This is a genomic window from Shewanella sp. LZH-2, assembly GCF_016859145.1.
In the GTDB taxonomy this organism is placed as follows: domain Bacteria; phylum Pseudomonadota; class Gammaproteobacteria; order Enterobacterales; family Shewanellaceae; genus Shewanella; species Shewanella xiamenensis.
The window spans coordinates 4,532,618-4,634,534 of record NZ_CP069350.1; the positions used below are offsets into that span (position 1 = coordinate 4,532,618).

At 47.0% G+C, this 101,917-nt stretch carries 85 protein-coding genes and 3 rRNA genes (1 of these 88 only partly in view); 37 read left to right on the forward strand and 51 right to left on the reverse strand.

All coding sequences use genetic code 11. The features are described from left to right. The 4 genes in view from JM642_RS19875 to JM642_RS19890 are tightly spaced (at most 1 nt apart) and all read right to left on the reverse strand, a layout consistent with a single transcriptional unit that may run on beyond the window. Positions 1-448, reverse strand: partial view of a hypothetical protein gene (locus tag JM642_RS19875; protein WP_037428350.1) — the 5' portion only. The gene continues 95 nt to the left of window position 1, outside the view; only the first 448 of its 543 coding nucleotides appear in the window; its start codon is at positions 446-448; its stop codon lies off the left edge, out of view. Continuing rightward, positions 445-1,128, reverse strand: a complete 684-nt coding sequence (locus JM642_RS19880) for an energy-coupling factor transporter transmembrane component T (protein ID WP_037423969.1) — start codon at positions 1,126-1,128, stop codon at positions 445-447. The genes JM642_RS19875 and JM642_RS19880 overlap by 4 nt, the downstream gene beginning before the upstream one ends. Then, positions 1,118-2,482: an ATP-binding cassette domain-containing protein gene (locus JM642_RS19885; protein ID WP_203432429.1), complete on the reverse strand. Its 1,365-nt coding sequence runs from the start codon at positions 2,480-2,482 to the stop codon at positions 1,118-1,120. Before JM642_RS19885 ends, JM642_RS19880 begins: the two co-directional genes overlap by 11 nt. A 1-nt stretch (position 2,483) precedes the next feature. After that, the gene (locus tag JM642_RS19890; RefSeq protein ID WP_047533775.1) at positions 2,484-4,667 is read right to left on the reverse strand and encodes a TonB-dependent receptor plug domain-containing protein; all 2,184 of its coding nucleotides are present in this window, start codon (positions 4,665-4,667) and stop codon (positions 2,484-2,486) included. A gap of 419 nt (positions 4,668-5,086) precedes the next feature. On the opposite strand from JM642_RS19890, the gene JM642_RS19895 reads away from it, so the two are divergent. Continuing rightward, complete coding sequence (locus JM642_RS19895; protein WP_037428343.1) at positions 5,087-6,445, forward strand: isochorismate synthase; 1,359 nt, start codon at positions 5,087-5,089, stop codon at positions 6,443-6,445. A 24-nt stretch (positions 6,446-6,469) separates the two neighbouring features. On the opposite strand, the gene JM642_RS19900 is transcribed toward JM642_RS19895, so the two are convergent. Next, positions 6,470-7,195 (reverse strand): transporter substrate-binding domain-containing protein, encoded by a 726-nt coding sequence (locus JM642_RS19900; RefSeq protein ID WP_203432430.1) that lies wholly within the window; start codon positions 7,193-7,195, stop codon positions 6,470-6,472. A 229-nt stretch (positions 7,196-7,424) separates the two neighbouring features. Here JM642_RS19900 and JM642_RS19905 point away from each other — a divergent pair, with 229 nt between their 5' ends. Beyond that, on the forward strand, positions 7,425-8,084 hold the full coding sequence (locus JM642_RS19905; protein ID WP_037423985.1) for a 7-cyano-7-deazaguanine/7-aminomethyl-7-deazaguanine transporter: 660 nt from the start codon (positions 7,425-7,427) through the stop codon (positions 8,082-8,084). 98 nt (positions 8,085-8,182) lie between these two features. Continuing rightward, entirely contained in the window at positions 8,183-8,650 is a 468-nt protein-coding gene (locus JM642_RS19910) for a GNAT family N-acetyltransferase (protein WP_203432431.1), read from the forward strand. A 255-nt stretch (positions 8,651-8,905) separates the two neighbouring features. On the opposite strand, the gene JM642_RS19915 is transcribed toward JM642_RS19910, so the two are convergent. Both JM642_RS19915 and JM642_RS19920 read right to left on the reverse strand, forming a co-directional pair. Beyond that, entirely contained in the window at positions 8,906-11,035 is a 2,130-nt protein-coding gene (locus tag JM642_RS19915) for a cache domain-containing protein (protein ID WP_203432432.1), read from the reverse strand. Then, positions 11,036-12,418, reverse strand: a complete 1,383-nt coding sequence (locus JM642_RS19920) for a sigma-54 dependent transcriptional regulator (RefSeq protein WP_037423995.1) — start codon at positions 12,416-12,418, stop codon at positions 11,036-11,038. 284 nt (positions 12,419-12,702) lie between these two features. Between JM642_RS19920 and JM642_RS19925 the strand changes: the two genes are divergently transcribed. The 8 genes from JM642_RS19925 (at position 12,703) to mutM (ending at position 19,726) form a co-directional block, all read left to right on the forward strand. Further along, positions 12,703-13,527 carry a substrate-binding domain-containing protein gene (locus tag JM642_RS19925; RefSeq protein WP_069453927.1) on the forward strand — a complete coding sequence of 275 codons (825 nt, stop codon included), beginning with the start codon at positions 12,703-12,705 and terminating at the stop codon, positions 13,525-13,527. Next, a complete protein-coding gene (locus tag JM642_RS19930) occupies positions 13,524-14,231 on the forward strand; it encodes an ABC transporter permease (RefSeq protein WP_203432433.1) in 708 nt (235 codons plus the stop codon). Before JM642_RS19925 ends, JM642_RS19930 begins: the two co-directional genes overlap by 4 nt. 3 nt (positions 14,232-14,234) lie before the next feature. Next, positions 14,235-14,942 (forward strand): energy-coupling factor ABC transporter ATP-binding protein, encoded by a 708-nt coding sequence (locus JM642_RS19935; RefSeq protein WP_203432434.1) that lies wholly within the window; start codon positions 14,235-14,237, stop codon positions 14,940-14,942. Then, entirely contained in the window at positions 14,926-15,519 is a 594-nt protein-coding gene (gene mobA / locus JM642_RS19940; RefSeq protein WP_203432435.1) for a molybdenum cofactor guanylyltransferase MobA, read from the forward strand. The genes JM642_RS19935 and mobA overlap by 17 nt, the downstream gene beginning before the upstream one ends. Before the next feature lie 30 nt (positions 15,520-15,549). Continuing rightward, positions 15,550-17,349, forward strand: a complete 1,800-nt coding sequence (locus JM642_RS19945) for a bifunctional molybdopterin-guanine dinucleotide biosynthesis adaptor protein MobB/molybdopterin molybdotransferase MoeA (protein WP_203432436.1) — start codon at positions 15,550-15,552, stop codon at positions 17,347-17,349. A gap of 16 nt (positions 17,350-17,365) precedes the next feature. Beyond that, entirely contained in the window at positions 17,366-18,349 is a 984-nt protein-coding gene (gene moaA / locus JM642_RS19950) for a GTP 3',8-cyclase MoaA (RefSeq protein WP_203432437.1), read from the forward strand. A gap of 81 nt (positions 18,350-18,430) precedes the next feature. Further along, positions 18,431-18,886 carry a hypothetical protein gene (locus tag JM642_RS19955; protein WP_203432438.1) on the forward strand — a complete coding sequence of 152 codons (456 nt, stop codon included), beginning with the start codon at positions 18,431-18,433 and terminating at the stop codon, positions 18,884-18,886. A gap of 24 nt (positions 18,887-18,910) precedes the next feature. Continuing rightward, complete coding sequence (gene mutM, locus JM642_RS19960) at positions 18,911-19,726, forward strand: bifunctional DNA-formamidopyrimidine glycosylase/DNA-(apurinic or apyrimidinic site) lyase (protein ID WP_099457199.1); 816 nt, start codon at positions 18,911-18,913, stop codon at positions 19,724-19,726. A gap of 61 nt (positions 19,727-19,787) precedes the next feature. On the opposite strand, the gene JM642_RS19965 is transcribed toward mutM, so the two are convergent. Genes JM642_RS19965 through JM642_RS19975 form a run of 3 tightly spaced genes read right to left on the reverse strand, consistent with a single transcriptional unit; the run spans position 19,788 to position 22,918 of the window. Further along, on the reverse strand, positions 19,788-21,512 hold the full coding sequence (locus JM642_RS19965; RefSeq protein ID WP_172589766.1) for a glycosyltransferase family 39 protein: 1,725 nt from the start codon (positions 21,510-21,512) through the stop codon (positions 19,788-19,790). Between the two features lie 13 nt (positions 21,513-21,525). Next, positions 21,526-22,185 carry a VTT domain-containing protein gene (locus JM642_RS19970; RefSeq protein WP_203432439.1) on the reverse strand — a complete coding sequence of 220 codons (660 nt, stop codon included), beginning with the start codon at positions 22,183-22,185 and terminating at the stop codon, positions 21,526-21,528. A 1-nt stretch (position 22,186) separates the two neighbouring features. Beyond that, positions 22,187-22,918, reverse strand: coding sequence for a glycosyltransferase family 2 protein (locus JM642_RS19975; RefSeq protein WP_203432440.1), 732 nt, complete (start codon positions 22,916-22,918; stop codon positions 22,187-22,189). 234 nt (positions 22,919-23,152) lie between these two features. Between JM642_RS19975 and JM642_RS19980 the strand changes: the two genes are divergently transcribed. Next, a complete protein-coding gene (locus tag JM642_RS19980) occupies positions 23,153-24,316 on the forward strand; it encodes a nucleotide sugar dehydrogenase (protein ID WP_047540075.1) in 1,164 nt (387 codons plus the stop codon). A 24-nt stretch (positions 24,317-24,340) separates the two neighbouring features. Then, positions 24,341-25,348, forward strand: coding sequence for an NAD-dependent epimerase (locus JM642_RS19985; RefSeq protein WP_172589767.1), 1,008 nt, complete (start codon positions 24,341-24,343; stop codon positions 25,346-25,348). Between the two features lie 58 nt (positions 25,349-25,406). On the opposite strand, the gene JM642_RS19990 is transcribed toward JM642_RS19985, so the two are convergent. From JM642_RS19990 to JM642_RS20000, 3 genes are all read right to left on the reverse strand, one after another. Next, a complete protein-coding gene (locus JM642_RS19990) occupies positions 25,407-26,879 on the reverse strand; it encodes a capsule assembly Wzi family protein (protein ID WP_172589768.1) in 1,473 nt (490 codons plus the stop codon). Positions 26,880-26,945: 66 nt separating this feature from the next. Then, entirely contained in the window at positions 26,946-27,437 is a 492-nt protein-coding gene (coaD, locus tag JM642_RS19995) for a pantetheine-phosphate adenylyltransferase (protein ID WP_011718800.1), read from the reverse strand. Positions 27,438-27,470: 33 nt separating this feature from the next. Further along, complete coding sequence (locus JM642_RS20000; RefSeq protein WP_144375925.1) at positions 27,471-27,674, reverse strand: hypothetical protein; 204 nt, start codon at positions 27,672-27,674, stop codon at positions 27,471-27,473. 38 nt (positions 27,675-27,712) lie between these two features. Here JM642_RS20000 and JM642_RS20005 point away from each other — a divergent pair, with 38 nt between their 5' ends. Together JM642_RS20005 and JM642_RS20010 are read left to right on the forward strand one after the other, a co-directional pair. After that, positions 27,713-28,783, forward strand: a complete 1,071-nt coding sequence (locus JM642_RS20005) for a glycosyltransferase (protein WP_203432441.1) — start codon at positions 27,713-27,715, stop codon at positions 28,781-28,783. Between the two features lie 316 nt (positions 28,784-29,099). Then, positions 29,100-30,272 carry a glycosyltransferase family 4 protein gene (locus JM642_RS20010; protein ID WP_203432442.1) on the forward strand — a complete coding sequence of 391 codons (1,173 nt, stop codon included), beginning with the start codon at positions 29,100-29,102 and terminating at the stop codon, positions 30,270-30,272. A 35-nt stretch (positions 30,273-30,307) separates the two neighbouring features. Here JM642_RS20010 and JM642_RS20015 read toward each other — a convergent pair whose 3' ends face one another. Genes JM642_RS20015 through JM642_RS20025 form a run of 3 tightly spaced genes read right to left on the reverse strand, consistent with a single transcriptional unit; the run spans position 30,308 to position 33,585 of the window. Beyond that, positions 30,308-31,384, reverse strand: coding sequence for a CDP-glycerol glycerophosphotransferase family protein (locus tag JM642_RS20015; protein WP_203432443.1), 1,077 nt, complete (start codon positions 31,382-31,384; stop codon positions 30,308-30,310). Between the two features lie 19 nt (positions 31,385-31,403). Further along, complete coding sequence (locus tag JM642_RS20020) at positions 31,404-32,489, reverse strand: glycosyltransferase (RefSeq protein WP_203432444.1); 1,086 nt, start codon at positions 32,487-32,489, stop codon at positions 31,404-31,406. A 52-nt stretch (positions 32,490-32,541) separates the two neighbouring features. Next, complete coding sequence (locus JM642_RS20025) at positions 32,542-33,585, reverse strand: glycosyltransferase family 9 protein (protein ID WP_203432445.1); 1,044 nt, start codon at positions 33,583-33,585, stop codon at positions 32,542-32,544. An 88-nt stretch (positions 33,586-33,673) separates the two neighbouring features. Between JM642_RS20025 and JM642_RS20030 the strand changes: the two genes are divergently transcribed. Further along, positions 33,674-34,426 carry a 3-deoxy-D-manno-octulosonic acid kinase gene (locus tag JM642_RS20030; RefSeq protein ID WP_203432446.1) on the forward strand — a complete coding sequence of 251 codons (753 nt, stop codon included), beginning with the start codon at positions 33,674-33,676 and terminating at the stop codon, positions 34,424-34,426. A gap of 13 nt (positions 34,427-34,439) precedes the next feature. Here the strand turns inward: JM642_RS20030 and waaA are convergent, their stop codons facing one another. Continuing rightward, positions 34,440-35,714 carry a lipid IV(A) 3-deoxy-D-manno-octulosonic acid transferase gene (waaA, locus tag JM642_RS20035; RefSeq protein WP_203432447.1) on the reverse strand — a complete coding sequence of 425 codons (1,275 nt, stop codon included), beginning with the start codon at positions 35,712-35,714 and terminating at the stop codon, positions 34,440-34,442. 245 nt (positions 35,715-35,959) lie between these two features. Between waaA and JM642_RS20040 the strand changes: the two genes are divergently transcribed. The 5 genes from JM642_RS20040 to glpG all read left to right on the forward strand — a co-directional run bounded on the left by JM642_RS20040 (position 35,960) and on the right by glpG (position 40,340). Continuing rightward, positions 35,960-36,607, forward strand: a complete 648-nt coding sequence (locus tag JM642_RS20040; RefSeq protein WP_037424052.1) for a TetR/AcrR family transcriptional regulator — start codon at positions 35,960-35,962, stop codon at positions 36,605-36,607. Positions 36,608-36,866: 259 nt separating this feature from the next. Next, positions 36,867-38,060 (forward strand): glycine C-acetyltransferase, encoded by a 1,194-nt coding sequence (locus JM642_RS20045; RefSeq protein WP_037424055.1) that lies wholly within the window; start codon positions 36,867-36,869, stop codon positions 38,058-38,060. Positions 38,061-38,071: 11 nt separating this feature from the next. Beyond that, positions 38,072-39,097: an L-threonine 3-dehydrogenase gene (gene tdh / locus JM642_RS20050; RefSeq protein WP_037429853.1), complete on the forward strand. Its 1,026-nt coding sequence runs from the start codon at positions 38,072-38,074 to the stop codon at positions 39,095-39,097. A 98-nt stretch (positions 39,098-39,195) separates the two neighbouring features. Then, positions 39,196-39,501 (forward strand): thiosulfate sulfurtransferase GlpE, encoded by a 306-nt coding sequence (glpE, locus tag JM642_RS20055; RefSeq protein ID WP_188870879.1) that lies wholly within the window; start codon positions 39,196-39,198, stop codon positions 39,499-39,501. Continuing rightward, complete coding sequence (gene glpG, locus JM642_RS20060) at positions 39,498-40,340, forward strand: rhomboid family intramembrane serine protease GlpG (protein ID WP_037424059.1); 843 nt, start codon at positions 39,498-39,500, stop codon at positions 40,338-40,340. Before glpE ends, glpG begins: the two co-directional genes overlap by 4 nt. Positions 40,341-40,417: 77 nt before the next feature. On the opposite strand, the gene elbB is transcribed toward glpG, so the two are convergent. Then, a complete protein-coding gene (gene elbB, locus JM642_RS20065; protein ID WP_037424062.1) occupies positions 40,418-41,074 on the reverse strand; it encodes an isoprenoid biosynthesis glyoxalase ElbB in 657 nt (218 codons plus the stop codon). Positions 41,075-41,459: 385 nt separating this feature from the next. On the opposite strand from elbB, the gene polA reads away from it, so the two are divergent. Further along, positions 41,460-44,228, forward strand: coding sequence for a DNA polymerase I (polA, locus tag JM642_RS20070; RefSeq protein WP_203432448.1), 2,769 nt, complete (start codon positions 41,460-41,462; stop codon positions 44,226-44,228). A gap of 995 nt (positions 44,229-45,223) precedes the next feature. Here the strand turns inward: polA and yihA are convergent. After that, positions 45,224-45,883, reverse strand: a complete 660-nt coding sequence (yihA, locus tag JM642_RS20075) for a ribosome biogenesis GTP-binding protein YihA/YsxC (RefSeq protein WP_203432449.1) — start codon at positions 45,881-45,883, stop codon at positions 45,224-45,226. Positions 45,884-46,052: 169 nt separating this feature from the next. Between yihA and JM642_RS20080 the strand changes: the two genes are divergently transcribed. From JM642_RS20080 to hemN, 5 genes are all read left to right on the forward strand, one after another. Further along, positions 46,053-46,676 (forward strand): c-type cytochrome, encoded by a 624-nt coding sequence (locus JM642_RS20080; protein ID WP_037424071.1) that lies wholly within the window; start codon positions 46,053-46,055, stop codon positions 46,674-46,676. Positions 46,677-47,502: 826 nt separating this feature from the next. Continuing rightward, positions 47,503-48,141 carry a class I SAM-dependent methyltransferase gene (locus JM642_RS20085; protein ID WP_037429866.1) on the forward strand — a complete coding sequence of 213 codons (639 nt, stop codon included), beginning with the start codon at positions 47,503-47,505 and terminating at the stop codon, positions 48,139-48,141. 82 nt (positions 48,142-48,223) lie between these two features. After that, positions 48,224-48,775, forward strand: coding sequence for a Der GTPase-activating protein YihI (yihI, locus tag JM642_RS20090; RefSeq protein ID WP_069453907.1), 552 nt, complete (start codon positions 48,224-48,226; stop codon positions 48,773-48,775). Positions 48,776-48,843: 68 nt separating this feature from the next. Beyond that, positions 48,844-49,311 carry a DUF2489 domain-containing protein gene (locus tag JM642_RS20095; RefSeq protein WP_037429860.1) on the forward strand — a complete coding sequence of 156 codons (468 nt, stop codon included), beginning with the start codon at positions 48,844-48,846 and terminating at the stop codon, positions 49,309-49,311. A 257-nt stretch (positions 49,312-49,568) separates the two neighbouring features. Beyond that, on the forward strand, positions 49,569-50,945 hold the full coding sequence (gene hemN, locus JM642_RS20100) for an oxygen-independent coproporphyrinogen III oxidase (protein ID WP_080612454.1): 1,377 nt from the start codon (positions 49,569-49,571) through the stop codon (positions 50,943-50,945). Between the two features lie 71 nt (positions 50,946-51,016). Here the strand turns inward: hemN and add are convergent, their stop codons facing one another. Beyond that, positions 51,017-52,012, reverse strand: a complete 996-nt coding sequence (add, locus tag JM642_RS20105) for an adenosine deaminase (protein WP_011718822.1) — start codon at positions 52,010-52,012, stop codon at positions 51,017-51,019. Positions 52,013-52,223: 211 nt separating this feature from the next. Here add and JM642_RS20110 point away from each other — a divergent pair, with 211 nt between their 5' ends. Continuing rightward, entirely contained in the window at positions 52,224-54,026 is a 1,803-nt protein-coding gene (locus JM642_RS20110; protein ID WP_203432450.1) for a DUF885 domain-containing protein, read from the forward strand. Between the two features lie 102 nt (positions 54,027-54,128). Then, the gene (locus tag JM642_RS20115; protein WP_140907465.1) at positions 54,129-55,142 is read left to right on the forward strand and encodes an alpha/beta fold hydrolase; all 1,014 of its coding nucleotides are present in this window, start codon (positions 54,129-54,131) and stop codon (positions 55,140-55,142) included. On the opposite strand, the gene JM642_RS20120 is transcribed toward JM642_RS20115, so the two are convergent. The 5 genes from JM642_RS20120 to ccoG all read right to left on the reverse strand — a co-directional run bounded on the left by JM642_RS20120 (position 55,099) and on the right by ccoG (position 64,816). After that, complete coding sequence (locus tag JM642_RS20120; RefSeq protein ID WP_069453901.1) at positions 55,099-57,549, reverse strand: EAL domain-containing protein; 2,451 nt, start codon at positions 57,547-57,549, stop codon at positions 55,099-55,101. The genes JM642_RS20115 and JM642_RS20120 overlap by 44 nt on opposite strands. Before the next feature lie 275 nt (positions 57,550-57,824). After that, a 5S ribosomal RNA gene (gene rrf, locus JM642_RS20125) occupies positions 57,825-57,940 on the reverse strand. Positions 57,941-58,113: 173 nt separating this feature from the next. Further along, positions 58,114-61,006 (reverse strand): 23S ribosomal RNA (locus JM642_RS20130). A 319-nt stretch (positions 61,007-61,325) separates the two neighbouring features. Continuing rightward, positions 61,326-62,868, reverse strand: a 16S ribosomal RNA gene (locus JM642_RS20135). Together the 16S, 23S and 5S rRNA genes form the textbook arrangement of a ribosomal RNA operon. Positions 62,869-63,388: 520 nt before the next feature. Continuing rightward, positions 63,389-64,816, reverse strand: coding sequence for a cytochrome c oxidase accessory protein CcoG (ccoG, locus tag JM642_RS20140; RefSeq protein WP_037431664.1), 1,428 nt, complete (start codon positions 64,814-64,816; stop codon positions 63,389-63,391). Positions 64,817-64,907: 91 nt separating this feature from the next. On the opposite strand from ccoG, the gene JM642_RS20145 reads away from it, so the two are divergent. From JM642_RS20145 to JM642_RS20155, 3 genes are all read left to right on the forward strand, one after another. Next, positions 64,908-65,258: a hypothetical protein gene (locus tag JM642_RS20145; protein ID WP_037424115.1), complete on the forward strand. Its 351-nt coding sequence runs from the start codon at positions 64,908-64,910 to the stop codon at positions 65,256-65,258. Positions 65,259-65,374: 116 nt separating this feature from the next. Beyond that, positions 65,375-66,277, forward strand: coding sequence for a 1,4-dihydroxy-2-naphthoyl-CoA synthase (locus JM642_RS20150; RefSeq protein WP_169548703.1), 903 nt, complete (start codon positions 65,375-65,377; stop codon positions 66,275-66,277). 168 nt (positions 66,278-66,445) lie between these two features. After that, on the forward strand, positions 66,446-66,649 hold the full coding sequence (locus JM642_RS20155; protein WP_140907419.1) for a DUF2061 domain-containing protein: 204 nt from the start codon (positions 66,446-66,448) through the stop codon (positions 66,647-66,649). A gap of 79 nt (positions 66,650-66,728) precedes the next feature. Here the strand turns inward: JM642_RS20155 and glmS are convergent, their stop codons facing one another. From glmS to mioC, 18 genes are all read right to left on the reverse strand, one after another. Then, on the reverse strand, positions 66,729-68,558 hold the full coding sequence (gene glmS / locus JM642_RS20160) for a glutamine--fructose-6-phosphate transaminase (isomerizing) (RefSeq protein WP_144346126.1): 1,830 nt from the start codon (positions 68,556-68,558) through the stop codon (positions 66,729-66,731). A gap of 75 nt (positions 68,559-68,633) precedes the next feature. Further along, positions 68,634-69,404 (reverse strand): DeoR family transcriptional regulator, encoded by a 771-nt coding sequence (locus tag JM642_RS20165; RefSeq protein WP_203432451.1) that lies wholly within the window; start codon positions 69,402-69,404, stop codon positions 68,634-68,636. Positions 69,405-69,604: 200 nt separating this feature from the next. Further along, on the reverse strand, positions 69,605-71,698 hold the full coding sequence (locus JM642_RS20170) for a TonB-dependent receptor (RefSeq protein WP_144346127.1): 2,094 nt from the start codon (positions 71,696-71,698) through the stop codon (positions 69,605-69,607). A gap of 259 nt (positions 71,699-71,957) precedes the next feature. Beyond that, positions 71,958-73,322, reverse strand: coding sequence for a bifunctional UDP-N-acetylglucosamine diphosphorylase/glucosamine-1-phosphate N-acetyltransferase GlmU (gene glmU / locus JM642_RS20175; protein ID WP_055647042.1), 1,365 nt, complete (start codon positions 73,320-73,322; stop codon positions 71,958-71,960). 170 nt (positions 73,323-73,492) lie between these two features. Then, on the reverse strand, positions 73,493-73,921 hold the full coding sequence (locus JM642_RS20180) for a F0F1 ATP synthase subunit epsilon (RefSeq protein ID WP_011624645.1): 429 nt from the start codon (positions 73,919-73,921) through the stop codon (positions 73,493-73,495). A 36-nt stretch (positions 73,922-73,957) separates the two neighbouring features. Then, complete coding sequence (gene atpD / locus JM642_RS20185; protein ID WP_037413426.1) at positions 73,958-75,349, reverse strand: F0F1 ATP synthase subunit beta; 1,392 nt, start codon at positions 75,347-75,349, stop codon at positions 73,958-73,960. Positions 75,350-75,384: 35 nt separating this feature from the next. Next, a complete protein-coding gene (atpG, locus tag JM642_RS20190; protein ID WP_037413431.1) occupies positions 75,385-76,245 on the reverse strand; it encodes a F0F1 ATP synthase subunit gamma in 861 nt (286 codons plus the stop codon). A gap of 50 nt (positions 76,246-76,295) precedes the next feature. Beyond that, the gene (atpA, locus tag JM642_RS20195; protein ID WP_037413433.1) at positions 76,296-77,837 is read right to left on the reverse strand and encodes a F0F1 ATP synthase subunit alpha; all 1,542 of its coding nucleotides are present in this window, start codon (positions 77,835-77,837) and stop codon (positions 76,296-76,298) included. 14 nt (positions 77,838-77,851) lie between these two features. Then, a complete protein-coding gene (gene atpH, locus JM642_RS20200; protein WP_203432452.1) occupies positions 77,852-78,385 on the reverse strand; it encodes a F0F1 ATP synthase subunit delta in 534 nt (177 codons plus the stop codon). A 16-nt stretch (positions 78,386-78,401) separates the two neighbouring features. Further along, positions 78,402-78,872 (reverse strand): F0F1 ATP synthase subunit B, encoded by a 471-nt coding sequence (gene atpF, locus JM642_RS20205; RefSeq protein ID WP_011624650.1) that lies wholly within the window; start codon positions 78,870-78,872, stop codon positions 78,402-78,404. Positions 78,873-78,910: 38 nt separating this feature from the next. Further along, a complete protein-coding gene (gene atpE, locus JM642_RS20210; protein ID WP_006083840.1) occupies positions 78,911-79,162 on the reverse strand; it encodes a F0F1 ATP synthase subunit C in 252 nt (83 codons plus the stop codon). Between the two features lie 70 nt (positions 79,163-79,232). Further along, positions 79,233-80,027, reverse strand: a complete 795-nt coding sequence (gene atpB / locus JM642_RS20215; RefSeq protein ID WP_037413438.1) for a F0F1 ATP synthase subunit A — start codon at positions 80,025-80,027, stop codon at positions 79,233-79,235. Between the two features lie 12 nt (positions 80,028-80,039). Continuing rightward, positions 80,040-80,423, reverse strand: a complete 384-nt coding sequence (locus tag JM642_RS20220) for an ATP synthase subunit I (RefSeq protein WP_011074336.1) — start codon at positions 80,421-80,423, stop codon at positions 80,040-80,042. 225 nt (positions 80,424-80,648) lie between these two features. Further along, a complete protein-coding gene (locus tag JM642_RS20225) occupies positions 80,649-81,527 on the reverse strand; it encodes a ParB/RepB/Spo0J family partition protein (RefSeq protein ID WP_037413441.1) in 879 nt (292 codons plus the stop codon). A gap of 9 nt (positions 81,528-81,536) precedes the next feature. After that, positions 81,537-82,325 (reverse strand): ParA family protein, encoded by a 789-nt coding sequence (locus JM642_RS20230; RefSeq protein ID WP_011718840.1) that lies wholly within the window; start codon positions 82,323-82,325, stop codon positions 81,537-81,539. A 74-nt stretch (positions 82,326-82,399) separates the two neighbouring features. Further along, the gene (rsmG, locus tag JM642_RS20235) at positions 82,400-83,020 is read right to left on the reverse strand and encodes a 16S rRNA (guanine(527)-N(7))-methyltransferase RsmG (RefSeq protein ID WP_037413444.1); all 621 of its coding nucleotides are present in this window, start codon (positions 83,018-83,020) and stop codon (positions 82,400-82,402) included. Positions 83,021-83,137: 117 nt separating this feature from the next. Continuing rightward, positions 83,138-85,027 carry a tRNA uridine-5-carboxymethylaminomethyl(34) synthesis enzyme MnmG gene (gene mnmG / locus JM642_RS20240; protein ID WP_037413447.1) on the reverse strand — a complete coding sequence of 630 codons (1,890 nt, stop codon included), beginning with the start codon at positions 85,025-85,027 and terminating at the stop codon, positions 83,138-83,140. Between the two features lie 440 nt (positions 85,028-85,467). Beyond that, positions 85,468-85,908 (reverse strand): FMN-binding protein MioC, encoded by a 441-nt coding sequence (gene mioC, locus JM642_RS20245; RefSeq protein WP_037413450.1) that lies wholly within the window; start codon positions 85,906-85,908, stop codon positions 85,468-85,470. 179 nt (positions 85,909-86,087) lie between these two features. Here mioC and JM642_RS20250 point away from each other — a divergent pair, with 179 nt between their 5' ends. Continuing rightward, a complete protein-coding gene (locus tag JM642_RS20250; RefSeq protein WP_203432453.1) occupies positions 86,088-87,635 on the forward strand; it encodes a POT family MFS transporter in 1,548 nt (515 codons plus the stop codon). Positions 87,636-87,843: 208 nt separating this feature from the next. Here JM642_RS20250 and JM642_RS20255 read toward each other — a convergent pair whose 3' ends face one another. Further along, the gene (locus tag JM642_RS20255; RefSeq protein WP_088586440.1) at positions 87,844-88,725 is read right to left on the reverse strand and encodes a LysR family transcriptional regulator; all 882 of its coding nucleotides are present in this window, start codon (positions 88,723-88,725) and stop codon (positions 87,844-87,846) included. A gap of 169 nt (positions 88,726-88,894) precedes the next feature. Here JM642_RS20255 and JM642_RS20260 point away from each other — a divergent pair, with 169 nt between their 5' ends. Together JM642_RS20260 and JM642_RS20265 are read left to right on the forward strand one after the other, a co-directional pair. Beyond that, positions 88,895-89,740 carry a DUF6671 family protein gene (locus JM642_RS20260; RefSeq protein ID WP_203432454.1) on the forward strand — a complete coding sequence of 282 codons (846 nt, stop codon included), beginning with the start codon at positions 88,895-88,897 and terminating at the stop codon, positions 89,738-89,740. Next, a complete protein-coding gene (locus JM642_RS20265) occupies positions 89,737-90,708 on the forward strand; it encodes an L-threonylcarbamoyladenylate synthase (RefSeq protein WP_203432455.1) in 972 nt (323 codons plus the stop codon). Before JM642_RS20260 ends, JM642_RS20265 begins: the two co-directional genes overlap by 4 nt. A 488-nt stretch (positions 90,709-91,196) precedes the next feature. Here JM642_RS20265 and JM642_RS20270 read toward each other — a convergent pair whose 3' ends face one another. Continuing rightward, positions 91,197-94,328 carry a multidrug efflux RND transporter permease subunit gene (locus JM642_RS20270; RefSeq protein ID WP_203432456.1) on the reverse strand — a complete coding sequence of 1,044 codons (3,132 nt, stop codon included), beginning with the start codon at positions 94,326-94,328 and terminating at the stop codon, positions 91,197-91,199. A 14-nt stretch (positions 94,329-94,342) separates the two neighbouring features. Then, positions 94,343-95,497: an efflux RND transporter periplasmic adaptor subunit gene (locus JM642_RS20275; RefSeq protein ID WP_203432457.1), complete on the reverse strand. Its 1,155-nt coding sequence runs from the start codon at positions 95,495-95,497 to the stop codon at positions 94,343-94,345. A 161-nt stretch (positions 95,498-95,658) separates the two neighbouring features. Here JM642_RS20275 and JM642_RS20280 point away from each other — a divergent pair, with 161 nt between their 5' ends. Beyond that, a complete protein-coding gene (locus JM642_RS20280) occupies positions 95,659-96,387 on the forward strand; it encodes a response regulator (protein WP_037429336.1) in 729 nt (242 codons plus the stop codon). Beyond that, positions 96,384-97,451 carry an ATP-binding protein gene (locus JM642_RS20285; RefSeq protein ID WP_203432458.1) on the forward strand — a complete coding sequence of 356 codons (1,068 nt, stop codon included), beginning with the start codon at positions 96,384-96,386 and terminating at the stop codon, positions 97,449-97,451. The genes JM642_RS20280 and JM642_RS20285 overlap by 4 nt, the downstream gene beginning before the upstream one ends. Positions 97,452-97,645: 194 nt before the next feature. Here the strand turns inward: JM642_RS20285 and mnmE are convergent, their stop codons facing one another. The 5 genes from mnmE to rpmH all read right to left on the reverse strand — a co-directional run bounded on the left by mnmE (position 97,646) and on the right by rpmH (position 101,472). Then, on the reverse strand, positions 97,646-99,007 hold the full coding sequence (gene mnmE, locus JM642_RS20290; RefSeq protein ID WP_140907427.1) for a tRNA uridine-5-carboxymethylaminomethyl(34) synthesis GTPase MnmE: 1,362 nt from the start codon (positions 99,005-99,007) through the stop codon (positions 97,646-97,648). A gap of 104 nt (positions 99,008-99,111) precedes the next feature. Next, a complete protein-coding gene (gene yidC, locus JM642_RS20295) occupies positions 99,112-100,737 on the reverse strand; it encodes a membrane protein insertase YidC (protein ID WP_172591553.1) in 1,626 nt (541 codons plus the stop codon). 3 nt (positions 100,738-100,740) lie between these two features. Beyond that, a complete protein-coding gene (yidD, locus tag JM642_RS20300) occupies positions 100,741-100,995 on the reverse strand; it encodes a membrane protein insertion efficiency factor YidD (RefSeq protein WP_037413461.1) in 255 nt (84 codons plus the stop codon). Next, positions 100,962-101,318: a ribonuclease P protein component gene (rnpA, locus tag JM642_RS20305; RefSeq protein ID WP_011070422.1), complete on the reverse strand. Its 357-nt coding sequence runs from the start codon at positions 101,316-101,318 to the stop codon at positions 100,962-100,964. Before rnpA ends, yidD begins: the two co-directional genes overlap by 34 nt. Before the next feature lie 16 nt (positions 101,319-101,334). Beyond that, positions 101,335-101,472 carry a 50S ribosomal protein L34 gene (gene rpmH, locus JM642_RS20310; RefSeq protein WP_011070423.1) on the reverse strand — a complete coding sequence of 46 codons (138 nt, stop codon included), beginning with the start codon at positions 101,470-101,472 and terminating at the stop codon, positions 101,335-101,337. Positions 101,473-101,917: the final 445 nt, after the last annotated feature.

Genomic DNA, 101,917 nt, shown 5'->3' on the forward strand with positions numbered 1-101,917 from the left:
TAAGCACGCTAGCACCCCATTGGATCAGTACAACATCGAGCGCCATGCCCGCCAGCGCATTGGTCAGAGCCACCTTGACCGCCCAGGCCATACAGCCAACAATGCCTAAAATCACGCAGCGCCAGTGCAGGCTTAAGGTGAGAGGTAGCAACAAGGCCACCAGATCCATCGCAATAGCAGGTAAGATAAACTTCAATAAAATCATTGGGCCGCCCTTACCAACACCGAGCGCCATCGCGACTAGCCCTGCAACACCACCACAGGCAATCATGCTGCCAAAACGCCCAAGTACGCCGTAGCAAATCAAATAGAAGAAACTCATCAAAAACATGCTATGGCCAGAAATCCCGAGCTTAAGCCTTAACATACTCGTCAATGCCACCAGCAAAGTGGCGCAAAAACCAATAAACAGCGAGTCCTGCAAACTCAGAGGAAGTTTTTTCTTCATTTTTTGTCTCTCGGTGAGTGCCAATGGGTGACACGCGTACGCTTGCCAAAGTGACGACTCTGGGCCGCAACCGCCATCTGGCGAGATAATTTAAGTAATTGGATTAATACAGGAAACAGCACGCAATACACTAGCTCAGGCCAATTTTTAGGATTTCGCAGCGCCTTAGGGGTAATACGCGCGCCTCGCAGACATTGGATCTGATAAATCTCGCGCACTTCATCCGCCATATAGGGCAGCAAACTCAAAGATGCGGCCACCACAAAGGCCCATTTGCTCGGCAAAAATGCACTTAATACTTCACCAATGCGCTCGGGCGCAGCCGTGATACACAACCACCAGCCGGGGATAGTCGCTAAAATAATGCGTCCCACCACCACGGCGCCTTGGGCGAGGTGATCAACGCCATAGAGCAATAAATAAAGACTTAAAGTAATCGTCAGTTGAATCACACCGAGTTTAACCACGCCCATAATACTGCCCCGGCGCGCTAAGCCATGGAGCACTAGCAAGCCATTCACGGCCGCCAGCGGCAGCAATAAATCGGCGGGCAATACAAAAGCGCAGGCGGAAAGTACGCAGACGAAAAACAGCGACAGCGCGCATAGCGTAGTTTCTTGCTTCTCGCGACTCCAACGCCGGCGGGCACGTAGTCGCCATCGACGACAACTAACCCACATAGCGCTCCTCCATCAGAGTGTCTTCCGTCAACAACCCATTGTGTAAACTGAGTTGCCGAGACACGGCACTATGCACGACTACTCTGTGACTACTCATTAAAATGGCGCAACCTTGTGCACTGAGGCGCTTGAGCAGATACCATACTTTGCGATAGTACTCTTTATCCATGCCCGCGAGTGGGTCATCGAGTAGCAACACCTTAGGCTGCAAGCAGGCTAATGATGCCAAGGCAATAAGATGCTGTTGACCGTAGGACAACTTATGAGGCGACTGTTCGGCCAGCGCACTCAATTCGAGATCGAGCAGCATTTGCTCGGCACGCTCTTTAGGCAGTTCGAAACGATTCAAACTAAACTGCATCTCGGCCAGCACGCTGGTTTCAAACAGTTGTCGACTCGGCCTTTGCAGCAATAACCCTAACTCGGCGCCGTACACACCGAGTTTAGGTTTACGGCCTAGCACCTTGAGTGGCAAACGCTGCTTTAAGTGCAGCATGCCCGCGATGGATTTTAAGAGGCTAGTTTTACCCGCACCATTATCCCCCACTAAGGTCACTATCTCGCCGGCGTGCAATTCAAACCCTTGTGGACAGCTAAACAAGGGCTGACAACCATCGAAGCAGAAATCAAACGCCTCGGCGCTCACCTGTACTTTGCCTAAGTGATGTGTACTTCCCCAAGCTCTCACTGGCGCTTCCTGCACGGTGGCATCGCTGACGGTATATATCCCCTCGGATAAACGGCCTGCCTCTAATTGACAATAATGCTGGATAATCTCGGCAAAGGCCGCCGCATTATGCTCCACCAACACCAATGCCATGCCTTCGGCAATTAGATTACGTAATACCGCTAACAGCTCACTCACGCCATGGTCATCGAGCTGCGCCCATGGCTCATCGAGCAAGAGTAAATGCGGCTCACACACCAACTGTGCGGCAATCATCAAACGGTATTTTTGACCGAGGGAAAGGGTGCTGACTGGGGTGTCGAGCCGTAAAAACAGCCCGACGCGTCGCAGCGCTAACTGCACTTTAGGTAACATATTCTCGGCGGGGATGCCGAGATTCTCTAAGGCGAAGGCGACTTCGGCCCCAACAGTCTGCCGCAGTAACTGAGTTTGCGGATCCTGCATCACTAAGCCAGTAACCAACTCTGGGTGACGCCAAATATCGCCCTCATGCGGGCGATTCTGTACGCCCGCCAGTAGATTTAATAGACTCGATTTACCCGAGCCCGTGGGCCCACTCACACAATGGCATTGGCCTGCGCCAATCGAGAGATTAAGCTCCTGTAAAACCGGGGCTAGCTGGCTGCCATAGTTAAAGCTGACACCGTCGAGCTCGAGTAATTTCATCTTAAATCTGCCAGTTCACACCTACGAAGAACTGACGGCCAGCCTGAGGCAGGGCTTCACTCTGGTAGTAGTTCTCATCCAATAGGTTAGTGGCACGCAGATACACGTCTAACTTATCGGTGATCAGCGGCTGCACTAAGTTGATATCCACTAAGGTGTAATTATCCAACGATTGCTGTTGATACTGGTTTTGTCCGTTTACCTTCACCTGAGTCGCATAAACCTGATCGAGGATACGTTCCACATTGAGGTGGACTTGTGTCTCGAATGGGAATTCATAGCTCATTTGCCAGCGCAGTTGGTGACGAGGACGGTATTGCAGCGCATCTAAGGTATCATCGCCTTCCATTTCTTTTGAATCTAAGTAGCTGTAGGAGAAGCTCAGATCCAAATGTTCAATCACATGGTTATTAATTTGAAAATCAATCCCTTTGAACTCATAGCGCCCCATATTTTGGTAGAAACCCGCAGTATCTTTGGCAATGTAGTTCTTCGCGTCCGTGTAATAACCGTAGAGCGAGAAGTCGGTGCTGGCGGGTAAGTTTTGCTCTAAACCCAACTCAACATGCTTAGACTCTTCTGCTTCTAAATCACGGTTACCCGATGATTGCGAGTACAAGTTCACCATGGAAGGGAAACGGACTTTACGTGCCACACTTAGGCTTAAACGTGAATCGGGTACCACTTGCCAGTAGCTAGATGCCATTGCCGAGTAATTATCATCCGTGCCATCAGAGGCATCGAGTGAATGGAAAGCTCCACCTAAGGTAACGCCATAGTTGTGCTCAGATTGATACTGATATTCGGCTGCCGCAGTATATAACCATGCAGAATCATTTAGGTTTTCAGCGCCACCAGAACCGCCACCGCTACCATTGCCGCCGCCAGAACCTGTTCCACCGCCGCTTCCAGTACCACCGCCAGAACCAGTTCCGCCGCCGCTTCCAGTACCACCGCCAGAACCTGTTCCGCCGCCGCTACCAGTGCCACCGCCGGAACCTGTTCCGCCACCACTACCAGTGCCACCGCCAGAACCTGAACCAGTGCCCGAGTTATTCCCCGTACCACTACCAGTATTGCTGGAGTATGTGTCCACTACAGACTTCCAGCTCTGCTCTTCAGCAATCACAGAGGTGGTTAACAGCCCGGCCTTATGAAAATCAGTGATCAGCTGTAAATTGACCCCTTGAACCACGGAGCGACCGTCTTGAGTTTGCGTTAATGCCAAATAAGTTTCATCGGCATAAGCGGCTTCTAAGGTATCGCTTTGATTGTGATAGCCAAAACCTCGCAGGGTAAAAGTATCGTCGAACTGATGGGCTAAGCCGAGCTGGAAGGTATGTGAATCGTAATCGTCGGTGCGCTCATACTTAAGTTTGCCACTGCCAGTTCCATCACGGGCAGGTTTGCCCCATTCGCCATTACGCAGTGCCGCGTTGGCAATCAGTTGGGTCTTATCCGATAACCAGTAACTACCTTGGGCATAAACGTTGGTGACTTCTTTATCTGAGTTGGCACGCAGTTCACCGTCTTGATATTTGGTCGGCTCGAAATCGTTCGACATCGGGAAACCATCGGTCTGTTGACGGCTAACACTCACTAATCCCTGCCAATCATCACCCGAACCTGCGGCGCTGATGTCGCCATTAAAGGTATTGTCTTTACCCGCTTCTACACGTCCAGACAAGGCGGGCGCAGTGCTGCCTTGCTTAGTAATAATATTGATCACCCCGCCGGCACCGCTTGGGCCGTACAGCACTGAAGTCGGGCCGACCGACACTTCAACCGAGGCAATTTGGCTGGTTGGGATCACGCTTGGGTCGAACTGCCCATCGTCGGCACTGCTCATGGGCACGCCGTTTACCAACAGAGTGACATGGCGGGTCTTAAAACCACGGATATCGACCCTAGGGGTGCCATCACCACCCACACGGATATAAACCCCGGGCACATTCTTCAGCACTTGGTCTAATGTCTGCGCACCCAAAGCACGGATTTCGGCCTCATTGATGCTCCAATGAGTGGTCGCCAATTGCTCCGCATCGGCGCCTTCGCCATGGACTACAATCACTTCATTCACATTTAGCAGGGGATCGCGGGCGATTTCATCGGCGTGAGCCGTTAAACTGAGCCCAATCGCTAACGCTAAGGACGACACTCTAAAAATCGTTTGTCTGGTAATCATATTATTGTTGTCATAGAGGAAATTTAAGATGTGCTCCCTATTGTGGTCTTAGATAATTCCGTCTCAACCAAAAAAAAATTAAAAACCAACCCAGATCGACTAATTACGGCAAATGGAACACGCCTTTAGTCACAAAGAGACAAAATGTCCAACACTGCCAACGGTATCGACAAAAAGACCCATCTTGGTCACATTTTTTTGCGTCTTAAAATGAGACTATGGTAAAAGTCACACACTCATGGCTTGCTTCTTGACACTGACGGCCTCGGCCTTTAATTTGAGCGAAAGATTCTTATTTACACGCTCTAATCAACTTGGTGTAAATGACTTTAAAAAGAATGCATTAACCTAGTTCATATTCACCGCTGAGAACCGGAACTTCAGCCACTACCTTCATTCCGTTATCTTTGGAGTTTTACTTGCCTGCTCATGCCCTGTCTGAAGACCTTAAGTCTCTCATCGACAAACTCATTCAAATGAAACAGGTTCCAGCGTCGGAGCCGATAGTGCAGCTATCTTTAACGACTGTCTCTATTCCTTTGATTTCATGGTTGGCATCACAAACTCAGTATCCACGCATCTACTGGCATGGGCGTGACAAAATTGAAGAAGTTGCAGCCATAGGTGCTTGTAAAGACATAAAATTTGAAACTGGCGTCCAGGATAACGAGCTGGCCAGTGTTTACGAACGGCAACGTGTTTTATCTAGCAATCCAGACATTCGATACTATGGCGGTGTAGCCTTTGACCGCAGCATTGAATCTTGGCCTGAGTTTGGTAATAGCCGATTTGTACTACCCAGAATCGAGTTTAGACGCAGTGCGGATCAGTTTAGTTTGCGGGTAAATCTTAATTTTGCCGATAACAATCCTATCGATGAGATCGACCTTGCGATTGCCGCTATTGAAGCGGTTATGCCAGCACGCCCCTTGGCGCCACCCAATAAACTCACCCTAGTGAGCCGCCAAGATATTCCGGACTTTCCTCGTTGGAAAACCTTAGTCGAACAAGTCGTTGAGCCTGAATTTAATCAAGATACGCCCAAGGTCGTTCTCTCACGTTTGACAGAGCTTAAGGTTAACGAGCAAGTTGATCCTTGGATGGTATTAGCCTGCTGGCAAGGCCGTAACCCCAATAGCTTTCAATTTGGATTCCAATTTAGCCCTGAGCGTACTTATATCTCCTGCTCCCCAGAGCGCTTATTTCGTCGTCGTCGGCAACAATTGTTTACCGAGGCATTAGCGGGCACGACAGTTCGCGGATTAAATAAAGAAGAAGATGTGGCACTAGCCAATGCGCTGCTGGAAGACAATAAAAATAGTGTTGAAAATCAGCTTGTTCGCCGTCACATAGTCAATATGCTCACGCCTTTGAGTCAGTATGTCGGTGCAGAAGAAGCGGCCACAATCTTTAAGTTAAATCATATTCAGCATCTGCACCGCGCTATTCGTGCCGAGTTAAAGCCTGGCGTGAACGATTTTCAGCTGTTACAAGCACTGCATCCTACACCCGCGGTGGGAGGCCTCCCTAGAGAATCTGCAATGAAGTTCATTCGCCAGCGGGAAGGCTATATGCGAGGCTGGTACGCTGGTGCTTGCGGATATTTTAATCAAGATGAGAGTGAGTTTTCAGTCGCCATCCGCAGTGCATTGATTGAGCCAGGTAAAATTAATCTGTTTGCGGGTGCGGGCATTATTGCAGGTTCAGATCCCGAGGCTGAGTGGCAAGAGCTAGAGAATAAACTTGCAACGATAATGTCGATTCTGATTGAACTATAAACATTTAACACTGATACCAAAACATTAAAAACCCTTTGCTTTGGTCTCGGTGTAAAGCCTATCCTGCTCACCGGAGTCAATGATTTTTTTATGTTCAATATCAAAATGTTGCTTTAGCATTTGTCCTTTTTCGGTATTGGCAAAGGCAAAAAAAGTTTCTGCATTTAACACGCCTTGGATAATCACAAACGTTTGTGACGCCCTCAGTTCAGGAATGAGCGCCTCCATATTCTTTTTGTAATCCAGTACTGCATCGATTCGTCCCGCATTTACACTATTGAGCATACTCAGCATGTCGCTACTTTCTTCGTAAAACATCGGTATGGAGGTCAGCATATTGTAACGATAGGCCAGCATGGCTTGGACTCGCTTATGGGATAAACTCTCCATCCCTGCCCAAGTTGCTGCAATTTGAGGCGTTACTGCGGCATCAATTGAATCAAGCTCAACGGCATTTTCACTCAGTAGGCTATTTTTCACATCGCCTTTGTACACGCTGAGAACCATATCAACCCGTCCGCTTTCAATCAGATATAAGGTACGAGCAAAAGGCATAAACTGCACATCGACCTGCCATTCCGGTGATGGAAAGACACGCCTGAGGAGATCAAAGTAGTAACCCGTCTCATCAGGATTAGCAAAACCTTCCCAAGAGGCTGTGACAAGATGCACCACGACCGGCTTATTGGGAGTCGCGAAAGCACAGAAACTCAATAAGCTAACACACAAGGCGGCAAGAAATAATCTCATCGGTTTCTCCTAACATTTCTTAGAAAGTGTAGGACAATTTCGATCCCTATGCCTTAGGTTTGCGCAGTATTCGCGGCTAAATTGCTTGAAATATAAACCGTAAGCTTGCATCTTCAAACATGGTCACTATAATGGCGGCCCGATTTCAGCACGCTGGAACGGGATAAAATAACAGCAGACGATTTAGCGGGTTCCCTCACCCCGCCCTACACAACTAAAAAGGCCACATATGTTAATGTTAACCCCTGCGCAGCTTCGCCGCGCACTCCTGCTATTAGTGGGATTTCACATACTGATTATTTGCCTAAGCAACTACTTGGTACAACTGCCGTTTCAATTGTTTGGTTATCACACCACTTGGGGCGCGTTTAGTTTTCCTTTTGTTTACCTTGCAACCGATCTAACGGTGCGCATTTTTGGACAAACACCCGCTCGAAGCATCATCCTCAAGGCCATGGTGCCCGCACTGATGATTTCCTATGTTATGGGAGTCGTATTCCATCAGGGTAGCTTCCAAGGGATGGACTCCTTAAGCCAATGGAACACCTTTGTGTTTCGTATTGCGTTTGCCAGCTTTGCGGCTTATTTGATTGGTCAGCTGATGGATATCACTGTATTCGCCCGTCTGCGCCAAAGCCGTTCATGGTGGGTCGCGCCTGCGGCATCGACGATTGTTGGTAATTTAGTCGATACCTTAGTGTTCTTCAGCATCGCTTTTTATGCTTCAACAGACAGCTTTATGGCCGCCAACTGGCCTGAAATTGCCACTGTCGATTACAGCTTTAAATTGCTTGTTAGCCTAGGGCTATTCTTACCCGCCTACGGTGTGCTGCTGAAAGTGTTACAAGACAAGATATTGCAAACCAGCCCACAAAAATCATTTTCCTGATTAACTCAACTGGCCAGACCTGTTATAATTTGAACAGTTTTTATTCGGCCCCAATGCGTTTGATACGCTATTGGGGCTGATTTTTGTGAGAGAAAATTATGTATTCAATTGAAATCAAAGCAATCACAACTCTGACTCCCGAGTTAGCCATACAACTCATCGAACTAAGTAAGCAAATTCCTGAGCTCGACCGTCCCTTGACGCCAGACACCTTAACGGCACGGCTTTCAGGCAAGACTTGCTTGGTTCTCCTAGCCTATGTGGAAGGCGAACTGGCGGGGTTCAAGCTGGGATATGAACAGGAAAAAGGGATTTTTTACAGTTGGTTAGGTGGCGTTGCGACAGACTTTAGACGTTTAGGATTAGCACAAAGCCTACTGGAATACCAAGAGAAATGGGCCAGCCTCCAAGGCTATAACCATATTCAGGTTAAAACCATGAATCGCTTCCCTGCAATGCTCAATCTATTGATTAGAAACCAATATTTAATTACCGAGCTAAATGCCGATCCCCAGAGTTTGATCAACCATAAATTGCATTTAAGCAAGTCTATTGCAGCGGCATAAATATACCATAGATAAAAATATGCATTTTTTGCAATAAATAGCTTGCAAACACAATTGAGAATGATTATCGTTAACTTGCGTTCCAAAACTCATCTTTAACACCGATGACTGGTAATCTGACGTTGTTAAAGTGCTCCTGAGTTTGCAAGCACGACATTGCTCACACACTCTTTTGTGGCCGGATTCATCATCCGGCTTTTTTTTGCTTGTTATTCAATAAAGCTCTTTGAACCTTATACTTAACTCGCGCAAAATTTAGATTTCAGCATTATGTCCCGAAAAATGTAAGCCATCGTAAAGGTTGTTTTGTTGATCTTCCTTAGCCTCGTGATACAAGCCAATGGTGAAGATTGAGCCTTTACCTAATACAGAGCTCACCTCTATGGTGCCACCGATGCGCTTAATAATACCGTAGCTGAGCGACAGCCCAAGGCCTGTGCCATCTTTACGCGTGGTATAGAAAGGATCAAAAATCCGCCCCAATTGCTCAGGCTCAATCCCAGACCCTTCGTCTTCAACCTCGATTTTGACGCCAATCGGCATATCTTGCTGCACCCAATCATAAGTGCGAACCCAAATGCGTCCCTTACCATCCATCGCATGGGCTGCGTTCACCACAAGGTTAATCAGTACTTGCAGTAACTGCGGGCGATTGACCTGAACAGGGCAACTGGCGTTCAGTTCCGTTATCAGCACAACTTCTTGCTTTTGAATTGAATGCCGCACTAACACCAGCATTTCCTCAATGATCGGCGTGATAGGGTGCATCTCTAAGGGAGCGTTAAACTCTCCCGGGCGACTATATTGCAGTAGGCTACGGATAATAGTGCTTATACGACCAACCTGCTGAATAACTAGATCAATTTCTTCTTTTACGACGTCGGCATTATCACCCAGCTCATAGCGCAGTAACTCCATATTGCCGAGGATAACAGCGGTCGGATTATTGATTTCGTGTGCAATACCAGCGGTTAACTCTCCTAGAGCGGTCAACTTTTCATTGGTCACTAACTGCTGGCGAGTCTCATTGAGTAGAGCGACGTTACGCTGTAGCTCTAAGGTCTTATCTTGCAGGCTACGAGTACGCTCTTCGACCTTCATTTCGAGCTGTTCGGCAGCGGCCTGAATTTGCGCGTTGCGCCGCTGCAATAGGTCGAGCATACGGTCGAACTGCTCGGCAAGATTCGACAACTCGTTATCCCTATCTAACCCCAAGGCACCAATACGCACATTGCGCCCAGACTGCACGGCTTGCACCACATGGTGAATCCGCTCAATCGGCTGCAATAAACTGTAGGCACCGCGGTAAACCAGCAATCCAGAAATAAGCAGCACTAACATCAGAATGGTACCTAACTCAATGATATTAAGCAGGTAGTTATGAATAAAAGGTGACTCCGAAAAACCGGTGTAAATCATCCCAATTCGTTGTCCACGGACATCTTCTAACGGCGCATAGGCAGAAATAAACCAATCATTGTACACAAACGCCCTATCGACCCATAACTCTCCGTGATTTAACACTTTTTCTCGCACTTCCTCCGAGACCAAACTCCCCAGCGCACGCCCTTGGGATTCATTCGGCTGTGGAAAAAAATGCAAAGGAACGTTAGTCGATACCCGAATATTATCGAGAAAAATCGTCACAGTACCAATTGAACGTTCGGGCAAAGTACCCTTGTCGTAGACAAGATCGCGGATATGATCAACGATGCGGGTGTCGCGGTTAAATAACACCCCGCCGTCGAGATACCATGCCACTTTGCCTTCAGTATCGGGGATCGGCAACAAGCTACGGCTGAGCAAACCACGGTCCTCAACTTGCTTATTGGGACTTTGTGCCCGCAAGGTCGCTAACAGTGGAATACTCGCTCTTTTCGCTAAATCAGGGTCAATCCGCGCCAAACGTTCACGAGATAACACCATCAGTCCCGAATAAGGCAACATTCCACCCATTTTCGGTAAAATCTGTCGTAAGTCAGGATCAGCCGCCGCTTCAGCGACACTGACCAGCCGCAAAAAGTCTAAATCGAGTTGCTGCTTTTGCTCATCAAGAAAACTATCTATGCTCGTCCTATGATCTAATGCACCACTGAGGATCGGCCTAAAATCATTCTGGAATGTCCATGAGGTCATCACTCTTTCTAGCTGTTTTTCTTGGCGAACTTGCACCTGTTGCAGGGTATTTTCAGCCACAGCCAAATCGGCTTTGACCTTCATAAACAGTTGCTTGCCTGTGTAGCTGATATTCCAGTAAATCGTGATAAACACTAAACTCACCAAAGTGAGCAAAATCGGCAGCAATGTGAGGATCAAAATGCGATAACGCACTTTAGCCTGCATTTGCTGCCAACTAACTCCAAAAAAGTGAGTAAAAAAAGACACTTAAAACTCCTGCTCGTCGCTAACGTCAAACCACTCTTTATATTTGCGATCTAAGGTCTTGCGGGAAACCCCTAAGTCCCGAGCAGCCGCAGATTTATTGCCAGAATGCAGATCGACCACACTCGTCACATGGTGTTTTTCCACATCTTTTAATGGCCAATCTAAAGGATAACCCTGCAAAGCCGAAGACTCGGTTTTAACCTGCTGCTTCCAGTACTCCGCTGGCGGCTTGCCGAGCAGAATACAGCGCTCAATCATATTACGCAGTTCGCGGATATTACCCGGCCATTCATGTTGTTGCAGCTTTACCATGTCTTCATGGCTCCACACCACTTCACGCACGCCTAATTCAGCAGCCAATTGGCGGGTAAAATGGTGGGTCAATTCGACCACATCTTCCGGACGCTCACGCAGCGGAGGAATAAAAATATCCAGCACATTCAGTCGATAATAAAGATCGCGACGGAAGTTCCCCGCTTCGACTTCATCCATCAGAGTGCGGTTAGTTGCCGCAATCACCCGGACATCAATATTGACTTCCTTCTCACTGCCCACCGGGCGAATCGCCTTCTGCTCCAGCACCCTTAACAACGCTGTTTGCATTTTGAGCGGCATCTCGCCAATTTCATCGAGGAAAATCGTACCGCCGGAGGCAAAACTAAATAGGCCTTCACGGTTACCTTTAGCACCAGTAAACGCGCCAGCCGTATGACCAAAGAGTTCACTCTCAAGCAGTTCGGGGGCTATCGAGCCACAGTTAACTGGCACGAAGGGCCCTTGGCGACCGCTGAGTAAATGTAATTGGCGCGCAACTAACTCTTTACCCGTGCCCGATTCGCCTTGAATTAACACCACGGCATTGGTCGGTGCCACGCGCTCAATCACTTGCTTCACCGACTTCATGGCGTCACTACTCCCTATGATGGTAGAGGAATAGCCGATAGAGACTTCGCGACGCAACATCAAGTTTTCACGGCGCAGCAAACGGCGTTCAATACAACGGTCAACCGCCGACATCATCTGCTCGAGGTGGAACGGCTTCATAATGAAATCTGAGGCACCTGCTCGCAGCGCTTTAATCGCCACCTCTAAATCCGCATAGCCGGTCATAAAGATTACATCGGAACGTCGACCTTGCTCGTCTAAGGCTTCGTGCCACTCGATACCCGAGCGACCGGGTAAGCGGATATCGACAATCAGCAAGTCGAAATGGCAGCGACTACGTAACTGCTCAGCATCTTCAATACTGCCCGCGGTTTCAACTAAGGCGAATTTCTTCGAAAGTGCCTTATTCAAAAAGCTACGCATCCCCGGCTCGTCATCGACGATCAGGACTGAAACAGCGGAAGGAAGGGGCTTGAGGTTATTATCTATCTGGCTCATAGTGCTCACTTCTGGACATTTTGACTCAATTGCGACCAATTCTAGCATTGAAACTAGACAAATAGGTCACTATGAACCATAAGAAGCATGCGCTGAGACAATTTGTCTGCAAACTATTTGCTGAGCCTGAGATCGAAGTCACAATTTAGATCAAGCTGTGAAGGTAAAAGCGTGAATATCGGTTTGGCACCCTATTTGCTTTCAACCGAACGCATTACAATTTACGGAACCTCCCACTCAGTAGGCAATTGAGTCGGAACCCTATTTTTCGCCAAGGAGTATCCATGCTAAACGTGAAATCCCATATGAAGTCATTACTGGGCCTGGTTGTTGCAGCCAGCATGCTCACAGTGTTACCCGCTCAATCGGCTGAAGTAATTAAGTTAGCCACCACGACCAGTACTGAAAACTCTGGTCTGTTACAAGAATTACTGCCTAAGTTTGAAAGTGCAACAGGCTATAAAGTACAAGTTATCGCAACGGGTACGGGTAAAGCATTGAAACTAGGCGAGCAAGGCGATGTGGATTTAGTGATGACCCACGCACCAAGTGCTGAAGCAAAATTTGTTGCCGATGGTTTTGGTGTTGAGCCACGTGGCATTATGGAAAACGATTTCGTGGTGTTAGGTCCTAAAAACGACCCAGCAAAACTACGTGAAAGCAAAACTGCCGAAGAAGCCTTCGCGAAAATCGCCAAGTCAGGCTTACCTTTCGTCTCTCGTGGTGACAACTCTGGCACCCACATCAAAGAGTTAGAAGTATGGAAAGCCGCAGGCGTGACTCCTGACTTCAAAGGTTACACTTCAGTCGGTCAAGGCATGGGTAAAACCCTGCTGATGGCAAACGAATTACAAGGTTACACTCTGTCTGACCGTGGTACTTTCGTGGCGTACAAAACTAAGCTGGACTTAGGCGTGGATTTCGATGGCGGTAAAACCCTGGCGAACCCATACCAAGTGATTCTGATCAACCCAGCTAAATACCCAGATCTGAACCACAAAGGCGCCAAAGCCTTCAGTGACTGGCTGATCAGCAAAGAAGGTCAAGCCATGATCAACAACTTCAAAGTTGAAGGCGAGCAACTGTTCAAGGCAACCTATAGCGAATGAGCGAAGGCTGGCTAGCACTGTTACAGCAGGCGTTAAGCCTGCTGTTTTCATTGGACCCCGACGTTTGGTCCATCATCTCAGTCTCGTTTTCGGTTTCTTTCGCGGCGCTGCTCATCACCTTAGTCCCCTCTATGGTGCTCGGTTTTGTGTTGGCGTTTGCCCATTTCCCCGGAAAGTGGTTTGTCACTAACTTAGTACAAACATTGCAATCGATCCCCACGGTCGTTATCGGCCTGCTGGTGTATCTCATCTTGACCCGCAACGGCCCGCTTGGGGATTTAAAGTGGTTGTTCACTCAAGAGGGGATGATCCTCGGCCAAATGCTGATTTGCGCCCCAGTGATGATCGCCATGAGCCAAGCCGCATTCACCAGTGTCGATCGCCGTGCATGGGAAACCTCACGCACCTTAGGCGCCTCTTGGTTTAGCGCGGTCTGGACCGTGTGTCGCGAACTGCGTATGCCGTTATTGCTGGCAATTGTCGCAGCCTTTAGCCGTATACTTACTGAAGTTGGTTGCTCGATGATGGTTGGCGGCAACATTTTAAATGTGACCCGCAATATCCCGACGGCTATCGCACTGGAAACCAGTAAAGGCGATTTCGCCCAAGCTATCGCCCTCGGATTAGTGCTGCTAATCTTGGCCTTGATCCTCAACTTTGCCTTAGGTGGTTTACGCGGCAAAGAAACGCCAAGGAGCCATTAACTTATGACCCAAGCCAAACTGATTGCCCGTGATTTGGAAATGTCCTTTGGCCCGCGCTTATTATTCAAAGCTCAGCGCCTTGAGTTATGCCAAGGGAATGTCATTTATTTGCAGGGTGACAACGGCTCAGGCAAATCAACCCTGATGAAGATCCTCGCGGGTCTACAGCCGCCATCTCAGGGCAAGATTGAAGTTAGCGGCTTTAAAAAGGATGCATGGTGGACACGTAACCCTTTGCTCGGCAAAGCCGTTTACCTCCACCAGCATCCCTATCTCTTTGATGGCACAGTCAATTACAACCTGACCTACGGGCTCCCCTTTGCGGCCTCAAAAACCGAAGCCAAACGTAGAATTGGCCAAGCAATTGAGATGGCGCAACTGGGCTCGTTATTAAATTCCAGAGCTAGCAATTTATCGGGCGGCGAAAGACAACGCCTCGCCATCGCCCGCGCTTGGATATTGCAGCCAAAGTTACTGATGCTCGATGAGCCGACCTCCAATATGGATAAGGACTCCCAAGCCTTAGTGCTGCAAATGATCCAACAGCTCAAACAGCAAGGGACGGGAATGCTATTAAGCAGCCACCAAAACTGTGCGCTCACCGCCATTTGCGAGCAGCAGTGGCACATTGCAGACCAACAGGTGATAACCTCCCATCAGCAAACGCCCACAAACTCCACACAGGGATCTTTATATGTCGTTGCAAATTGATGCGGTTATTCTTGCCGGTGGTATGGCACGCCGTATGGGCGGGGACGATAAAGGCCTCGTCGAGCTAAACGGCAAGGCCATGATAGAACACACTATCGAACGGATAAAACCTCAGGTTAAGGAGATCCTGATCAACGCAAATCGTAACCAAACACGCTATGCTGAGTTCGGTTTTACGGTGTTGAGTGATGAGCATACTGGGTTTCTCGGCCCCTTGGCGGGCATGATCACCGCTATGGGTCACACTCAAGCAGACTATCTGCTCGTGGTGCCCTGCGATTGTCCACTGCTGCCGCGGGATTTAGTCGCCCGCTTATTAGCCGCCATTGAGGCAAACGATGCTGAACTTGCCGTTGCCAGTGATGGTGAGCGTGAACAGCCCGTGGTGATGTTACTAAAGCCGAGCCTGCGCGAGTCAATGACCGCCTTTCTCGAAGCGGGTGAGCGTAAAATTGATTTTTGGTATGCCAAACATCGCTATGCCGTGGCGGCCTTTGCCGATCAACCCAATGCCTTCGTCAATGTGAACACGCCAGAACAAAAACAACGACTGGCAGCAGAGATAAACCAAAGCTAAGGCTTCAAATTTCCTAGATTAGAGGTGCAAATGAGTACTCCCTTCGTCAATCCGCTATCTATTCCCGTTCTCGGATTTTGTGCCTATAGCGGCACGGGGAAAACCACCCTACTCAAGCAATTGATCCCCGAATTAAATCAGCGCGGTCTGCGTCTGGCGGTGATCAAACATGCTCACCATGATTTTGATGTCGATATTCCCGGTAAAGACAGCTACGAGATGCGCAAAGCTGGTGCGCGGCAAATGCTAGTCGCCTCCCATGTGCGTTGGGCGCTAATGACCGAAGATGCCCGCGATGGCGACCCAGAGTTAGTCCACCTGCTCAAGCAAATTGAAGCCGATAAAGTCGATATCGTCTTAGTCGAAGGCTTTAAAAAACTCACGCTACCGAAAATTGAGCTGCACCGCGCTGCCCACGGTAAGCCGTTTATCTATACCCAAGACGACAATATTCTCGCCATCGCTTGCTGTGATGACACCGAGCTACCGAGCGAGCTCAGAAGACTCGACCTTAACAATGTCGCGCAAATTGCTGACTTTGTGATGGAATATGCCAATAGTTGGCAAGCCCCTAACCCCGCATTACCGCTCGCAACTGTCGATGCCTGCACCATGGGTAGTGATAAAAACCTGAGCGTGAGCCAAGGGTTAGCGCAGATTTTATCCCATGTCACGCCTGTCACTGAGGTGGAAGACATAGGCTTAGACGATTTAGATAATCGCGTGCTCGCCCGCGACAGCATTTCGCCCGTGGATGTACCGCAGCAAACCAACTCGGCGATGGATGGTTATGCCTTCGCCTATCAAGATCCGCTGCCTGCAAGCTTCACCTTAGTCGGCGAAGTCCTCGCCGGACATCAATATTCGGGCACACTCAAAGCGGGTGAAACCGTGCGCATTATGACTGGGGCCCCCATACCAGCAGGTGCCGACACAGTACAACCTAGAGAACTGGCTAACGAGGCCAATGCCAAGGTCAGTTTTGAAGGCCGCATTCAGCAAGGCCAACACGTTCGCCTTGCGGGCGAAGACATTGGCCAAGGCCAAGTCGCCCTCAACCAAGCCACACGCCTAAGCGCCGCCGAACAGGGCTTATTAGCCTCCCTCGGCCTTGACCGTGTGACGGTTTATCGCCGCCCGACCGTGGCCGTGTTCTCAACCGGGGATGAAGTCAGCCAACCCGGCGAGGCTTTGAATCCAAACTGTATCTATGACTCAAACCGTTACACCATCAAAGCGATGGCAAAACGTTTAGGTTGTGACGTCATTGACTTAGGCATTATCGAAGATTCCGAAAGCGCACTCGAAGCCACCTTAACCAAAGCCGCGGCGCAGGCCGATGTGGTGATTAGCTCTGGCGGGGTTTCCGTTGGCGATGCCGACTACATCAAGGCCGTGCTGGCACGCCTTGGCAATATCGACTTCTGGCGGATCAATATGCGCCCCGGTCGCCCACTCGCCTTTGGTAAGGTCGGCGATAGCTTGTTCTTCGGCTTGCCCGGCAATCCGGTGGCGGTGATGGTGTCGTTCCTACAATTTGTGCAACCTGCGCTGCGTAAACTCGCTGGTGAAACTCACTGGCAGGCGCCATTATTCCCAGCGATTACCGATGAAACCCTGCGAAGCCGCACGGGCCGCACTGAGTTTATCCGCGGCATTTATCGCCTCGGTCATGATGGCCGGCTGCACGTGACCAGCACAGGTAACCAAGGTTCGGGCATGCTCAGCTCTATGGTCAAAGGCAATTGCCTTATCATCATTGGAGATGATGCTGAGGTGGTGAATGCGGGTGAAACCGTGTTTATTCAACCTTTTGCCGATCTTCTATAAGAGCCACTGAGTCCCTATGAGCCAACTTGTGGATGCCTTTGGCCGTCAGGTCGAATATTTACGACTCTCAGTGACAGATCGCTGCGATTTCCGTTGTGTCTACTGCATGACGGAAGATCCCTGCTTCTTGCCCAAGGACCATGTACTGCACCTCGAAGAGTTGGCTTGGATTGCCCAAGCCTTTACTGAACTGGGGGTGACCAAAATTCGCCTCACCGGCGGCGAGCCGCTAGTGCGTAGCGATTGCGATCAACTGGTGCACTTACTTGGCAAGCTCCCAGGGCTCAAAGATTTATCGATGACCACCAACGGTTCTAGGCTCAGTAAGTTTGCCAAACCTATGTTTGATGCGGGTCTTAAGCGTTTAAATATCAGCTTAGATACCCTTAACCCCGAACTATTTACCCAACTGACACGCAACGGCAAATTAGCACGCGTTATCGAAGGCATTGATACGGCCATTGCCGCAGGCTTTACGCGCATAAAAATCAATGCCGTGATCCTCAAACAGCAAAACGATCATGAAGTCATCGATCTGGTTAACTTTTGCCGCGACCGCAAGCTCGATATCGCCTTTATTGAAGAAATGCCGCTGGGTGAAATGGATGAACGCAAACGCATGCGCCATTGCAGCAGTGATGAAGTTAAGGCCATGATTAGCGAGCATTATCCACTACAACTCTCCAATAAACGCACAGGCGGACCCGCGCGTTACTATAAGATGGTCGATAGTCCAATTCACATCGGCTTTATCTCACCCCATAGCCATAATTTTTGCCACGAATGTAATCGGGTGCGCGTTACCGTAGAGGGACAGCTATTGCTCTGTCTGGGTAATGAGCACTCCGTTGATTTAAAAAGCATTATAAGAGAGTTCCCCGGCGATATTGAACGGCTAAAAACCGCCATTCTCCAAGGCATTAAGCGCAAACCTCAGCAGCATGTATTCGATAATAACGAAGTACAAATTCTGCGGTTTATGAACGCCACCGGCGGTTAACCTCCTCACCTCAGGGCTAGCATCTCAATTTTGCCGTGATACACTCATGGCATTAGTCCTATTTTTTGTGTCACTCTTCCTATGGCGCTTACTCGTAAACAGTGGAATAACATCATTATTCTTGCCTGCGTGTTTATCATTGGCGTGCTCACGTTTATGGATAAGAAAACCCATAATGTGCCCAGTGATGCGCAACGACTATTTGATGATAATGCCCCACTGGCTCAGTTGCAGTTGGATGGTATTTGGCTGCACAAACAAACTTCAAGCTGGGAATGCGATCCACAAGTACTCAACTGTGAGCAATGGGCAAAGGCTTGGCAAGGTTTGAGGGTCTCGCCCTTGAATGACGCGCCACAACCCACTGGCAAACCTCAGGAACTGGTGATCCAAATTACCGATATTCGCCAATCACAGCGCTGGATTTATTTCCCCGATGAAGGCGTCCTTAAATCTCCCGCGAGCAACTGGTACTTAGTACCACCGAGCTTAAGGACGGGTTTACAGCCAATCCTCGATGCGAAACCTGCACGTTAATCTATTGAATAAAAGAAGCCAATCATGCCGGAATTACCAGAAGTCGAAGTCACCCGTCAAGGGATAACCCCTTACTTAGTCGATCAAACCGTGGTTGACCTCGTAGTACGTAACGCCTCACTGCGTTGGCCCGTTCCCGAACTTGCCAAACAGATCATTGGCCAGACCATACGCCAAGTGCGCCGCCGCGCTAAATATCTGTTAATCGATACCGATGCTGGCACCAGCATAGTGCATTTGGGGATGTCGGGCAGCCTAAGGATCCTGCCCCACGACACGCCAGTGGAGAAGCATGACCATATCGATCTCGTTCTCGCCAATGGCCGCATTCTGCGCTTTAACGACCCAAGACGCTTCGGCGCTTGGTTATGGTGCCAATTGCCAGAGGAAGCCCATCCGCTGCTGGAAAAACTCGGGCCAGAACCTCTGACCGATGCCTTTAACGTTAATCAGTTAGCTGCCGCACTGGCGGGCAAGAAGAAGGCCATCAAACTCTGCCTGATGGATAATCATATTGTGGTGGGTGTGGGAAATATTTACGCCAACGAAGCACTGTTTGCCGCAGGGATACACCCCGAGGCGGAGGCAGGCAAGATAGATATTGAACGCTTAACGGTACTGGTTGCCGAGGTCAAACAAATACTCGCACACGCCATCAAGCAGGGCGGCACCACGCTTAAGGACTTCACCAATGCCGAGGGTAAACCCGGCTATTTCGCCCAAAAGCTGCATGTTTACGGCCGCGGCGGCGAAACCTGCACTCAATGCGGCAATCTACTCAGCGAAATTCGCCTTGGTCAACGCACCACAGTGTTTTGCGGCATCTGCCAGACACGTTAATCTCGCCTATAAAAATACCTGCAATCGCAGGTATTTTTAGCTTCTTCAATATAAAGTTTGATTACTCTTTTAACCAACGGCCAGGATGATCGGTAAAGTAACGATACTCACGCTCTGGCGCTTGGCACTGAGGCTTAAGTTCCGCAGCGGATAACAAAATCCACTCGTCACGGTGGGCAATCCCCATACTCTTACCGCCTTTAATATCGAAACAACTCAGCTCAGCACCGCTAGGCACTAACACATAACGCTGTTTGTTCTCCTGCATCCATTGCCACGCGTTACGCTCCTGCTCTTCTACTGGCGCGAGATAACTAAAATGCGTCACACTCATGGGCGAGAACAGAATAAATTGCTCTTTAAAGTTTACTAACCCAAGCTCGGCATCCTCACCTATCACTTCGGCGGTATGTAGCATCAGGCTTCTGGGGGTGCGCATTTCATCAAGCATAGCGTAACCCCAAGTGCTCACCAGCACCCAGCCCAAGGCGGAAACCAGCCCCACCTTCACCAACGCAAACTGATGACGCGCCAGCCACAGCAAGGCACACCAAAGCACCCCGAGCAAAATAAATAAGTAACCAATGCCAGTGAGATCATCGGTATAGTCTGCTAGCGCTTTGACAAGCGCAGGGTGATGGATAAGCGCCAGCACGCCGGCCACTAACACGAGCGAGCCCAAGAACCACAGCACACCAGTGACTAGTTTTTCAAACCAAGCTTTGGGCGAAACGCCCGTTAATGCCGCCGACGCCGCAAGGACCAGCATAGGTAATGCGGGCAAAATATATACATTGCGCTTGCCCGGGCTAATGCTAAAAAACAGTACCACTAGCCCGACCCAAATCAGCAGAATCGCAATGGTGGGGTCGGCCTTCACCTTTTGCACCCAGTGTTTCCAATAGGCGACCACCAGCAACGAAATCGGGAACCACATCCAAGGGATCACGCTCAGCACGAAGAAATACCAAGGCTTGATATGGTGCCAAGCATTGACGTAACGCTCGCCCGTTTGCTTAAACAAAATGTTATTTTGATAGGCCACCATCTCGGGAGTGCCATGGGCTTGAACCGTCATCACCATTGGCACTAACCAACAGGCAATCACGACCAGCATGGCCAACGGCCCCGCCAGGCAAAGCCAAGTTAAGCGCCCCTCAAAACGGGTCTTATCTTTGAAGGCGTAAATCCCAATCGGAATGAGCAACAATAGGGGCAAAAAACCAACCCCCTTAGTGATCACCCCAAGCCCCATAAATGCCCAACCGATAAAATACCAATGCCACTTAGGCCCAAGCATAAAATGTCTGATTAATCCGTAACATCCCACGGTTATCCAACACATCACCATGGCATCTATCTGGGCATTTTTCGCCTGCATCAAAAACTGCGGCACGATAAGGAGCAATAGTGCAGCGTTGCGCCCAACCCGCACATTCCACAATCTGGCACCCAAATCATAGACAAGGAATACCGTCAGCAAGCCACAGAGGGCATTGGGGAGTAAAAAGGAGAATTTTAACGACCCCGTTAGTTGATAAAACAGGGCAATCGCCCACATAAATACTGGTGGTTTATCGGGATAATATTCCCCGCCCCGGGTAGGGAATAACCATTGGCCCGAGGCAACCATCTCCCGCGCAACCTCAACAAACCGCGGCTCGTCGGCAGGCCAAGGTGAACGAAAACCTATGCCAACCAGCAAGATCAGCAAACCCATCAACAGCAGCGGCCAGAGTACTTGGTAATAATCTTCGCTATTGAAACGACGATTCAATGCATCCATTCCTAATCCCTATTTAGTTTTCCAATTCATCCACCTGCTTACGCAGGCTAGAACGGTAAAGGTAAGCGCCGATAAGACTCGAGAAAATAAACAGCCCGATACTGATCCTCAGTTGGTTATGATCAGACAAACCAATGCCTGCGCCAGCGAAGCTGAAAATCAGCATCTGCGGCAAATAACCCAGCACGCTGCCAAACATAAATCCCCCCGCGGGGATATGTGTCGCCCCCGCAAACAGATTCGTCAGCAGATTACTGCCCACGGGTAACAGACGGATCATTAAGACTTTTAACCAAGTCCGATGAATGATCAGCGCCTCAAACTTTTGTAAACGATTGCCAAAACGCCGTTGCAGACTGCTTCGAATGGTTAATCTCGCGGTATAAAACGCCAGCACACAACCCAGCAATGCCGCTAAGGTGGAAAATAGACCGCCATAGATACCACCGAGGGCAAAGCCGAATACAAAGGCGATCACCTGCCTCGGCCCACCGACAGCGGTAAACAAGGCGCCAACCATCAGCAATACCGCCAGCGCATAGACCCCTTGAGCGGCAATAAAGTGTGCCACCCAATTGCTATCGGTCACATGCTCGAATAACCCTTGCGGGGCCGCAAACATTAACACCAGCAAAATAAAGACGATAAACACCGCCTTATAGAGTCGCTTCATCTTAATCGTGCCAGCGGGTTTCGCTACGGGCGACCTTAGCGATTTTCGCCCTGCGACCGAGCCACATGACGCCCATGATGTCGACAATCCCGACCCAGACCCGATTCCAAGCGGTATATTTAGACACCCCAACTTGGCGATCTCTATGATTCACCACAGAAATAAATACCTCTCCCCCCATGCGGCGCACGAGTGCAGGGATATATCTGTGCATATGGTCGAAGTAAGGCATACGAAGGAAGGTTTCACGGGGGAAGAGTTTTAGGCCACAGCCGGTATCGGGTACGCCATCGTGTAACAGTGCATCACGCACTTTATTAGCAAAGCGGGACTGGAATCGCTTCCACGCCGTGTCTTTACGGTTTTTGCGGTAACCGGCAATACAAAAGTGTTCGGCATGTATTTGCGGCAGTTGTGCCAACATGGCGGGAATATCCGCAGGGTCGTTTTGCCCATCGGCATCTAAGGTAACGATGTATTTACCGCGGGCATGTAAAACGCCTGTAAATATTGCGGTACTTTGGCCAGTACTGCGCTCGTGACGAATAGCTTTTGCGTTGCACTGCATCAGTTCAGCGGTATCGATGACTTCACCAAAAGTGTCATCTTGGCTACCGTCATCGACGACCAGAATTTCAAACTCAGTCATCCCTTGCAGGGCTTGGCATATCTCTTCCATTAATGGGCCAATATTGCCCACCTCATCTTTTGCGGGGATGACAACTGAAATCACATTAATACTCCAGCGTTTATGACCATAAATACGGTAACATAGGATTGTTGCAAAATAAAAATCTGCATTGATAGGATGTTATGAATTAAACCGTATGCAAGACCAGCATTGTATAGGCGTAAAATGCAAGAAAAGAGTACTTAATTTGGAACTGTGGATTTCATCGAAATGACATATTTTATCGCCACAGAAAATGCTAGGTTAGATAACTACATGCCAAACTTTATTGAATCTATGAACATAGTTGTGGTTGGAATGGGCTATGTCGGCCTATCAAATGCGGTGTTGCTCGCGCAGCAAAACCAAGTGACTGCTATTGATCTGATGCCTGAACGAGTCAAATTGGTCAATGACCGAAAATCAACCGTCGCGGACAACCTGATTGAAGAATACCTGTGCAATAGTGTCTTAAATCTGCGCGCCACGATGGACAAAAACGCAGTCAAAGACGCCGATTTTGTCATTATTGCCACCCCGACTGACTATGATCCGCAAACCAACTACTTTAATACTCAATCGGTCGAAAATGTCGCCAAGGAAGTCCTCGCCCTGAATCCCGACACGACGATTATTATTAAATCGACTGTACCCGTCGGCTTTACTGCGAGTTTGAGAACCAGATTAAATAGCGAGAACATTCTGTTCTCACCCGAGTTTTTACGCGAGGGCCAAGCTCTTTACGATAACCTTCACCCCTCTCGTATCATTGTGGGTGAACGTTCAGTTCGCGCCCAAACCTTTGCAACCCTTCTTGCTAATGCGGCGATTAAACAAGATATTCCGATTTTGCTCACCGACAGCACCGAGGCAGAAGCGATAAAGTTATTTGCCAATACATTTTTAGCCATGCGCGTCGCCTATTTTAATGAGTTGGACACCTATGCTGAAAGTCGTGGACTTAACACCCGCCAGATTATCGAAGGCGTATGTTTAGATCCGCGCATCGGCGATTACTATAACAATCCCTCCTTCGGTTACGGTGGTTACTGCCTGCCAAAGGATACTAAGCAATTACTCGCAAACTATAACGATGTGCCCAACAATCTGATCAGCGCCATTGTCGATGCTAACACTACCCGTAAAGATTTTATTGCCGATGCCATTATCCGTAAGCAGCCTAAGCGAGTGGGGATTTACCGATTGATCATGAAGTCAGAGTCGGACAACTTCCGAGCCTCTGCGGTGCAAGGTGTGATGAAACGCATTAAAGCTAAAGGGATTGAAGTCGTGGTCTATGAACCAGTCTTAAAGGAAAACGAATTCTTTAAATCAACCGTTATCCGCAATTTAGAAGAATTTAAAGCCATGTGTGATGTCATCGTCACGAATCGCATGGCCAGTGAACTCGAAGATGTTGCCGATAAGGTTTACACTCGAGATCTGTTCCATCACGACTAAGCGTCCCCAACACCAAGGTTTACCATGAAATACTTAGTCACAGGCGCGGCAGGGTTTATCGGCGCCAACGTAAGTAAACGCCTCTGCGCAATGGGCCATGAGGTGGTCGGGATTGATAACCTCAATGACTACTATGATGTTGGATTAAAACTCGCACGGCTGGCGCCACTCGAAGCGTTAAGCAATTTCCGTTTTATCAAACAGGACTTAGCCGACAGAGAAGGCATAGCAGCACTATTTGCGCAGCAGGGTTTCCAACGTGTTATCCATCTCGCCGCGCAGGCAGGAGTGCGCTACTCCCTCGATAATCCCCTCGCCTATGCCGATAGCAATTTAGTCGGACATCTCACGATATTAGAGGGGTGTCGCCACCATAAGATTGAGCATCTAGTGTATGCCTCTTCATCCTCTGTCTACGGCTTGAATCAAAAGATGCCATTTTCGACCGAGGATAGCGTCGATCATCCGATATCCCTGTATGCGGCGACTAAGAAAGCCAACGAGTTAATGTCGCACACTTACTCGCATCTCTATCAGTTACCCACCACAGGCCTGCGCTTTTTTACTGTGTATGGCCCCTGGGGACGACCCGATATGGCCTTGTTTAAATTCACTAAAGCGATACTCGCCGGTGAAACGATTGATGTGTATAACCATGGCGATCTCAGCCGTGATTTCACCTATATCGACGATATCGTTGAGGGCATCATCAGGGTACAAGACAAACCTCCTCGCCCAACACCGGACTGGCGTGTAGAAACTGGTACACCGGCTAATAGCAGCGCGCCCTATCGCGTATTCAACATAGGTAATGGCAGCCCGGTGCAATTGCTCGACTTTATTACCGCACTCGAGCGCGCGCTTGGCATCGAGGCGAAAAAGCAATTTTTACCCATGCAGCCCGGTGATGTGCATTCCACTTGGGCCGATACCGAAGACCTGTTTAAGGCGGTGGGTTATAAACCCCAAGTGGATATCAATACTGGGGTGAGCAGATTTGTCGAGTGGTACAGCGCGTTTTACGCAAAGTAAGCTCTTTGAGAAAATAAAAAGGCCTGCTGATTTGCAGGCCTTTTTATTGGATTAGCGCTTAAAAACGATATTCAAAACTGCTAAAGAAGGTCGCATTAGTATCGTTTTCTTGTATATCAAACTCCGATCTCGATACTGTACCGCCCAAACTCCACATGCCCTTCCACACCGGCATACGGTAGGACAACTCTAGCATTAGCAAGTCTTCCTTCGGCGGTTGCGGGGCCCATGTGGTAGCCACATTGGTGCCGTCTTTATTCAACTTGGCATAACGCAGTAGCGAGGTAAAACCGCGGCTGTTATGGAACTGACCAACCAAACCAAACACAAAGACTTGAGCATCGCTATCATAGGTCGAGCCTAAAGCTCTGCCGTAGTAACGCGCTCCACTGAGGTAAACAGGATCTTCATAGAAGCAGTTAGGCTTACCATCACACTCGACAAAGGTATCCGAGTATTCCATAAACAGCTTGAACTGTTTACCCGATGTGCCGAAATGAGTATCTATACCCCAGAGTGAGCCGCAATCGCTGCCGTTTTCGCAGCTGCGTTCAAGGTACAAACCAACGGGAATATCTTGCCAAGTATCTGCATAGCGTAAATCGATGCTCTGAGTTCTATGGCCCGCGTCACGACGTTGTTCGGCAAGGCAAGAATCTGAACCATCGATACAAACAGCACTGCCCGCCACCGAATCCCACCAGGAATCGAAGTCGCAATTCTGCCCTTCGCCACAAAAGAGTGTCGACCAAGACAGACCAATTTCTAGCTGCTGAAGGGGTTTGGCGGTGAAACGCATATCCCATTCAGCCGTTTTAGGCACGGCACGCTCTTTTTCAGCCATGCTAAAGCCAGTCTTGAAGGTCCAAGGACCAATCCAAGATAACCATGGCGTTTCGAAGGCGGCGGCATTATTGCGGCTGAGCGACAGTGACTGCATAGGACGCGCGTTATTAGAGCGATGCAATGCCGAATCGAATCCTGGGCCCCACCATTGCTCAACCGTACCTAAGGTGGCAATCCAGTTCCCCATGATCACCGCAAAATAAGACTCATCGAGGCGGAAGTTCTTGTTATCTTGCGGATCATACGTCTCGGCAACTGTGGTTTTATAGGCCACACGTGAGCCTAAATATTCGTAGGAGGCTTTAACCTCCCCCTTTTCACGGTAGTCGGAGCCATAATGCTGGAAGCGAGCGGGATCGGTCGCACCCGAGAGTTTAACCCTCGCATTGCCGCGATTATCGACGGCGTTTTGATAGTAAAAGTTCACGCGAGCAAAGGCTTGCACTAATCGGGGAGACAATAGCTCGGGTTCGACTTTTGCTAAGTCACCACCAATACCAGACCACATCAAGGGAAAGGTATTCACAGGCACACGGATCACGCCCGCATCGGCCAGTGCTTGAATATCGGCTCTTAAATAAATATCCGAGGCATCCACCCAAGGGGCGGCAGCAACGGAAGCAGAAAACAGTAAACCAGATGCAACGCTAGCAGCGAGGATAGTGGGGGTCAAAAAAGCCTTCATAACATCCTTTTCATTATCATCGCGAGGCCTGATGCCTCAAAGGTTTTATAGAAATACTCAGCCTTATCAGGCTTTTGCGAGGTTAAGCTTGGCGGTCAACGCGCTTGCTACCTCAGGGTGAACAAACTGGCTCACATCACCGCCATGCAGCGCGACTTCCTTCACTAAGGTGGAAGAAATAAAGGAATTTTCTTCGGCCGGTGTTAAAAACACGCTCTCAAGATCTGGGCTTAATCTACGATTCATATTGGCCAATTGGAACTCATACTCAAAGTCAGACACTGCACGCAAACCACGCACCAGCACGCTCGCACGCTGTTCCTTGGCAAAATCCACCAGCAAGCCCGAAAAACCAACCACTTCGACATTATCCAAATGCGCAGTGACACGATTCACCAGCTCAACGCGCTCCTCGAGGGTAAATCTAGGTTGCTTGGATGGATTGGCTGCAATACCAATAATCACATGCTTAAACAACTTAGCCGCACGCTCAATCAAATCGGCATGACCATTGGTAATGGGATCAAACGTCCCAGGATAAATTGCTCTTGTATGCACTTTGCTGGCTCGACTCAGATAAATACCTAAAAATCACTGCCGCCAGTCTACTCGTTTTAGCCACTTGAGTGAATCTTCCAGATAAAAACCACCAAAAATCCCATTAAAAATTGAAATACTGGCAAGAATTCCTCGGATTAAGCCCATGTAAAGGCATGAGCTGATATAATGCCGACTCGCAATATATTGGATTAAGTAGGCAATGGTTTTCATCCAACCGAGGAGGATTAAAACCATACTGCAACCGATTAAGTCCACGTAATCAGAGCACTTATATGAAAAAAATCGCCATTTTTTGCCATAACTTTTTCTCGAATGGCACGGTCAAAATTGCCTTATCCCAGGCCGAAGTGCTGCAGGAAGCCGGGCAAGATGTTCACCTCTTTGTGTTCCATAAAGAGGGAGATTTTATGCCGCCAGAAAATGTGACGATTCATTACCTGTATGACGCCGGCCAAAAGCCAAGCCTACAGGAACAAAGACAACGCCTGAAGGCCAAGGTGGCCGAAGCGGAACAATCGGGTAAGTTCTCGTTATTTTTAAGTAACTCGACCGACTGCGATGTAGTTGTATCGGGTTGCGACTTCGAACCCTGCTACTACTTTTGCCACTGCGCCCTTAAGCAAGAGCTATTGATGGAATTAAAGCGCGGTCCAGTGCATTTCTGGCGCCGCTGGAAAAAAGCCAAGGCACTGATAGGCAAAAAAATCATCACGGTTTCCAATGGCATCGCCGATGAGCTCAGAGCCACTTCCTGGCTCAAACCACAAAGCGTTCAGACAATCTATAATCCCTTTAGATTGGAGGAGATCCGCAAGAAGACTCAAGAAGAAATTGCCGAGATCCCAAGCGAGCCTTATATGATCCATGTCGGCCGCGTGACACGGCAAAAGCGCCACGATATTTTGTTTAAGGCACTTAGGGATATGCCAACAGCCCCTAAACTTGTCCTGCTGTGCAACCGCCCCAAAAAGGCGCGCAAACTGGCCAAGAAATACGGTGTCGAACACAGAATCATCACTCCAGGGTTTCAACACAATCCCTACGCTTGGATTGCCAAGGCCGAGTTGATGTTACTCAGCTCAGATTTTGAAGGCTTACCGACCGTTGTAATTGAGTCTTTAGCCTGTGGTACGCCTGTCGTCAGTACGGATTGCCCCCATGGGCCCAATGAAATTCTCACAGGCCATTTAGCACAATATCTCGTCCCCGTTCGCCAACCCGCGCTGCTGGCGCAAAAGGCACTAGAGTGCTTAGCCTCACCACCTGCTTTAAACAATCTAGACATATTAAAGGCAGTAGATAGCCAATATATTGCCGCTCAATATATTAACTTAGCGCAATAAATTACCATTTTAATTAGAACGCCATTTCTTATATTGGCGTTTTAATTAAAATTGCAACAAATTGATACAGAATGGGTGCGCATTAAATATTTATACAACAATTGTATCAATTATGTTTTTAATTCAATTAATCACCCTAATGCTTTTATTAAACTGATACAAATTAAACACATTTAAAAAACCTAGCTATATAAAACTCCGTTCTGTATTAATAAAATAATTATTTAATTGATCGGAAGAATTAAAAACCTCAAAATACTCGTCTTCGAATAAATTTGTCTCACAAATGGACGTTGTGAGTATTTTTGGGGTAATTATGGGTAAGCTAAAGGTCGCTTTATTAGTCGATGAATATTTTGGTGGTACAGGTACAGTGTACGGTGGATACGGCTTTCTTGCCCGTCATCTGATCGCCAAACACTTACCCAATGAGAATATTGAAGTAGAAGTACTGATAAAGAAAGATTGTAGTAAACAGCGCTTAATTCCCCGTCGTTATATGATTGATGGTATCAAAGTGTATCGTCTTGCTGCTAAGTTTATGGATTTTCTTAATATTAGATTCTTAAAAAAGAAAAACTATGATCTTTTCTTATCCATCGAAATGACGACACATTCCTATCGTATTCTTAAAACAATCCCAAATATCGATAAAAAACTGTTGTTCTGGGTTCAAGATCCACGCCCCGATTACGAGTGGGATGAAATTAATACCGTAAAACTCTTTCCTGAGAAAAGTTATTGGGATAGCAACATTTATCAGTTTGTCCACGACCTATGGGCAGCGGGTAAAGTTTCCTTTATTTCTCAAGCACGTTTTCTCGATAGAAAAGCGCGGGATCTTTACAACCTCGACGATAAAACCGAGATCAAATACTTACCTAATCCTATCGAAATCGATCACAGCTTCGATGTCGAAACCCACCCGAAGAAAAATCACATTATCTTCCTCGGCCGTATCGAGTCGGTTAAGCGTGGCTGGTTGTTCTGTGAGATTGCCAAACTGATGCCAGAATATGAGTTTTTCATGCTTGGTCAATCCTTTAGACAATCGAAGAAAAACCAATCCATCATGAATAACTACCTCGACATCCCTAACTTACACTTTGTGGGGCATGTTGAGGGTGAGAAAAAGGCACAGTTGATTAAGGACGCTAAGATTTTAGTGAATACCTCAATCCACGAGGCACTACCGATTTCGTTTTTGGAAGCCTTATCCTACGGAACGCTGCTCGTGAGCTGTCGTGATCCCGATGAACTCACCAGCCAATTTGGGGTATTTACCGGCACGGTATTAGGGGATGGTTTCGATAAAGTCCCACTCTTTGTCGACGGTATCCGCCATTTGATGGAAAACGAGCCGCTACGCCGAGAGCTGGCGCTAAAAGCGGTTAACTACATCAAAGCTAACCACAGCATTGAAGATTTTCAGAAAAACATGCAAGAAATTATCTTTAAGCTGGTCGAAGAGACTAAAGCGCAAAGCTAAAAACAAGGCCGACACTATGTCGGCCTTACTTTTTCTTAAAACAATTTCCAATAACCTAACTTGCGGCGCATTTTAAAGTGTCGCAGTAGGTTCAATGGCTTAGGTTTAAGCCAAGCGGTTCCCTTATCAATCAAGGCATCGGTCGCCGCGAGTACACGCTGGCTAGACTGACCATCTCCCGTGGGGTGAATTTGATTACAATAATCATGGATATGCGCCATCAAATCATCGGGGCGGCTAAGCGCTCGAGTGAGTGCAGGTTCAATCTCTTCGACTCGGTTAATATCGATTAAATGCGCCTTCGGTGACTGATTTTTAAAGGTCACTACAGGCTTACGCTGCATTAAAAACATCAATAAAATCGAGGATGTATCGCAGAGCATCACATCTCCCGCCTGCAAAAGTGGGATCACGTTGTCGGTTTCCACAAACTGCAGATTCTCATTTTCGAGAGTCTTGTATTGCTCAACAATACTTGGCTTCATCTTAGGGTGGAATTGTACCAACCAGCGCCACTGGCTCTTTTGCGACAGGGCTTTAATCTGCTCGAACACCTCAGGCGCACAGGTCAGACTGGGGGAGAATGTCGAGCAAAACAGCACTACAGGCCGAGGATCATCGGGCTTAATGTAAGGATTATCTTTATTTTCAATAAATAAAGGATCGAGTGCTGGCCAGCCCGTTTCGGCTACGGTAAAGGTGCCGAATTTTTTCTCTAGCTCAAGGAAAGGTAGCGTCGTCGCCGGCCCTTGGGTGCAATACAGGTCAAAGCAATCGCGGATTTCGAAGTGATCTTCTCGCCCCTTATGATTCATTTTGCCCGCATTAAAACCGTGGAACACACCCACTTTTACCCCAGGGATAAAGCTTGGCACTACGTTACCCGGCACAAACACCGCATCGGGTTTCCATGCCTTAACGGCATCGATATCGAGTAAGCGTTTTTCATCCGCTTTAAGGAATTTGGGGTCGACCTCACGGCCTTCGAGGAACCAACACGCCTCATCGCCACGCGCCAGAATCACTTGCTGCAGCGGCCTTAGCATCGCATAGGAATAGTTCTGTGCGATGTAGAACAAATAACGTCTTTTGTTTGATTTGCGCGCTTCCACCGCTTTCTCCTCGGGTAAATTATTTCGCTAGCGCGAGATATTGTTCGGCAATCGCAGTCGCATCCACCTTAGCTAAAATCTCCACATGTTCGAGGGATGGCGGCTGCGCGACCACGGCATCAATCATCTTGGCCAAGGCCGCAGGATTACGACGGGGCACAAGATAGGGAGCCAAATTTCCGGTCAAAATCTCATTCGGTCCGTGTGGGCAATCGGTACTCACCACTGGTGTGCCACAGGCTAAGGATTCGATTAATACCGTCGGCAATCCTTCGAAATCGGAACTCAGCACCAGTGCTTTCGCACGTTTGATCCAAGGAAAAGGATTAGTCTGGAATCCAGGAATGATTAAGCGCTTCTCGATGCCGAATTTCTTCGCTGCTTTAATTGCCTTCTTATGGTTATGGCATAACAACACTACGGGTAGCTGATTTTGGGTCTGTTTAAGAGCCTCAAACAACACATCGTGGCGCTTCTGCTTAGCAAAACGCCCCACGTGGATCAGATAGTCACCCTGAGGAATTTGCGGATTATCTTGCTGTGACTGAGCAACAATCTCATTAAATTCAAATGGATTGTAGATAGTTCGCATGGATGCTGGCTGCAAACGTCCCTTAGCTTGAATCTCTTTAGCTATGCCGTTGGACACAGTGATCAAATGCTGGCCATTGAGCGCTTTTTTCGCCCGCAGTTTCTTATAGTAGGCGAAGGGGCCTAACTTAAACTGACGACTCAATTCTTCTTCAACCGACGAGTGCACAATCACATAGAGTGGTGTCACCCCGGTTTTGGTCATCATCAAATTGGTCTTATCAAGATTAGATAAAAACAGATCGAACTTACCGACTCGGGACTCAATCTCGGCAATCTTTGCCCGTAACTTATCGACCGATGCCCCAAGGCGCCCGAAGTGGTCATAATCTTTATCTTTGTCGGCAAAGCATTGATGAACAGGTAAATTATCAGGGGTTTCGTAATAACGATTATCTTCCATGACCAAAAAATGCGGCTCATGCCCTAGGCTAATAAACTGCTTTGCCAAGGTAATCATGACCTTCTCGGCTCCACCACCCGCTAAACTGTCGATGGCTATGGCTATCCGCATGATTTTTCTCCTAAACGATAATCTAAAACTCAGGGTGACAGGCTAACAGTGGTTAACTGTGTGTCTGCTGAATAACCTGATCAAATTTCTCAATCACGGCTTCGACACTAATTAACGCCATAAGGTGCTCGCCTTTGGCACGGGTGCCCCATTTCACCTCACCGCTTTGCTGTGAGGCGATGGCCTCTTGATAGGCGCTCACCACATATTGCTGCGATAAATAAGGCCCGGTGCGACCTGGGTTGGAATGGGCATATAAACCTATAACTGGCGTCCCTTGCGTGACCGCCATATGTGCAGGGCCCGTATCGGGCGCTAACACTAGGTTGGCGCGTTTCAGCAGAGCCAGTAATTGAGTCAAACTGGTTTTACCGACTAAGTTATCGAGTTTGGCAGAGCACGCATTAGCAATATCTTCGGCCAATGTCTTTTCAAGTGCTGTTGGGCCACCGCAGAGAATAACTCGATACCCCTTATTCACCGCATGTTGCGCCACGGCGGCATAACGCTCGGGCAGCCAATTACGCTCGGCTTTACTGGCGGCCGCGCAAATGACCAATACCTTCTCATCATCGACAATATGGCGCTGGGCAAATTCAGTGTCCGCTTGAGGGACAGGAATATTCCAACTCGGGGTAATATCGCTAACACCAATCGCCTTGGCGAACCCCATAAAACCGTCGAGCACATGGGGTTGAGCTAAAGGTTCTACTCTATGATTGGTGACTAGCCATTGACCTTCTTTGGCGCGGGCACGGTCGAATCCGACCCGAACCTTTGCCGAAATAGCGAGGGATGCCAAGGTCGCACGCAGCGCCACTTGCATATGCAGCAGCACATCAAAATTACGGCCTTTCAATGCCTTATGCAGATAAAAATAGCTACGCCAGCCTTGGGATTTATCGAAAATCACAAACTCAATGCCGGGCAAGTGTTTCAGCAACTGATATTCAAGTTTACCTATCACCCAAGTGATTTTGAGCTGGGGATATTGGCGCTGAATGGCCTGCACCATCGCCACGGCATGACAGACGTCACCGATAGCCGATAGCCTCAACAGGCAGAGAGAATTCATGGTGTTAATATCTAAACTCAAGCGAATAGCCCTTAAGGTTATTTGGCGCAAGCTGAGGATCTTAATGTAGAATGGCCGCAGGTGCCACGCTTAAGTCAACAAATCTCCCATGAACGCACAAATCAAAATCATAAATACTGCCAATGGCTATATGGCACTTTGCCAAGATACGCCAGAGGACATCACACCGGCTTGGTTCTCGGTCGATTTTTGGCGCGAAAAAGCTGCAGTTGTGGGTTCATCCAAGGGCCGCTATACCACTTGGTTTGTAGCATTTGAGCACAGTCATTGGGTACTGCGACATTACTGGCGCGGCGGCCTGATGGAGAAATTCAGTAAGGATGCCTACTTCTATACCGGGCTTGAAAACACTCGCGCCATGGGTGAATTAAGGCTGCTTGACCTGCTTTACCGTGAGCAATTTGCGGTGCCTAAACCTATTGCCGCCAATGTTGTGCGTGATGGCTTATTTTACCGTGCCGACATTATTATTGAGCGGGTCGATGGCGCCGAAGACTTGGTCGCTAAGTTAACCAAAGGCACGATGAGCCAAGCCCAATGGCAAGCACTTGGCGCCACCATTGCCCAGTTTCATCGCCGCGGCGTTTACCATGCCGACTTAAACGCAAAGAACATTTTGTGGCAACCACAGCAAGCGGATAGCGTACAAGAATGTTTCTATCTGATTGATTTTGATAGGGGTGAAATCAAAACGCCCAATGCCCAATGGCAAAAGGCGAACCTTGAAAGGCTGCTACGCTCCTTCAATAAAGAACAAGGTAAGCAGCCAACACTTGCCTTTACACCCGCTAATTGGGCTGCATTGCTCGAGGGTTATCATTCAATTATCCCAAAAGCCTAATACCTCAGTGGCACTAGGCTGTTTGGTGCATGAGTAACGATTCGGCGAGAGCAAACTGACGCTGCAAAGCACCACGATTGGCTTCTACCACGGCAAGGCCTGCTTCAGCGGCTTGTTGGCGTAAAATCGGCTGCTCAAAATACTGGATCAAATTATCACCTAACTCTTGCCCTGAACTCACAATCCGCAAGCCTCCCGCATCTGCCAACATTTGGGTAATTTGGGCAAAATCCCAATGGTTTGGCCCTACCATTACTGGCACGCCCATGGCCGCGGGTTCGAGGGGATTATGGCCCCCATTTTCAATCAAAGTACCTCCCACAAAGGCTTGATCGGCCGCGCCATAAAAGGTTAATAGTTCACCCATGGTATCGCCCACCAGCACCTGCGTCGCGGCAGTTATAGCTCGAGCATCACTGCGGCGCACATATTCAAAACCTTGGCTAGCAGCAACCTCCGCTACCGCCGCAAACTGCTCGGGGTGACGCGGCGCAATGATCAGCAGCGCCTCCGGCCACTTAGCGAGCAACCGTTTATGGGCACTTAACATGGCATCAAACTCACCGGGGTGGACACTACCTGCTACCCACACGGGCGCCGTCTCACGCCCCCAAGTTTGTCGTAGCGCTCGTGCTAAGGTTAAGCGCTCGGGCGTAATACTCAAATCAAACTTCAAACTGCCGCAAACAGTCACTCTGTCAGCAGGCACTCCAAGGTCGATAAAACGCTGCGCTTCGGCTTGGGTCTGCACAGCAACCACATCTAAGCGTTGCAACATGGGACGACTTAATTGCGAACGCTTGGCATACTGCGCCGCCGATTTAGCCGACAGCCTAGCATTGGCGAGCATCAAGCGCACGCCGCGCTTAGCAGCCAGTGCCAGCAGATTCGGCCATAACTCAGTTTCCATTATGATGCACCATTTAGGGGATAACTGGCGCAGAAAACGGCTCACACACCAAGGCAAATCGAAGGGCAAATAGCAGTGCTGCACTTGATCACCAAAGGCTTTACGTACCTCGGCAGAGCCGGTGGGACTGGTGGTAGTAACCGTAATGCTTAGCTCAGGGTGCATTTGCATAATCAAACGGATCAAGGGAATAGCCGCGAGCGTTTCTCCCATCGACACCGAATGGATCAGTAAATCCGTCGGTTTAAGTTGGGCTAATCCGAAGCGTTCGTCCCAACGGCCACGATAGTCTGGACTTTTAATGGCTCTAAAAGCCAAATAGACAATGAGTAGAGGGGATAAAAGATAAAGCAACACACTGTAAAAAAATCGATTCATAAAATCGTGCTGATGAGATTTTGCCTGTTGGATAAAGGCAATGTTAGCATAATATACCCAAGCGACCTCAAGATACGAGTTCAAGCCTCTCGAAGTTGTTTGCGTATACCAATCCTATTGAATTTTTGTGCGTTGGGGCTTAATCAATAGGGTTTTAAATTAGGGATAATTTACCAGCAGTGTAGCGGTCGTTGGTTAGCCTTCTTTAGTCAATTTGCAGCGTTCACTAGCCACTTGGAAAACATATGAAAACCCGCGACAAAATTATTTACGCCAGCCTTGAGCTGTTCAATGAGCATGGCGAACGAAATATCACCACCAATCATATTGCCGCTCACCTAAATATGAGTCCCGGGAATCTTTATTACCACTTCCGTAATAAGGAAGATATTATTCAGTCGATCTTCAGTCTCTACGAGGCGCACCTTGAATCGGGGTTTCAGCCCTATGAGGGCGAGCAAGTCAACGTAGAACAGCTGATCGGCTATTTTGATGCGATGTTTTACACCCTGTGGCAATTTCGTTTTATGTACGCCAATTTGGCCGATATCCTCGCCCGCGATGAAGAATTAAAAAGCCGATATTTGCACGCCCAGCAGCAAGTATTAACCCGTTCAAGTCACGTGCTAGGTAAACTCAAGCAGGATGGTTTTTTAAATATTGATAACGATAAAATCACCCCACTTGCCGACACCATCAAGATGATTGTGAGTTTTTGGATTGGTTATCAGCTTACCCAGTCGAGCACGTCCACCATCACTAAAGGCATTTTGTACGAAGGAGTATTGCGGGTTTTGATGATTTTTAAGGCCTACGCCACGCCAACCTCCCAAGCGACCTTCTGCCGTTTAGAGCAGCACTACCACGAGTTAGCGACCCAAGATTCGCTTTAATCGTCCGACGCCGTCGCATTTAGCGCTAAACTCAACAGGTTGAACGTGCTAAATGCGGGCTCAATTCATGCCGTTGGCGGTGATGCGACATACATGCCGACTATGTTGCACATTAGTTTTTATAATGTAACAACCCCTTTAGCCCTAAACTAATTTATCTAGCTAACCTGCATGAAAAAAAGGCTGTAGGCCGATAGGGTTTAGCGTTAGAATGCCGCAACTCCCAGAATCAGAATAAAGTTAACTAAGGAGATATCAGGTGGCCTCTACCTCATTCTACGCACAGATTAATCAACAGCTTGCGGATATCAAAGCCGAAGGTTTATATAAAAGCGAGCGTGTTATTGCCTCACCGCAACAGACAGCCATTCAAGTAAATAACCAAGAAGTTGTTAACTTTTGTGCCAACAACTATCTAGGCCTAGCCAATCATCCTGAACTCATCAAAGCCGCACAGCAAGGCTTAGACAGTCATGGCTTTGGTATGGCGTCGGTCCGTTTTATTTGTGGAACCCAAGACATCCACAAGCAACTCGAAGCCAGCTTGAGTGAGTTCCTCGGCATGGAAGACACGATTCTGTACTCTTCTTGCTTCGACGCCAACGCGGGCCTATTCGAAACCCTGTTAGATGCCGAAGATGCGATTATCTCCGACGCCTTAAACCATGCCTCTATCATCGATGGCGTGCGTTTATGTAAGGCCAAACGTTTCCGTTACGCTAACAACGATATGGCGGATTTAGAGACGCAACTGATCGCTGCAAAAGCAGCTGGCGCGCGCAATATTTTGATCGCCACCGACGGCGTATTCTCAATGGACGGCGTCATCGCCAACCTGCAAGGTGTGTGTGACTTAGCCGATAAATACGGTGCATTAGTGATGGTTGACGACTCACACGCCGTGGGCTTTGTTGGCCAAAACGGCCGTGGTTCACACGAACACTGCGGTGTGATGGGTCGAGTCGATATTATCACTGGCACCTTAGGCAAAGCCTTAGGCGGTGCATCGGGCGGTTTCACTTCAGGTAAAAAAGAAGTCATCGACTGGTTACGTCAACGCTCTCGCCCTTACCTATTCTCTAACTCATTGGCGCCTTCGATTGTAACTGCCTCTATCCATGTATTAGAGATGCTCAAATCGGGCCAAGCACTGCGTGAAGCGGTATGGGAAAACAGCCGTTACTTCCGCGAGAAAATGTCAGCGGCAGGCTTTACCTTAGGTGGTGCCGACCACGCAATTATCCCAGTGATGATTGGCGATGCCAAATTGGCGAGCGATTTCGCTAACCGCTTATTAGCAGAACATATTTACGTTATCGGCTTCTCATTCCCAGTCGTGCCAAAGGGACAAGCCCGTATCCGTACTCAAATGTCGGCAGCCCACACCCGTGAGCAACTCGACAAAGCAATTGAAGCCTTTACCCGTATTGCTAAAGAAATGGCGATTATTTAGGACCCTACAAAATGAAAGCACTAAGCAAGTTAAAAGCCGAAAAAGGCATTTGGTTAGTCGATGCGCCTAAACCTGAAATGGGCCATAACGATCTACTGATCAAGATTAAAAAGACCGCCATTTGTGGCACCGACATGCACATCTACAACTGGGACGAATGGTCACAAAAAACCATTCCAGTGCCTATGGTGGTAGGTCACGAGTATGTGGGTGAAGTGGTTGATATCGGACAAGAAGTTCGTGGCTTTAACATTGGTGACCGCGTTTCTGGCGAAGGCCATATCACCTGCGGCCACTGCCGTAACTGCCGCGCAGGTCGTACCCATTTATGCCGTAACACCTCAGGTGTGGGTGTAAACCGCGAAGGTTCATTTGCCGAATATTTGGTTATCCCGGCCTTTAACGCCTTCAAAATCCCCGATGATATCAGCGACGATTTAGCCTCTATCTTCGATCCATTCGGTAATGCCGTGCACACAGCTCTGTCGTTCGACTTAGTGGGCGAAGACGTGTTAATCACTGGCGCGGGTCCTATCGGAATTATGGCTGCGGCCGTATGTCGCCACGTAGGTGCGCGCCATGTAGTGATCACCGACGTTAACGAATACCGCTTAGAGTTGGCCCGTAAAATGGGTGCTACCCGCGCCGTTAACGTGGCTCAGGAAAACCTGAAAGACGTGATGAAAGAACTCGGCATGACCGAAGGATTTGACGTGGGTCTAGAAATGTCTGGCGTACCTTCTGCCTTCCACGCCATGTTAGATACCATGAACCACGGCGGCAAAATCGCGATGCTCGGCATTCCGGGTGGTGAAATGGCGATTGATTGGAGCAAAGTGATCTTCAAGGGTCTGGTCATCAAAGGCATTTACGGCCGTGAAATGTTCGAAACTTGGTACAAGATGGCAAGCTTGATCCAATCTGGCTTAGATATTTCGCCTATCATCACGCACCACTACAAGATTGATGATTTCCAAAAAGGCTTCGACGCTATGGGCTCGGGCCAATCCGGTAAAGTCATCCTCAGCTGGGATTAATTCTCTTAGCTATGCCAGTCACGGGGCTGTACACATGCAGCCCCATGTTGCACACTTATCCCATCGCTTATCCTTTTTCAGTTATTTCAGGTTTTATTATGTCTTCCTTTAAACACCTTAGCGTGAATCAATTAGTGCAAATGACCGAGTCAAAGTCAGTGCAAATCGTCGATATTCGCGATGGTCATAGCTTTAACAACGGCCACATTGATGGCGCATTTAATTTGAATAACGAGAATCTAGCGCACTTTATTAGCCAAGCGGATATGGACAGTCCTTTAGTGGTGGTTTGCTACCATGGCATCAGCAGCCAAAATGCCGCTCAATATCTGTGTGAGCAAGGGTTTGATGACGTTTATAGCCTAGATGGTGGCTTTAGCGCTTGGCATGAGGCCAATGCATGATTGAGATTGGCAGACTCCCCAACAGCAGAGCCGCGCAGGCCTTTGTCGATTACCTCAAAGGTGAACAGATAGACTGCCAAATTCAGCCATTGCCGCAGGGAGTCGCTATTCTGGTTATCCGCGATCAGGATGCCGAGCAAGCCCGTAAAGAGTTCGCCCATTTTATCGCTCATCCTTACGATAACAAATACTTACAAGCCTCATGGGAGCATGGTGATACCAATACTAAGCTCGACTATGGCGCCCCTTCTTTACAGCTTTTTACCCAATTTATCACAGGCGCAGGCCCAGTTACTCTTATCATCTTCGGCCTCTGTGTACTGATTTATGCTGCGATGAATTTAGGCTTCGCCAGCCCCGTTTACCAAGCACTCTCCTATTTTGGCGCAGTGTCTGACACCAGTTTTAGTGAATTCTGGCGCGTGTTTACCCCAAGTCTGATGCACTTTTCCGCCATGCATATCATCTTCAATTTGCTCTGGTGGTGGTATTTGGGTGGAAAAATCGAGACTCGTATAGGCACTGCACCGCTGTTAATCCTGCTACTGGTCGCGGGTACTTTGCCCAATATCATCCAATACTATGTTAGTGGTCCCAACTTTGGCGGGCTGTCAGGCGTAGTATATGCGGTCGCCGGTTACACTTGGGTCATGGGGCGACGTAGACCAGAGGCGGGTATAGGCTTACCGCCATCCTACATGGGATTTATGCTGATTTGGCTGGTGTTAGGCTTTACGGATTTCTTAGGTGTTTCAGTTGCGAATGGCGCCCATATTGGTGGGCTATTGATAGGTCTCGCCCAAGGCTGGCTTGATAGTCGCAGTAAAGCTACTCGCTAACTCACCGCGATTTCTTCCATATTCAGATACAAATGCAGGGTAAGCCTTAGAGTTTACCCTGCTGTGTTTAGGCGTAATTACTTGGCTAGTTCTAGCACTTTGGCGACCAGCTTCTCGATGCCAGAGTGTGCCTCAGCAATATTCCCCGCCAACATATAAGCGGGCGTACTAACAATCTTATTATCCTCATCCACCACGATATCATGCACAGTCGCCGCCTGATGATTGCCGCCCATCAGATTAAAGGCTGCCACCGTATCCACATCATTACCGATAGTGCCCTTAGCGCCGTGCCCATATAAACGCGGGATCATCATAGGTGCGATGCAAATAAAGCCGACAGGCTTTTTCGCAAGAATAAATTCATTAATAAAATCAGTAACGAGTGGATTCACTTCACACTCACTGCCATTAATGGCGAAGTTACACAGATTTTTCGCCGCCCCAAAACCGCCTGGGATAACTAGCGCATCAAAGTCGCTGATATCGAGTTCAGTCGTTGCCTTTACTTCGCCGCGGGCGATACGCGCCGATTCAACCAGCACATTTCGTGTCGCCGACTTGTCTACTTCGCCGGTGAAGTGATTAACAACATGCATCTGATTGATATCAGGAGCAAAACACTGATATTGAGCCCCAGCTTTCGATAGAGATAATAACGTTAAAACCGATTCATGGATCTCTGTTCCATCGAAAACACCGCACCCACTGAGTAATACTGCGATTTTTTTCATTATAAATATCCTTCTTATGTCATTTGGTTTTAACAAACTGTAAACAAAATGGTTGATCTGCTTAAAAATCGTGCTAACTTAGTTCGTCGAATCTAAGGGTCGGTGAAAATTAAGCCAGCCTCTAGGTATTTTACGGAGTCAATAAAAAATCCACAAATCAGGAAGATTTTTCAAGAAACAGTATTGAACTCACACAAATATTATAAAAACATAAAAATCAACAACTTAAAAATATCGCACCAAGCCGTAATTATCGCCATTATTCACAGTTGACTTTTTCACTCACAGAGTTATCCACAGGCTGAGAGTCAATTTGCCATGGCTGAAATACCACTTCTGTGGCATGCTTAGCGCCATCTAAGTCATCGATAAACGAAAATTACTTATGCCGACCATAGCCAATAACCCACTTGTCCTTGTGGATGGATCTTCTTATTTATATCGCGCCTATTATGCGCCTCCTCACCTGACAAACTCAAAGGGCGAAGCTACTGGTGCAGTTTATGGCGTAGTAAATATGCTCCGCAGCTTATTAAGCCGTTATCAACCTAGTCATATCGCTGTGGTGTTCGACGCTAAAGGCAAAACCTTCCGCAATGACTTATATGAAGAATACAAGGCGCATCGACCACCGATGCCGGATGACCTGCGCTCACAAATTGAACCCCTGCACCGTATTATCCGTGCCTTAGGCTTGCCCTTAATCTCTATCCCAGGTGTTGAGGCAGATGATGTTATCGGCACTATCGCTCGCCAAGCGAGCCGCGAAAACCGCGCCGTACTCATCAGTACAGGCGATAAAGATATGGCGCAGCTGGTTGATGACAATATCACGCTGATCAACACCATGACAGATACCATTATGGGCCCTGAAGAAGTTGCGGCTAAATATGGTGTAGGTCCAGACAGAATTATCGATTTCTTAGCGCTGATGGGCGATAAGGCGGATAACATTCCCGGTTTACCTGGTGTTGGCGAAAAAACCGCATTAGCCATGCTCACAGGGGCGGGTAGTGTCGCCAATTTGCTTGCAGAGCCCGAAAAAGTCACCGAATTAGGCTTTAGGGGCGCAAAAACCATGGCGGCGAAAATCATCGACAATGCCGACATGCTAAAACTGTCCTATGAGCTTGCCACCATTAAAACCGATGTTGAACTCGAACAAGATTGGCATGAGCTCACCGCCAAACCTGCTGATCGAGACGAACTGATCAAATGCTACGGCGAGATGGAGTTTAAACGCTGGCTTGCCGAAGTCTTAGATAATAAGGCGCCAGCGACGGTCACAGCAAAAGCCGAAACGACCGAAACCCAAGAAGAATCAGCGCCCAGCGTCACGATTGAAACCCAATACGATACGATTCTGACCGAAGCTCAGCTTGATGAGTGGATTGCCAAACTCAAACAAGCGCCATTAATGGCCGTGGATACCGAGACCACCAGCCTCGACTATATGGTTGCTGAACTTGTTGGCATGTCCTTCGCAGTGGAAGCAGGAAAAGCCGCTTATCTGCCTTTAGCCCACGATTATGTTGGCGCACCTCAACAATTAGATAAGCAAACTGCACTCGAAAAACTTCGCCCCTTACTCGAAGATGCCAAGATCAAAAAAGTCGGTCAAAACCTGAAATATGACATCAGCGTATTAGCCAATGCAGGCATAAAACTCCAAGGCGTGGTATTCGACACTATGCTCGAATCCTATGTGTTTAACTCGATCGCCTCACGCCATGATATGGATGGGTTGGCGCTAAAATATCTGGGCCATAAAAATATCGCCTTTGAAGATATCGCAGGTAAAGGTGCTAAACAGCTAACCTTTAACCAAATTCCGTTGGAAACAGCAGCTCCCTATGCGGCGGAAGATGCCGATATTACGCTACGCCTACATCAACACCTGTGGCCAAGACTCGAAAAAGAAGCTGAATTAGCCTCAGTTTTTACCGATATTGAACTGCCGCTGATCCAAATTCTGTCCGATATTGAACGCCAAGGTGTGTTTATCGATAGTATGTTGCTTGGTCAACAGAGTGATGAACTTGCCCGTAAAATCGATGAGTTAGAAACTAAAGCTTATGATATTGCAGGTGAAAAATTCAATTTAAGTTCACCAAAACAGCTCCAAGTACTGTTTTTTGAAAAGCTGGGTTATCCGGTTATCAAAAAGACGCCTAAGGGAGCGCCATCCACCGCCGAAGAAGTGCTGGTCGAATTGGCATTAGATTTTCCTCTGCCTAAGGTGATCCTTGAGCATCGTAGTCTGACCAAGTTAAAAAGCACTTATACCGATAAATTACCTTTAATGGTGAACGCTAAAACCGGCCGAGTACACACAAGCTACCATCAGGCCAATGCCGCAACGGGGCGTTTATCCTCGAGCGAACCAAACCTACAGAATATTCCTATCCGCACCGAGGAAGGTCGTCGTATTCGGCAAGCCTTTATTGCACCGCAGGGACGTAAGATTTTAGCCGCCGACTATTCGCAGATTGAATTGCGGATCATGGCGCATTTATCCCAAGACGCAGGCTTGCTCAAAGCCTTCGCCGAAGGCAAAGACATTCACAGAGCCACCGCCGCCGAAGTATTTGGCACCGACTTTGACAGCGTAACCTCGGAGCAGCGTCGCCGCGCCAAAGCCGTTAACTTTGGCCTGATCTATGGTATGTCCGCCTTTGGATTGGCGCGTCAGCTCGACATCCCCCGCAACGAGGCACAAACCTATATAGATACTTACTTCGCCCGCTATCCTGGCGTATTAAGGTATATGGAAGAAACACGAGCCAGTGCAGCAGAGCTAGGCTATGTCTCTACGCTATTTGGTCGCCGTTTGTATTTACCCGAAATTCGCGACCGTAATGCAATGCGCCGCCAAGCAGCAGAAAGAGCCGCGATTAACGCCCCAATGCAAGGCACCGCCGCGGATATCATTAAAAAAGCCATGATCAGCATTGCCGATTGGATAAAAACTGATACCCAAGGTGAAATCGCCATGATCATGCAAGTGCACGACGAATTAGTGTTCGAAGTCGATGCCGATAAAGCTGAAAAACTCAAGCTCAAGGTGTGTGAACTCATGGCCAAAGCGGCCAATCTGGATGTAGAACTCCTAGCCGAAGCCGGCATTGGTGATAACTGGGATCAAGCCCACTAGCATTTAAACTGTAGACTTTAGCTTCGAACCTCATTGCTAACACTTACTAAGGCTCATTCATTACAGGATGGGCCTTTGTATTTGGTGCGACTTTTATGTACCTCTAAAATAGACGTCGCAGAGAACAAGATGAGGAGAAGTTGTTTACTCAAGCGAATACCCTGATGGCTAAACCCTTTCAAGAGCGGGAAATAGCATTCGACCCTATACAATACTCTCTGTTACTAAATGTAATCTCCCCTCAATTCTTGCTGCTTTAACGCCGGCATAAGCACAACCTGCTATCCGCGAGACACTCCACACAAGCCTAAACAATCGTTCGCTGATGGATACAACCAACAACAATCCCCGAAATAGAGTAAAAACATTAAACCTGAAGAATTGATCAATTCTGTACTAAAAATACAGTCTATTTAGCTAAAACAGTGGTTTAGATACTCTTTGTGAAAAGTTTAGATCAAACATCGCTGATTTTTTCACCTAAAACTTGAGATCTACCGCACACAATTATCACTTTTTCAAAAAAACTGTTTTCCATTTAAAGATAAATAGCGTATTATTCTCTGCGTAGGGTACAGAGGTTAAGATGTTCTATCTTTCAGACCTTTATTTCACTTATAGTGACGAGCCAAATTCTGGCGCCCCAGCAACTTGTTTGCTGGGGCTTTTTTTTGCTTTTTTTTTCGCTCTAGGGATGATTTCAACAAAGGCGAGTAAATTTTAGAGTATTTACTTTAATAAAAGATAAATTCGATGTATGCTGTCGTCATTGAGAACCATTGAAGGTAATTTGATGGTGCTTGAGTCTTGTTGAATTTAGCTTCTCCCCAAAAGAGCTAAAACTTTGGCCGGTGACTATTGTTATCGGCTATTTTTTTGCCTGAAACTTGAGGGTTGAGAGTTGAAAATCAATTGTTTTATAAGGGGATAGAGCGGGATATCGCAGGAGAAGATGGCCGAATGCACTTGTGGCATCCGACCATAAAGCAAAAGACTTACTCGGCGCCGTCTTGGTTTTCTAACTCATCGGCCAACCATTGCGGATGACACCATTCATTTAAGATACTGAGCACTTTAGGTTTGCCCGTGCCCTTGAGCGCAGAAAAAGGCTCAACCTGTACCCAATCTCCAAACTCAACCAGCGCTTTACGCACTTCGTTCACTGTCTTCATCTTCGCGCTTTGCGCCAGCTTATCTGACTTAGTCAGTAATGCGAGTACCGGAATTTCACTCGCCACCGCCCATTCAATCATCTGCATATCCAGATCTTTTAGGGGATGACGGATATCCATTAAAACCACAACACCACTTAAACAAGCACGCTTCTGTAAATACTCGCCTAGAGATTGTTGCCATTTAATCTTCATGGGTAATGGCACTTGGGCAAAACCATAACCCGGTAAATCGACTAATCTACGCTGTGCATCAAGCTCAAATACGTTAATCAGTTGAGTGCGTCCAGGCGTTTTACTGGTGCGAGCCAAGTTTTTTTGCTCAGTTAATGCATTGAGCGCACTCGATTTTCCAGCATTTGAGCGACCAGCAAAAGCAATCTCAACACCGACATCGCCAGGCAGATATTGATCCAAATGTGCAATGTCTGGTGCACTGATTAAAAACTTCGCCCTGCGAAAATCTATATGAGATTCAGTCACTATTTACTCCAATATATTTACTGCGCAATACCATAATTTATGAAGAATTGCTTACTTTTCCACGTTTTCGTGTAAAATATTACCCCGATCACATTAAACATATTTTACCACGCTTGCGGGTCACCCTAGTAAGCTCAGGATAATAATCTTAACCAGAAGTTGGAACGCCATGAAAAAGTTAGCTCTTGCGCTGTCTGTTGTAGTTGCCGCCATATCTTCACCTGCGATTGCTGAAGGTAATGCTGAAGCGGGAAAAACTAAAATTATCGTCTGTTCTGCCTGTCACGGTATGGACGGTAACAGCATGATCGATATGTACCCTAAGCTTGCGGGCCAACACGCCACATACCTCCAAAAGCAACTACATGATTTCCGTAGTGCGGCACAATCTGGCGGTAAAGATGGTCGTATGGATCCTATCATGAGTGGTATGGCAATGCCTCTTAGTGATCAAGATATTCTCGACATTACTGCATATTTCTCTACTCAAGCAATCCAAGTTGCTGAGGTGAAAGATGTTCCTGAGCTAGGTGCAAAACTTTACAAAGGTGGCGATGTGTCACGCGGCATCACTGCATGTATGGCATGTCACGGTCCAGATGGTAAAGGGGCTGAATCAGCCGGTTTCCCAGCATTAGCCGGTCAACACGCTAACTATATCAAGATCCAACTGACTAAGTTCCGTGATGCAGGTCGTCACAATGACCTAAACGGTATGATGCAAGATGTCGCTAAGAAGTTAAATGACAGTGATATCGATGCACTATCTAAATATCTTGCTAGCCTGAAATAAGGTTTAGCGATGTAAAGAAGGGTGTGTTGTCACCCTTTTTTTACACCGCCTAGTTTACGTTAACGTAAACTGATAAAGATTCATGCTTGACATGGATCACAGATTTGGGTTTAATAAGCCCCGTACCGAGATAAACCCATCTGTTTGTACAAATAAATTAATAATAACTTACAGATTTCGGTATAATTAACATTCAAGATATAAGAATAAAGACTCTCAATAACAACAATATAACTAAGACCACTCTCTAATAATAACAAGAGCAGTGATTTCGCTTTGAAATCCAGGTCAGTACATTTTTGTAAGGGACGGCCGATAACGCCAATTTGCGAAAGCAAAACGCCTTACATTCAGGGTAACTTGCCCCATCAGGACACAGTTTTACATGATGTAAACTGTAGCAAAGGAAGCTAATCGCTTTGGATGCACTGGCTGGAAGCTTGTTATCACTGGAAGGTACTTCAAGTAACAAGGATGGTTGATTTAACGTCATTGATGACGCTGCTATAAAAGATGTGTCTTGAGACCATCTACGGAAACTGTGGTCAGGATGGCGACAGGAAAGAATTAAGAGTCTGGAAGACCGCTAACAAAAACACGCAGGGAAAGCAGTAAAAAAAAGAAGGATACCGACCGGGAAAGTCGCATAGCAAGTACGGATACTTGGAATCAGAATAGGGTGCTAAAATGCACTGTTTGTAAGGCGGCAGTTTAACTGCCGCCTTTTTTCTTTGTGATTTTCAGTCAAAACGCACTTTGTCTAGAAAGTGCACTCTGCAAATATAATTGTTACAATCAAAGCCTTAATCTTTTATCAGTTGACTCAATGCGCAGATGTCCCCTTTGTCATAGCACACAAACACTGTTGCTCCTACAGGACAAAAAACGGTGTTTTTATATTTGCCAGACATGCGGACTCACTTTTGCTGATGCAAATAGCCATCTTCCTCCTGCGGCAGAAAAACAGCGCTATGGACGTTCGCGGATTGCCGCCAAACAGCGCCAACTCTCGCAATTTATTTTGCCGCTACTGACACAAATACAACTGCAGCAAAAAGGTAGCCTTACGGGCTTAAATTTTGGACGCGTGTTAGATCAAACCAGTCTGGCGACCATTGAATCGGCGGGGCACACCTTCAAGCAATATGACCCTTTCTTTGCTCCTGACCATGAACCTCTAAAGCAAGAGTATGATTTTATTTGCTGCTACCGAGTATTTGAGCATTTTCAGTATCCCTTCAAAGAATGGAGATTACTGACCCGCTTGCTTAAACCAGGAGGCTGGTTAGCAATTAGTACTCCTTTATTAATTGATTTAGAAGGTTTTGCTAAGTGGCATTATAAAAACAATCTCACTCACGTGAGTTTTTACCAAAGACTAACTTTTGAATACCTAGCGAGTAATAGTGATTTTGAACTATTATTTGCCGCGAAAGACCTCGTTTTGATGCAAAAAACATCATAATCTGGTATAACAGCCGACCGAATTTAGCACTTAGTCGATCCAGTATCGGCTAGGCCATACGATGTAAATAATTGAGAAAATCATGTCTCGTAGCAAGAAAACACGCAAGGGCGGCGAGAATAGCCCCAAACAACAGCCAAGAGTGAAAAAGCAGGACCGTGCTGAAGTAACAGGCAAGCGCGCAGAAAAGGGTAACAAGTCTGGCAGTCGTCATAATGAAGCGCTGATCCAGGCTCAAGCACCACAGAAAAAGGCTGCACAGAGCAAAGATCCTCGCCATGGCAGTAAAAAACCTGTGGCTTTGACGTTGCCAACCGCGACAGAAAAGTCAGCCACGCCAAAGGTTAAGCAGCCAAAGTTAACTGACGAGCAAAAATTACTGAAGCTGGAAGAAGATCCAAGACTAAATCAGTTGCTCGATATGCTAGAAGAAGGTCGCAACTTAAATGATGCCGATCAAAAATGGTTAGATCAGCAGCTGAATAAGATTGAAGCCCTGATGATTAAACTGGGTATTAGCGATGAGCTAGAAGATGAAGTGCCAGCGAAATCTAAAGCTGATTCAGATGACGACCTGTTCGATCGCTTTGAATCCGGTGCCGAACTGCTAAAAGATTATCAAGATAAGTTTTAAATCTTAGAATATGCATAAAAACAAAACGATTATGTTTTGTTTTTATGCTTTCTGAACAAGGAGTTCTCGTGTCTACCACTCTTATCGTTCTTGGTTTTATCATTATTGTTGCCCTCAGTAGCTACGCCACTTTTTTACTCCTCAAACTCAAGCAACAAAAACACCGTCAACAAGCGCTTTTTGCCGAGCGCGAAGTGGCTGCTAATGCCAAACGAGCACAAGTACTCGAAGATATCCGCTATATTGCGACAGCCATGATTGAAGACCGCTGTGAAATCTCCGAAGGCGTGGTCAGGATTGGGCGTTTGTTTGAGATTTTATCCCTCAGCGAGCGAGTCGCACCAGAGTTTCCTGCACTCTTCCAACATTTTGAGTTAATTAAAAATCATCCGATTATGGAAGCCCGCCAAGCTCTGCCAAAGCAAGATCGAATGAAACTCGATTTTACACGAATGAAATCTGAAGCTGAGCTTGCCGAAGGTATTAACGAAGATGCTAAAAAGTTGTCGACTTATCAGCTAAAAGCACCGCACTAAAAACGCTTACTCCGCCTCGAAGCCAAATTTGGATCGGTTTCGAGGCGATCAATTTAAATCCGTTCATCACATAGAGTGCGACTTCCCGTGAGCCTGTGCACAAAACCTCCAAAAAACGACAGACACACGCTCTTTTTTCATAGATATTGCGTAACTTCTAAAATGGCAGACATCATTTTTACAACCTAGATCAAGGTTATTTACCTAAGAACCTTGCATACTTCGTTTGTTGCTAATTTACCCTCGGAGGACACGCCTTGAAGCAGCCCACTCAGATAAGCTGGGATCAGTCGATGATCGAAAAATATAACTACAGCGGTCCCCGTTATACTTCTTATCCAACGGCGCTAGAGTTCGATGATTCATTCACTGAACAAAACCTGTTAACGGCGATTGAAAACAGTAAGAGTGACAAACTGTCGCTGTATATTCACATCCCCTTCTGCGCCAAACTTTGCTACTACTGTGGCTGTAATAAAGTCATCACTCGCCACGCCCACAAAGCCGATCAATACATTGAGTATTTAAGCCTCGAAATTATTAAGCGTGCTCCGCTGTTTAAGCACTACACAGTCACCCAAATGCACTGGGGCGGCGGCACTCCAACCTTCTTAAATCCAGAGCAAATTTTGAAGTTAACCGACTTAATCAAGGCTAACTTTAACTTTGCCGCTGAAGGTGAGTTCTCGATCGAAGTAGACCCGCGTGAGATTGAGCTTTCAATGCTCGATACCTTAAAAGAAGCAGGCTTTAACCGTATTTCTATCGGGGTGCAGGACTTCAATAAAGAAGTACAAGTCGCAGTTAACCGCGAGCAGGACGAGCAATTTATTTTCGATTTAATGGCCAAAGCCAAGGCCATGGGATTCGTCTCAACCAATATCGACTTAATTTACGGTCTGCCACACCAGACACCCGAAACATTCGCCGCCACCATGCAGCGCGTGTTAGACCTGTCGCCCGACCGTCTATCTGTATTCAACTATGCCCACTTACCTGCACGTTTTGCCGCGCAGCGTAAGATCAAAGATGAACATTTACCATCGCCGAAACAGAAACTCGAGATGTTGCATCAAACGATCGAGACCTTAACCGGCGCGGGTTATCAGTACATCGGCATGGACCACTTCGCTAAGCCTGACGATGAGCTGGCTAAGTTACAACGCGAAGGCAAACTGCACCGTAACTTCCAGGGTTATACCACCCAAGAAGAATGCGACCTGCTCGGTCTGGGCGTGTCTTCAATCAGCCAAATCGGCGATTGTTATGCGCAAAACCAGAAGGACATTCGCCCTTACTACGAAGCCATCGACAAAGATGGCCATGCGCTGTGGAAAGGTTGTAGCCTGAACCGTGACGACGAAATCCGCCGCGTAGTGATCAAACAATTGATCTGCCACTTCGATTTAGATATGGCAAAAATGGATGACAAACTGGGTATTAAGTTTGAGGAATACTTCGCCGAAGACTTAAAACTACTGCAAACCTTTATCGACGATAAGTTAGTTGAAATCGCCGACAGAAAGATCACCATCAGCCCAACGGGCCGCCTGTTGATCCGCAATATCTGTATGTGCTTCGACCTTTACTACCGTCAAAAAGCGCGTCAACAACAGTTCTCCCGTGTGATCTAACACTGACACATCTCCAATAAAAAAATCCGACTCAAATGTCGGATTTTTTATTGGGAAATAGAGCTGATTACTTAAGCTTTAGCCGCATACAGCGCCTTACGCTCACTCTCGGATAAAAACGCCATTTCCACCCCGTTGCGTTGCACCTGAGCCAGCTCAGCATCACTTAGTCCCAGTTCAGACTTAGCAATGCGATACTCATGCTTGATATCAATCGCACTCACACCCGGATCATCGGTGTTCAGGCTTATCAACACACCGGCATCCATAAAGGTTCTGAAGGGATGTTCAGCATAGGAAGACACTGTCGAGGTGTGTAGGTTGCTGGTAGGGCAAGATTCGATACCGATACGGTGTTTAGCGAGATATTCCATCAGCTTAGGATCGTGAATCGCATTCACCCCATGGCCGATACGTGTCGCACCCAACTCCTGAATCGCTTGCCACATACTTTGCGAACCCGCCGCTTCGCCCGCATGGGCGGTAATCGCTAAGCCCGCGTCTCGCACTCGCTTAAAGTGCTCATTAAACAACTCGCCAGGAAAACCTAACTCATCGCCAGCTAAATCCATCGCGACTAAGTGTTGTTTATGGGCGAGTAAGCCTTCAAGCTCCTGAGTACAAGCGGCTTGGCCGAAAGAGCGCGACATAATTCCGATAAGATTGATTTTAACTTGGTAATCTTTCAGGCCCGCTTTCACCCCATCGATAACCGCTTCAACCACACCTTCAATCGGTAGTTTATGGTTCATCGCCATGTAATATGGGCTAAAACGCAGCTCCGCATAATCAAGGCCAGATAACGCCGCATCGGCCACGTTTTCATAGGCGACACGTTTTACCGCATCTAAATCAGCGAGAACTGCCACCATCCAGTCAAGCTTCTTCAAGAAGGCGACTAAGCTGGTTTCTTTCCCCTGAATTTGTACAAATGGCGCGAGAGTCTCTAAAGAATCGGCAGGCAAAGCAATGCCATGTTGGTGTCCGAGTTCCCAAATGGTGTTCACTCGCACGTTACCATCTAAGTGACGATGCAAATCCACCAATGGAATGGATGTATTGATCATAATTAACCCCTATGTGAACTACCCAGCCAATGCTTTTGTTATTTGGTCTAGGGCGGACACTAAGTTTAACACGCATTCTTGGGTGGCACTTAGCTAAGGGCAGGATTTAAATTCACATTCAGTCACAATTCTGCTTAATATGCGTACAAGAATCTGGGGTAAACCTCAGGCATAATGACTTCAATAACAACGAAAATATCCGAGATAAATCATGCATAAACTCTTTACCCCAAGCTTACTGATTTGCGCCCTAACTGCCTGTAGCACAGCTCAAACTCCTATCGAACATACACCGACAACCATCACTACAGCGCAGGCGCCAGCCAAAACTATGGCACCAGCACTGCAAGCGATTGTGGATCAAAGTTGGCAACTCCAACTCAGTGCCAGCCCAGAAATGGCCTATGGAATGGGGGACAAAAGTGCTGCGGGTAAACTACAAGATCTGTCACCAGAAGCCTTAGCCAAGCTCAATCAAGGACAAATTGCCATTCTGGCCCAATTGAAAGCACTGGATCGCAGCAAGCTGAGTAAAGAAGATAAAATCAACGCCCAAATCCTCGAGGATCAGATCCAAAATGAGGTAGACCTGTATAAATACAAGGATTACTACCTACCAATCACCGCAGAGAGCGGCTTCCACGCCTATATATCTTCCATTGCACAAGGGCGCTTCAACACCCTAGAGGATTACCAAAACTACCTAGGTAAGCTTAAAGCGCTACCGACCTATTTTGCCCAGCAAACCCATTGGTTAAAACAAGGCTTAAAGGAAGGCATTACGCCCCCTAAAGCCACGCTCAAGGGATTTGAAAACAGCATTAGTGCTTACATCTTACCGGTAGAGAAAAGCAGTTATTTCAAGCCATTTACTCAATATCCAAGCCACTTTACCGAGGCGCAAAAAGCACAGCTCACCCAAGAAGGCCGAATCTTAGTCGAACAAAATGTAATCCCGACCTATCAGGCTTTTTATGATTTTATGACTCAGGAGTATATGCCCAACTCTCGGGAAAATATTGCCGCCAACAGCTTACCCGATGGTGATGCCTTCTATGAGAACCGCGTTCGCTACTACACGACCTTAAATATGACCTCGGCCGAAGTGCACGAACTTGGTTTAAAAGAAGTTAAGCGTATCCGCCAGGAAATGGAGAAAGTCATTAAGTCTGTTGGCTTTAAAGGCAGCTTTGCCGATTTTTTACATTTCTTAAGAACCGATCCCCAGTTTTACACCACCAGTGCTGATCAGCTCCTGAAAGAGGCGGCCTTTATTGCCAAAAAAGCCGATGCCATGTTGCCCAAATATTTTGGTAAATTGCCGCGAAAACCCTATGGTATCGCGCCAGTGCCGGCCGAAATTGCCCCTAAATACACCTCAGGCCGTTATTCAGGATCTAATCGTGATGACGAGCCGGGTTACTACTGGGTTAATACCTACGCCTTAGATAAGCGCCCGCTCTATGAACTCGAAGCGCTAACGCTACACGAAGCGGTGCCCGGACATCATCTGCAGATTTCACTCAACTCCGAACTGAGCTCGTTGCCTGATTTTCGTCGCTACGGCTACATTTCGGCCTTTGGTGAAGGTTGGGGATTGTATAGCGAATACTTAGGCTTAGAAGCGGGATTCTATCAAGACCCTTACAGTAATTTTGGACGCCTCACTTACGAGATGTGGCGTGCCGCTCGCCTTGTTGTCGATACGGGGATGCACGCCCAAGGCTGGAGTAGAGAACAAGCCATCGAGTTTATGGCGAGCAACACGGCGTTATCGCTCCACAATGTGACCACTGAGATTGACCGCTACATTACCTGGCCAGGGCAAGCACTCTCCTACAAGATTGGTGAGCTCACCATTAAACGCCTACGCGCGAAAGCCGAGCAAGCCTTAGGCGACAAATTCGATATTCGCGCTTTCCACGACGCCGTATTAGAAAATGGTTCAGTGCCTATGTCAGTGCTGGAGCAACAGATAAACGACTTTATAGAAGCACAAAAAGCCGCAATTTAAGTTCATCCCAAGGGAGCGGGTATTTTCCTGCTCCCTTTCCTGCCCGCCCCAGTTCTCTGATACACTCTAGCAAACCTTTTTGCCCGAGATGTGCGACAGAGTATGAGCCAAACGCCCCAAAACTTTCCTATGAAAGAGTTTTCCAAGGTAGCTTTTTCAACGGAACACGATTTAAATACTTCTGAACAGCAAGCCTTTTGGCAAACCGTTATCCAAGACACACTCAAAACCCCCGATGGATTAACCTTGGCCTACATGATGGTCAAGCATCCCAAGGCCCATGCCAGCATAGTTATCAGCAGTGGCCGAGTTGAGTCCTACTTAAAGTATCAAGAATTGGTATTTGACTTGTATCAGCAAGGCTATTCGGTGTTTGCCATTGATCACCGCGGCCAGGGATTATCGAGCCGCATGACGGCAAATCCCCATCAAGGCCATGTGCGGCGGTTCAACGACTATATCGACGACTTTGCCCTGTTTATGCAAAGCGTTGTACTTAAACATGCCACTTCACCGCTGTTCTTACTCGGGCATTCCATGGGCGGCGCCATCGGCACCTTGTATCTCAAACAACATCCAGATGTGTTTACCGCGGCGGCATTCTCAGCCCCCATGTATGGTATTAAGTTACCTATGCCTAAAGGGTTTGTCCGTTGGTTAGCCAGTAAGCTCGATACCAGCCTCAACGGTGGAGAGCCTAACTATGTTCTCAGCGGGCAAAACTATAAGGCCGCTCCCTTTAAAGGCAATGATCTCACCCATTGCCAGAGCCGTTATCAAGCTTACCGAGAATTGTACGATGCAGCGCCAAAGCTGCAATTAGGCTCACCGACTAACCGCTGGTTGACTGAATCCTTAGATGCGGCCGATGCCTGTGTCTTGGCCACGGCATATATCCGCACACCCATTCTGATCCTACAAGCTGGTGAGGATAAAATTGTCGACAATGCCGCACAAAATCTTGCGGTGAGTTCTAATTGCCAACTAAAAGTGATTGCAGGTGCTGCCCATGAAATTTTTATGGAGAAGGATAGCTATCGCAATCAAGCACTCAATTACGTACTCGACTTTTTTAAACGCTACGCAACAAGGGACGTGGACAAGCAAGCTGTATAAAATCATTAAAACTCAAGGCTCGAGCGATATTGTAGCCTTGAAAGTGCGTACATCCTAAGGCTGTAAATAGCTGCTGTTGCTGTACAGATTCGACACCTTTCGCCACTATCGGCAGTTTAAAAGATTGTATCGATTGGATAAGCGCTTGGCTCCAACTGGCATCAACCAGCAAGCTTGCAGCACAATGCAAATCTAACTTAACCTCTGTAAGCGGGTAGTGGTGTAGGCAACTTAAGGCGCACTGGCCAGCACCAAAGTTATCTAATGTAATCGCAATACCAGCCTCTGTTAACTGTCGGATACGTGGCTCAACAAAAGCGTTAGCAGTAAGTAATATACCCTCAGCAAGTTCAACCCCCAGTTGCTTATCATCAAGCTCATAGGAACGAACTAAAGTAATAAATTGATCTACAAAATCAGCTTGGCAAAAAGATAAGGTACTTATATTCAACGTCATACGCGGCAGTATGATGCCTTGTTGCTTAAACTGTTTGACTAACTGACAAACTCGATCGGCAACATTTAAATCAAGCGCGGCGATTAATCCATTATGCTCAGCTAAGCGAATAAACTGCGCTACAGGCACGATTTCACCATTGGTTAAATACCAGCGAGATAAAACCTCTGCAGAAACAATTTTGCCTTGCCTATCAACAACAGGCTGGAACATCAAAGAGAGTTGATTGTCAGTAATCGCATGTTGCAATGCACTGATTAATGACGATTCAGGATCAACAGCAGACGCTAACTCTGGATGATAAAACGCGCATCCCTCATGCTCCAGTGACAGAGCACACTTCATTGCGAGTTGCGCACGCTGAACCACGAGTTCTGGAGTGAGAGTATCGACGGGATCTAATAAACAAATACCCACGTTGGCACTCAAACTAAAATGAGACTCTCCATAATGGAAAGGGCGAATCGTAATTTGTCTTAACTCGGTTGCCAAAGCTAATGCTCGACGCCCTGCAATCTCAGCATCAACGGCCAACTCCTTAATTAAAAGAGCAAAATGACCAAGTTCAATATGAGCAACGACAATGTTCTCTGTAAAGTAACTCGAGAGCCTTGCACTTAGCTGCGACAGTAAACGCTCAAGTTCGTGGGATGATAATGCCTCGCTAATGCCTAAGGTATCGACATTAACGAATAATAATGCTCCCCATTGGCCAGAACTATTACGTTGAGTCAGGTAATGTGACAATTGCGCCATAAATACTTCAGGAAGCATCCGATGACCACCTGCCGATTGCTTCACTAACTCCGCAATCGCAGCATGGTTTCTCTCACTCTCTGATACATCGACATGAATGCCTATCATCCGAGTCGGTCTACCAAGATGGTCCCAGTCGACTAACATGCCACGGTCAAATACCCAGACATAATGCCCTTCGCGGTGCTGTAAGCGATGAACACTCTCAAACTCTTTTGTTTTTCCGCTCACATATTCCTGCAAGCAATGCAATACAGCCTGTCTATCCTCGGGATGCAAACGTGTTTCCCATGTCTGGAATACCCCTTCCAGTTCATCGGGTTGATAACCTATCATTTCTTTCCAGCGGTCGGAGAGAAACACTTCGCCAGTACGAAGATCCCAATCCCAAATACCATTGCGCGACCCTTCAACGGCAAATAACCAACGCTGTTCACTATCATTAAGCTGTTTAACCGCTCGCGCTAACCGCTCATGAACCAATTGAAGGTTTGTTTGCAGGGATAAAATCTCGGACGCACTCCAAGGTACTTGAGTAGAAAATGCCGATGTGCCGACATGTTGTGCCGATTTGCATAACAGCTTCAGTGGACGTATTAGCAGATAATATAACACGCAGGTAAAGCCAATAAGCAGCAACGCCCCAAGCCCCCACACACGCATAAATCGCTGTTGTAACTCGCTTGATGCTCTCGTGACCAAAGGGGCTAGATCAGATTCAAGATAAAGCAGCTCTGTGGCCCCAGGATACTGGGCGTCAACTGGATAATAAGCTTGAATTGATAACCTTTCTGGATTGACCGAAATACTTGCCTGACCTGATTGCACTACGGCATGATGTCTAAGCACATCATATCCATCAATCACTTCTATCGCATTGCTATCGCGCCAAACAGTATGATTAGCAAAACGGATCCGACTGTTCGCATCCAGCAAGATATAAACCATCACATTCATATCTAAGGTTGCTAGAGACACTTCCTGCTCAATCCGCTCAATATCTTGCAATGCCTGTGCTGACTGAACGACAGCCTGCATACGCAAAAGCTGCTGTTTTATCTGACTAACTTGACGATCAGCTAACTCCTTACGCACCAGTTCACTCTCATAAAAATACTCAGCAGTCACTAACACTAAATAAAGTGTCAGCATACACACAGGAATTAATACGGCGAGTGAGAGTTTGCGAAGCATTGGTAGCTTATGATCTTAAATAAAGAAATAGACGCCCTGTATGCTAACGGTAAACCTACGACTAAGCAAAAAGACTTAACATAAATACGAGTATTTTGGAGAATACTGCCTAAAAATTAAGACAGTGATTGATTGTAATCATCTAATAACATTTAGATGTTTTGAATATGTAGATGTTTTGAATATGGGATCGCTATGTTACAACAAACAGGCAGTTTGAAATTTCAAAAACAAAAAAGCCAGCTTATTCAGCTGGCTTCATTGTTTATTTAGGCGCTTGGCGATGACCTACTCTCACATGGGGAGACCCCACACTACCATCGGCGCGATTGCGTTTCACTTCTGAGTTCGGGATGGGATCAGGTGGGACCACAATGCTATTGTCACCAAGCAAATTTGGTATCTACTCCCCATCTTATGTGGGCAGTAAATGAATTTGGAAAGCTGTTTGAGTTCACAAGTACATGGAGGTACTTGATGTCATAAATGCAGGAGCATTTTATGACCACTTCTTAAGTGTTTGTATTCGTCTAAGTGCTACTTAGCAAAACCCATCTGGGTTGTATGGTTAAGCCTCTCGAGTCATTAGTATCAGTTAGCTCAACGCCTCACAACGCTTACACACCTGACCTATCAACGTCCTAGTCTCGAACGGCTCTTTAGTGGACTTATAGTCCAAGGGATGACTCATCTTGGGGCTCGCTTCCCGCTTAGATGCTTTCAGCGGTTATCGATTCCGAACATAGCTACCGGGCAATGCCATTGGCATGACAACCCGAACACCAGCGGTTCGTTCACTCCGGTCCTCTCGTACTAGGAGCAACTCCCCTCAATCATCCAACGCCCACGGCAGATAGGGACCGAACTGTCTCACGACGTTCTGAACCCAGCTCGCGTACCACTTTAAATGGCGAACAGCCATACCCTTGGGACCGACTTCAGCCCCAGGATGTGATGAGCCGACATCGAGGTGCCAAACACCGCCGTCGATATGAACTCTTGGGCGGTATCAGCCTGTTATCCCCGGAGTACCTTTTATCCGTTGAGCGATGGCCCTTCCATTCAGAACCACCGGATCACTATGACCTACTTTCGTACCTGCTCGACGTGTCTGTCTCGCAGTTAAGCTGGCTTATGCCATTGCACTAACCGTACGATGTCCGACCGTACTTAGCCAACCTTCGTGCTCCTCCGTTACTCTTTGGGAGGAGACCGCCCCAGTCAAACTACCCACCAGGCACTGTCCTTACCCCAGATAATGGGGCCAAGTTAGAACATCAACACTACAAGGGTGGTATTTCAAGGACGACTCCATCAGAACTAGCGTTCCAACTTCATAGTCTCCCACCTATCCTACACATGTAGGGTCAATGTTCAGTGCCAAGCTATAGTAAAGGTTCACGGGGTCTTTCCGTCTAGCCGCGGGTATACGGCATCTTCACCGCAATTTCAACTTCACTGAGTCTCGGCTGGAGACAGCGTGGCCATCATTACGCCATTCGTGCAGGTCGGAACTTACCCGACAAGGAATTTCGCTACCTTAGGACCGTTATAGTTACGGCCGCCGTTTACCGGGGCTTCGATCATGAGCTTCTCTTGCGATAACCCAATCAATTAACCTTCCGGCACCGGGCAGGCGTCACACCGTATACTTCCTCTTGCGAGTTTGCACAGTGCTGTGTTTTTGATAAACAGTTGCAGCCACCTGGTATCTGCGACTCCCGTCAGCTTAGAGAGCAAGTCTCATCACCAACAAGAGCGTACCTTCTCCCGAAGTTACGGTACCATTTTGCCTAGTTCCTTCAGCCGAGTTCTCTCAAGCGCCTTGGTATTCTCTACCCGACCACCTGTGTCGGTTTGGGGTACGATTCCCGCTAACCTGAAGCTTAGAAGATTTTCCTGGAAGCATGGCATCAACTACTTCATCCCCTTGGGGACTCGTCATCAGCTCTCAGTGTATAGTGACCCGGATTTGCCTAAGTCACCCACCTACCACCTTAAACGCGGACTACCAACGCCGCGCTAGCCTAGCCTTCTCCGTCTCTCCATCGCAGTTAGCGGAAGTACAGAAATATTAATCTGTTTCCCATCGATTACGCCTTTCGGCCTCACCTTAGGGGTCGACTCACCCTGCCCCGATTAACGTTGGACAGGAACCCTTGGTCTTTCGGCGAGGAGGTTTTTCACCCCCTTTATCGTTACTCATGTCAGCATTCGCACTTCTGATACCTCCAGTGTGGGTTACCCCTTCACCTTCAACGGCTTACAGAACGCTCCTCTACCGCGCAACTCTAATGAATTGCACCCGTAGCTTCGGTGGTATGTTTAGCCCCGTTACATCTTCCGCGCAGGCCGACTCGACTAGTGAGCTATTACGCTTTCTTTAAATGATGGCTGCTTCTAAGCCAACATCCTAGCTGTCTAAGCCTTCCCACATCGTTTCCCACTTAACATACACTTTGGGACCTTAGCTGACGGTCTGGGTTGTTTCCCTTTTGACGACGGACGTTAGCACCCGCCGTCTGTCTCCCGAGTAGTACTCATTGGTATTCGGAGTTTGCAAAGGGTTGGTAAGTCGGGATGACCCCCTAGCCTTAACAGTGCTCTACCCCCAATGGTATTCGCTCGAGGCGCTACCTAAATAGCTTTCGAGGAGAACCAGATATCTCCCGGTTTGATTGGCCTTTCACCCCCAGCCACAAGTCATCCGCTAATTTTTCAACATTAGTCGGTTCGGTCCTCCAGTTGATGTTACTCAACCTTCAACCTGCCCATGGCTAGATCACCGGGTTTCGGGTCTACGCCTTGCAACTAAACGCGCAGTTAACACTCGGTTTCCCTACGGCTCCGCTATTCGCTTAACCTCGCTACAAAACGTAAGTCGCTGACCCATTATACAAAAGGTACGCAGTCACGGTCTCAAGAACCGCTCCCACTGCTTGTACGTATACGGTTTCAGGTTCTATTTCACTCCCCTCACAGGGGTTCTTTTCGCCTTTCCCTCACGGTACTGGTTCACTATCGGTCAGTCAGGAGTATTTAGCCTTGGAGGATGGTCCCCCCATATTCAAACAGGATATCACGTGTCCCGCCTTACTCGTTTTCATCAAAGGTTAGTTTTCGTGTACGGGGCTATCACCCTGTGCCGCTGGACTTTCCAGACCATTCCACTAACACCCCTCTGACTTAAGGGCTAATCCCCGTTCGCTCGCCGCTACTAGGGGAATCTCGGTTGATTTCTTTTCCTAAGGGTACTTAGATGTTTCAGTTCCCCTCGTTTGCCTCATGTAGCTATGTATTCACCACATGATGACCGCTTATGCGGCCGGGTTCCCCCATTCGGACATCGTTAGCTCAAATGCTTGTTACTAGCTCGCCAACGCTTTTCGCAAGTTACTACGTCCTTCATCGCCTCTGACTGCCAAGGCATCCACCGTATACGCTTAGTCGCTTAACCATACAACCCAAATGGGTTTCACTTGCGTGAGCCACTTGAATTGTTGCGACCAGCTGGTTTTACTTGTCTCATCTTCGACCAAGAAGATGGACTCGCCTTAGACTTGAATATTCAAGACACTTAACAAGTGTTTTAAGAACTCAATTTTTTTCGTATTAACACAACGACAGACATCATTGCGTTAATTACTATCAGCTTTCCAAATTGTTAAAGAACAATGCATACCGGCTCGCGGTGCATGTCGCTCTCCCTTCCTTTACAGGAAGTTCAACAAGCCATCTGTGTGAACACTCAGCAAACATCGAGTTAGTCGTATAGGTAAGGAGGTGATCCAGCCCCAGGTTCCCCTAGGGCTACCTTGTTACGACTTCACCCCAGTCATGAACCACAAAGTGGTGAGCGCCCCCCCGAAGGTTAAGCTACCCACTTCTTTTGCAGCCCACTCCCATGGTGTGACGGGCGGTGTGTACAAGGCCCGGGAACGTATTCACCGTGGCATTCTGATCCACGATTACTAGCGATTCCGACTTCATGGAGTCGAGTTGCAGACTCCAATCCGGACTACGACGAGCTTTGTGAGATTAGCTCCACCTCGCGGCTTTGCAACCCTCTGTACTCGCCATTGTAGCACGTGTGTAGCCCTACTCGTAAGGGCCATGATGACTTGACGTCGTCCCCACCTTCCTCCGGTTTATCACCGGCAGTCTCCCTAGAGTTCCCACCATTACGTGCTGGCAAATAAGGATAGGGGTTGCGCTCGTTGCGGGACTTAACCCAACATTTCACAACACGAGCTGACGACAGCCATGCAGCACCTGTCTCACAGTTCCCGAAGGCACAACCGCATCTCTGCAGTCTTCTGTGGATGTCAAGAGTAGGTAAGGTTCTTCGCGTTGCATCGAATTAAACCACATGCTCCACCGCTTGTGCGGGCCCCCGTCAATTCATTTGAGTTTTAACCTTGCGGCCGTACTCCCCAGGCGGTCTACTTAATGCGTTAGCTTGAGAGCCCAGTGTTCAAGACACCAAACTCCGAGTAGACATCGTTTACGGCGTGGACTACCAGGGTATCTAATCCTGTTTGCTCCCCACGCTTTCGTGCATGAGCGTCAGTCTTTGTCCAGGGGGCCGCCTTCGCCACCGGTATTCCTCCAGATCTCTACGCATTTCACCGCTACACCTGGAATTCTACCCCCCTCTACAAGACTCTAGTTCGCCAGTTCGAAATGCTATTCCTAGGTTGAGCCCAGGGCTTTCACATCTCGCTTAACAAACCGCCTGCGCACGCTTTACGCCCAGTAATTCCGATTAACGCTCGGACCCTCCGTATTACCGCGGCTGCTGGCACGGAGTTAGCCGGTCCTTCTTCTGTAGGTAACGTCACAGATGAGCCGTATTAAGACTCACCCTTTCCTCCCTACTGAAAGTGCTTTACAACCCGAAGGCCTTCTTCACACACGCGGCATGGCTGCATCAGGGTTTCCCCCATTGTGCAATATTCCCCACTGCTGCCTCCCGTAGGAGTCTGGGCCGTGTCTCAGTCCCAGTGTGGCTGATCATCCTCTCAGAACAGCTAGGGATCGTCGCCTTGGTGAGCCATTACCTCACCAACTAGCTAATCCCACCTAGGTTCATCCAATCGCGAGAGGCCCGAAGGTCCCCCTCTTTCCCCCGTAGGGCGTATGCGGTATTAGCAGTCGTTTCCAACTGTTATCCCCCTCGACTGGGCAGATCCCTAGGCATTACTCACCCGTCCGCCGCTCGCCACCTCAGGAGTAAACTCCCTTGTGCTGCCGCTCGACTTGCATGTGTTAGGCCTGCCGCCAGCGTTCAATCTGAGCCATGATCAAACTCTTCAATTAAAAGTTTTTTGAATCCGAAGATTCGGCTCAATGAATTCTGAATCGACTTAACTTAATAAGTCGTTGTACATATTGCTATGAACACTCATTCATTGATTTAATTCTTTGATTACTCGCCAAACGGCAGAGTAATTTCGATTAACTCAACACCTGTGAGTGTCCACACAGATTTCTTGTTTAGATTGTTAAAGAGCATTTGACCATTCACTTCGCGTTACCGCTCAGCAGGTCAGGGCTGCGTATTCTACGCATTTCCCTTGTCGCGTCAAGGCGTTTTTACAAACTTCTTGAGGCTTTCGAATCAACTGCACAATTTGCATTCGATTCGCACTGTAACCGCGCTCGCTTTCGCTGTCTGCCGTGTCAGTGGATGCGCATTATAGGCAGCAGAACTTTTTGTGCAAGCGCTTTTTGTCAGAAAATTACGATTAATCATCTAGACGCCTAGATATCCAGCAACATGAATAAAAAAGGGACTAAACAGTCCCTTTTTAAACTCATTTGGTTAACGAAACAGTAACTATGGGCTGAAGAATCGCGATTCTTGCTCGACTTCGACTTCTTCACCATCAATATGGGTTTTCACTTTTATCTCGATGTTTGTCACTGAACGCGAAAGTTCGACCGGATCGACCCCGATACTAATAGGTAGAGTTAATACCTCTCCACCAGCAATCGTCACTGAGGTAGGTCCATACCACTTATAGTTGTTGAGGCCTTCAACACTCATCGTGTATTCATGGGCTTGCTCTGTCTTGTTCAGGATCTTCAAAGTGAAGGTGTTTTCAATCAAACCTCGATCATTTTCTCGATAGAGTTGATTACGGTCGCGGATAATATCCATACGCACTGGCGCAATTGTCGCACTCGCATAGATAAAGATCAGTATCATCGCGGCCAGCACCACACCATAACCCACCAGCTTCGGACGCAGTACCTTCTCTTTAATACCTTCGAGTTTATTTTCGGTGGTGTAACTAATCAGCCCTAGAGGATATCCCATCCGCTCCATGGTTTGGTCGCACGCATCAATGCAGGCACCACAGTTAATACATTCATATTGCAAGCCATTACGAATATCGATACCGGTAGGGCAAACCTGAACACAGAGGTCGCAGTCAATACAATCACCTAGACCCATTTCTTTGGGGTCAGCTTTACGTGAGCGCGGGCCGCGGGTCTCACCGCGTTTTGCATCGTAACCAACGATATAGGTGTTTTTATCAAACATCGCCGATTGGAAACGCGCGTACGGGCACATATGGATACACATGATTTCACGCATCCAACCCGCATTACCGTAGGTCGCTAAGGTAAAAAACACCACCCAGAAGTAGATTGCGCCTGATGCATTAAGGGTAAATACATCGACATAGACTTCACGGCTCGGCACAAAATAGGACACAAAGGTCATTGCCGTGATGAGCGAAAGCACTATCCATGCAGTGTGTTTTGCGGTTTTGCGCCAGATTTTGTCAAAACCCCATGGCATTTGATCTAGCTTAATGCGCTTATTACGGGCACCTTCGAGTTTTTCCTCAAACCAAATGAACATAAATGTCCATACGGTTTGCGGGCAAGTGTAACCACACCAGACTCGGCCGAGATAGGTTGTCACAAAAAATAACGCAAAGGCGGCTATCATAAAGAGAGCGGCAAGTAAGGTCAGATCCTGCGGCCAAATCGTTAAGCCAAAGACATGGAATTTCTGCTCAGCGAGGTTAAACCATACGGCTTGACGATCTCCCCAAGGGATCCAAGGTAATATCAGGAAGAAGAGCATTGCTATCCAGCCCATGCGGCGGCGTAAACTACTCCATAATCCATCGATTGCACGGACATAAATCCGATTGCGGGGGTTAAAGCGATCAGCCTTATCTGCATCAGGCTGGTGAATCTTAATTCGATTGGTTTTCGAATAGTCCTTGTTATTAGATTCTGCGTTCATCGTGACAGCCTTTTACTGCTTTAATATTGGACGAAAACTGGCTTATTATACCCATATTATTAATGGTTATTCACTTATGTTGGACTAAAAGATGAAAGGTTGGATCATATTAGCGCTCCTTTGTGGTGCATTATATTACTTATACACCGAAACAGACAAACTAGATGCACCTATAGCAAAAACAGAGGAAATGGTTCAAAAGATAGAAAGCAAAGTGAGCTCAGCAATGGGCACTCAGATAATTAAAATTAATCAAAATCTCACGAAAGCACGAACAGAGATATTGGAGCGGTTATCAGCATCTGAGGCTGAAGAGTTTAATAAAATCCCACTCACCGAAGATGGCATTGCTGATTTTAAAGAAAACTACTGCGGCACTACAGCCACTGAGCATCCCATTTTTAGCCGAGATAACTTGCTATTTATCTGCGATAACCTCTAATTCCACTAACAGGCAAACGGAATTTTGCAATTCATCACTAAGCATGGTGCTTAGGCGATTGACCAGAAACATGATTCCGCCTAGCCTTTGAGCTTCAATTATATAGGCCTTGCATCATGACTAAACCAGTATCAGATATTTTTGATCCCACACTGTGGGATGAAGTCGACGGATTTAACTTCGACGATATTACTTACCATAGAGCCAAAGCCCACGGCACAGTGCGTATCGCCATCAATCGCCCAGATTGCCTCAATGCCTTTCGTCCAAAAACGGTTGATGAGTTATATATCGCCCTCGATCACGCTCGTCAATGGTCCGATGTAGGTTGTGTATTACTCACTGGCAATGGCCCCTCGGCTAAAGGACAATACTCATTCTCCTCCGGCGGCGATCAACGCATTCGTGGTAAAGATGGTTATAAATATGAAGGCGCCGAAGAGGGCAAAGCCGATTTAGCCAGAATGGGGCGTTTACATATCCTCGAAGTCCAACGATTGATCCGCTTTATGCCAAAAGTAGTGATCGCGGTCGTGCCTGGTTGGGCCGTGGGTGGCGGACACAGTTTGCATGTGGTTTGCGACTTAACCTTAGCCTCCAAGGAACACGCCGTCTTCAAACAAACCGATCCCGATGTCGCGAGTTTCGACTCAGGCTATGGCAGTGCTTATCTTGCCAAGATGATTGGCCAAAAGCGCGCGAGAGAAATTTTCTTCTGCGGCTTTAACTACAGTGCCGATGAAGCCTTTGCCATGGGAATGGTGAATAAATCGGTTCCCCATGCCGAGCTAGAAACCGAAGCATTAATGTGGGCAAAAGAAATCAACTCGAAATCGCCGACAGCGATGCGGATGTTGAAGTACGGCTTTAACATGACTGACGACGGCATGGTTGGCCAGCAACTGTTTGCGGGTGAAGCAACACGTTTAGCCTATGCCAGTGCAGAAGCTCAAGAAGGGCGCGATGCTTTCCTCGAGAAACGTGACCAAGACTTCTCAGCCTTCCCTTGGCATTACTGATCGAAGCTGATTGCCATATAACGCCCTCATTTGAGGGCTTTATATTTTTTTAGCGCTTATAGATAGAAAAAACCGTTTAAACTAATCTCAAAATACGGCTTTAAATTTTAATGAGAATTGTTATCATCTAATCATTCCCAAAAGGGGCTTACATTAGAGGATAGAATCATGACCAAGACACTTACTTTTGCCGTATTACATTTCAGCGTTGCCTTCACCGTTACCTATTTATTAACTGGTAGTGTTTTAGTCGGTGGTGCCGTTGCCTTAGTTGAGCCCGCGATTAACACTGTGGTGTTTTATTTCCACGATAAAGTATGGAAACGTTTAGAAGCAAAAAAGCAGCACGCACTTAATGCAATAACGGCTTAATACACTCAGCCACCAGCACATACTCTAATCAAGCCCCAATAAAAAACCGCCATTTAGGCGGTTTTTTATTGCTTCCAATTTATTCCACCGTCACCGATTTAGCGAGGTTTCGCGGTTGATCCACATCGGTGCCCTTAATTAACGCAACGTGATATGACAGCAACTGTAATGGAATAGTGTAAATCAGCGGCGCCATAAAGATATCGCAGTGTGGAACCGGGATAACCTTCATAGTCTCGTCAGACTCAAACTCAGCATCCACATCGGCAAACACATACATTAAACCACCACGGGCACGCACTTCTTCAACGTTAGATTTCAGCTTTTCTAACAGTTCGTTGTTTGGCGCCACCACTATGACGGGCATGTCGGCATCAATCAAGGCCAGTGGGCCATGTTTCAGCTCGCCAGAAGCATATGCCTCAGCATGGATATAGGAGATCTCTTTAAGTTTCAGCGCACCTTCCATCGCAATAGGGTACTGATCGCCACGGCCAAGGAATAAGGCATGGTGTTTGTCGGCAAAGTCTTCCGCCAATTCAGCAATCGCATCATCTAAGCCTAATGCTTGCTCCACTTTGGCAGGCATAGACTGTAGGCTTTGAGTGATCTCGGCCTGCATTTGCTCCGACATGCCATTATGGCGACCGATCACCGCAGTCAGCATTAATAAACCCGCTAATTGCACGGTAAAGGCTTTAGTTGAAGCAACGCCAATTTCGGCGCCTGCTTTCATCATGTACGCCATGTCAGACTCACGAACTAAGGAAGAGCCAGGCGCGTTACAGATGGTCAGTGTCGCCTTATAACCCATTTCTTTGGCTAGGCGCATCGCTGCAAGCGTATCGGCAGTTTCACCGGATTGAGAAATGGTCACCAACAGGCTGTTAGGGAACAAATGTGACTTGCGGTAGCGGAATTCGGAGGCGATTTCGACATTACAAGAAACGCCAGCCCAATCCTCTAACCAATAACGCGCAGCCATGCCCGCATGGTAGCTAGTACCACAGGCAATAATCTGTACGTGTTTAATATCTTTTAAGAATTCAGCGGCATTATCACCAAAAGCTGTGTCGAGCACTTGTTTGTTGGCGATGCGGCCTTCAATAGTACGCGTCAGAGCCAGTGGCTGCTCATAGATTTCTTTGAGCATATAATGGCGATATTCGCCTTTGTCACCAGCATCGTGGGTGATTTCTGATTCTTTAACTTCGCGCTCAACTTTATTGCCATATACATCGAAAATGCTCACGGTGCGACGAGTCACTTCGGCCACGTCACCTTCTTCTAAAAAGGCGAAAGAGCGTGTGACAGGCAGCAGTGCCAGTTGGTCGGAGGCGACAAAGTTTTCACCTAAACCAAAACCAATCACCAGTGGACTGCCGGAACGCGCGACGACCATGCGCTCGCTGTCGCGGCGGTCAATCACCACAGTGCCATAAGCGCCTTCGAGTTGTTTAACCGTGGCTTGCACCGCAGCCAGTAAGGTGTCGTGCGTTTTTAATTCATGATGAACTAGGTGGCAAATGACTTCAGTATCGGTATCAGAGCTGAAGTGGTAGCCGTGTTCTTTAAGCATTTCACGCAGTTTATGATGGTTTTCGATAATGCCATTGTGCACAACGGCAATATCGCCTTCAGATAAATGTGGGTGAGCATTGCGCTCGCTTGGCTCACCGTGAGTTGCCCAACGAGTATGCGCAATACCAGTGCCGCCTACTAACGGGTCGGTTTCGAGTGCAGCAGACAGTTCCTGTACTTTACCCACGCGGCGGGTGCGATTGAGTTCGCCATTATGAATAACCGCAACACCCGCGGAATCATATCCACGATATTCTAAACGACGTAAACCTTCGACCAGAATTTCGGCCACATCCCTTTGCGCCACAGCGCCAACGATTCCGCACATAGTTTTTACCTATAAAATGAAAAATAAAAATGAAGTTATTTGAGTCATTTGCTCTGGCTTATCACGGGCAAATGCCTAAGGCGAGTAGGGCGCTAAGATAACTTTCACGCCTTGCTCGGTAATTTGGTTAAGGGCGCGCTCTTCGATGCGATCATCGGTGACTAGTACACTGATTTGCGACCAAGGTAGTTCTAAATTAGGGATCCGCTTGCCGATTTTGTCCGAATCCACCATCACGATGACTTCGCGGGAAACCTCAGCCATCACCTTACTTAAACCCGTCAGCTCATTAAAGGTGGTGGTGCCTCGCGCTAAATCGATACCGTCGGCACCGATAAACAGTTGGTCAAAGTTATAGGAGCGTAATACCTGTTCGGCCACTTGGCCTTGAAAGGATTCAGAATGCGGATCCCAGGTTCCACCGGTCATCAATAGGGTCGGCTCATTTTCAAGTTCGTGAATCGCGTTAGCCAAATGAAGAGCATTGGTCATGACCACCAGCCCACGTTTGTGGTCGAGTTCAGCAATTAAGCCTGAAGTGGTGGTACCGCTATCGATAATGATGCGATTGTGATCTTTAATCAGCTGCGCCGCAGCTTTAGCGATGGATAACTTGTTAGGCGCAATCTTGGCAGAAAACTGTTGCGTCACTTCATCGGGAATAGCTACAGCACCACCGTAGCGGCGTAGCAGCAGTCCGGTTTTTTCAAGTTCTGCTAAGTCTTTACGAATAGTCACTTCTGAGGTTTCGAAACGTAATGACAACTCATCGACACTCACTTCACCCTGTTCATTCAGGATGCTGATGATACTGTGGCGTCGTTGCTGTGTATTTCGTTTATTCATAAAACCTTTCAGTTAACTTTCGATTCGAAAGATATATTATAAAGAAACGAAACATTTTTGCTAGTATTCGAAAGATAATTTCGAATCAAGATGGGTCGCTTTTAAGTTGGATTAATTAACTTTATGAAAAATAATAAAAAAGCAGTTCACCCAAAGGTAAACTGCTTTAATTGTATGAAACTTAAAAAGGGGAACTGAGCTTAAAACTTAGCTTCAAGTGCCACGCTGAAGTTACGATCTTGGCCGATAGTGACCATCTTATCGCTACCACCATCTAAGTATTCAGTATCAAATAGGTTTCTCACGTTTGCGCGGATGCTTACGTCTTTACCCATAATATCCATAGTGTAGGCAGCACCGATATCGAAGCGGACATAACCGTCTTTACTGATAGTGTTATTCACATCGGCAAAACGCTCGCCAACATAGATAGCACCGAAGTTCATTGCAAAGTTGTCAGTTACTTCATAACGAGTCCAGATATTGGCAGACCATTCAGGGGCATCAATAGGAGTATTACCTTCACGAGCATCACCCGTTTGATATTCAGCATCTAAATACATCATCGATGATGTCACAAACCAGCTATCTCCAATTTTGCCTTGGGCACCCATTTCAAAACCACGGTGCTTTTGCTCACCACCTTGGGTAGTGATATCAGTATAATCACCAATAGGCGTTGGTAATTTTTCTGAAATGGTAATGTTTTCAAGTGTGATATCAAATACCGCTGCCGTTAGCAGCAAACTATCGTCAAACAGTTCCCACTTTGTTCCCACTTCATATTGAATACCGTATTCAGGCTTTAGGTTAAGTTTGTTATTGATATCGTATTCGTTATTCACTGCACCTTGTGGGGTGAAGCTTTTTGAATAGTTGACATAAATACTGCCATTATCCATAGGCGAATAAATCACCCCGAATTTTGGCGATACGGCATAGCTATTTTCCCCTTCACCGTCTTTTTTCTGCTCGTCATAACGTACACCTGCAAGCAATTTCCATTGTTCGTTGATGGTCATTAAATCTTGCAGATAGAAACCGTAGTATTTGTATTCGCTTGGAGCACTTAATTTGCCCTGATGGTAATCAAGGTCAGGCTGAACAACCGGTTGTCCAGGGATCACTGTTTGAGTTGCACCACGAGCGATTTGTTGCTGGTAGAAGTAATCTAAATAGTTGGCACCAATAAGGAATTGATGCTCCAAGCCTGCTAATTCAAACTCGCCCGTAAAATCAATATAAGCAGTTTTATGCTGCCAATCGTCATATCGATCAAAAGGCTTGATGCTATACCCCTTGGTGAAGGGATCTGCCGCATAAACAGGGGCAGAGTCGAAACGTTGGCGATTAAATTGTTGATCGTTGTAACCGACTTTAACTTTCCAGTCGTTACTCATTTGCCAAGTCAGATCAGCACCTAAATTTGAAACAGTATTATCGGTAAAGGCCCAAGGCGCGTCCCATACGGTTTTCCGCTCGCCAATCACATTGCCTTGTTTATCTAACCAACCACCCGCATCGATGCCCGCTTTGTCTTGGGTATGGTCGTACTTAACTGATAACAAAACATCATCACTGATATCAAATTCTAAGTTTAAGTAACCCAACCAACGATCACGCTCTTGGTTTTCATTAGTAGTTGAATATTCGCGCCAGTATTTAGTGTCTTGTTTAACTAACACACCACGATAACGAATGCTTTGAGCATCGTTTAAGCTGCCTCCCGCATCTAACTGCGCACGGGTAGAGCCGTAGCCATCAGTATCAAAACCTAAATCGAGCATTGAATCATAGGTCGGCTTTTTGGTGACCATATTAACCAAACCGCCAGGACCGGATTGGCCATACAACATACTTGAAGGGCCTTTTAGTACCTCAACCTGTTGTAGCGTTTCTATAGGTTGAACGTAATGAGACCATTGCTGGTGACCGTTGATGAGATAACCGTTGCCCGAATCGAGTTCGAAGCCACGAATACTGAAGACTTGGCGGTTCCAACGAGTAGTACCCGCCGTTACGCTCGAATCGTTAACTAAGACTTCTGCAAGGTTAGTTGCTAATTGTTCGTCAGTCACAAAATCAGGGATAACATTAACGGACTGCGGGGTATCCATTAAGTCAATATCGCCACGCATAGCGCCCGATGCGCTACCGACTTTATAATCGTTAAAAGTACGGCCTGTTACATTAATACGTTCTATATTTGCATCGTTTGGCGCTTCTGCCATAACAGGCATCGCCATTAATGCAGCCCCAACGGCCAAACCTACAACTGAATATTTAAATACCATTGCCAACACCTCAAGTAGACCTTTCGTCTTAGAATTGCAGGCAATATAAATAAGAATTGTTTTTATTTAAGGATCTTTACATGGATTTACAATTTGGCGTGACTTAGATCAACTTTGAATAAAAACAATGAATTACCCATAACACCACAGTATTAATTCAACATTAATTTAGCTGATTTTTATTTGGAGAGGATTTAGACCTTTGACAAAAAAACATAAAGCGGCTAATTGCCGCTTTCTATAACAAAAAATAAAGCCGTTACTTCTTAATCTTTACCGGACGTTGCCAGCCAGTCAGATGTTTTTGCTTAACACGGGTGATCACTAGCTCATCCTCACCCACATCACGGGTAATTGTTGACCCTGCACCGAGCGTCGCGCCTTTACCAATGGTCACCGGCGCCACCAGCTGAGTATCACTCCCCACAAACACATTATCTTCAATCACGGTTAAGTGTTTATTGGCACCATCGTAATTACAGGTAATAGTACCCGCACCAATATTCACACCCGCACCGATTTGCGCATCGCCTAAATAGGCTAAGTGACCCGCCTTAGACCCCACACCTAAAACGGCTTTTTTCATCTCAACGAAGTTACCGATATGGGCATCTTGCATTAACTCAGCACCGGGGCGTAAACGGGCAAAAGGCCCCGCACTGGCTGCTACGCCGAGTTTAGCGCCTTCGATAATAGAGTAAGGTTTGATCTCGGCATTGTCGGCAATTTCACAGTCGATAAGAATTGCACCAGCGCCGATGCTAACGTTATTGCCAATCACCACTTTACCTTCGAAAATCACATTCACATCGACCATCACATCCATACCCACGGTCACTTCACCACGGATATCGATACGGCTTGGATCGCGCAAATTAGCGCCAGCAATCATCAGCTTTTCGGCTTCACGGGCCTGATAAGCGCGCTCAAGTTGCGCAAGCTGCACGCGGTTATTGGCACCTTCCACTTCGATAGCAGATTGCGGCTGAGCAGTATTAATCTCAACCCCATCGGCGTGGGCCATGGCGATAATATCCGTTAGATAGTATTCACCTTGGGCATTGTTATTCGATAAGCGACCAAGCCAGGTTTTTAATGCATTACCAGGAACAGCCATAATGCCCGTGTTAACTTCATTAATAGCAAGTTGCTCTGGATTAGCATCTTTTTGTTCGACAATACCGACAACCTTGCCCTGTTCGCGCACGATACGGCCATAGCCAGTTGGATTGGTTAGATTGACGGTTAAAATCGCCACGCCATTATCGGGACGCGCAGCAAGTAATGCTTCAAGCGTAGAGGCTTGGATTAACGGCACATCACCGTAAAGGATCAGCACAGTATCATTATCATCGATATTAGGAATCGCCTGAGCGACCGCATGGCCAGTGCCTAACTGCTCGGCTTGCAACATCCAATTGAGTTGCTGCTCACCCAAAGCGGATTTTAATTTATCGGCACCGTAGCCATAAACGAGCTGTATAGTATCACTGCCAATATGGTGTGCAGTATCAATCACATGCTGCACCATGCTCTTATGAGCGATAGGATGTAATACCTTGGGAAGATCCGAGCGCATGCGAGTTCCTTTTCCTGCTGCCAAGATCACTACATTTAATGCCATTGCCATATCCTTGATTAACATCCCAAAGGGATAAACTGAGCTCTATTTAATGGCGCAATTTTAACGGAAAGGCGCAGCAAAGCGAAAGGCAGATCTCAAAACGCAGCGAAAAAACCAACAAAAAAGGCGGGTATCTTTCGATAACCGCCTTTTATCACAAACAATAACCTTTATCTGGCAATGTTTTTCTTGATGGTTTCAACAACACGTAATTGAGCCATTGCTTTCGCTAACTCAACCATAGCGGCATCATAATTAAAGTCCGCACCCGCAGTTGCCATATGGGCTTCTGCACGACGCTTGGCTTCTAATGCTGCCTGCTCATCAATATCTTTGGCACGCATAACCACATCAGCTAACACAGAAACAGAAGAAGGTTGTACTTCCAGTAAACCACCAGAAAGATAAAACACTTCTTCGCTGCCGTCTTGTTTGACGATGCGCGCCATGCCAGGTTTGATATAGCTTAACAGTGGAGCGTGGCCATGCATGATGCCCAACTCACCTTCAGAACCGGTCACTTGTAGGCTAGCTACGCGACCTGAGAAGATGCTGCTCTCTGCACTTACTATATCAAGCTGTACTGTCATGGCTGCCATCCCGTTCTCCTTAAAAAACTAAGTATGACTACTTAGTTATTTCTTTTTGTTAGCTTTCTCGACAGCTTCGTCGATAGAACCAACCATGTAGAACGCTTGTTCTGGAATGTGGTCGAACTCGCCACTCAGAATTCCCTTAAAGCCACGGATAGTGTCTTTCAGAGAAACGTACTTACCAGGAGAACCAGTAAAGACTTCTGCTACGTGGAAAGGCTGAGACAAGAAACGCTCAATCTTACGTGCACGGGAAACGGTCATCTTGTCATCATCTGACAATTCGTCCATACCGAGAATCGCAATAATGTCTTTCAGCTCTTTGTAGCGTTGCAGAACAGTTTGTACACCGTTAGCTACGTCATAGTGCTCTTGACCAACCACTAATGGATCTAATTGACGAGAAGTCGAATCCAATGGGTCAACCGCTGGGTAAATACCCAGAGAAGCGATTTGACGTGACAATACAACAGTCGCATCTAAGTGAGCGAAGGTTGTTGCTGGTGACGGGTCAGTCAAGTCGTCCGCAGGTACGTATACCGCTTGTACAGAGGTAATAGAACCCGTCTTAGTTGAAGTAATACGCTCTTGCAGAACGCCCATTTCTTCAGCCAGAGTGGGTTGGTAACCTACCGCAGAAGGCATACGACCTAACAGTGCTGATACTTCAGTACCGGCTAGGGTGTAACGGTAGATGTTGTCAACGAACAACAGTACGTCACGACCTTCGTCACGGAACTTTTCAGCCATAGTCAGACCGGTCAGTGCTACACGCAGACGGTTTCCTGGTGGCTCGTTCATTTGGCCATAAACCATGGCTACTTTGTCGAGAACGCCAGAATCCTTCATCTCGTAGTAGAAGTCGTTACCCTCACGAGTACGCTCACCTACACCAGCGAATACAGAAAGACCTGAGTGAGCTTTAGCGATGTTGTTAATCAGTTCCATCATGTTAACTGTCTTACCAACACCCGCACCACCGAACAGACCGACTTTACCACCCTTAGCGAATGGACATACAAGGTCGATAACCTTGATACCCGTCTCTAACAGTTCAGTCGTGTTTGATTGCTCTTCGTATGAAGGAGCGCTGCGGTGAATCACATAACGTTCTTCTTCGCCAATTGCACCAGCTTCATCAATAGGGTCGCCTAAAACGTTCATGATACGGCCAAGAGTGGCGGTACCAACAGGAACAGAAATAGGTGAACCTGAGTTTACTACCTCAAGACCACGACGCAGACCATCAGAAGTACCCATAGCGATGGTACGAACTACACCACCACCTAGTTGTTGCTGAACTTCCAGCACCAAACCATTACAGGAGCCTTCACCTGTGATCTTCAGAGCGTCATATACCTGAGGTACGGCATCTTGTGGAAACTCTACGTCCACAACCGCGCCAATCACTTGGACAACAGTACCTGTGCTCATGATTAATCCTCTAAAACTTGTATTCGTTACCTAACCTAAACCGCAGAGGCACCAGAAACAATTTCCGACAGTTCTTGCGTAATCGCAGCCTGACGAGCCTTGTTATAGACCAATTGCAAATCGTCAATCAGTGTACCCGCGTTGTCCGTTGCCGCCTTCATCGCCACCATACGGGCAGCTTGTTCGGAAGCAATGTTTTCAACAACACCTTGGTAAACCTGAGATTCTACATAACGAACCAATAAGGTATCCAAAAGGGCTTTTGGATCAGGTTCGTAGATGTAGTCCCAACGATGAGCAACCTCATCATCTTCCGATTTAGGCAAAGGTAGCAGCTGCTCGATCACAGGAGTCTGCGTCATAGTGTTTACAAACTTGTTGAACACTACATACAGACGATCCAGTTTGCCTTCGTTGTAAGCATCTAGCATCACACGTACTGTCCCGATCAGGTCAGCGAGCTTTGGCGCATCGCCTAAACCTGAAGCATGGGCAGAAACCTGTCCACCGAAGCTTTTGAAAAACTGCACACTACGAGCACCAATAGGGCAGAATTCAAATTCTGCACCTTGCTCTTTCCAGCTTTTCACGTCTGCAACAACCTTTTTAAAGAGGTTGACGTTCAGACCACCACAAAGGCCACGGTCGGTTGCTACAACAATGTAACCAACCCGCTTAGCCTCTCTCACCTCTAAGTAGGGGTGTTTATACTCGAGAGAACCTTGCGCTACGTGACCGATCACCTTACGCATGTTTTCCGCGTATGGACGGCTCGCAGCCATGCGTTCCTGCGCTCTGCGCATTTTGCTGGCTGCCACCATTTCCATGGCGGACGTGATCTTCTGAGTGTTTTTTACACTCGCGATCTTGGTTTTAATCTCTTTAGCGCCGGCCATCTCTACTCTCCAATCTGGACCTGAGGTGTCTTAAGACACCTCTATCATTGTTACCAGGTTTGGGTTGCTACGAACTTGTCGAGGCCAGCTTTTAATTCAGCTTCGATATCGGCGTTATAATCGCCAGTCTCGTTGATAAGCTTGATTAAAGCAGCATGCTCGCTGTTCATGTACGAGAGCAGAGCGGCTTCGAAATCACCAACTTTTTTCAGCTCAATGCCCTTCAGGTAACCTTTTTCAGCTGCGAAAATAGACACAGCTTGAGCAGCTACACTCATAGGAGCATATTGTTTTTGCTTCATCAGTTCGGTAACACGCACACCATGCTCTAGCTGAGCACGAGTTGCATCGTCTAAGTCAGATGCAAACTGTGAGAACGCAGCAAGTTCACGATACTGTGCAAGAGCAGTACGAATACCACCAGACAGTTTCTTGATGATCTTAGTCTGAGCCGCACCACCAACACGAGAAACAGAAATACCTGGGTTAACCGCTGGACGTAAGCCAGAGTTAAACAGATCAGTCTCAAGGAAGATCTGACCGTCAGTAATCGAAATTACGTTGGTCGGTACGAATGCAGATACGTCACCCGCCTGAGTTTCAATAATAGGCAGCGCGGTTAACGAACCGGTTTTACCTGTTACTGCACCTTTAGTGAACTTTTCTACATAATCTTCGTTTACGCGTGAAGCACGCTCTAGTAAACGAGAGTGTAGATAAAATACGTCACCAGGATAAGCTTCACGGCCTGGTGGACGCTTCAATAGTAACGAGATCTGACGGTAAGCAACTGCTTGCTTAGACAGGTCATCGTATACGATCAGAGCATCTTCACCGCGGTCGCGGAAGTATTCACCCATAGCACAACCAGAGTACGGTGCTAAGTATTGCAGCGCAGCAGCTTCAGAAGCTGTAGCAACCACAACGATAGTGTTAGCTAATGCACCGTGTTCTTCTAGCTTACGCACTACGTTAGCGATAGTAGAAGCCTTTTGGCCTACTGCTACGTATACGCACTTAATGCCAGAATCGCGCTGGTTGATGATTGCGTCGATCGCCATGGCTGTTTTACCAGTTTGACGGTCGCCAATGATCAATTCACGTTGGCCACGACCGATTGGGATCATAGCGTCAACGGCTTTATAACCAGTTTGAACTGGTTGATCTACTGACTTACGCTCGATAACACCAGGAGCAATCACTTCAATAGGAGAGAAACCATCGTTGTTGATAGCTCCTTTTCCGTCAATAGGCTCACCCAGAGTGTTAACTACGCGGCCTAACAGGCCACGACCGACTGGAACTTCCAGAATACGGCCAGTAGTTTTAACTTTTACGCCCTCTGCTAAATCAGCATAAGGGCCCATTACTACGGCACCGACAGAATCACGTTCAAGGTTCAACGCGATTGCAAAACGGCTACCAGGCAGTTCGATCATTTCACCTTGCATCACATCGGCTAGGCCGTGGATGCGGATAATGCCGTCACTAACCGCAACGATAGTACCTTCGTTACGAGATTCGCTAACGACTTCGAACTGCTCGATCCGCTGCTTAATCAGATCGCTGATTTCAGTGGAATTCAGTTGCATGCTCAAACTCCCAATTACGACTGCAGCTTTTCAGACAGACGCGATAACTTACCGCGGACAGAGCCATCAATGACTAAGTCACCTGCCTTAATGATTACACCGGCGATAAGCGCGGCGTCAGTGCTGCAATTCAGCTTAACTTTGCGTGCGAGACGTTTCCCTAAAGAAATACTGATCTGCTGCTGTTGTTCAGAGCTGAGCTCAGCTGCAGAAACCACATCGGCTTCCACTTCTTTTGCCCACTCATTACGGTATTGAGCAAAAAGCTCATATACAGCAGGTAGTACCTTTAAGCGACCGTTTTCAGCCATTACCTTTATCAAGTTTTGACCTTGCTCATTGATTTGCTCACCACACACACTGATAAAGAGTGCGGCGAGTTTGGTGCTGGCTAAAGAGCCAGTCAGCAGTGGCTGCATGGTTTCGTTTTCACTAACCAATGCGGCAAACGTGAGCATTTCGGCCCAGGTATCCACTGCGTTGTGTTCAACAGCAACGTCAAAAGCTGCCTTTGCGTAAGGGCGAGCGATGGTGGTTAATTCAGCCATAACTCAAACTCCCTTATCAAATTTCAGCGACTAGTTTATTAACTATGTCACTGTGGGCGGCTGGATCAATAGAACGCTCAAGGATCTTCTCAGCACCCATGATGGCAAGAGTAGCAACCTGCTTACGCAGATCCTCTTTCACGCGATTACGTTCAGCTTCAATTTCTGCTTTACCCTGAGCGATGATTTTGGCACGCTCAGCGTCTGCTTCGGCTTTAGCTTCTTCCACTATTTGAGCTTTACGCTTGTTAGCTTGCTCAATAATTTCGTTAGCCGTCACCTTGGCTTCTTTTAGTTGGTCAGTCGCTTTCGCTTGAGCCAACTCTAGGTCTTTTACCGCACGATCAGCATCAGCTAGACCGTCAGCAATCCTTTTTTGGCGCGCTTCGATGGCATTCATCAAAGGGGGCCATACAAACTTCATGCAAAACCACACGAAGATGATAAAGGCGACCGTCTGACCGATTAGGGTAGCGTTGAAATTCACAACAGCCTCCTATTTAGAGTTAAGACAGAAGCGTTTTCTTACAGCATTGCACCCAGTGGGTTGGTGAACAGCATGAATAATGCGATACCAACACCGATCATTGTTACGGCGTCTAACAGACCCGCTACGATGAACATTTTAACTTGCAGCATAGGAGCCATTTCTGGTTGACGCGCAGCGCCTTCCAGGAACTTGCCACCTAATAAGCCGAAACCGATTGCAGTACCAAGAGCACCCATACCAATCAGCAGAGCAACAGCGATAGCTGTCATGCCTAAAATCGTTTCCATCTGTATCTCCAGTATCTAAAATCTAAATCTAATTAGTTGATGATTTAGTTTAAAATTTCTTCAGCAATCCTTAATGATCTTCATGGGCCATGCTTAAGTAAACAATGGTCAACATCATGAAGATAAACGCCTGCAGCGTGATAACCAAAATGTGGAAAATTAACCAACCTAGTTGCAGAGTCACACCTAGGGAAGATAATAACAAGTTGGTACCATACATCAGCGCAATAAGGATGAAGATCAACTCACCTGCGTACAAGTTACCGAATAGACGCAATGCCAATGAAATTGGTTTAGCGATTAAGGTAACAGTCTCTAATAGGAGGTTGACGGGTATCATTGCCTTATGGTTAAAGGGCTGTAGCGTCAGTTCTTTAACAAAACCAGACACGCCTTTGACCTTAATGCTGTAGTAAATAATCAGCACAAACACACCGATAGCTAAGCTGAAGGTGATGTTTACATCAGTCGTCGGAACCACTTTTAAGTATGGAATTCCCGCTAAACTTGCTAGCCAAGGCAGCCAGTCTACAGGGAGCATATCCATGAAGTTCATCATGAATACCCATACAAAAATGGTCAGAGCTAAAGGCGCGATCACGGCATTGCGGCCATGAAAACTTTCTTTCACGCTGTTATCAACGAACTCCACGATCATCTCGATAAAGCATTGCAGCTTACCGGGAACACCTGAAGTCGCTTTTTTACCAACACTACGGAAAATCCACAGGAACAGAACACCAAGACCAACCGAAAAGAACAACGAATCAATGTGCCATGTCCAGAAGCCTTCACCAACGTGTAGGTTGGTAAGGTGATGCTGGATATAGCCCTGCGGTGTTAACGCTTCACCAGTTGCAGCCATGATTCATCCCACTTAACTTTGCTTGAAGTATAAAGGAGCTGTCCAATGCACGATCAACGTCAGCACGTAACAAACAAAAAGAGGCATAAATGCGACCTTAAGATTGATAAACACTAGCGAAAACATTGCGATGGTTAACAGCAACTTTACCGCTTCCCCCCAGTAAAAAGTTTTAATCACTTTTGCAGCTGAACTTGCTCCCGTATGGGAGAAAGCGAGGGTCGCGAATACAAAATTAGGGAGCACAGCAATTGAACCACCTGCTAATGCAGAATAGCCAAACTGAACTCCCCACACGACGAAAAAGAGAATTGAAGCACCCCCAGCCACCGCCGCCTGCATCATCACCAATTTATAGGCTGACCACCGGCCACGACGCGCTAAAACCTTACTCAACTCATCCTCTCCGCATTTATACTTTTTGTTTCGATGACCGGATGACAAATATCCGTATTTATGTCGATGCACAAAAAGCTTGCGAAAGTATACCTTTTCACGCCTTCATTGCAACTTTGAGATAAGGAAAAACAGCACTTTTAACGTGATATAGCGCCAAAACAGTCAAAATCCGAAATTAACATATGTCACAAATTTACATTAAAAACTGTTAATCTACAGACATTAACGAATTTTGCTAAGAATTCCGTCTAATTCAGCCAGATTCTGATAGTTAATTACAATTTTACCCTTCCCCTTACTGCTATGAGCGATCGAAACCTTGGCACCTAATCTTTCAATTAACTGCTGCTCTAAACGACAAACATCTTGATCTTTAGTCGTAGTTTCGACGGGTTTGGGTGGATTTAAGGTTTGATTAATCAATCGTTCAGTTTCGCGAACGGTTAATTCCTTGGCTGCCACTAATCTCGCCAGATTTGTTTGTTCTTCACCCTCAATTGCGAGCAAAGCGCGCGCATGGCCCATATCAATATCGCCATACTCGAGTAAACGCTTAACAGGCTCATTTAAACCGTTTAAACGTAACAAGTTAGATACACTCGCCCGAGATTTTCCCACAACATCGGCGACCTGTTGGTGAGTCAGTTCAAATTCTTGCATTAAACGTTGTAATGCAATGGCTTCTTCCATGGCATTTAAGTCTTCACGCTGAATGTTTTCGATCAAGGCGATAGCAATAGCGGCATCATCGGGAACCGCTTTAACGATACAAGGGATTTTTTCAACACCCGCCAATTGGGAAGCGCGCCAACGGCGCTCACCGGCAATAATCTCATACTGGTTATTGCTAACAGGGCGCACTACAATCGGCTGGATAATGCCTTGATTACGGATGGAATGGGCAAGTTCTTCCAATGCCTCGGGAGACATGTCCTTACGAGGTTGGTATTTTCCCGGCTGTAATAGGTCGAGATCAAGATGGATAAGTTCTTCTTTTTTATCGACAACGACCACTTCTTCCGTGTGTTTTTTACTCGCGGCGTGGCTATTACTCAGTAAGGCATCTAAGCCTTTACCTAACCCTCTTTTCTTTAACGTCATGGTTTTCCTTTACGCTCGCTTAGCCTGAGTTTTCTGTTCGGAACGGCGGATCATCTCACCAGCCAGCGCTAAATATGCTTTAGCTCCCGCGCTCGATTTATCATAATACATAGCGGGTGCACCAAAGCTCGGCGCTTCGGCCAAACGCACGTTACGCGGAATAACTGTGCGATACACCTTATCGCCAAAGTGTTGTTTTAGCTGATCGGACACATCATTTGAAAGACGATTACGCGGATCATACATAGTGCGTAAAATCCCTTCGATACCAAGACCAGGATTCACCACGGCTGCCAATTTGGTGATGGTATCGATCAAGGCGGTTAAACCTTCCAGTGCAAAGTACTCACACTGCATTGGCACCAGCACAGAATCCGCCGCCGACATAGCATTAACCGTCAACATGTTGAGCGAAGGAGGGCAATCGATAAAGATATAATCGTATTGATCTTTTATCGGCGCGAGCGCATTACGTAAGCGCACTTCACGGGCAAAAAACTCCATGAGTTTGATTTCTGCCGCAGTCACATCGCCATTACTGGCAATTAGATCGTATTTTCCCGTGGTGTCTTTGACCACTATTTCATCGAAGGGCTTTTCTTCTACCAGCAGTTCGTAAGCCGTGTTTTCGACTTCATATTTATCGACACCGCTGCCCATAGTGGCATTGCCCTGTGGATCAAGATCGATCAGTAGCACTTTACGCTTAGTCGCGGCTAATGAGGCGGCTAAATTGACACAAGTTGTTGTTTTCCCTACGCCACCTTTCTGGTTGGCCACGGCAATTACTTTACCCACAATGTCACCCTGTATGTAAATTCTGGTTTATTGCCTACTTAAAAATCCATTCAAAATGAGGAGCTTTAAGCCTGTTATTCTTTGATTATTTTGAGTAAATGTCTTTGCTCATCGAGTTTTGGCACCTTGAGTTCGATGGTTTCAGTTATCGCAAAGCCAGCGGGGATTTGTTGCATCTCTTCATCACTCAGTTGTCCCTTGAGCGCATAAAACTGCCCATGCTCAGCAGGCAAGTGATGGCACCATGTCAACATATCATGGATTGACGCAAAGGCACGGCTTAGCACACCATCGAACTTTTGCTCGGGTTGATAGGCCTCAACTCGGCTTTCTATCGAACTGATATTATGAATGCCTAATTCGAAGGCTACTTGTTTTTGAAAACGAATGCGTTTACCTAAGCTATCAAGTAGCACAAAAGTTTTACCAGGATTCATAATCGCCAATGGGATGCCAGGCAGTCCAGGACCAGTTCCAACATCAATAAAGCGTTCACCTTGCAGATGTTTTGATACCACTAAGCTGTCCATGATATGACGGACAAGCATGATCTCGGGATCTCTTACTGAGGTTAAGTTATAGGCTTTATTCCATTTGTTGAGCATGCCAACAAAATCAAGCAGTTGCTTTTTCTGCTCAGCGGTAGCGGGCAGATTAATTTCGGCTAAATAGGCCTCTAACTGGGCAGATAACACTGAACAACCTCAACAAAAATGCAATGATAAACTCGTCGGCTATTATGAAGCCCTGAAACGTCGAAGGGAAGCCTGAATGCTTCCCTTCTGCGACCAAACTGGCGATTAAGCTAGCTTTTACGCGCTCTTGCGTAATAAACCACGTTTTTTCAGATGTACTAGCAGAATTGAAATAGCTGCTGGGGTGATACCTGAGATACGTGACGCTTGACCAATGGTTTCAGGCTTATGGCTATTTAACTTAGCAATCACCTCATTTGAAAGCCCAGGAACCTCTTTGTAATCAAGGTTCAATGGCAAACCCGTGTTCTCATTACGTACCGCTTTATTGATCTCTTCCTGCTGACGTTGGATATAGCCAGAGTACTTAACTTGGATCTGTACTTGCTCAGCGGCGAGTGGATCGGTAAGACCAGGACCAAAGCCTTCAATCTGCATCAGTTTGTTGTAATCCATTTCTGGACGACGAAGTAATTCTTCAAAAGATGCTTCGCGAGAAATAGGCGTATTCAAGTGCGGATTTAACACTGGCACTAATGGAGAGTTTGGATGGATCCACTGGCTACGTAGACGTTGTAGCTCTAATTCGATCGATTCCAGTTTTTCACTGAAAGAGGCCCAGCGCGCATCATCCACCAGACCCAATTCACGACCTTTTGCGGTTAAACGCAGATCGGCGTTGTCTTCACGTAGCAATAGGCGGTATTCGGCACGGCTGGTAAACATGCGGTAGGGTTCTTTAGTGCCTAACGTCGATAAATCGTCAACCAATACTCCGATGTAAGCTTCATCGCGACGAGGGCACCAAGCTTCTTTGCCTTGAACTTGCAGTGCTGCGTTCATGCCAGCGAGTAAACCTTGGGCGCCAGCTTCTTCATAACCGGTTGTACCGTTGATCTGGCCAGCAAAGAATAATCCATTAATGGTTTTGGTTTCTAACGAGTTTTTAAGATCTCTAGGATCAAAATAATCGTATTCAATCGCGTATCCTGGACGTACGATCTCAGCATTTTCCATCCCTTTGATCGAACGAACCAAATTTAACTGTACATCAAAGGGAAGACTGGTAGAGATCCCGTTAGGGTAAATCTCATTGGTGTTTAAGCCTTCCGGTTCGATAAAGATCTGGTGCGATGATTTATCAGAAAAACGATGGATCTTGTCTTCGATAGAAGGGCAGTAACGTGGGCCGATCCCCTCGATAACACCGGAGTACATTGGGCTTCTATCTAAACCTCCACGAATAATATCGTGGGTTTTTTCATTGGTATGGGTGATCCAACAAGAAATTTGTTTCGGGTGATGGCTCAAATCGCCCATAAATGACATTACAGGTAATGGCGTATCACCTTTTTGTTCTGTCATTTGAGTAAAATCGATGGTATTGGCGTCGATACGTGGTGGTGTACCGGTTTTTAAACGGCCAACACGGATAGGCAACTCGCGTAAACGATGGGCGAGTGCGATAGATGGTGGATCGCCTGCACGACCGCCACTGTAGTTTTCTAACCCTATATGGATCTTACCACTGAGGAAAGTCCCTGCGGTTAATACGACAGCAGCGGCTTCGAAGGCTAATCCCATCTGGGTAACGACACCGATAACGCGATCATTTTCTACAACAAGATCATCTACAGCTTGTTGGAAAATACGTAAGTTAGGTTGGTTTTGCAGAATATTTTGGATCTTCTGACGATATAACGCGCGATCTGCCTGTGCACGAGTTGCTCTTACTGCTGGGCCTTTACTCGAGTTTAAGGTTCTAAATTGGATCCCTGCATAGTCGGTTGCGATCGCCATTGCACCGCCTAATGCATCGATTTCTTTAACCAAATGACCTTTACCAATGCCACCGATCGCAGGGTTACATGACATTTGTCCTAAAGTATCAAGATTATGCGTTAGCAATAATGTCTTAGAACCCATTCTTGCTGCGGCTAATGCGGCTTCAGTTCCGGCATGACCACCACCAACTACAATAACATCAAACCGTTCATGAAAATGCATGACCTTACCTTTAAAAACTTAAGTGACCCAATGAGAGCTGATCATTTTAGCATTTGCTTTGATTGAGGTGAATGATCATTTTTCGAAAATAGATCCAGTGGATCGGGACTAATAGATCTTAAGATCTTTATATAGATCTTCTTATTATGTTTACTATTAGGATCGCACTTTCCTGTGGGTAAGGCTAATTTCTCTTTTATATCAGTGGTTAATGAGCTTTTGATCCTGTGATCTAACCGAGATCTACTGTCATTAAAGGTGGGGATAGATCCGCTATTTATCCACAGGGTGGATCTTTAAGCGGATCATGATGTGAATAGCACAGAGGTTGATCAGATCTAAATAATAGTTTATCCACAAAAATATACATATAAATAGTTTTTTGTGGATAAATAAGATCTAAACTGTGGGTTGTTTCAGGTATTTTGAAAATGAGGATCTTAAATTTGATCTTGCCATTGTGCCAACCACGCTAAAGCTGGGTCTTCTGGCACAGGATCCTGTTGTACATCGATCTGGATCTTATCCACAAACGCTTTTGCACCGCTATATTCAAGTCCATCAACAAGCTTCTCTGGGCCTTGGCAAAAGGTGTCATAACTCGAATCACCAATGGCACATAATGCGAACTTAATTTGGTGTAGATTTGGTGTATTGAGTAGAACTTCTTTACAAAATGGCTGTAGATTATCGGGAAGATCACCTGCGCCATGGGTTGATGAAACGATGATCCAGAGGGAATAGGGTTGCAGTGAATCCAGTGTTGGACTTAAAAAAGTGTCTACTTCATGCCCTAATTTGGTCAGCTGAGCCTGCATTTCATCTGCAATATATTCGCTGCTGCCGAGGGTGGTACCGACTAATATAGCAATTTTGGTCATTGTTACTGCTCTCTGTGGTCGTTAATTTTCTATCATTTTTGGGGCTTACATCTACTTAGCGTATTTTGTTGTATAAATTTAGCCAATATTGATTCGCAGTCTGTTAGTATCCTTGGCTGCAATCTTGGTTTTATACCGATAACCTTAAGTTTTTTATAACAATTATAATAGGATAACAGATGACTACACCTGTTGATGCGCCAAAATGGCCACGTCAAATCCCCTATATTATTGCCAGTGAAGCTTGTGAGCGTTTCAGCTTTTACGGCATGCGCAACATTCTAACACCTTTCTTAATGACAGCACTTTTGCTGTCCATTCCGGAGGAGCTCCGTGGCGCCGTAGCTAAGGATGTGTTCCATTCCTTTGTAATTGGTGTGTACTTTTTCCCATTATTGGGTGGCTGGATTGCGGATAGATTTTTTGGTAAGTACAACACCATTCTTTGGTTAAGCTTACTTTATTGCGTGGGCCATGCTTTTTTGGCGATTTTTGAGCACAGTGTACAAGGTTTTTATACGGGGTTATTTTTAATTGCTTTAGGTTCTGGTGGGATAAAACCTTTAGTTTCTTCCTTTATGGGCGATCAATTTGATCAGACTAATAAGTCATTGGCTCAAAAAGCCTTTGATATGTTCTACTTTACTATCAACTTTGGTTCTTTCTTCGCATCCTTATCTATGCCATTGTTACTTAAAAACTTTGGTGCCGCTGTTGCTTTCGGGATCCCCGGCGTGCTGATGTTTATTGCGACGGTATTTTTCTGGTTAGGTCGTAAGCGTTATGTGCATATGCCACCAGAACCAAAGGATCCCCATGGTTTTTTACCTGTGATCCGCAGCGCCTTGCTTACTAAAGTGGAAGGTAAGGGAAATATCGGTTTAGTGTTGGCACTAATTGGTGGGATATCTGCTGCCTATGCGCTGGTGAATATCCCAACTCTAGGAATCGTCGCGGGCCTTTGTAGTGCTATGGTGCTACTGATGGGGTTTGTAGGGGCTGGCGCTTCATTACAACTTGAGCGTGCTCGAAGCTGTCATCCTGATATTGCGGTAGATGGTGTACGTTCAGTCCTTCGAATTTTGGTTTTATTTGCGTTGGTTACCCCATTTTGGTCGTTATTCGATCAAAAGGCTTCGACTTGGATTTTGCAGGCCAATGATATGGTTAAACCTTCGTGGTTTGAACCTGCAATGATGCAGGCTTTAAATCCACTGTTAGTGATGCTATTGATCCCATTCAATAACTTTGTGTTATACCCCGCGATTGAGCGTATGGGGATTAAGTTAACCGCATTACGTAAAATGGGGGCGGGGATTGCCATTACTGGATTGAGTTGGATTGTGGTGGGGACGATTCAATTGATGATGGATGGTGGTTCAGCCCTTTCGATCTTCTGGCAAATTCTACCTTACGCTTTGCTGACTTTTGGTGAAGTTCTGGTTTCGGCAACAGGATTAGAGTTTGCCTATAGCCAAGCGCCTAAAGCGATGAAAGGGACAATCATGAGTTTTTGGACGCTTTCCGTTACCGTTGGTAACCTCTGGGTATTGCTTGCCAATGTGAGTGTTAAAAGTCCTGCTGTGACTGAGCAAATAATGCAAACGGGGATGAGCGTGACGGCATTCCAAATGTTTTTCTTTGCGGGTTTTGCTATTTTGGCGGCATTAGTGTTTGCACTGTATGCCCGTTCATACCAAATGCAAGATCACTATCGGCAGGTATGATTGAGCTGATATTTTTTGGTTAAGATGTTTAAATTATGGTAATTCATTGGTTTAAGCCAATGATACTGCAAAATGCCAGCCAATTTCAGCCCTAAATTGGCTGGCAAACATATGCTATTTAACCTCAGATCGGGTTAATAGATGAATAAACGCACCAGCCGCTTATGTGCAACTAAAATCAATCCCAATCGACTGATTGTGATATCAGTTACTCCATTTTTGTGCTTAACAAAGTATGCAAGATCGGTAAATCAACGTGTCTTTTAGCGGTTATGGCATAAAAACTTTCAGTCACACAATCTAAGGCCGCGTAGTTTTTCAATAGTCCCGCTTGAATCTCATCTTGTACAACCACTTCAGGTACTACGGCCACCGCACCCGAATCCCGCGCTAATAGTCTGAGCATCGCCATATCATCGACTTCTGCATAAGGGGTTAGTGAGAGACCATGTTGCTCGCAGTACAAATCAAATTGCCTACGAATATCACTGTCGGGGCCTGGTAATAGTAATTTTACTTTTGTGAGATCCTCTGGAAAGCGTAATGCATTGAATTCCGCTTTATTTGGGCCGACTAAGCATACGCCTTGCTGAGCAATTAATTTACAGCGCCAAGGGGTTGAAGAGTCCGATGCCACAGGGCGATTTGAGAGGATCAAATCTAATTTATGTACACGCAATTGCTCGAGTAGATCATCAAAGTTGGATGATTTTAAAGCAAGTTTGACGTTATTTAATTTAATGACCGGGCGTAGTAAGTTTTCTTGGAAATTGCGTGAAAGGGTCGCCACTGCACCTATTCTTAGTAGCTGAAGCCTTTGGTGCTCGCCATTTTCCATAACTGAAAGCAATTCGTGGCCTAAATTAAAAATTCCTTCAGCGTACTCGAGAACGAGATGCCCAACCTCTGTCAGTAATAATGCTCGGCCTTGACGGTGAAACAGATCATGCCCTAGTTGTTCCTCTAACTGTCTGATCTGGGATGATAAAGCCGATTGTGAAATGTTTAGCCTCTGGGAGGCTCGAGTTAAATGTCCTTCTTTAGCGACAGTCCAGAAGTAATGTAGATGGTGAAAATTGAGGTTTCTCATAGAATCGTTCACTTATATAGAACGTTATGTGAATATCTATCTATTTTACATCCCATCACTGATACGGCAACAATAGCCTTCCTTATTCAGCCTCGTTATCGCGTTGTAGAGGGCTAGGTTTGCTTAAAGTTAAGAATTACCCCCCTCACTTCAGGAGTGAGTATTCATCATGGATCATCAATCACATTATAAAATGCCAAAGCGAATTGCCTTGTTAAGCAAACATGGCAAGGCGGCACAAATTGCGCCAATTCTGTCGCCACTTGGGATTGAAATTGTCGCAACGGATGCATTTGATACCGACATGCTGGGCACCTTTTCTGGAGAAGTTGAGCGTACGCTTTCACCACTAGAGTGCGCTAAGAAAAAAGCGCGACTTGCCTGTGAGCTAACAGGTCTAGAGGCGGGGTTAGGCAGCGAAGGTAGTTTTGGTGGAGGGCCTTTGCCTGGAATAATGAATTGGAATACAGAGCTGATCGTACTGCATGATGTAAGGCAAAGTATTGATATCGTCGCGAATGTATCTGGTCCGGTAAGCTTGCAAAGTTACCAAGGGGATGATGTGAGCGCACTGAGTGCGGCGTTATCTGGTGCTGAAGAGGGTCAAGCGTGGATAGTTAAGGTTGATGGTCATACGATCAAAGGTTTAGCCAATCTAGATATGTTGCTGGCCACATTAGAAGCGATGAATCTAGGGCCTGAAAATGGTCGTTTTGCTTGCCCAATTGATGTCGCTCCAGACCTTCGCGCGATGCATTCTCCGCTGCGGCAGCAATATATTATCAAGGCCGCACAGCAACTGGTTGAGCGCCTTCAAACACATTGCCCACAATGTCATCAAGCGGATTTCTGGCTACGCGATCGCATCGTTGGTTTGCCTTGCCGCGATTGTGGTACGCCAACAGATCTCGCTAAAGCTTTTATCCGTCAATGTCTTCACTGCCAATATCAACAAATTGAAACCAAAGAGGAGAGTGTGGCTGATCCTTATCGTTGCCACTGGTGTAATCCATGAGAACAGAAAGACTTAATGCGCTGAATCCTGCTGATTTACAACGTGCGGGAGAGTTGCTAATTGCGGGCGAACTAGTCGCAGTACCGACTGAAACTGTCTACGGGCTTGCGGCGGATGCCAGCAACCCTGAAGCGGTTGAAAAGATTTTTTCGGCTAAACAACGTCCTAGAAATCATCCACTCATAACTCATATTGGCAGCATCGATCAGCTTTCTCGTTGGGTTAACGTTATTCCTGATTGGGTTGCACCACTTGCCGAGGCGTTTTGGCCTGGGCCGCTGACACTTATCTTTGAGCGTCATCCCTCGGTTTCGGATGTTATAACCGGTGGATTGCCCAGTATTGCGATAAGAATGCCTGATCATCCGGTGCTTTTATCACTACTGCAACAGTTCAATATTGCCGTTGCAGCTCCATCTGCAAACTTACATAAAAAACTCAGCCCGACTAGTGCTGAGCAAGTATTGAGTGGGCTTGATGGAAGGATTGCTGCTGTACTCGATGGTGGGATTTGCAGTGTGGGTACTGAGTCGACTATTTTACGGATCAGTGAAAATCAAGCTGAGATTTTGCGAAGTGGTCCATTATCCGCGAGGGATTTTCAGCCCTACTTACCGTTCTCCGTTATTACGCCTGAATGCCATCAAGAAGCGATTTCTGGCAATATGAAAGTCCATTATCAACCTAATGCCAAAGTCGTAATTTGTGCTGCTGCTTCACTCGCAACGCAATTTTATGCAGAGCCTGAAGCTACGGGGATATTGGGATATTCAGCCCTGATGGAAAATATCCATTGCCAACATAAGCTGATATTACCGAACAACCACCAAGGATATCGACAAGCTCTTTATGCCTCTCTTTACGCATTAGACCTAAAGGGGATTAAAACACTTTTGGTTGAAGCGCCGCCTCGTCTTGAGGAGTGGGCTGATATTTGGGATCGATTAAACCGCGCGGCTGCGGAATAGCTTCTCTGTGGTATGGTCCAGTTTTTTGCAAAAAAATGCCCCTCGTTAAAATGTTAACGAGGGGCATGTGTTTTTTGGGTAGCAACCTTTTAATCATCAATTAAATATTTAAAAATCATAATATTGATTTTAATTTATCGGATGCGTTTTACTCTTTTACTTCCCTATAGAGAAACTAAAAATATAAAACTACTCAAAGTGTTAGAAAGCTATTGGTGCACATGTGAAGTGCAACCTTTTATTAGGTTTTGCCATGGAGGAATCCATTCTAGGGGATTTTCAGCATGTTAAAAGTGGGATATCTGGGAAAGTAGGAAGTAATAAATAGACTTTTGATTAATTAGCTTGAAACCTTTTATTTTTAAATAATTTATTATTATTTGGCAGTATAACAACATGCTAGTAGTAAGCCAGCCGTTGTTAGGACTAGCCTACTACTATTCCGTGGGGAGCGTAGTAGTCTAAACTGAGTACACGTGTATAGGTGTTTATCCTTTGGCCGTTTTGAAATTATTACGTCTTACTAGCTTGGTATTAATGCGCTCTTGTGTGCCGATGACAAAGACAAAAAAGATAGGAACAAAGAATATTGCTAGTATGGTTCCGCTAAGCATACCGCCGAAAACGCCGGTGCCAATAGCGTGTTGAGTTTCTGCACTCGCGCCGCTTGCAAGCATCAAAGGGACTACGCCAAGGGTGAAAGCTAGCGAAGTCATCAAGATTGGACGCAGACGCAGCCGTGCAGCGGTTACTGCTGCATCGACCAAACTGCGTCCCTCGGCGTGTAATTGACGGGCAAATTCGACGATAAGGATGGCGTTTTTCGCCGATAAGCCAATGATGGTAATCATCCCCACCTTGAAAAACACGTCATTAGGCATGCCTCGTAGCATAACAGCTGCCACGGCTCCGATGAGTCCCAGCGGTACTACCAGCATTACCGATAGCGGAATCGACCAGCTTTCGTACAGTGCAGCAAGAACTAAAAATACCACCAGCGCAGACAACAACATCAGCAGCGGCGCCTGTGCAGCCGATTGGCGTTCCTGTAATGATGCCCCTGTCCACGCTATCGCATAGCCTAGTGGTAACTGTGCCACTAGGCGTTCCATTTCTGCCATGGAAGCTCCGCTGGAAACACCTGGCGCAGCACCTCCCGAAATTCGTACTGCCGGAAAGCCTTGAAAGCGCATCATTTGCTGTGGCGATTCACTCCATTTGGGTGTCACTACCTCCCGCAGAGGTACCATGCCACCGCTAGTATTACGCACCCGCAGGCTTAGCACGTCATCTAGCTGCATACGTGCAGACGCTTCCGCTTGAAGAATGACTTGTTGCATACGTCCATTATTCGGAAAATCATTGACATACTGTGATCCCATGGCTGCCGAAAGCGTGCTGCTTACCGCTGCGAAAGACAGGCCCATAGCCTCGGCTTTTGGTCGATTTATATTTAGGTTAATGCTTTCACCGGGCGGTAAACCATCTGGGTAGACATTGCTAACCACCTTGCTTTGAGCCGCTAACTCGAGCAGTTGCGCCTGTGCAGCAAGTAACGCCGTTTCACCACGGTTGGCTCTATCTTGCAGGTATAGAGTGAAGCCTGATGAAGTCCCCAGCTCGTCGATGGCAGGTGGCATCAGGCTCATGACAGTGCCTTCGACGTTATCTGCCATAGCTTGTTGTGCAAGTTCTGCTTCCTCTGCCGCTGTGGCACCATTACGTTTATCCCAATCTTTGAGCATAGTGAAAGCCATGGCGGCGTTTGGGCCTGAGCCTGCAAAGCTAAAGCCCTGTACTACCATATTGGTATCCAATGTTGGGCGAGTAGCTACGTGTGCTTCATATTTTTTTACCACTTCTAGTGTACGTTCGCTCGTTGCGCCAGTGGGTAATTGAATAGAGGTCATGAAGTAGCCTTGATCTTCGTCGGGTAGGAAGGACGAAGGTAATTCCTTAACCGCTAATACGAGTACAGCGCAGATCACTGCAAATGCTGCCATCATTCGCCCGCTACGCCCTACCAAGTGTACTAACCGTGCACTGTAACGAGTCGTCAAGCGTTCGAAGGCGCGGTTAAAAGCACCAAAAAATCCGCTTTTGTGTTGGTGATCTGCACTGACAGGATGCAATAGTGTCGAACATAGAGCTGGGGTTAAAGACAGGGCGAGGAAGGCTGAAATTAAGATCGACACCGCCATAGCCAAACTAAATTGTTGATAGATAACGCCCACCGAGCCGGTACCAAAGGCCATGGGAATAAACACAGCCGTTAGCACTAAGGTTATACCTATTACCGCACCAGTAATTTCCTTCATCGCCCGTGAGGTCGCTTCTTTGGGAGATAACCCTTGGGTCGCCATCAGCCGTTCCACGTTTTCAACCACCACAATAGCGTCGTCAACAATAATGCCAATGGCCAATACCATGCCAAACATAGTCAGCGAATTTATTGAAAAACCCGCCAGCAACATTACGGCAAAGGTGCCGAGCAATGCGATGGGGGCGACGATGGCTGGAATTAGTGTGTAGCGCAGCTTCTGCAAGAACAGGAACATGACCAGAAACACTAAGCCCATAGCTTCAAACAGGGTATAGATTACTTTTTTGATAGACACTTTGACGAAAGGTGCTGTGTCGAAGGGCACTGAATAGCTTATGCCTGAGGGCATGCTGGTTGCTAGTTCGGCTAAGCGTTCTCGCACTGCTGAAGCGGTGCGAACGGCGTTGGCGCCTGGGGATAGTTGAATCGCGGCACTGGTTGCCGTTACACCATTCTCACGGTTCGAAAAGCCATAGGACTGAGCGCCCAGCTCAACTCTAGCCACATCAGCCAACACCAATTTGGCGCCATCGACACTGGAACGTAGGGCAATAGCGGCGAACTCCTCGGGTGTGGTCAGTTGTCCTTGTACGGTCAATGGGACTGTTAGGCGTTGTCCGGGCAAGGCTGGCTCATCACCGAGTCGGCCTGGGGCTATTTGTGCGTTCTGCTGTTCAATCGCCAGAGCAAGGTCGTTCATTGTCAGCCCATAGGCGGTGAGTTTATTGGGGTCAACCCAGACACGCATGGCTTGCTCTGCACCAAATAATTGCACTCGTCCCACACCGTCGATTCGGCGTAGTTCCTCGACAACATTTCGCGCCAAATAGTCGTTTAGCGCGACTTCGTCGAATTGACCATTAGGTGACGTCATGCCAATCATCATCAGAAAGCTCGATGCCGCCGACTCAACCTGCAGACCGCTCTGCCGTACGACTTGAGGTAAGCGTGGTTCGACTGCCTTAATGCGATTTTGCACATCAACTTGGGCAAGTTCCGCATCTGTGCCCGGTTTGAAGGTGGCGGTAATTTGTGCACTTCCTGAGCTGTCAACTGATGATTCAAAGTACAGTAGGTTTTTTACCCCCGATAGTTCACGCTCGACAAGGCTTATCACAGAGTCATTAAGTGTCTGTGGCGTGGCTCCTGGATAAGCGGCATAAATGCTCACCGACACGGGGGCAACCGAAGGGTAGCGAGAGATAGGTAATTGCGGAATCGAGATGACACCAATCAGTACGATAAAGAGGGCTATCACCCATGCAAATACTGGGCGGTTAATAAAAAACTGTGGCATGGTATGTCTCCAAATCAGCGCACATCGGCACTTAATTGCTGCTCTGCTGTGGGTTGCCAAAGCCGAGCATGAACCTGCGCATCAGGACTTAGCCGTTCGATGCCTTCAACGACTATCTGCTGGCCAGCAGATAGTCCTGATATCACGCGGTAGCGGCCTGCCACTAGCTCATCGACTTTAATTGCTACTGGCTGTACCTTGCCCTCCGCATTGAGTACCCATACTTGGGGTTGACCCGCCTTACGGGTGACCGTCTGTTGTGGCACTCTCAGAGTGGAAGAATAGTAAGTCTTTGGAACCCGAGTTTTTACAAAAAGACCGGGCAATAGGCGATGTTGTGGATTATCAACGAGTACACGCAGCAGTACATCGCCGGTACCTGTATCCACCTCGGAGCCCGAAAATAAGATATGACCTTTCATGCCAAGAGACTCACCGCTGCTGCTTAGGATCTCTACGCTTAACTCTGGGTTAGCTTCGTTTGCTTGCTGGCGCATGCTGTCTAACATTGATGCTGGCAGTCGAACATCGACATACACTTGGTCAATTTGTTGGATCCTCGCCATTGGGGTGGTATCAGTCGGTGAGACTAAGGCTCCTTCACTCACTAAGGCTTGATCAATTTGCCCTGATATAGGGGCTTTGACGCTGGCAAATTCTAAATCTAACTGGCGCCGCGTAAGTGTCGCTTGGGATTGGGCGACATCTGCTGCGGCTTGATCGCGCAGGGAAATTGCATCATCAAACATTTGTTGGCTAACCGCTTCGGTTTTTAACAGGGAGGCCAAGCGTGCCGTTTCCTGGCGAGAACGAACCAATACGGCTTCGGCTCGTTGCAAGGCGGCTGCCGCAATAGCAACATCGGCTTTAAATTGTGCAGGATCAATCTGGAATAGCACTGTGCCAGATGTTACCTCGCTGCCTTGTTCGAACAGACGATGTTGAACTATGCCGCTAACTTGCGCGCGGATCTCTGCACTGCGAACAGCAACAACTCGACCAGGTAGATCTTCTGTGACCAATAGTGCTTCGTTATCCAGTGTGATTACAGAAACCTGGATTAGAGAGGGGGGATTTTCCTCCTGCTCCGCGGAGTCGCAACCCATCAATCCCATTACGGCAATTCCTACCAAGAGTACCAAGTTTAAATGCCGTTTTTTGCTGAACATAACCAACTATCCTCTATTTGCTACGTTCTCACTGATGACATTGACCAATGCTTGAGAACTCACTGAATTATGACGAGTCGCTATTGCGAATTATTCGAGGCTTTGTGGAGAATGTGTGGAGGGAGTGATAAAGTTCTTCAATTTCAGCCTTAGAGCTATTTATGTCCAATCTCAATGCCACAAAAAGTCAGATGACTTCGGCACTTGTACTGATTGCCGAAGATGAAGCCGAGATTGCCGAGATTCTGATTGCCTATTTACAGCGAAGTGGGCTGCGAACTCAACACGCTACGGATGGTATTCAAGCATTAGCCATGCACGGTACATTTAAGCCCGATCTGTTGTTGCTTGATGTACAGATGCCTAATCTCGATGGCTGGAAGGTATTGAATGAAATTCGTTCCCGTGGCGATACACCAGTGATCATGCTTACCGCGCTTGACCAAGATATCGATAAGTTAATGGGGTTACGCCTCGGTGCCGATGACTATGTGGTTAAGCCTTTCAATCCTGCTGAGGTGGTCGCTAGGGTTCAAGCTGTTTTGCGACGCGTCCGAATTAACCCGTCTACCAATAGCCAAATATTGCGCGTCGGCCAGTTTCAAATCGACTTAGACAGTCACGAGGCCAGCGTGAACTTGAAAGGTCAGCAGCAAATACTCGATCTGACACTCACTGAATTTAAACTGTTAGCCTGTCTGATGCGGGCGCCAAAACGTGTTTTTAGCCGTGAGGAGCTACTTATTAATTGCTTGCCCGAAGGTGATACTCAGGAACGCACTGTAGATAGTCATATCAGCAAGCTGCGTAAAAAACTTGAAGCCCTTAATATTCAAGGAGTACCGCTCAGCGTCTGGGGGGTTGGCTATCGCTTTGGTGGTGAAGTATGAAGCAATCACCGGGCTTACGCAGGCAAATCATTCAATCCTTAGCAGTGATGACGCTAGGGATTATTTTCCTGTCGGTATTTGGTTCCTATGTTTTCTATGCCATTGCGGTGACCTACTTGCCTGGCAGCATCTCTGAAACTTGGATGCCTTCTCGGATGGAGATGATCTGGATTGTTTGCACTATCGCCGCCGCATTGGGGATGTCGCTTTTTGTTGCTGTTCGTCTGTCTCGGCGAATCCTCAATCCGTTGAATTCTGTGGCATATAGCCTACGCGAAGTCGCTCTAGGTAAACTCAACGCACGCGCAAAAATGGATCAAGACACTATGGGAGAAACCGCGCAACTGGTCAGTGACTTTAATGCGATGGCTGAGCGATTAGAGTGTATGACCCGCGAGCGGGAGTTTTGGAATGCGGCCATTGCCCATGAGCTTCGCACTCCGGTCACCATTTTACGTGGTCGATTGCAGGGCTTAGCGGAAGGTGTTTTTAGTCCTAATAGTGAGTTGTTCGAGGGATTGTTACGGCAGGTCGAAGGCTTAAATCACCTGATAGAAGATTTACGAGTGCTTAGCCTTAACGACAGTGGCCACTTAGAGTTACATCGTGTAGAGGTTTGTTTAGCGGATGAACTTAGTACAGTGATTGAAACCTTTGCAGCGGCTTTAGATGCCAGAGGACTCAAACTTAAGTTGGAACTCGATTCTAGCCTTCAAGTTTACTGTGATGCCATCCGTATCCGTCAGGTGCTAATCGCACTACTAGAAAATGCTCGCCAGCATGCAGAGCCCGGCGATTTAACCGTGCGGCTCTATCATTCGGATGATAATTGCTATCTAAGTGTGGAAGATGAGGGGCCAGGTATCCCTGATGCTGCCGCCAGTTACGTATTCGAAGCATTTCGTCGAGTCGATCCTTCTCGTTCACGAAAAAGTGGTGGTAGCGGGCTTGGTCTTGCCGTGGTTAAGACTATTGTTGAAGCTCACGGCGGCCATGTGGTCTGCCAGCCATCGGGTCGTGGAGGAACAGTATTCGTTCTATTTTGGCCAATTAGGCAAGTTTAGGCTTTATTCTTGTCTACTAATATATTTATTTAATAGGTTTTTTTCTTATATTACAAATGTGCTCCAAAATTTATCTTCGGAGCACATACGGAGCAAGAATCGACAAAACCCTTCAAATTGCTTCCCACCCAATAAAACAAAATTATTTTAAAATCATAATGTTGTTTTGATTTGGTTTGATGCGTTTTACTATTTTACTTCCCAATACAGAATGAGCTAAAAATTTTGCCGAGTAGATCGTCTGAAGTAAAACGGCCAGTGATTTCAGACAGGGCGAGTTGCGCCATTCTGAGCTCTTCTGCTAACAGTTCACCTGCGAGATAAACCTCTAATTGCTCTTTACCTAGTTGCAGATGGCTTGCGGCAACATCCAATGCTTCGAGGTGACGACGACGGGCGATAAAGCCACCTTCGAGGTTGCTTTGATAACCCATCAAGGATTTAAGGTGTTGCTTTAATTCCTCTACGCCCAGACCGGTTTTGGCCGAGATCCTATACACGCTATAGCCTTTTTCTTCAGTCATCTCGAGGTTTTCACCGGTGAGATCGGCCTTATTGCGGACAACGGTCACGCCTAAATTGGTGGGGAGACGATCGATAAAATCCGGCCAAATATCGTGGGGATCGACGGCATCCGTGGTGGTGCCATCGACCATAAACAACACCCGATCGGCACTGTTGATTTCATTCCAAGCGCGCTCGATACCGATTTGTTCAACCGTATCTGTGGTATCACGTAAACCTGCGGTGTCGATAATATGCAGTGGCATACCATCTAAATGAATGTGTTCGCGCAGCACATCGCGAGTGGTGCCAGCTATTTCGGTCACAATGGCCGACTCTTTACCGGCGAGCGCATTAAGTAGACTGGATTTTCCGGCATTGGGGCGACCGGCAATCACCACCTTCATCCCTTCGCGGATAATCGAGCCTTGCTTGGCACTGGCTTGGACGGCGCTGAGTTTGTCGATGATTTTGTAGAGTGCATTGGCAATTTTGCCATCACTTAAAAAGTCGACTTCTTCATCGGGGAAATCAATCGCGGCTTCGACGTATAAACGCAGATGGGTGACTTGATCCACCAGCTCATGCACTTCCTTCGAAAACTCACCTTGCAGTGATTGCAGAGCGCTTTTGGCGGCTTGCTCACTGGTGGCATCGATAAGGTCGGCAATGGCTTCGGCCTGGGTTAAGTCTAGTTTATCGTTCATAAAGGCCTGTTCGCTAAACTCACCAGGTTTGGCGATGCGAATGCCTTTGACTTCTAATACGCGCTTGATCAGCATATCGAGGACGATTTGACCACCGTGGCCCTGCAGCTCTAATACATCTTCACCCGTGAAGGAATTAGGGCCTTTAAAAAACAGTGCGATACCTTGGTCTATCACTTGGCCTGAGGCATTTTTAAAGTCGCAGTAATCGGCGTAACGGGGTTTAGGTAAATGACCCAATACGGCCATGGCCACATCGGTTGCCTTATCACCAGAGATTCGAATGATACCCACGCCGCCCCGTCCGGGCGCGGTGGCTTGTGCCACGATAGTGTCAGTTGTCACGGAAATACCCATTAATATCGATCAAATTACCTAAAGGAAAAGGCGGCCAATGAAGCCGCCTTTTTGAATATGCTGAGCTGTTAGCTCCTATCTAGCGCTTGGGCTTATTTTAAGCCTTTTTTCTCTAGACCTGCATAAATAATCTTCTGCTGGATGATGGCAACAATGTTACCCACTAACCAGTACAGTACCAGACCCGATGGGAACCACAGGAAGAATACGGTAAAGATCACTGGCATCCATTGCATCATCTTCACTTGCATTGGGTCCATTGTCGGTGCGATGGGTTGCATTTTTTGCATCACAAACATGGACACACCCATCAGCAGCGGCAGAATGTAGTATGGATCTTGTACTGATAAGTCATGGATCCATAACATAAATGGCGCGTGACGCAGCTCGAAGCTTTCTAACAATACCCAGTACAAAGCAATAAAGATTGGCATCTGTAAAATAATAGGTAAACAGCCACCCATAGGGTTAACTTTTTCCTTCTTATACAGTTCCATCATGGCTTGACCCATCTTTTGACGGTCATCGCCGAAACGCTCTTTTAGTTCCTGCAGTTTTGGCTGTAGGTTACGCATCTTAGCCATTGAGGTGTACTGCGCTTTGGTAAGCGGGAACAGTAAACCACGAACGGTTAAGGTGATCAGGATAATTGCCACACCCCAGTTACCCACAAATGATTGATAGAACATCAATAACCAGTGGATTGGAACGGCTAACCACCAAAGGAAACCGTAATCAACTACTAGGTTTAAGGTATCAGATAACGCAGATAGCGCTTTTTGATCTTTAGGGCCAACATAGAACTGTGAGCTAATTTCTTGCGTTGCACCTGGTGCAATATCATATACCGCGCCACGGAAACCAATGTTCGCTAAACCGCCAGCGCTTACACTCGAGAAAATCGTGTTGCTATCGGTTGCTGGTGGGATCCAAGCTGATACGAAATAATGTTGCAGCATCGCCGCCCAACCACCGAGAGTCGGTTGATTGAGGTTGCTCTTGCTCATATCTTCAAACTTGTACTTTTCGTAACGTACATCTTGAGTCGAAAACGCGGCGCCACGGTAAGTTGGCATCATCATGCTGCTTTCAGATGGCTTGATGGTCTGTTTAATCTGACCGTACATCTGAACTTGTAATGGAGCAGCTGAGGTGTTGTTGATTTTGTAATCGATATCAACGTTAAACTTGCCACGATGGAATATAAACACTTTTGTGTAAGTCACACCGTTATCAGCCACATAGGTCAGTGGTACTTCTAAGGTGTCTTGGCCATCGGCTAAGGTAAATTCAGTTTTGCTGGCGGCAAATGCGGCGCGACCTTTAGCACTGCTATCGATACCATCACGGCCAATTAGGCCACTCTGAGCGATATAAGTGTAATCTTTGGTTTGCTCAAGCAAAACAAATGGCTGGTCTTTACCCTGTTCCAATTTATGTGAAACCAGTGCAGCAAAAACAATATCACCACCCACAGGGTTGATTTGCACATCGAGCTGATCGGTTTTAACCGTGATTAGATTTTGCGTCGCAGCGACTGCTGCTGGCACACCAGTATCCGCTTCTGGAACATCAGCACTGTGATTAGTGGTCGCATTCGCCACTACAGACGATTCGGTTGCAACGGGTTTTGGAGCTTTGTCTGCTTGCCACTGTTGCCACAGCAAAAAGCTGACAAACAGTAGTCCTATTAGCAATATATTGCGTTGAGATTCCATAGCCTATTTATTACACCTGTCATTTTTAGGGGGGACGGGATCACTACCGCCGGGATGCAAAGGGTGACATTTTAATATGCGTTTCAATGCAAACCAACAACCTTTCGCGGTTCCGTGCACTTTTATTGCCTCAATGGCGTAATGAGAGCAAGTGGGATTGAAACGACATCGAGGTCCCAAGATTGGGCTGATGAAGATTTGATAGCCACGAATAAACGTGGTTGCTAGCCATTGTAGCGGCGACTGAGTTTGCGCCATAGCTTTTCTATCAACTTGTTGAGTTCGGCATTTTCCATTTCCATCACCCCATTTCTAACCAGCACAACAATATCAAGATGAGGAATATTGTGTTGATTGAGGCGAAAACTATCTCTGATCACTCGCTTAATGCGATTTCGCTGATTGGCACGTTTTACGTAGCGTTTAGCAACAGTAAGACCCAGACGCGGATGTTGTTCCGAATTAGGAATGGCAAGCAAGGTTATTTCAGCAGAAGATGCTTTGATGGGATTGGAAAATACAGATTTAAATTGCGCGGGAGTTAGCAAGCGTAACTCCCGCGTAAAGGTATAGCTAGTCAACTAGTTATCCACTTAATTAAGCAGATAAACGAGCGCGACCTTTCGCACGACGACGTGCAAGCACCTTACGGCCGCCTGCAGTAGCCATACGAGCGCGGAAGCCGTGAGAACGCTTGCGCTTCAGGTTGCTAGGTTGAAAAGTACGTTTACTCATGATGGCAATCCGTCTTTGTTATTAGTGAACATATCCTTATCTCCACGAATAGAGGTAAGGGTAAAAAAGAGGCCGAATTGTAATCACTTTACTTGTCCCCGTCAACAACGAAAGTCAGCAAGTGGGTTATTTCTGCCAGCGTATCCTTAGATCAACTCCCCCCACACACTATAAGATGTGGATAACTCTGTGTATGGACACTACATCTAGTAGTTAAGAGGATCTGTTAACAGATCAAAGGGGCGCCATTATAGATCAATCTGGATCGCTTAATAAAGCGGGATTTTCCCTATTTGTTGAATAAAAGGATCGAATTTGATCTTTGATGATCGAGGATGCTGACAAAGAATGATCTTGTTGGGGATAATTATTTTTTAAGGATAGCGATCCTTGAGATCTCGCTATAGAATACACCTCTTTTTGATGATCTTTTGGGGATAACTTA

Excerpts from the sequence above, each read along its gene's own strand:
- polA (WP_203432448.1), top strand. The coding sequence starts at position 41,460 with ATGCCGACCATAGCCAATAACCCACTTGTCCTTGTGGATGGATCTTCT.
- JM642_RS19930 (WP_203432433.1), top strand. The coding sequence starts at position 13,524 with ATGAGCGAAGGCTGGCTAGCACTGTTACAGCAGGCGTTAAGCCTGCTG.
- JM642_RS19935 (WP_203432434.1), top strand. The coding sequence starts at position 14,235 with ATGACCCAAGCCAAACTGATTGCCCGTGATTTGGAAATGTCCTTTGGC.
- JM642_RS20115 (WP_140907465.1), top strand. The coding sequence starts at position 54,129 with ATGAGCCAAACGCCCCAAAACTTTCCTATGAAAGAGTTTTCCAAGGTA.
- JM642_RS19970 (WP_203432439.1), bottom strand. The coding sequence starts at position 22,185 with ATGAAGCGACTCTATAAGGCGGTGTTTATCGTCTTTATTTTGCTGGTG.
- atpE (WP_006083840.1), bottom strand. The coding sequence starts at position 79,162 with ATGGAAACGATTTTAGGCATGACAGCTATCGCTGTTGCTCTGCTGATT.
- mutM (WP_099457199.1), top strand. The coding sequence starts at position 18,911 with ATGCCGGAATTACCAGAAGTCGAAGTCACCCGTCAAGGGATAACCCCT.
- tdh (WP_037429853.1), top strand. The coding sequence starts at position 38,072 with ATGAAAGCACTAAGCAAGTTAAAAGCCGAAAAAGGCATTTGGTTAGTC.
- yidC (WP_172591553.1), bottom strand. The coding sequence starts at position 100,737 with ATGGAATCTCAACGCAATATATTGCTAATAGGACTACTGTTTGTCAGC.
- JM642_RS20110 (WP_203432450.1), top strand. The coding sequence starts at position 52,224 with ATGCATAAACTCTTTACCCCAAGCTTACTGATTTGCGCCCTAACTGCC.
- glpG (WP_037424059.1), top strand. The coding sequence starts at position 39,498 with ATGATTGAGATTGGCAGACTCCCCAACAGCAGAGCCGCGCAGGCCTTT.
- JM642_RS20155 (WP_140907419.1), top strand. The coding sequence starts at position 66,446 with ATGACCAAGACACTTACTTTTGCCGTATTACATTTCAGCGTTGCCTTC.
- JM642_RS19955 (WP_203432438.1), top strand. The coding sequence starts at position 18,431 with ATGGCGCTTACTCGTAAACAGTGGAATAACATCATTATTCTTGCCTGC.
- JM642_RS19985 (WP_172589767.1), top strand. The coding sequence starts at position 24,341 with ATGAAATACTTAGTCACAGGCGCGGCAGGGTTTATCGGCGCCAACGTA.
- atpA (WP_037413433.1), bottom strand. The coding sequence starts at position 77,837 with ATGCAACTGAATTCCACTGAAATCAGCGATCTGATTAAGCAGCGGATC.
- JM642_RS19885 (WP_203432429.1), bottom strand. The coding sequence starts at position 2,482 with ATGAAATTACTCGAGCTCGACGGTGTCAGCTTTAACTATGGCAGCCAG.
- JM642_RS19890 (WP_047533775.1), bottom strand. The coding sequence starts at position 4,667 with ATGATTACCAGACAAACGATTTTTAGAGTGTCGTCCTTAGCGTTAGCG.
- JM642_RS19910 (WP_203432431.1), top strand. The coding sequence starts at position 8,183 with ATGTATTCAATTGAAATCAAAGCAATCACAACTCTGACTCCCGAGTTA.
- JM642_RS20030 (WP_203432446.1), top strand. The coding sequence starts at position 33,674 with ATGAACGCACAAATCAAAATCATAAATACTGCCAATGGCTATATGGCA.
- JM642_RS20280 (WP_037429336.1), top strand. The coding sequence starts at position 95,659 with ATGTCCAATCTCAATGCCACAAAAAGTCAGATGACTTCGGCACTTGTA.
- JM642_RS20275 (WP_203432457.1), bottom strand. The coding sequence starts at position 95,497 with ATGTTCAGCAAAAAACGGCATTTAAACTTGGTACTCTTGGTAGGAATT.
- ccoG (WP_037431664.1), bottom strand. The coding sequence starts at position 64,816 with ATGAACGCAGAATCTAATAACAAGGACTATTCGAAAACCAATCGAATT.
- elbB (WP_037424062.1), bottom strand. The coding sequence starts at position 41,074 with ATGAAAAAAATCGCAGTATTACTCAGTGGGTGCGGTGTTTTCGATGGA.
- JM642_RS19920 (WP_037423995.1), bottom strand. The coding sequence starts at position 12,418 with ATGAGCCAGATAGATAATAACCTCAAGCCCCTTCCTTCCGCTGTTTCA.
- JM642_RS20255 (WP_088586440.1), bottom strand. The coding sequence starts at position 88,725 with ATGAGAAACCTCAATTTTCACCATCTACATTACTTCTGGACTGTCGCT.
- atpH (WP_203432452.1), bottom strand. The coding sequence starts at position 78,385 with ATGGCTGAATTAACCACCATCGCTCGCCCTTACGCAAAGGCAGCTTTT.
- JM642_RS20000 (WP_144375925.1), bottom strand. The coding sequence starts at position 27,674 with ATGGTTTTAATCCTCCTCGGTTGGATGAAAACCATTGCCTACTTAATC.
- moaA (WP_203432437.1), top strand. The coding sequence starts at position 17,366 with ATGAGCCAACTTGTGGATGCCTTTGGCCGTCAGGTCGAATATTTACGA.
- JM642_RS20260 (WP_203432454.1), top strand. The coding sequence starts at position 88,895 with ATGGATCATCAATCACATTATAAAATGCCAAAGCGAATTGCCTTGTTA.
- JM642_RS20170 (WP_144346127.1), bottom strand. The coding sequence starts at position 71,698 with ATGGTATTTAAATATTCAGTTGTAGGTTTGGCCGTTGGGGCTGCATTA.
- atpG (WP_037413431.1), bottom strand. The coding sequence starts at position 76,245 with ATGGCCGGCGCTAAAGAGATTAAAACCAAGATCGCGAGTGTAAAAAAC.
- rpmH (WP_011070423.1), bottom strand. The coding sequence starts at position 101,472 with ATGAGTAAACGTACTTTTCAACCTAGCAACCTGAAGCGCAAGCGTTCT.
- atpD (WP_037413426.1), bottom strand. The coding sequence starts at position 75,349 with ATGAGCACAGGTACTGTTGTCCAAGTGATTGGCGCGGTTGTGGACGTA.
- add (WP_011718822.1), bottom strand. The coding sequence starts at position 52,012 with ATGATCAATACATCCATTCCATTGGTGGATTTGCATCGTCACTTAGAT.
- JM642_RS19880 (WP_037423969.1), bottom strand. The coding sequence starts at position 1,128 with ATGTGGGTTAGTTGTCGTCGATGGCGACTACGTGCCCGCCGGCGTTGG.
- JM642_RS19900 (WP_203432430.1), bottom strand. The coding sequence starts at position 7,195 with ATGAGATTATTTCTTGCCGCCTTGTGTGTTAGCTTATTGAGTTTCTGT.
- JM642_RS20020 (WP_203432444.1), bottom strand. The coding sequence starts at position 32,489 with ATGCGGATAGCCATAGCCATCGACAGTTTAGCGGGTGGTGGAGCCGAG.
- JM642_RS20225 (WP_037413441.1), bottom strand. The coding sequence starts at position 81,527 with ATGACGTTAAAGAAAAGAGGGTTAGGTAAAGGCTTAGATGCCTTACTG.
- atpB (WP_037413438.1), bottom strand. The coding sequence starts at position 80,027 with ATGGCTGCAACTGGTGAAGCGTTAACACCGCAGGGCTATATCCAGCAT.
- JM642_RS19905 (WP_037423985.1), top strand. The coding sequence starts at position 7,425 with ATGTTAATGTTAACCCCTGCGCAGCTTCGCCGCGCACTCCTGCTATTA.
- JM642_RS20150 (WP_169548703.1), top strand. The coding sequence starts at position 65,375 with ATGACTAAACCAGTATCAGATATTTTTGATCCCACACTGTGGGATGAA.
- yidD (WP_037413461.1), bottom strand. The coding sequence starts at position 100,995 with ATGGCGCAAACTCAGTCGCCGCTACAATGGCTAGCAACCACGTTTATT.
- JM642_RS20265 (WP_203432455.1), top strand. The coding sequence starts at position 89,737 with ATGAGAACAGAAAGACTTAATGCGCTGAATCCTGCTGATTTACAACGT.
- waaA (WP_203432447.1), bottom strand. The coding sequence starts at position 35,714 with ATGAATCGATTTTTTTACAGTGTGTTGCTTTATCTTTTATCCCCTCTA.
- JM642_RS20005 (WP_203432441.1), top strand. The coding sequence starts at position 27,713 with ATGAAAAAAATCGCCATTTTTTGCCATAACTTTTTCTCGAATGGCACG.
- JM642_RS20085 (WP_037429866.1), top strand. The coding sequence starts at position 47,503 with ATGCGCAGATGTCCCCTTTGTCATAGCACACAAACACTGTTGCTCCTA.
- glpE (WP_188870879.1), top strand. The coding sequence starts at position 39,196 with ATGTCTTCCTTTAAACACCTTAGCGTGAATCAATTAGTGCAAATGACC.
- yihI (WP_069453907.1), top strand. The coding sequence starts at position 48,224 with ATGTCTCGTAGCAAGAAAACACGCAAGGGCGGCGAGAATAGCCCCAAA.
- glmU (WP_055647042.1), bottom strand. The coding sequence starts at position 73,322 with ATGGCATTAAATGTAGTGATCTTGGCAGCAGGAAAAGGAACTCGCATG.
- JM642_RS20010 (WP_203432442.1), top strand. The coding sequence starts at position 29,100 with ATGGGTAAGCTAAAGGTCGCTTTATTAGTCGATGAATATTTTGGTGGT.
- JM642_RS19990 (WP_172589768.1), bottom strand. The coding sequence starts at position 26,879 with ATGAAGGCTTTTTTGACCCCCACTATCCTCGCTGCTAGCGTTGCATCT.
- JM642_RS19980 (WP_047540075.1), top strand. The coding sequence starts at position 23,153 with ATGAACATAGTTGTGGTTGGAATGGGCTATGTCGGCCTATCAAATGCG.
- JM642_RS20040 (WP_037424052.1), top strand. The coding sequence starts at position 35,960 with ATGAAAACCCGCGACAAAATTATTTACGCCAGCCTTGAGCTGTTCAAT.
- glmS (WP_144346126.1), bottom strand. The coding sequence starts at position 68,558 with ATGTGCGGAATCGTTGGCGCTGTGGCGCAAAGGGATGTGGCCGAAATT.
- mioC (WP_037413450.1), bottom strand. The coding sequence starts at position 85,908 with ATGACCAAAATTGCTATATTAGTCGGTACCACCCTCGGCAGCAGCGAA.
- JM642_RS20080 (WP_037424071.1), top strand. The coding sequence starts at position 46,053 with ATGAAAAAGTTAGCTCTTGCGCTGTCTGTTGTAGTTGCCGCCATATCT.
- JM642_RS19945 (WP_203432436.1), top strand. The coding sequence starts at position 15,550 with ATGAGTACTCCCTTCGTCAATCCGCTATCTATTCCCGTTCTCGGATTT.
- mnmG (WP_037413447.1), bottom strand. The coding sequence starts at position 85,027 with ATGCATTTTCATGAACGGTTTGATGTTATTGTAGTTGGTGGTGGTCAT.
- JM642_RS20270 (WP_203432456.1), bottom strand. The coding sequence starts at position 94,328 with ATGCCACAGTTTTTTATTAACCGCCCAGTATTTGCATGGGTGATAGCC.
- mobA (WP_203432435.1), top strand. The coding sequence starts at position 14,926 with ATGTCGTTGCAAATTGATGCGGTTATTCTTGCCGGTGGTATGGCACGC.
- JM642_RS20145 (WP_037424115.1), top strand. The coding sequence starts at position 64,908 with ATGAAAGGTTGGATCATATTAGCGCTCCTTTGTGGTGCATTATATTAC.
- JM642_RS20180 (WP_011624645.1), bottom strand. The coding sequence starts at position 73,921 with ATGGCAGCCATGACAGTACAGCTTGATATAGTAAGTGCAGAGAGCAGC.
- JM642_RS20120 (WP_069453901.1), bottom strand. The coding sequence starts at position 57,549 with ATGCTTCGCAAACTCTCACTCGCCGTATTAATTCCTGTGTGTATGCTG.
- JM642_RS20285 (WP_203432458.1), top strand. The coding sequence starts at position 96,384 with ATGAAGCAATCACCGGGCTTACGCAGGCAAATCATTCAATCCTTAGCA.
- JM642_RS20250 (WP_203432453.1), top strand. The coding sequence starts at position 86,088 with ATGACTACACCTGTTGATGCGCCAAAATGGCCACGTCAAATCCCCTAT.
- JM642_RS19925 (WP_069453927.1), top strand. The coding sequence starts at position 12,703 with ATGCTAAACGTGAAATCCCATATGAAGTCATTACTGGGCCTGGTTGTT.
- JM642_RS19965 (WP_172589766.1), bottom strand. The coding sequence starts at position 21,512 with ATGGATGCATTGAATCGTCGTTTCAATAGCGAAGATTATTACCAAGTA.
- JM642_RS20165 (WP_203432451.1), bottom strand. The coding sequence starts at position 69,404 with ATGAATAAACGAAATACACAGCAACGACGCCACAGTATCATCAGCATC.